The following is a 112,694-nucleotide window of genomic DNA, read 5'->3' as shown; positions in this document are numbered from 1 at the left end:
GCGATGGCTTGAGGTCGTCCATCCAGTAGGCGAAGGCACCGTTGCCCAGGATGAGCAGCGCCATCGTCCAGTGGAACGTCTTGACGACGGTGCTCCAGCGGGTGTGATCACTGCGCAGGGGCATCGGAGGTTTCCTTGTCGTTGGAATGTTGGGTTTCGCCGCCCCGGATGGCTTCGATCTCCAGCCAGACCGAGACGTCGGTGCCGATCGAGCCACGGTTGGCCGTCATGCCGTAGGCCGTGCGATCGAGCGTGACCTGCGAAGAAAAGCCCGCCACGGTGTGCAGGCCGTAGATGGTCTTGCCCACGCGGTTCACGCGAAACGGCAGGTCCACGGGGAGCGTCGTGCCGCGCAAGGTGAGTTTGCCATGCACCACGCCTTCGTCGTCGCTGCGCTTCTCCACCGAGTCGCTGACGTAGCGTGCCGTGCGGGCCCGGTCGCTGTCGAGGAGGTTCGACCCGCGCACCGCTTTGTCCCACCCGGCGTCGCCCATGTCCACCGACGCGAGGTCGATGGTGGCCTGCACCGACGACTTCGACCAGTCGTCGCGGTCGAACACGATGGTGCCTTCCGTGATGCGCAGGCGGCCGAAGGACCGGGAGAAACCGTTGTGATCGACGTTGAACACCACCTGGCTGTGCACGGGATCGATGCTGTAGGTGACCGGCGTGGCCAGCGCCGTCAGCGGTGCGAGCGCGAGGAGGGCGGGAAGAAGGTGGCGGGCGTGACGCATGCGTGGTGGCCTGTCGCACGAAGGCCGGTATCCGGCCGATGGAGAGGAGTGTGGCGCGAGTCAGGCCGCCTTGTCAGCCCGCCGGCCGTGAACGCATCGTTCTGTCAGCGATTCCGAAGCGCCTCGCCGGTCAATTCGGCCAGCTGGCGAAGGCGCGCGGTGCCAGCATCGCCCAGCAGTTCGCGCATGCGGGCGCTGGCGTCGTCCTGGTCGAGCGCATGCCGCTCGGCCAGGGTGGCAGCCAGTGCCCGGCCGAAGCTGTCGAAGATCAACGCATAGGCAAAAGCGTGCAAGACACCGCCACCGAGCGTGCCCAGGCCCGGGAACGCCTTCAACGCATTGCCCGCGATCGCGAGCACCACGGATGTGCCGGTGCGCAAGGTCATGCGAACCTGGCGCAAGAGGCTGTCGATTTCGACGTCGGTGACGCGCACGTCGTGCAGCGACGCCAGGGCACGCACCATGCCCGTGGCGAGCGCCCCCTGGATGACGAGGTCGCTGCCGGGTGCCACGGCCGCCATGGCGCCGACGATCGCGCGGCGCGCGTAACGACGCACGATGCGCTGGGCTTCCTCGTCGCGGTAGGCCCGCTCGCGTTCTCCGGTTCGCTCGTGCAGGCCGGCGAGCACTGCGTTTTCGCGCTGCGTCTCCAGCGCGGCTGCGCCGGGCGCCAGCAAGCGGTCGAGCGCATCGCGAAGCGGCCGCACATTCGCGGCCCTGCGCCGTGTCACGTCTTCCGTGCTGCCGTCCGCGAGGTGCCGCGTGAAGCGTTCCTCGCCGCCCGCGCTGATCGCGACCACCGCATCGGGAATGCCGCCGGCCTGTTCGCGCACGTGGTCCAGAATGCGGTCGAGCTCGTCGGCATGCCATTGGTCGGCCTTGTTCACCGCCAGTACCAGCGGCTTGCCGAAGTCGCCCAGCCAGCGCAGTTCCTCACCCTGCGTGCGCGTGAGATCGCCCGCGCAGACGTAAACCACGGCGTGCGCGCGCAATGCTTCCTCGCGCGCCATGCGCTCGCGGGCCTCGCCATCGGCTTCGGACGAACCGGGCACGTCCGCGACGGTCCAGTCCTGGCCGTCGACGGTCGTGTCGTACGTGGCGACCTCGCGTGTCGTGCCTCCGCGAGCGTCGCGTGCCGGCGTGGCGCCCGGTACCAGAGCGGCGATCAGGGTGGACTTGCCGGTGGATATCTCTCCGAACACCGCGAGGTACATGCGCGCGCTCGCGCGGCGGCGGTCCAGTTCGCCAAGTTCATTGCGAAGTTCCTCAACATCCGTTTCGGCCTCGCGCAGCTTTTCGATCCGTGCTTCGAGCGATGCGCGGTCGGGTGCCGTGACGGGGGCACGAGGCTTGCGCGGGCGTAACCACCACACCCCGAAAGCGACGCCGGCGAGCGCGAGCAGGAGCAGGACGAGGCCGAGCAGCCAGCGCATGCCTGCCGGCAGGCCCATGAAACGCTGGGCCAGGGCCAGCGCGCGATCGAGCGCCGCCAGCAGTAGCCACACGAAGGCAAGCAGGCCGACAGCGGCCAGGAGGAGGCGAAGCCGGGAGGACATGTCGACATTCTAGTGCCACGACCCGGGTGCCATGTGGGTGCAGGACTACGCCCGCTAAGCGATCTGCCGATTGCCCTCGTCGGCCTGCATGGCATCATCCGGAGCGCAACAGGAATTCGCGTATGCATGACACGCTCATCCCGGGATGGATCCTCGCGGCTGCGATCGGCTGGATCGTGGCATGCCCCGCTTTCGCGGCCACCATGCCGCCGGTGCCCACCCCCCAGTTCCGCAGCTACGGCCTGCATGAAGGCCTGCCCAGCAGCAAGGTCCGTGCCGTGGCCCAGGATAGTCAGGGCTTCATCTGGGTGGGCACCTCGGTGGGCCTGTCCCGCTTCGATGGCGTGCAGTTCGTCAGCCCGGGTACGGGTCCCGAGAAGGGGCTGTCGCTGCCCGCGGGTGGAGTGTCGGCCCTGCTGGTCGACAAGGACGATCGCATCTGGATCGGCGGCGCCGACCTGGGCCTCGGAAGGTACGATCCTGCCCATGGCACGTTCGCCCAATGGCGCGACGAACTGCTGGACGCCGACGTGCGCGCCATCGCGCAAGCGCGCGACGGTTCCATCTGGATCGGCACGGGCACCGGACTGATGCACATGCAGCCCGATGGCAGCGGTCTGCAGGAGCGGGTCGCTGGCTCCGACGGCCCCTTGGCCACCTCCATTCGCGCGCTTCATGCATCGGACGACGGCCGCGTGTGGATCGGCACGGACGCCGGCGTGGCGGTGGTGGATGCCGCGGGCGCGATGACCTCGGTGCCGTTCGAGGACGGCAGCCACCCGCACGTGCTGCGCATCGACGGGCACGCCGCCGAGCTGCGCTTCGCCACCGAACACGGCCTGTATCGCCTTGCCCCCGACGGGCTTCTGCATCGCGACCGGCGCCTGGCGGCGTCGCCCTTATATGCCTCGCTTGCCGATAGCCACGGCATCCTGTGGGTCTCGGGCCCCGACGGGCTTCGCATGCTCGATCGCTACGGCCGCCTGCACGCCGTGCGCAGTGCCTGGACCGCCCAGGGCGGCCTCCCGGGACGCAACGTGCGCGGCATGCTGGAGGACCGCGAGCACGGCCTATGGTTCGCGTTGAGTGACGGGGGGCTTGCCTATCTGGGCCCCGCCTGGGACGACTTCACCCGTTTCGCCCATGTGGCCACGGACCCTTCCAGCTTCCCGGGACGCACGGTGAAGGCGGTCGCGGCTCAGGGAAGCACGAAGCTATGGGTGGGGGGCCTCTATGGCTGGATCCGCGGATTCGATCCCGCCACCGGGAAAACATCGGAAGGTTTCGATATCGAGGCGATGCGCGTGCAAACGCTCCTGGAGACGCCGCGCGGCCTGCTCATCGGTACGGTGGACGGTCTTTCGCTGGGGCAGGACGGCAAGACGCGGCCGCTCTTGCGGGCAATCATCGACCACCCCGTGACCATGCTTGTCCGCGGTCCCGACGACACGGTGTACGTCGCCGCGCTGGGGCAGGGACTGTTCAGGCTGGACGCCAACCTGGGTCGTGCGCGTCCGATTCCCTTCGCTGCGTCGCGCCGCGGCATGACCGACACGCGGCAGATCGAAGTGGTCGGCGACGACCTCTGGCAGGCAAGCGTGGCGGGCCTCGCCCGCCTGGACCGCGCCTCGGGCGACATGCGTTTCATTCCCGGCGTGGCGCCCGGCCGCATCAACGCATTCGAGCCGGACGAGGACGGATTCTGGGTGGTGCGTCCGGACGGCCTGGAGCATTACCGCTGGGACGGACGGCACGCCCAGCGCGACCGCTGCGTCAAGGGCGTGCACGGCTTTCCCTCGGCGGACATCCTCAATGTGCGCCGCGACGTCGCCGGACGCCTGTGGCTTTATGGCGAAACCGGGGTCTGGCGCTTCGACCCGGGCACGGACAAGTTCCGGCCCTTCGGCCTCGCCGACGGACTGGCGAACGGCGAATTCACCAACGCCACCACGGTGCAACTCGACGACGGCACGATGTACGGCGCCACGCTCGGCGGCCTGGTCGGTTTCCGACCCGACCGCCAGCGCGACCATACGCGGAAGCCGTCCATCGTAGTGCTCGGCGCGTCCGTGCTGCGCGGCGGAATGCGCACGCCCCTGCCCATCGACAAGGACACGCTGCGCCTTGCGTGGAACGACCGCGAATTGATTGTCAACGCGCGTGCGCTCTCGTACGTGAATCCCGACCGCAATCATCTGGTGTTCTCCCTGGAACACGACGGCGAGACCACGAAGATGCGCACGGGCAAGGACGGCCAGCGGGCCTTCGCTCCCCTCGCTCCGGGCGCCTACACCCTCAGCATCTCCGGCGCGGGGCGCGACGGGGTCAGTGGCACGTTGCCCCATCCTCTGACGATCGTCGTCGATGCGCCGCCGTGGCTTCGCTGGTGGGCGTGGCTGAGCTATATGCTCCTCTTCGTCGCGACGGTCGCCGCGCTCGTGCTGGGCATGCGCCGGCGCGTGCGCCAGGCCATGCGCCTCAAGCTGGCCGAGCAGCAGCGGCGCCTGGCCGAGGAAGCCAATGCCGCGAAAACCGATTTCATGGCCACGCTGGGCCACGAGATCCGCACGCCGATGACCGGTGTACTCGGCATGGCGGAACTGATGGCGAGTACACCGCTGGATGAAACGCAGCGCGCTTATGTGGAAGCGGTGCGGCGATCGGGCACCACCTTGCTGCGGCTGGTGAACGATGCGCTCGATCTCACCCGCATCGAGGCCAGGCGTCTCGTGCTCGAATCCGAATGCGTGCCGCTGTGCGCGCTTACCGGCGAGGTGATCGCGCTGGCCGCATGCAATGCGAGGGAGAAGGGTCTCAACCTGTCGTCGTCGTCGAATGCGAACGTTCCCGAATGCATCCGCGGCGACGCCATCCGCTTGCGGCAGATCCTGCAGAACCTCGTGAACAACGCGGTGAAGTTCACCGAGGCGGGCGGCGTGTCCCTGCACGTGGGATACGAGGGCTCGTCGCTCGTGATGACGGTAACCGACACCGGACCGGGCATGTCGCCCGAACTCTGCGCCCGGGTGTTCTCGCGTTTCGAACAGGGCGGATCGCCGCAGCGCGCGCAGGGTTCCGGGCTGGGCCTCGCGATCTGCCACGAACTGTGCACGCTCATGGGTGGCGACATCCGCGTACGCAGCCAGGTGGGGCAGGGCACCGCCTTCGTGGTGAGCCTTCCCCTGGCGCCGTGCCGCTGCGGTCAATCCGGCACGCACACGCCACCGGCATCGCCTGGCATGACATGCAAGCGCCTGCTACTGGTGGAAGACGATCCGGTTGTCAGCGACGTGATCGTCGGCCTGCTGCGGGAACGCGGCCACGTCGTCACAGCCGTGGGCGACGGTCTCGCCGCCATGACCGAACTCTCGCGCCACACGTTCGACGCGATGCTGCTCGATCTCGACCTGCCCATGGTCGACGGCTTTCAGGTGGCGCGCATGGTGCGACGCATGGACGGCGCGGCCGACATCCCCATTGTCGCCGTGACGGCCCGTTCCACGGGCGACGAACTCGTCGCCATCAAGGATGCCGGCATGGATGCGCTCGTGCGCAAGCCGATGACGGGGGGCGATCTGGACAGCGTGCTCGAGAGCGTTTGCACGGCGCTCGAGCACTGAACCTAGCCAAACCGCCTGAAGTAGGCCAACGCCCCCACGATCAACAGCGACGTGGGCAACAGGTTCGCCAGTAACGGTGGCAAGCCGTACACGGTGCCGAAGTTCACCATCGCGCCCTGGAGGAAGTACCAGCCGATGGCGAGGATGATGCCGATGAAGAGACGCTTGCCGAGGCCGCCGGAGCGCAGCGAGCCGAAGGCGAAGGGCATGGCGCAGAGGACCAGCACCAGCGTGTTCACCGCGAACAGCGCGCGGCCCCAGAAGGCCACCGCGTAGGCGCCCGGATTCTGCCCGTTGGCTTCCAGGTAGCGCATGTTGCGGCGCAGGTCGCTCATCGACAGGTATTCGGGGTGGATCACCGACTGTTCGAGCACGTGCGGGTTGAGCTTGGAGGCCCAGGTCTGGGTGTCTTCGTGCGTGGAATGTGTGCCGGCCGCGTCGAGCGACGTGGTGCGCACATTGCTCATGACCCAGTGGTTGCCGTCGTGGATGGCGCTGTCGCCGTGCGAGAACGTCTTCACCTGGCCGTCGGGGGTGAAGTCGTAGACGCGAACGTCCACCAGCTTCACCGTGGGGCGGTCGCCGTCCTGCGTGGCGATGGCGGACTTGGCGTTGATGATCTTGCCGCCGTCGCGAGCCCACAGGCCGCTGCTGGTGGAACCTAAGTTACTGGAGCGCATGCGCACCTGGATGGCCTGTGCGTGCTGGTCGCCGTACGGCGCCACCGTCTCGCCCATGACGACCACGGCAAGGGTGAGCACGGCGACCACGCCCGCTGCCGACATGGCGATGCGCAGCTTGGACATGCCCGCGGCACGCAGCGCGGTGAGTTCGCCGGTGGCGGCCAGGCCACCCAGGCCAAGCAACCCGCCGATGAGGGCCGCGTTGCTGAACATCTGATACAGGCGCCGAGGCACCGTGAGCATGATGTAGGCAATGGCGTCGTAGAGGGTGAAGCCGTTCTTGCCGATGTTGCCGAGCTGGCGCACGAACTGTGTGAGGGCGTCGAAGCCGGTGAGCACCAGCCAGACGAGCAGCAGGGTGCCGAGCACGCTGAAGCCGATCAGACGGTCGGCACGCTTGACGGTGAGCGTGGCCATCACTGGGCTCCCTTCACGCGCCGGGGGGCGTTCTGCCGCCAGAAGTACCAGGCGGCTACGCCGAAGACGATGGCATGCAGCAGCCAGATGGGTGCGGAGGTATGCAGATGGCCTTTGATGATCTGCGCGCGCGCGATCAGCTGCCACACCACGTAGAGGAAATAGGCCAGCACGGCGATGAGCAGACGGCCGTAGCGGGCGTCGCGAGGCGCCTGCCGCGACATCGGCAGCACCATCATCATCAGCACGAGGGTGCTCACGGGCGCCGCGAAACGCGACACCAGTTCACCCAGGTTGTCGGGTGTCAGCGACTTGAACAGATCGGTGGTGGACGCCTCGTGCGCCGGGTCGGTGTCTTCGTCGTCGTCCGTGATGTTGGACAGCGAGATGTCGTTGCGTTCGTATTTCATGCGGCGCCAGTTGTCGGCACCCAACGGGATCTCGAACTGCCAGCCGTCGAACAGGGCGAGGAAGCGGTTCTGGCCGTCGCTTTCCTGGTACATGCGGCCATTCTTGGCGTTCACCACGCGAACCTGCGGCTTGCCGTCGCTGTCGGTGCGGTCCGTGGCGAGGAAGGTCTTGCCCAGCACGGTGCCGTCGCGGCTCAGCGTGTCGACGAAGATGATGCCGCCCTTGCCCGGCAATTCCGTGAAGCGGCCTGCGTCGAGGCCGGCGGCGATCACGGACTTGTTGGCGGCGGCGATGACCTGGTCGGCGGTGCGGGCGGAGAGCGGGCCCAGCCAGAGGGACACCAGACCCACCACGATGGTGGCGGCCACGGCCAGCAGGGTGACCGGCCGCAGCATGCCGCGGGGGCCCATGCCGGAGGAGGCCAGGACGTGCATTTCGCTTTCCCGGTACATGCGGCCCAGGGCGATGAGGGTGCCGAGGAAGGCCGACATGGGCAGGAGGGTGGAGAGCAGATCCACCATCTGCAGACCCAGCACCTCGAACATGACGCTGGGCTGGATGCTGCCGTTGGCGACCTTCTGCAGCACGGTCGCGAACGCGCCGCCGGCGAAGATCACCAGCAGCACGATGGCCGTCGCGAGGACCCCGTAGGCCAGCTCGCGCAGGAAATAACGGTCGAGGATGCTGAGCATTTGATAGAATTGGCGGTTCGTGCCGCGTCAGTCCCTGCCGGCAAACCATAAGTCTAGCCTGTCCGGGCCCCGGCGGGCTTTCGCAGGACAGTTAGCTATGACGGTTCAGTTCAGCCTCGGTTCCCATGCTCCCGAATCGACCGCCACCCCGGTAGCCGTGGTAGGCGTCTACGAGAACGGCGTCCTGACCAGCGCCGCGGCGCGTATAGACACCGCCGCGGACGGCGTCATCAAGCGTCTCGTGGAAGCGGGCGACATCACCGGCAAGGTCGGCAACGTGGTCACCCTGCTGCACCCGGCCGGCGTGGCCGCCGCCCGCGTCCTCATCGTGGGCCTGGGCGCGCAGAAGACCTTCGACTCCGCGCGCTACCAGCGCGTCACCACGGAGGCCGCCCGCGCCATCGGACGCCTGCCGGTCGCCGAGGCCACCAGCTGGCTGCCCGAGGTCGACGTGCCGGGCCGCGACGCCGCATGGCGCCTGCGCGTGGCCGCCCTGGTCACCGATCACGTGGCCTATCGCTATACCGCCACGGTGAAGCCCCGCGACAAGGCGCAGCCGGAGCTTGCCTCCGTCACGCTGGTGGGGCCCGCCGATGGCGAGGCCGGTATCGCCGAGGCAAGGGCCATCGCCGAGGGCGTCCGCTACGCCCGCGAGCTCGGCAACCTGCCGCCGAACATCTGCAACCCCGACTACATCGCCGACCAGGCCCGCGCGTTCGCAGAAGCTCACGAGGGCGTCGCCTTCGAGAGCCTCGACCGTGCCGACATGGAGCGCGAGGGCTTCGGCTCGCTGCTCGCCGTCGCCCGGGGCTCGGCCAACGCGCCGCGCCTGGTGATCCTGCAGTGGAACGGCGGCAAGGAGGGCGAGCGTCCCTATGCCTTCGTGGGCAAGGGCATCACCTTCGACACCGGCGGCGTCAGCCTCAAGCCCGGCCCGGGCATGGAAGAAATGAAGTTCGACATGTGCGGCGCGGCGGGCGTGCTCGGCGCCTTCGTGGCGGCCGTGAAGCTGCGCCTGCCGGTGAACCTGGTCTGCGTGGTGCCCGCGGTCGAGAACATGCCGGACGGTGCGGCGTACCGTCCCGGCGATGTGCTCACCAGCCTGTCGGGCATCACCATCGAAGTGCTCAACACCGACGCGGAAGGCCGGTTGATCCTCTGCGATGCGCTCACCTACACGGGCAAGCGTTTCGACCCGCACACCATCATCGACGCCGCGACGCTCACGGGCGCCTGCGTGGTGGCCCTCGGCAAGCACGCCAGCGGCCTCATGACCAAGGACGAAACGCTGTCCGCGGAACTTCTGGCAGCCGGCGAGGCCACGCTCGACCGCGCATGGCGCCTGCCGCTGTGGGACGACTACCAGAGCCAGCTCGACTCGGGCTTCGCCGACGTGGCGAACATCGGCGGCAAGTACGCCGGTGCGATCACCGCGGGCTGCTTCCTCGCCCGGTTCACGGAAGGCCGCCGCTGGGCGCATCTGGACATCGCCGGCACCGCATGGGACGAAGGGCGGAAGGGCCTGGCCACGGGCCGCCCGGTGCCGTTGCTGACCCAGTGGCTGCTCGACCGCGTCGCCTCGGCCGGCTGATCCCTCACCGATGCCGCGCGCCGATTTCTACCTGATCGACAAGCCGCGTTTTCGCGAGGATCCGCTGCTGCTGGTGTGCGAACTCGCGAAGCGCGCATTCGGCGCGCAGCAGCCCACGCTCATCCTCACGCGCGATTTCGAACAGGCCGAAGCGATCGACGAGTACCTGTGGGCGTTCGACGAGGACACCTACATTCCGCACCAGCTCGCCGGCGACGAGGAAGACGCCAACACGGCGGTGCTGATCGTGCCGCCGGGCGTGGAAACGCCCGACCGCCCGCTGGTCATCAACCTGCGCGATACGTGCGCGCCCGGCCAGTTCGATCGCGTGCTGGAAGTGGTAGCCGCCGATCCGGCGGAGCGCGAAGGCTCGCGTTCCCGCTGGACGCAGTACAAGCAGGCGGGCTTCGAGGTCACGAAGCACGATATGTAAATCGTGCCATGTGGGAGCCGGCTTTGCCGGCGATCCCGCGGCAGCGGGCAACCTTGCCGCGAGCATCCATCGCCGCTGAAGCGGCTCCCACACAAAGCTGGTCTGCCGCGGGCGGCCGTCAGCCGCCCAGCTTGCGCGCCTGCTCGCGCATCGCGTCAGCCTGGCGGGTCCAGTCGGCGATACGCTGGCGTTCCTGCGCCACCACTTCGGCCGGTGCGTTCGCCACGAAGTTCGCGTTGCCGAGCTTGGCCTCGCACTTGCGGATCTCGCCTTCCACCCGCGCGATCTCCTTCGCCAGGCGTGCCTTCTCGGCGCCCACGTCGATCAGGCCTTCCAGCGGGATGAGCACGCGCATGCCGCCGACCACGGCGACCGCTGCGGCGGGCTCCTCGCCCGATACCCACGTGGGCGATTCCACGCGGCCGAGGAAGGCGATCTGCGCGGCGAATTTCTCCGCACGGGAGCGATCGGCAGCGTCGCCGTCCGCGAACAGCAGCGGAATGACCTTGCCCGGCGCGATGTTCATCTCGGCGCGAATGCGGCGCACGCCCGTGAGCACGTCCTTCACCCATTCGATCTCCGCCGAGGCGGCATTGTCTGCCGCGATGTCGGTGGCTTCGGGGTAGGGGCGCAGCATGATGGTGTCGCCTTCGATGTCCAGCAGCGGGCGAACGTGCTGCCAGATCTCTTCGGTGACGAAGGGGATCAGCGGGTGCAGCGCGCGCAGCAGCGTTTCCAGCACGTGCACGAGGGTGTAGCGCGTCGATGCCACGGCGGCCGTGTCGCCGCCGTTGAGCGCGGGCTTCGACAATTCGAGGAACCAGTCGCAGAACTCGTTCCAGGTGAATTCGTACAGCGCCTGCGAAGCCAGGTCGAAACGATACAGGGCAAGCTGTTCCTTCACCGTGGCGAGAGTCTGGCCCAGGCGGGTGAGGATCCAGCGCTCCGCTTCCGTGGACGGCTTTGCGCGCGCGACCGGGCCTTCGCCCAGGTTCATCAGCACGAAGCGCGACGCGTTCCACAGCTTGTTGACGAACGCCTTGTAGCCCGCGCAGCGCTCCAGGTCGAACTTGATGTCGCGGCCGTGCGTGGCGAGCGATGCGAAAGTAAAGCGCAAGGCGTCCGCGCCGAAGGCCGGAATGCCTTCGGGGAATTCCTTCCGCGTGGCCTTTTCGATCTTCTCGGCCATCTTGGGCTGCATGAGGCCGCGCGTGCGCTTGTCGAGGAGTTCGTCGAGGCCGATGCCGTCCACGATGTCGAGCGGGTCGAGCACGTTGCCCTTGGACTTGGACATCTTCTGCCCGTCCTTGTCGCGGATGAGCCCCGTGACGTAGACATCCTTGAACGGCACTTCGCCGGTGAAGTGGTCGGTCATCATGATCATCCGGGCCACCCAGAAGAAGATGATGTCGAAGCCGGTGACCAGCACGTTCGTCGGCAGGTAGCGGTCGAAACCGCGTTCCGCCTGTGCCTGCGGATCGGGCCAGCCCAGCGTGGAATGGCTCCACAGGGACGACGAGAACCAGGTTTCCAGCACGTCGGCGTCGCGGCGCAGCGTGCCCGTACAGCCCTGGGCGGCCGCCTTTGCCTTCGCCTCGGCCTCGTCGCGAGCGACGATCACCGAGCCCCCGTCGGTGTACCACGCCGGAATCTGGTGGCCCCAGGTGAGCTGTCGGCTGATGCACCAGTCCTGGATGTTGCCGAGCCAGTGACGGTAGGTGTTGATCCAGTTCTCGGGCACGAACTTCACGTGGCCGTGCTCGACCAGTTCCATGCCGCGCGCGGCGAGGGTGTCCATCTTCACGAACCACTGCCAGGTGAGGTAGGGCTCGATCACCTGACCGGTGCGGTCGCCGCGCGGCACCTGCAGCTTGTGCTTCTTCGTCTCGACCAGCAGGCCTGCGGCCTCCAGATCGGCGAGCACCGCCTTGCGCGCGACGTAGCGGTCCATGCCGCGGTATTTCTCCGGCGCGGCGTCGTTGATCTTCGCGTCGTCGGTGAGGATGTTGATCAGCGGCAGGCTGTGCCGCTGGCCGATGGCGTAGTCGTTGAAGTCGTGCGCCGGAGTGATCTTCACGCAACCGGTGCCGAAGTCCTTCTCGACATACTCGTCGGCGATGATCGGGATCTCGCGTTCCGACAGCGGCAGCTTCAGCATGCGCCCGACGAGGTGCGCGTAGCGCTCGTCTTCCGGATGCACGGCCACGGCCACATCGCCCAGCATGGTTTCCGGGCGCGTGGTGGCGACCACGAGTTCGCCGGAGCCGTCGGCAAGCGGGTAGCGGATCGACCAGAGGGAGCCGTCTTCCTCCTCGCTGACCACTTCCAGGTCGGAAATGGCCGTCTTCAGCACCGGGTCCCAGTTGACCAGCTTCTGGCCGCGATAGATCAGGCCTTCCTCATGCAGTCGTACGAAGGTCTCGACCACGGCCTTCGACGGGCCCTCGTCCATGGTGAAGACCTCGCGGCTCCAGTCGCCCGACACGCCCAGACGGCGCATCTGGCGACCGATGGTGCCGCCCGACTCCTTCTTCCATTCCCACACGCGGGCGATGAACGCGTCGCGGTCGAGGTCGGCGCGCTGCTTGCCCTCGGCATTCAGCTGGCGGGTGACGACCATCTCGGTGGCGATGCCGGCGTGGTCGGTGCCGAGCTGCCAAAGCGTGTCGAAGCCGCGCATGCGGTGGTAGCGCACCAGCGTATCCATGATGGTGTGCTGGAAGCCATGCCCCATGTGCAGCGTGCCCGTGACATTCGGCGGCGGCAGCATGATCGTGTAGGGCGTGCCCTTGCCCGACGGCTTGAAATAGCCGTTGGACTCCCAGTGGGCGTACCACTTCGACTCGATCTGACTGGGCTCGAAACTCTTGTCCATGCGTGGGCTCAGGGCGTAAAGACCGCCATTGTAGGCGATACTTGGCGGATGACTGAACACGAAGTGGCCGCGATCCTCGGCGCGGAAGGCCCTTTCGCCCGCGAAGTGCCGGGTTTCGCGCCGCGCGAGGCCCAGCAGCGCATGGCTTCGGCCGTGGCGTCCGCCATCGCGGACCGCGACCTGCTGGTGGCGGAGGCGGGCACGGGTACCGGCAAGACCTTTGCCTACCTCGTGCCGGCCCTGCTGTCGGGGCGCAAGGTCATCGTTTCCACCGGGACGAAAGCCCTGCAGGACCAGCTTTTCTTTCGCGACCTGCCTCGGGTGCATTCGGTCCTGGGCAGCCGCGCAAGGCTGAGCCTGCTCAAGGGCCGCGCTAACTACCTCTGCCTGTACCGCCTGGACCAGGCCGTACGCGAAGGCAATCCCGACCGCCAGCTCGTCTCGCAGCTGTCCGCGATCCGGGCGTGGTCCGCCCGCACCCGCCGCGGCGACCGGATGGAAATGGCCGACATCCCCGAGGATTCCCCGGTCTGGCCGCGGGTGACTTCCACGCCGGAAAACTGCCTCGGTTCGGAATGCCCCTTTTTCGAGGACTGCCACGTGGTGAAGGCGCGGCGGGAAGCCATGGAGGCCGACCTCGTGGTGGTGAACCACCACCTTCTCATGGCCGACCTTGCGCTGAAGCAGGAGGGTTTCGGCGAGATCCTGCCCGGCGCCGACGCATTCATCCTCGACGAGGCGCATCAGATTCCCGAGTTGGCGGGGCAGTTTTTCTCGCAGAGCGCGAGTTCGCGGCAACTGACGGATCTTGGGCAGGACGCGCTGGCCGAGGCGCAGGGCGTCACGGGCGCCATGAGCCAGCTGCTCGAGCCGGTGGAGGCCATCCACGACCTGGTCAAGCGGCTACGCCTCGCCATGGACCCGCTGCCCTCGCGCGGGCCCTTCGGCGCTCTCGACAGAGAGCCCGGCATACGCGACCTTTTGGGCGAGTTGCGAGACGTGATGGCCGCCCTGGCCGATCTGCTGGCCGCCCTCGGCGAGCGTTCGCGCGGACTTGCGAACGTGTACGAGCGGGCGCAGATGCTCAGCCTGCGGCTCGACCGCATTGCGGAGGAACATTCCGCGAGCGACGTGCGCTGGTACGAAACCTGGCCGCGTGGCTTCGCTCTGCATGCGACGCCGCTGGATCTCGCCTCGCCGCTGCGCGCCATGCGCATGTCCACCGACGCGGCATGGATACACACCTCCGCCACGCTTTCGATCGCCGGGGATTTCGGTCACTTCTCGCGTCAGCTAGGTCTGGAAGACCCGCGCACGCTGCACGTGGAAAGCCCATTCGACTATGAGCGTCAGGCGCTTGCCTACTTGCCGAAGGATCTGCCGGACCCGGCGGCACGGGATTACACCGATCGCGTGATCGCCGCCATCCGTCCGGTGCTCGACGCATCCGGCGGCCGTGCCTTCCTGCTCTTCACGTCGCATCGTGCCTTGCGGCGAGCTGCCGAACTGCTGGAAGGCCGTGTGCCCTGGCCGCTGTTCGTGCAGGGCACGGCTCCGCGACATCGTCTGCTTGAGGCATTCCGCGCCAGCGGCACCGGTGTGCTGCTGGGTGCGGCGAGCTTCTGGGAAGGCGTGGACGTATCGGGCGACGCCCTGAGCGTGGTGGTCATCGACAAGCTGCCCTTCGCGATGCCCGACGATCCGGTGCTGCAGGCCCGTCTGGAAGCGCTGGAAGAGGCGGGCATCAATCCTTTCATGGGATGGCAGGTGCCCACCGCCGTGATCGCCCTGAAACAGGGCGCCGGGCGCCTGATTCGCGACGTGCACGACCGCGGTGTGCTCGTGCTGTGCGATCCGCGCCTCAGCACCAAAGGCTACGGCCGCCTGTTCCTCGCCAGCCTGCCGCCCATGCCGCGTACGCGCGAGCTGGCCGACGTGGTGCGTTTCTTTTCCTAGGGTTGTTGTGGATGCGAATGCTGGCGATGCCGCCATTCGTGCCGACGCAGATGGGTGCCATGCTGCCCTTGATCGAGGAGGCCTTCCCGCGCACGGTCTGCGCGGGCTTGCGGCGTTTCGCTTCGCGCCAATTCGGCGCAGGGGGACTCGGTCGTGGCGGCGATGGCCGCGCCGACCATCAGGGCCAGCGGCATCGTTAGCTGGACGGGAAGCATCATGCTGTCCTCGGGTGGGGTGATGGGGTCATCCTCCACGGAACGAATCGGCGCGTCATGAGAACACTCTCACTTTCGCTGTGAGCGATGGCGCCGCTTTTTGCCAGTGCTTGCCTGTGCATCGCCAGAAACGAACCACGTGCGACGCCCTTTCGCCAGGGACGATTCCCCCACCACAGGAAATCGCGGGCAAGACCATGTTTCGTTGGATGCAATCCATAACCGCCAAAGTGCTGGGCATCGGCATGCTTGCCCTGATCATGCTCATTCCCCTCTCCCAGGCGGACGGCCTCGTCCGCGAGCGCCAGGCCATGCGCGACGCCGCATCCAGGCGGGTGGCGGAGGGTTGGGGCGGCCCGCAGACGCTTGGCGGCTTCGTGCTTGCCGTGCCCACCCGATACGAAGTGCGCGCCAGCGACGACAAGGTGCTGAGCGTGCGCGACGGCACCGAGATCGTGCTGGCCGACGACATCGAGACCGTTGCCGACCTGTCGGTGGAGCGCCGTCATGCGGGCATGTACGACGTGCCCGTGTACACGGGCGAGGTGACATTGCGCGGACGCATCCAGCCGGACGATCTGCGCGACTTCGCCGCCGACAGCGGCGCCACCTGGTTTCCAGGAAAGGCGGAACTGCGGCTGCTCGTCGCCGATACGCGCGGCCTGCAGGCGATCACCTCGCTGACCGTGGACGGGCACACGGCGAAGCTGTCTTCCTCCGCCGCGCGCATGGGGCCGTACACGGTGCTCGCCACGCCGGTGGCGATCGATCCGGATCGCCGCACGCCATTGGATTTCTCGGTCACCCTTCGCATGGCGGGCACCGAGTCGTTCTCGGTGCTGCCGCTGGCGCGAACGAACGCCGTGCGGGTGCGTGCGCCCTGGCCCGATCCGAGTTTCACCGGCGCGCTGCTCCCGGGGAAGCGCCAGATCGACACCCGTGGATTCGATGCGTCGTGGCAGGTGCTCGACCTCAACCGCGATTACGGGCAGCACTGGAACTCGGCCGATGCGGACGTGACGGCGCGGCTCGCGGCGTCGGCCTTCGGTGTGAAGCTCTACCAGCCGGGCGGGGTGTACCAGCAGAACGACCGGGCGGGGAAATACGGGCTGTTGTTCATCGCGCTCACGTTCGTCGCGTTCTTTCTTTTCGAAGTGCTGAAGGGGCTACGCCTGCATCCGGTGCAATACCTGCTGGTGGGCGCCGCCATGACAAGCTTCTACGTGCTGCTCCTGGCGCTGTCGGAACAGTTCGGATTCGGCCCCGCCTATGCCGTGGCCGCCGCCACCGTGGTGCTGATCGTGGGCGGTTATGCCATGGCCGCCCTGCACGCGCGCAGGGCAGGGCTGGCCCTGGGCGGCGTACTGGCCCTGGTTTACGCCATACTGTACGGCCTGATCGGCGCCGAAGAGTACGCACTGTTGATCGGATCGGTGGTGCTCGTGGCAGTGATCGCGCTGCTAATGTTCCTGACGCGCCGCATCGACTGGTACGCGCAGACCACGCCATCTCCCATGCCGGATTCGCCATGAACTTCCTTGCCATCGAAACCTCCACGGAAGCCTGCTCGGTCGCCCTTGTCCACGGCGACGAGGTGATCGAGCGCAGCGAGGTGGCGCCACGCCGTCACGCCGAGCTGGTGCTCCCGATGGCGGACGAACTGCTCGCGGAAGCGGGGCTGCAGCGGCACGCCCTCGACGGTATCGCGGTGGGCCGCGGCCCCGGCGCGTTCACCGGCGTGCGCCTGGGTGTCTCGCTGGCGCAAGGCATGGCCATGGCACTCGACGTTCCCGTCGTCACCGTGTCGTCGTTGCAGGCGTTGGCGCTGGAGGCACCGGAAGACGATGCCGCCATCCTGTCCGTGATCGATGCGCGCATGGGCGAGATCTACGTGGCGGCATGGCGCCGCGACGCCGACGGCGGCGTGACCCTGCTGGACCGCGAGCGCGTGGACACGGCGGCGGCACTGGTCCTGCCCGAGGCGGCGGCATGGCACGTGGTGGGCACGGGCTGGGCCACGTACGAGGCGATCCTGCGCGAGCGCATCCCCGCGCCGATCCGTTCCGCGGAAGGCGCGCGTTATCCGCAGGCCCGGCACGTCGCGGAAGTGGCCGCGCGTCGGTTCCGCGACGGCGAGGCCGTGGCGCCCGAACTGGCACTGCCGGTGTATCTGCGCGACAAGGTGGCGCTTACGCTGGTGGAGCAGGGCAAGGCGTAGCGGAAAATGTCCAACCCGCTTCTGCCGTGAGTCGCATAAGGCGACTGGCGGTGATATGCGGCGATTTACGCAGCAACGCGCGCGGAGCGCGCCTCGCGCGCCACGCGGTCGAAGAAATCGGCGCTGCGTTCGATCAGCATGCGGCGTTCCCGGTCGATGGTGATCATGTGGTAGCTGTCGGCCAGGAGCAGCATTTCCACCGGGCCGCGCACGTGTCGCGCCACGAGGTCCGCGTTCGCGGCGCTGGCCACTTCGTCGTCCAGCGCGTGCGCGATGAAACAGGGCGCAAGCACGGACGGAAGGCGGCGGCGCACGTCGCGTGCAAGCTCCACCGTTTCCGCCAGGGCGTGCCACGGATCGCCCTCGCGCTGTGTAGCTCCATCGGGGCCGCCTGGCATGTTCCTGCCGAAGTGTTCCCGTAGTCGCTGTTCGTGGATTCCATGCGGCGGCCATTGCAACAGGCGGCGATGGCGCCCGATGCCGAGACGCTTGAACAGCGGCAACAGGAACGACATGCGCGCCGCCCAGCCCGTGGACCATCCGTCGTAGCGGAACGTCGCGCCGAACACACCCACGCCTGCGACCCAGTCCGGATGCACCGCGGCTAGGCGCAAGGCGAGCAGTGCGCCCATCGACGAACCGGCCACGAACATGCGGTCCACGCGTCCGCGCAGCTCGACAGCGGCGACTTCCACGCTCGCGTACCACGCCCTCCAGTCGGAGGCGAGCAGTTCTTCCTCGCTTCCGCCGTGTCCCGCCAGGGCCACGCCCTGCACGGTGAAGCCGGCGCGATTCAGTCCTTTGCCGAGAAGACGCATCTCCTCGGGAGTGCGGCCGAGCCCATGCACCAGCAGGACCCCTTCGGCCCCACCTTCGAACCGGAACGCCGGCGGCATGTTCACGTGGCCCTTCGTCATCGTCCGCACCATGCAGGCCATGGTGCCCGGCGGCCGTTTCAGCTGGCTTTCCCACGGGGTGCGACAGCTTGCGAAACGTGTCGCAAGTTCTGGCGAAGATGCGGCGTTGCCAGCCTCAGTGCAGCGAGTGGTCCTTGAGCGGAGCGGCTGCGGGGAAGTGAAGTTCCACGCGCAGGCCACCGGCCTTGGCGTGCAGGAAATTCACGCGCGCGTCGTGGCGCTCGGCGATGCTCTCGACGATGGCGAGGCCCAGGCCGGTGCCGTCTTCGTCGACGCCGGGTACGCGAAAGAAGCGCTCGCCGAGTTGTCCGAGGAACGCATCGTCGACGCCGGGACCGTCGTCCTCCACGGCCAGCAGTACCTCGTTCTCGCCGCGGGCCACCGACACCGTCACCACGTGGCCGCGGCCCGCGTAGTGGAAGGCGTTGTCCACGAGATTGTCGATCACTTCCTGCACCTGCAATGCATCGCCTCGAATGATGCAGGGATCGTCCGTGCCTTCGTAGCCGAGATCGACACCCGCGGCGAGGGCCTGGTGCACGCGCATCGCCACGGCTTCCGGAACCACGGTTGCCAGATCGATCTCGGCCATGCCGTCGCGATCCGGCAGGTCCGGCGACTGCGTGCGCGTCAGCGCGAGCAGCTGCGCCGACGTGCGTGCGGCGCGCGCGGCAAGGCGTTGCACGTGGTTCATCGCGTCGGCGCGCTGGGCCGGGTCGGTGGTCTCGGTCAGCCTCTCCACGTGCAACCGGATGCCGGCGAGCGGCGTGCGCAACTGATGCGCGGCGTCGGCGATGAAGCGCTCCTGCAAGCCCAGCATGTTGCGCATGCGGGCGAACAGGTCGTCGATGGTGCGGGTGAGCGGAAGGATCTCCACCGGCACGTCTTCCTCGCCGATGGGGCTGAGGTCGTGTTCGCGCCGGGCCAGGCGCGAGGTCAACGGTTCCAGCACGCGCAGGCCGTGGCTCACGCCAAGCCACACAAGGAAGAGGACGGCCACGATGAGCAGGGCCTGCATCGGCAGCGTGAGCAGGAGGATCTCGCGTGCGCGGGCGTGCCGGTCGCGCAGGTTCTCCGCCACGGTGATCGTGAGCACGTCGTCCGGATCGTGACGGCTGGGCACGCGCATGGTCGCCGCCCGCAGCGGGCGATGGCCCAGTTCGGTGTCGAAGAGCCGCGGTGGCGCGTCCACGGCGACGGAGGGTGCCTGCAGGATCGCGTTGCTGATGACCCGCCCGTGCCGGTCGCTGGTCACGGTGTAGTAATTGCGGCCGTTGGGATCGTATTCGAGAAGGAACCGCGCCTGTTCGGTCAGTTCGCCGCGCAGCGCATCGCTGCCGATCATTTCCGAGAGCGTAAGCGCGTTGTCCGAAAGCGTGGCGTCGTGCACCCGGTTGGAATACGCCAAGGCGACGAAATAGCCGATCACCGCATCCAGGAGAAGCACGCCGAGCACCGGCACGAGCAGAAAGGTGAGCAGCCGCCGCCGCAGGCTGGGGCGTGGCGGTCGCCGTGCCGCCGAGTGGCGGCGATCAGGCATCCGCGCTTTCTTCGAGGAGATAACCCAGGCCGCGGATGGTGCGGACGCTGGTTCCCGAACCCTGCAGCTTCTTGCGCAGGCGGTGCAGGGCGATGTCCAGGCCGTTGTCGGTCAGGTCTTCGTCCCAGTTGCACAGTGCCTCGACGAGCTGGGTGCGGCTGGTGACCTTGTCGGCCCGGAGGGCAAGCGCTTCCACCAGGCCGAACTCGCGGGCGGTGAGGTCCAGCGCGGTGTCGCCGATCCAGGCGCGGTGTCCCGGGATATCCAGGCGGAGGCGTCCGATACGGAATTCCGGGGTGCCCTGGCTCGTTCGCCGGCGGAGCAGGGCGCGTACACGGGCGTCGAATTCGGCGAGGGCGAACGGCTTCACGAGGTAGTCGTCGGCGCCGAGATCGAGCACACGCACGCGTTCCTTCAACCCTTCGCGCGCGGTCACCACGAGCACCGGCAAGCCGGAGCCGCGCTTGCGCGCCCGCGACAGCACCTCGCTGCCGTCGAGCAGAGGCAGGCCCAGGTCGAGCACGAGCAGGTCGTAGTCGTGGTCGCGCAGGGCGTTGTCGGCGCTGGCGCCGTCGGTGACATGGTCGACGGCGTGTCCGCCTTGTTCGAGCGAGGCTCGTACTGCCGCGCCGATAGCGGCGTCGTCTTCGGCCAAAAGGATGCGCATGAGGGCCAAGGATACGCTCCGGATAGGTGTTCGCGCATCCTGTCGCGACAGGCTTTCAAGCCGCTTTCCGGGCGTAATTGCGAACGATTCGCATTATGGTTAACATGGCCCGCTGCGATCACCACCATCCCAGGGGCTTTACGGAAAACATGCGCGACACCGTCGATCGGCAACGCCGTGCCTTCTGGCTCAAGCACCTGCACCGCTGGCACTGGATCAGTTCGGCGGTTTCGCTCGTCGCGCTCCTGCTGTTCTCCGTCACGGGCTTCACGCTCAACCACGCCGCGCGCATCGAGGCCTCGCCTGCGGTGTCGCGCTTCGCCGCGACCTTGCCCGCGCCGCTGCTGCGCCAATTGACCGATCCGGGCGCGAAGTCCGCGCCGGTTCCGCCAGCGGTCGCCGAGTTCGTGCGGAGCGAAACCGGCGCACGTATCGAAGCACGCGCGGGCGACTGGAGCGACGACGAGGTGTACGTCTCGCTGCCCAGGCCGGGCGGCGATGCGTGGGTCGCTATCGACCGGGAGAACGGCGACGTGCAGTACGAAGTCACCGACCGGGGCTGGCTGGCCTGGCTCAACGACCTGCACAAGGGACGCAACACCGGGGCTGTCTGGAGCGCGTTCATCGACGTGTTCGCGCTGGCCTGCCTCGTGTTCGCCGTGACGGGTCTCGTGCTGCTCAAGATGCACGCCGCGCAGCGCGGCATGACCTGGCCCATGGTCGCCCTGGGCTTCGTGCTGCCCGTCGTCATCGCCCTCGTGTTCATCCATTGAAGGAATCGCCATGCGTCGCCTCCTGACACTCGCCATCTGCGCCTGTTGCGCCGCGCCCGCGATCGCGGCCGACATGAACATCACCGTGGAAATCCCAACGCTGAAGGTGGCCGAGTACCACCGGCCGTATGTCGCGGTGTGGATCGAGCGCGAAGACCACAGCGTCGCGGCCAACCTCGCGGTCTGGTACGAAATGAAGAAGGGCGACGGCGAAGGCACGAAGTGGCTGAAGGACATGCGCCAGTGGTGGCGCCGCAGCGGTCGCGAGCAGACCATGCCGATCGACGGCGTGTCCGGCGCCACGCGCCCGGCCGGCCAGCATCGCCTGCGCTTCGTCGACGGCAAGCCCCCGCTGGGCACGCTCGCGCCGGGACACTACGAACTGGTGGTGGAGGCGGCACGCGAAGTCGGCGGGCGAGAAGCCCAGCGCATTCCCTTCGATTGGCCGGCCAAGGCGCCCGTGCACCTGTCCGCCAAGGGCAGCGAAGAACTCGGACAGATCGACCTCGACCTCAACCCTTGAACGGAGCCGTACCGATGAAGCACACGCTTGCCCGCGCCGCCTTCTGCGCCGCCCTCGTCCTGCCGCTCGCGGCACAGGCTCACAAGATGTGGATGGTGCCCAGCGCCACGGTGATCTCCGGCGACGACGCCTGGGTGACCGTCGACGCCGCCGTTTCCAACGATCTCTACTATCCGGATCACTTCCCGGCCAGGCTCGACACCCTGGTCATCACCGCGCCGGACGGCTCGACGGTGAAACCGGAAAACGCCGCGACCGGCAAGTACCGCAGCACGTTCGACGTGCCGGTACCGCAGAAGGGTACGTATCGCCTCGCGCTCGTGAACCAGGGCCTGTTCGCCAATTACGAGCTGGACGGCCAGAAGAAGCGCTGGCGTGGCACCCCTGCGGAATTCAAGGGGGCTATCCCCGCTGGCGCTAAGAACGTGGCGGTGAGCGAGATGGCGTCGCGGGTGGAGACCTTCGTCACCCAGGGCTCGCCGAGCGACGGCGCGCTGAAGCCTGTCGGCAAGGGTCTGGAACTGGTACCGGTCAGTCAGCCGAACGACCTCATGGCGGGCGAGAAAGCCACCTTCCGCCTCCTGCTCGACGGCAAGCCCGCGGCGAACCTCAAGGTCGTGGCCATCAACGGCGCCACGCGTTATCGCAACGCGCAGGACGAGATGGACACCACCACCGATAGCGACGGAAAGTTCAGCTTCACCTGGCCCGCGGCCGGCATGTATTGGGTCAACGCCTCGACCGAGGACGATCGCACCTCGGTGAAGGAAGCGAAGAACCGCCGGCTCGCCTATACGGCGACGCTCGAAGTGCTCCCGCAATAAAGCCCGCCATGCGTGCCGAGACCCACCGTGCGCCGAACGCCGTAGGAGCGCGCCCTGCGCGCGACGGCTCTTCGCGAAATGCGCCAGGGTCGCTGGCACGCATCTGCCATAGCGTCGTCTGCCTGCTCGCCCTGGTCTGCGCTCCCGCCTTCGCCAGCGACATACATCGCTTCGAAGGCGAGACGATGGGAACGACGTGGTCGGTGAACGCCGTGCTTCCCGACGGCGCGGATGAACACGCCATCGAGCAGGGCATCCAGGCCGAGGTCGATCGTGTCGTGACGCAGATGAGCACCTACGACGATACGTCCGACCTCAGCCGCTTCAATCGCGCACCAGCGGGTACGTGGCAGGCGCTGCCCCCGGAATTGTTCACCGTGCTGCGTTACGCGCTGCAACTGGGGAAGGCATCCGGGGGCGCTTACGACCCGACCGTGGGTCCGCTCGTGAACCTGTGGGGCTTCGGTCCCGGCAAGGCTTCGGCAGGCAAGCCGTCGTCGCACGATCCGGTCCATCCGTATGCGCCGCCCGATGCGGCGGCCATCGCCGAGGCAAGGAAGCGCGTGGGCTGGGCGAAGATCCGTCTGGACGAGGCACATCGGCGGGCGTTCCAGCCCGGCGGCGTCTATGTCGATCTCTCCGCGGTCGCGAAGGGGTTCGGCGTCGATCAGGTGGCACGCTTCCTCGATCGTTCCGGTGTCGATGCGTATCTCGTCGAAGTGGGGGGCGAACTCCGCGGCCACGGCCGCAAGCCTGACGGCTCGCCCTGGCGCGTGGGCATCGAGCGTCCCGGCGCGGCGGCCGGTGCCGTCGACGATCCCGACGAAGTGGGGCGCGTGCTTTCCCTCGACGACAAGGCCATCGCCACATCGGGCGACTACCGCCACTTCTTCGAAAGTGGCGGACGGTTCTTCTCGCACCACATCGACCCACGCACGGGTTATCCGGTGGCGCACCGGGTGGCGTCGGTCAGCGTGGTCGCGAACGACTGCATGCACGCCGATCCGTTGGGCACCACGCTGACAGTGCTGGGCCCGGACGAGGGCATGGCCTTCGCGAAACGGCACGGCATCGCGGCGCTGTTCATCCTCCACGATGGCGACGGCCATGTCGTGGAGCGCATGTCGCCGGCGTTCGCCGCCCTGGTCAAGCCGTGATCGCTGGCGAACTGACGCGCTTCGCGCTCGCGGGCGGCCTCGTTCTTGCCTGGACGGCCTTCACCGTCGCGTGCGCTCGTCGCGGCATCCGCAAGGACACCGGCGCGACCGGGGGCGTCCTCGTCGTGCACGCGTCGCAAACGGGCTTCGCCACGGAGCTTGCCGACCGGACGGCGGAGGCGTTGCGCGCGGGTGGCCTGACCGTGGACGTCCGCGGCATGGACGAACTCACGCCCGACGTGCTGGAGGCCACGCCGCGCGCGCTGTTTGTCGCCAGCACGACCGGGGAGGGTGATGCCCCCGACGCCGCGACGGCGTTCGACGGGAACCTCATGAAGACACCCGCGGCACTGCACGGCCTCGCTTACGGCGTGCTGGCCCTGGGCGACCGCGACTACGACGACTTCTGCGCTTTCGGCCGCCGTCTGGACGGGTGGCTACGCGCAAGCGGAGCCGCGCCCCTGTTCGATCGTGTCGACGTGGACAACGGCGACGAAGGCAGTCTTCGCCATTGGCAGCACCATGTCGCGCATCTCGCCGGCCTTCCCGGCATGAGCGACTGGGCGCGGCCGGCCTACCAGGCCTGGCGGCTCGTCGAACGGCGCCTGCTGAATCCCGGCAGCGCCGGTGGTCCCTGCTATCACCTGGCGCTGGTGCCGGACGATCCGACGCACCTTGCCTGGGAAGCCGGAGACATCGCCGAGGTGGGGCCGCGCCGTGCCAGGGGCGATGCCGCGACGCTGCCCCACCGCGAATATTCGATCGCGTCGCTGCCCGACGACGGCGCGCTGCATCTCGTCGTACGGCAGATGCGTGGCACGGACGGCGAGATGGGCATCGGTTCGGGTTGGCTGACCGAACGCGCAGCGCTGGGGGACGTCGTGGATCTGCGCGTGCGCCGCAACGCCGGATTCCATGTGCCCGAGGATGCGCGGCCACTGCTTCTGGTGGGCAACGGCACGGGCATCGCGGGGCTGCGCGCCCTGCTGAAGGCACGCATCGCGCGCGGCCATCATCGGAACTGGCTGGTGTTCGGCGAGCGGCACGCTGCCATCGACCGCCTCCATGTCGACGAACTGGAACGCTGGCACGCGGAAGGCACCGTCGAGCGGCTGGATCTCGTCTGGTCGCGCGAGAGCCGCGGCGCACGCTACGTGCAGGACCGGCTGCGCGCCGCCCGCGACGAGGTTCGCCGATTCGTGGAACAGGGAGCCGGCGTGTATGTCTGCGGCAGCCTGGCGGGTATGGCGCCCGGCGTGGATGCCGCCCTTCGCGAGGCGCTGGGGGACGTCGCGGTAAACGATCTCGCCGTGACCGGGCGTTATCGCCGCGACGTGTACTGAGCGTGCTCCGCGCGCGTCACGCGACGCCCAGGCGCAGCTTGCCGTCGGCGAAGCCGTCGAAGCGCAGTGCCGTCAGGTCGTGCATCCACGCCACCTGGGCCGGCACCTCGTCCGGATGGTCGCCCGCGATGGCGAGCACGCGGGCACCTGCGGCGAGCCCGGCCTCGATGCCAGCCTTTGCATCCTCGAAGACAACGCACTCGGCGGCAGCGGCATTCATGCGCTGCGCGCCCAGCAGGTAGCCCTCCGGGTCCGGTTTGCCGTTTCGCACCATCTCGCCTGCCACCATGCGCGGCGGCGGTTCGATCCCCGCCGCGCGGAGGCGCGCTTCGGCCAGTGGCGTGTCGGCGGAGGTCACGATGGTCCACGTGTGGGCGGGCAGCGAGGCAAGCAGCTCGACCGCGCCGGGGATCGGCACGATGCCGTCCACGTCTTCGAGTTCCTCGCGATACAGGCGGTCGTATTCGGCCTGGATGTCCATGCCCGGCTTGGCGAACATCTTCACCGAGTCGAGCATGCGGACGCCGTGCAGGCGGGGAAGCACGTAGTGCCAATCGACGCCGTGCTCGTCGCACCAGCGTTTCCAGATCTTTTCCACGACGACGCGGGAATCGACCAGCGTGCCGTCCATGTCGAAAAGCAGGGCCCCGGCTTCGATGAGCTGGCCCGGTTCGAGTCGCATGATGCCTCCGGTATCGTGAAGAGCGCCGCGCACGCGCGAAGCCCTCCACGATACCGGGTTGCCGGCGATATGTAATGGCCTTGCCGTCAGCGCGAGCGTTCCGCCACGTGGTCGTGCATGGCCTGGTCCATGATCGCGCGCACTTCGTCGTTCGCCCTGCGATCGGCGTCTGCCTCGCGCCGGGACTGCGCCACGTGTTCCTGGCCGATGGCGGCGCGGCGCTTGTCGAGATCGGCGACTTCCCTTGCGACGTCCGCTTGCTCGCGTTCGATGGCGGCGTTCCCTGCGGCATAGGCGGAGGGATCGCGCGGTCCATTCGGGCTGGCCTGCTGTGTTGCCAGTTGCGCGCGCTTCATCGACAGCCTCCCCAACTGGTCGTTCAGCACGGCTTGCCTGCGGTCGATCTCGGCCTGCTTCTCCGCGCTGCGCATGGCATCCTCGGCCGGCACCCGGGCGCGTTCATAGGCCTCGCGGATACGTTTCACGTAAGCCGGATCGCGCAACACCCATGCCTGCGCACCGTTGCGATACCAGGCGTAGTCGCCCGGGCCCTGACGTTCAGCCCGCGCACGCTGGATGTCTTCATCGCTGCCGTTCGAGATGCGCGTAATCTGGCCGCTGAAGAAGATGAACGTCTGATCCGAAGGGCCGTAGGCCGGCGACGGCGGTGCGGGGGGCGCCCGGGGCGCGGCCGGTGCCGAAGGCACGGGCGGCATCGGCGGCAACGGTGCGGGAGACAGGCGCGAGGCGGCCACAGGTGTCGTTGGCGTCGTCGCGGTCACGGGCGTCGTGGGTGTAACGGGCGTGACGGGCGTCGCCGCTACAGTAGGGGAGGCCTGCGCTGGCATCGCATCCGCACCATCGGCGGCAACGACCCGCCACGGCGTGACGCCGACCGCCGCGATCATCGTAACGAGGCAGAGTGTGAGCACGCGCGGTGGCGCGTCGGTGGCCTGACCGAGCATGTCGATTCTCCTTTTCAATGTGCGGAAGGTGGGCGACGCCCCGGGGAGCGCGTGGTGCGGATGGGGCGCCACACCGAGGCGCAGCAACAGACGTCCATACGTCCGTGGGGCCTGGCGCCCGCGCGACACCACCAGGGCGTCGCAGGCGGCCTCGCGGCACAGGGCGTACTCGCGCATGGCCAGGTGGACGAGGGGGTGGAAGAAGAACAGCGTGCGCGCGAGCACCGGCACCCAGCCGAGCACGAGGTCGCCGCGGCGCACATGGGCGAGCTCATGCATCAGCGCCATGTCCAGTTCCTCGTCGTCGAGCCTGTCTTCCAGCGGCAGGAGGATGGTGGGACACCACAGGCCGACCACCTGCGGCGAATCCACTTCGGCCGATACCGCGAGACGCGGCGACCGGCGCAGCCCGAGTTCGCGCGCCCTCCGCGCGCACAGCGTGTCCACTCGTACGTCGTCGTGCGGCATCGCACGGCGAACCACGCCGGAAAGGCGGTACGCCCGCACACCCGCCACGGCCAGCTGGATCAGGATCGCCACGGCCCAGACGGCGAGCAGCACCATCGTCCACGACATCGTGAACCCGGGTTGCGGTGCGATCGTTGTCGTCTGCACCGGCGTGGCGTCGAATGTGCCGGTGGATACGGCCGTCTGCATGGCTGGCGCCGGCAGCAACGGAAGGGCAACCGGCGTGGGCCAGGCAAGCCCCAGTACCAGTTGGGCGCCGAGCAGCCACCACAACGCGGTGCGTGCGGCGGCCGACAACGACGGCATCAGGCGGCAGACGGCGTAGACGAGCGCGGCCAGGAGGATCGCTTGCACCGACGCGTAGGCAAGCCGGGAAAGCAGCGTGTCGAGGAAGGCGTCCATGTCAGCGCCCCTTGCGCCGCGATTGCAGCGTGCCGACCAGTGCCTCGAGTTCGGCCAGCTCGGCGTCGCTGACCTGTCCGCGTTCGGACATCCAGGCGACGAAGGGCGACACCGAGCCTTGCAGTGTCTTTTCCACGAAGCGGGCCACCGCGCCGGTCATGACCTCGGCGGCGCCATTGGTGGCGCTGTAGCGGAAGCTGCCATCGATCCTGCGGCGGGTGAGGTAACCCTTCGCGCGGAGCCGCTCCATCATGGTGAGCACGGTGGACCGCGCGAGGCCGCGCGCTTCGCCATAGCCCGCGCACACCTCCGCCACCGAACTCTTCGGCGCCTCCTCGATGTATTGCAGGAGCGCGAGTTCCTGGTCGCCGATCGTCTTCTTGCTCATGCTGGCCTTCCTGACTACAGGTGTAGGCAGCATGCGCCTGACGACAGGTGTAGTCAAGTGCGGCCCCGCAAAGAAAAACCCCCGCCTTTCGAGCGGGGGTCTCTTCGCTTCCTGGTCGCGGTGGATGTTCCACCGCGATGGATCAGGCGGCGGCGTCCTTCAGCTTCTTCAGCGGACGGACCTTGACCTTGACCGAAGCGGGCTTGGCGGCGAACCAGCGCTCTTCGCCCGTGAACGGGTCCTTGCCCTTGCGCTTCGGCTTGGCCGGAACGGCGACCGAGGTGATCTTGAGCAGGCCGGGCAGCGTGAACGTGCCGGCGCCCTTCTTGTGAACCGACGCGGAGATCGCGCCTTCGAGCGAGGCCAGAACGGCCTTCACGCTCTTGCTGTCCACACCGCTCTGCTCGACGATGTGCGAGACGAGCGAGGACTTCGACAGCGGATCCTTGATGGGCTTGAGGGCGGCCGGCGCCTTCGTTGCCTTGGCGGGAGCCTTGGCAGCCTTCTTCGCCGCCGATTTGGTGGTCTTGGCCATGGTTATCCTTGTCACTTTGATCGAATGAGGCGGCCTTACCGGCCGGTGCCCAGCGGGCGACTCACTCTAACGTTGCTTTCGTCCGCTGAAAATAGGGTCCGCGAAGTTTTTTCGCATTTGTGAGCCCTTTTTTTCAGGGTCCCCGTGACGCAATGCAGAAAAAGCGGCTCAGATGCCCGCGTACCACTCGTAACCGTTGTCTTCCCAGTACCCGCCGTTGCCCTCGCCGATGTCCGCGAAACTGGCAACGACCTCGATCCGGCGAAGGTACTTCGCGTGCTTGTAACCCAGCTGGCGTTCCACCCGCAGCCTAAGCGGGGCACCGTTGGCGACGGGCAAGGGCTTGCTGTTGAGGGCATGGGCGAGCAGGGTCTGCGGATGCCGCGCTTCGTCGAGGTCGATGCTTTCGTAATACGGGGTGTCCTCGTCGTAAGTGTCGAAGCAATGGAAGACGACGTAGCGCGCGGCATCCGTCGGACCGACATGGTCCAGGACGGCGGCGAGCGGCGTGCCCGTCCATTTGCCGATGGCGCTCCAGCCTTCCACGCAGTCGTGGCGGGTGATCTGCGTGCGGCTGCCCAACGCCTTCAATTCTTCCAGCGACAGCCGCGCCGGCCGTGCCACGAGGCCGTCCACTTCCAGGCGGTAATCGGAAAATCCTCCGCGCAGCAGCGACTGGTAGAGCGGCGTGTCCGGCATGGTGGTGCCGTTGGGTTTGAACACGGGGGAGATGTCGGATTCCGCGTATTCCTTCGCGAGAGCTCGCGAGGGCGAGAGGAAGCGCTGGACACGTCGCGTCACCGCTTCCGCGGATTCGAGCACGCGTGCGCCAGTGTCGCTCTCGGAGATGCGGTCGCAGCCCGCCAGCGTCGCGCCGCCGAGGGCGAGGAGCGTATTGCGCAGGAAATGGCGGCGGTCAGTCATGGCGGGTTACCTCCCTCTCGTCGCGAATCCGGTACCAGCCAGTCACCATGCCGCGCAGCTGGTTGAGGGGGCCGCTTACCAGCACTTCGAAGACGTGCACCAGCACGAAGGCCACGAAGGCGACGGCGATGATGAAATGGATGGTCCTGGCCGACTGGCGGCCCCCGACGAGGTCGACGAGCCAGTGCAGCACCGCATCCATGCGGGGCGACATGGCGATGCCCATGAGCACGATGCCGCCGCCGAACACGAAGATGGCGACGAGGTAGGCGAGGCGCTGCAGGATGTTGTAACGGGCCGCTTCCGCGCCCTCCGGATGACGGAAGCGCAGGTGATCGACGACCGAGCGGCCGAAGCCGCGCCAGTCGCTCCGCGTGGGCACGAGGTCCCTGGCGAGGTGCCGGCTGAAAAGGGACCAGCCCACGTACGCGATGCCGTTGACGACGAAGAGCCAGGCAAAGAAGAAGTGCCAGCGACGGCCCATCGCGAGCCAGCCCGGCCCCGGTATCGTGGCCCAGGCGGGAAAGCCGCGCGACCGCCACTGCCCGTTCACCTTGGAGGCGCCGAGGACGCCGGTGGTGTCGAAGGCATGGCTGCCGATACGTGTGGTGCCGCGCGGCGCGCCCTGTGCATCGACACCCCCTTGCAGCGAAAACACCGCCTTGCCGGGGTCGGATCGCTGGCCCCAGTACAGCGAGGGGTGCGCGTTGAAGATCTGCAAGCCGCTGCCGAGCAGCACGAACAGGCACACCACGTTGATCCAGTGCATCACGCGCACGGGCCAGCGGTGCCGATAGACGAGGCGTGTGTTGGGCATGGGATGCTCCGCGGCAGGCTACCTGAAGTATGACCCTACGGACGGATATTTTCTTACAGGCCGCCGGTCTCGGCCGGATCGTCCAGCCATCCGGCTGCAACGGCACGCCGAAGGTCGGTCTCGTCGTCCAGATCGTCGCCGAGTTCGTCGGCGCGTACGCTGCGTGGCGCCAGGTCGTGCCACAGATCGCGGAACCCCGCGTCGCCTTCGAGTTCCATCCCCCGCGAGAGCGTCGACGCGCGCAGAACCACCGGCACGCCTCGCGCATCGCCGTAGCGGCTTACCGTGTCGCGATCGTCGCCGTGCACTGCCAGCAACGCGAGGAGATGGCGGACCTCCAGTGCCGGCTGATCCACCACGGTGACCAGCGTCGGGCGCTCGCGCCCGGCCAGTTCCCCCGCCGCGAGGCGCAGGCTAGACGCCATACCCGTGGACCAGAGTTCGTTGACCAGCACCTGCACGTCGAGATCGCCCAGCGCCGCCGTCACGTCGTTGTCGTGCGCCCCTACCACCACGATCGTCCGCTCCGGTTTCGTCGCGAGCACGAGCCGGGCCACCCGCGCGACCAACGCCTCGCCGTGGCGGGTAAGCAACTGCTTCGGCCGGCCGAGGCGGCGGCTGCCGCCGGCGGCGAGGATCACCGCGTCGTGACCCGTATTCATTCCACGCGCGCGCGGTCGCGCTGGCACACTTCGGCAAGGATCGACAGGGCAATGCCGTGCGGCGTCTGTGCCCCGATCGGCAAGCCCGCGGGCAGGCGGAGCCGCTCGAGGGCGTCTTCCCCGATACCCTCGTCGCGCAGGCGCTGCATGCGCGCCTGGATCTTGTGCCGGCTACCGAGCACCCCCACGGCGAAAGCCGGCGACGCCAGGCCATGCGACGCCACGGCGTGATCCGTTTCCGCGTCGTGGCTGAGCGAATAGACGGCCGTACGGTCGTCGATGGCAAGTTGGGCCAGTGCCGCGGGAAGCGAGCGCGAGTCGTATCCCGCCAGCGTCGCTCCCGACGGCGGCGACGCTGGCCCGTGTGGCCGGAGCAGCACGACTTCCACGCCGACGAGCGGTGCGAGATGCGCCACGGCCAACGTCACCGGATCGCCCCCGACCACGACCACCCGCAACGGTGGACGATGGACCACCGCATAGGTGCCGGTTTCCGCGGGGACAGCGCCGTCGCGGATGGACCATTCGCCTGTCGAGGCATCGGAGAGCGCCGTGACGGTACGCCGCTCCCGCCGGGCGACGCCGAGATCGTGCACGTAAGCGGCCGCTTCGCGAAGTTCGCGCACGAAGATCCCGATGCGACCGCCGCAGCTGAGTTGGATATCGAGCACATCGCTGCCCACCCCGTAATCGAGCAGGCGCGGGCGACGCTCCGCAAGCGCCATGGCCGCCTCGGCGGCGACGGCGGCTTCCACGCATCCCCCCGAGACGTAACCGGCCACGGAGCCATCGGCGGCAATGACCATCTCGCTACCCAGCGGTCGCGGCGACGGCCCTTGCACGCTGACCAGGGTGGCCAGCGCCACGCGGCCCCGGTGGGCAAACTCGCGCAGCGATGCCAGCAGGTCTTCGACGAGGGCGTACTCTGGCCACGCGGGCCAGGCGGGAACGGTGGATGTGTCCAAGGCGCTCATGCCCGAAGTCTGGCACGATTGCGGCAGAAGGGGCATGACGCGGTCGAAACACCCGTCTCACGCCCTCCGTGCTCTCCTAAGGCGACCATGTCCCGACTCATCGACCGCCACGGACGTACCAAGCGCAAGCTGCGGATATCGCTCACCGACCGCTGCAACTTCCGTTGCACCTATTGCATGCCGGAACACCCGGACTGGCTTCCGCGAGCCAGTCTGTTGAAGCGCGACGAGATCGTGCGCCTGGCCGGGATCTTCGTCGACCACGGCATCGAGCAGATCCGCCTTACCGGTGGCGAGCCGCTGCTCCGGCCCGACCTGCTCGATTGCGTGCGTGCCATCGACGCCCTTCGCGAGCGTGGGCTGTCGCGCCTGTCCATGACCACCAATGCCTCGCGCATCGCGCCGAAGGCGCGCGAACTGGTCGCGGCGGGTATCGACGACTTCAACGTCAGCCTTGACGCCATCGATGCCGGCACGTTTCGCCGGCTGACCCTGCGCGAAATCGCCCCGGTGCTCGACGGCATCGACGCCCTCGCGGATGCGGGGGCCAAGGTGAAACTGAATGCGGTGGTGATCCGCGGCGACAACGATGAGGACATCGTGCCGCTGCTCGAATGGGCGATGGCGCGCGGTTTGCCGCTGCGCTACATCGAATACATGCCGCTCGACGCGCCGGGGCACTGGAAACGCGACGCCGTGGTGCCGGAGGCCGAGATACTCGCCGCCATCGGCCGCTCGCACACGGTGGAAGCGCAGCCGCGGGGCAACGACCCGTCCACGCCTTACCTCGTCGACGGCCACTATCCGCTCGGTGTCATTTCCACCGTTTCCAACCCGTTCTGTTCCACCTGCGACCGGCTGCGCCTCACCGCGACGGGCGAACTCTTCACCTGCCTGTTCTCCCCGCTGGGCATGCCGCTGGGAGCGCGCCTGCGCGAGGGGGCCGACGATGCGGCGCTGGCGGCGCAGGTCGCCAAGGCCGTATGGCTGAAGGACGCCGGCTATGCTTCACGGCCCGGGCCGGTGGACCGCCCGTTGACCATGCATGCCATGGGCGGCTGATCCGCCCATTGCCAGGATGCCCATGAAACCGATCGTTTTCGAACTCTTCGCCAACCTCGAACGGCTGGCCGGCACGAAGGAATGCCGTATCGACGTCGACGGCGGCGTCGCCACCATCGGCGATGCGCTCGCACTGCTGGCGCAAGGGCACCCCGAACTCGCGGGTTCCCTCGAACGGTGTGCCTGCGTCTCGGGCGATACCATTGTCCGCCGCGCCGACCCCGTGCCGGCCGACGGCCGGATCGCGCTGTTGCCACCTGTCGCCGGAGGCTGAGCATGAACCGCATCGCTCTTTCCCACGAACCGGTGGCCGTCGAGCCTCTGCTCGAGCTGGACACGCATCCGGAATGCGGCGGCCTTGCGTTGTTCGTCGGTACGGTGCGCGACCACCACGAGGGGCGTTCCGTGCGCCACCTCAAGTACACGGCGCACGAACCCCTGGCCGCGAAGGTGATCCGCGAGGTGGAGCACAGCACGCGTGAGCGCTACGGCGTACCGTACGTGCGCATCGTGCATCGTCTGGGCGACCTCGCCATCGGCGATATCGCCATCGTCTGCGTGGTGCGCGCACCGCATCGCGCGGAAGCCTTCGCGGCTTGCCGCTACGCGGTGGACGCGGTGAAGCACGGCGCGCCCATATGGAAGGAGGAGTTCTACACGGACGGCAGCAGCGCCTTCGTGGAAGGCTGTTGTATCCGCGACGACCTGGACGAGCCCGACACAGCGTCGCATCGTCACCACTCTCATGCGAGCCACGGATGAAAGACGTCAGCCAGAAACCGGATTCCCTGCGCGTCGCGCGCGCCACGGCCACGCTCCATGCTCCCGCCGCGTGTATCGCGCTGTTGCGCAGCGGCGAGACGGAGAAGGGCGATCCGCTCAAGACCGCGCGCGTGGCCGGCATCCTTGCCGCGAAGCGCACGGACGAACTGATTCCGCTGTGCCATCCGCTGCCGATCCACCGCGCCGACGTGCATTACGAACTCGGCGAAACCTCCGTTCGCGTCCTCGCCGAGGTGCAGACGATCGGCCCGACCGGCGTGGAGATGGAAGCGCTGACGGCGGCAAGCCTGGCGGCGCTCACCCTCTATGACATGCTGAAGCCGTATGCGGAGCCGGACGAGCTGCACATCGAGGACTGCCGCCTCGAGCGGAAGACGGGCGGTAAATCGCACTATCGGCGCACGCTGGCACAGGTGCGCAGCGCGGCGGTCGTGGTGCTGTCGGACACTGTCGCCAGCGGCGCGAAGACCGACACCGCAGGCGCTTATGTTCGGGACGCGCTCATGGAGGCCGGGTTCGATCCGGTGGAATACGCCGTGATCGCCGATGACGCAGCGGTACTTGGCAATCTGCTGCAGTCGCTGGTCGATGGCGGCGTATCGCTCGTGATCACCGTCGGCGGCACCGGGCTGGGCCCGCGGGATGTTACCGTGGACACCGTGCGTCCCCTGCTGGATGTGGAGATTCCAGGCATCATGGAAACCGCGCGCGCCTTCGGCCAGAAGCGCATGCCGTTCGCCATGCTCTCGCGCGGCGTGGCCGGCTACGTGCGCGACACCCTCGTCGTGACTTTTCCCGGCAGCCGCGGCGGAGCGAGCGAGTCCCTTGCGGCGACCCTGCCGGGCTTGATCCACCTGCTGGAAACCGGCCGTACCGGAGGCAGGCATCCGGGCGGCTACGGGGAGTCGGCCTGATGCCCCTCCTTCCCCTGTCGGACGCGCTGTCGCGGTACCGCTCCAGCGTGCGCGCGCTTCCGACCCAGCGCGTGCCGCTGGAACTGGCGCTGGGGTCCGTGCTCGCGGAGGCGCCCAAGGCGCGTATTTCGCTGCCTCGCTTCACGCAGAGCGCCATGGACGGCTATGCCGTGCGGGCCGACGACGGTCTGTCGCCGCGTACGCTCGTTGGCACCGCCGCCGCCGGCACGCCCGCGGAGGTCGCGGTGAAGGCGGGACAGGCCGTACGCATCCTCACGGGCGGAGTGCTCCCGGCAGGCGCCGACGCGGTGGCTCGCCAGGAGATCGTCGAGCGGACCGGTGAAGGCATCGTGCTGCGCGAAGCCGTGCGGAAGGGCGAGGCTGTTCGCTACGAAGGCGAGGAACTGGTGGCCGGAGCGGCGCTCGCGGGGCCGGGGAAGAGAATCGGTGCCGGACTGCTCGCCGCCCTTGCCATGGCGGGCGTCGACACGGTGGAGGTCTATCGCCGCCCGCGCGTGGCGGTGCTGGTGACGGGCGACGAAGTGCGCCGCGTCGGCGAGCCCCTCGAGCCAGGCCACGTCTACGATGCGAACGGGCCGCTGCTACGCGCCTGGTTCGTCGAGAACGGTTACGGGGAGCCCGTGATCGCCTATGTGAAGGACGACGAGGCCGCGCTCGAGGAAGCCATGAGCGCCGCGCTCGACAGCGCCGACCTGATCGTGACCAGCGGTGGCGTATCGGTGGGCGATCGCGACTTCGTCCCGCTCGTGGCCGACCGTCTGGGCGTGCGCCAGATCTTCTGGAAGGTGGCGCAGAAACCGGGCAAGCCTCTGTGGTTCGGCATGCGGGACGGCAAGGTCCTTCTCGGCATGCCGGGCAATCCGGGTGCGGTATTGGTCTGTCTTGCAGTGCATGCCCGCGCCATCCTGGCGCAGCTCGAAGGCGAGACAGGCGAGCAACCCGCGTGGCGCAGCGGCGTGCTTGCTTCGTCTGTCGAAGCCGATGCGCAGCGCGACAGACTGGTACGCATGCGCGTCGACACGACCGATGGCGCGGCTTCGCTCGAACTCCTGCCGCGGCAGGAGTCGCACATGCTGAGCAACCTCGCCTCGGCGCATGCGCTGGTGTGGCTGCGCGCTCGGGACGTGGCCTTCGCGCGTGGCGAAAAAGTGCCCTGGTTGCCTATCTGAGCGGGTAGCGCGGGAGCCGCGATGGCGGCTCCCGCGCCGGACCTCGTCTTACCAGGCCTTCACGTCCGACACGACCACCGTGTAGTCCTGCATGTCGGCGGAATAACGGAACAGGCGGCCCAGGTCGAAGTCCACGCTCTTGCCCGGCTCGATGTTCGAGGTGCCGGCCGGCCAGCCCTGCTTGCTGGCGATGACCTTGCCGCTGGCGTCCTTCGCGTCGATGCGGATCTGGGCAGCGGCGGGCTCGGCGCACTTGTTGACCAGGTTGCCCTTCATGCTGAAACGCGGCATGCCGGAGCCCTGCTGGAGCTTCACGGCGAAACCGTCGATGGCGAAGTCCTTGGGGGCGCAGGCGGCCTGGGCGGCCAAGGGAGCGGCGGCAAACAGCGCGATGGCGACGACGAGCTTCTTCATGGGGTGTTACCTGTCGATAGGGAAAGGGCTACGCCTCCGCGTTTGGGGAGGGCGTTAGCCTTCGTATCGGCAGGGCCGGGGAGGACTTTAGGCTAGGCCGAAAGGCCAGTCAGGCCGCGGCCCCGGCAGTCAGGGCCTCGAGTTCGTCGTCCATGGCCCCGAAAAGATCGTCCATCGGCGCGAATTCGGCCTCGGGTTCGAACCAGCGCCTCACCGGGGCGAAGCTGCGCCGGTGCGCCTCGCACGGCCCCAGGCGCCCCAGCGCGTCGAGGTGCTCGGGCACCGCATAGCCCTTGTGCCGGGCGAAGCCGTAGCCGGGATGGAGGCTGTCCAGGGCCGTCATGTGCCGGTCGCGACTGACCTTGGCCAGGATGGACGCGGCGCTGATGGCCGGTTCCGAGCCGTCGCCGCCGATCACCGCCCTGCCTTCGCAGGGAAGCGTGCGCGGGAGGCGGTTGCCGTCCACCAGCGCCATGTGCGGTTTCAGGGACAGGCCCATGAGGGCGCGGGTCATGCCGACCATGGTCGCCTGGAAGATGTTGATCCGGTCGATCTCTTCGCGTTCCACGAAGATCACGCAGTGGGCGAGGGCGCGCTCGACGATCCGGCCGAAGAGTTTCTCGCGCACCGCCTCGGTCAGCTGTTTCGAGTCGTCGAGGCCGCGGATGGGGCGCGCGGGGTCGAGGATCACCGCCGCGACGACCACGGGCCCGGCCAGCGGCCCCCGACCGGCTTCGTCGACACCGGCGACGACAAGGTCGCGGGCGAGCTGGGAGGTGACGTTACGACGGCGAGGCATGGCGGGCAGGGTACTGTCCGGGGGAGGCGGCGACAAGGTCGGCCAGGGCATCGGCTGCATGGTCGGCGGCACGGCCGTCGAGGCCGCCGCGCAGTTCCTGGTGCAGGAATTCGAACGCGGCGACGATGGCGCCGCGGCGTTCGCTGTCTGCCAGGAGGTCGAGCGTGGCCTGCGCAAGGTTCTCCGCCGTGCAGTCGTCCTGCATGAACTCCGGCACGAGTCGCTCGCCGCCGAGGCCGCAGGCCCGTGCAAGGATGTTCGGAAGACTGTAGACATCGGTCTTCAGCATGCGCAGGGCCTTGGCGATGCGGTAGCTGGTGGGCGACACGCGATAGCCCACCACCATGGGGCGCTTCGCCAGCATGGCTTCGAGCGTGGCCGTGCCCGACGCCAGCAAGACGGCATCGGCTGCCAGCATCGCCTCATGCGCGCGGCCGTCCACGAGCAGCGGCGGTGCGCCGGGGAAGTCCCTAAGCAAGGTGGTCAGGCGCGCGTGAACGCGTTCGTTCGCGGCCGGCACGACGATGCGCAGCCCCGGCATCGCGCTTGCCACCCGCCGTGCCGCCTCGATGAAGATGGCGCCGACGCGCTCGATCTCGCTGGGCCGGCTGCCGGGCAGCACGGCGAGTACCGGTGCGTCGTGCGGCAGCCCGAGCGCAGCGCGCGGCGCATCGCGTCCCGACACCATGGGGAAACGATCCGCGAGAGGGTGCCCCACGAAGCGGGCGTCCACGCCATGGCGTGCGTAGATCGGCGGCTCCATGGGAAACAGGCAGAGCACGCGCGCGGCGGATCGGCCGATCTTCGCGGCGCGATTCTCGCGCCAGGCCCACACGGAAGGGCTGACGTAGTGGGCCGTCATGAGCCCGCCTTCCCGAAGCTTGCGCTCCACGGCGAGGTTGAAGTCCGGGGCGTCGATACCGACCGTCAGCGCGGGACGGGCGGCGAACAGCTTCGCCAGCAGGTCACGGCGCAGGCGGAGCAGGCGCGGCAGGTGCTTCACCACCTCGGCGAAGCCCATCACCGAAAGCTCGCGAATGTCGTACCAGGACTCGAAGCCGCGTTCGAGCATGCGATGCCCGCCGATGCCCACGAAGCGCGCCTGCGGATAGCGCTGGCGCAGGGCGTCGATGAGGTCGGCGCCCAACTGGTCGCCGGAGTCCTCGCCGGCGATCAGGGCGATCAGCGGCGCGTCGGGCGGTGTCACCTCGCGAGCGCCCGCTCGCTGCGATCGAGGAAGTCGAGCATCTGCCGCACGTCCTCGCTGCCTTCGGCCTGCGCCACCAACTGTTCGCGTGCCTCGGCCAGGGGAAGCCCGGCCATGTAGAGCGTGCGGTAGGCACGCTTGATGGCGGCGATGCGCGCGGTGTCGAAGCCACGGCGTTTCAGGCCTTCGCTGTTGATGCCGCGCGGACGGCCACGGGTCTCGTTGGCCATCATCACGAACGGCGGCACGTCGGAACCGACGAGGCAGCCCATGCCGATGAAGGCGTGGGCACCCACCTTGCAGAACTGGTGCACGCCGGAGAACCCCGAGAGGATCGTCCAGTCGCCGATTTCCGCGTGGCCGGCCAGGGCCGAGTAGTTGGAGAACACCACGTTGTTGCCGATCTGGCAGTCGTGTGCCACGTGCACGTAGGCCAGCAGCCAGTTGTCGTTGCCGATGCGGGTGATACCGCCGCCGTCGCCGGTGCCCCGATTGATGGTGACGAATTCGCGGATGAGGTTGCGATCGCCGATGACCAGTTCGGTGCGCTCGCCCTTGAATTTTTTGTCCTGCGGCGGACCACCGATGGACGCGAATTGCGAGATGCGATTGTCGCGACCGATGGTGGTGGGCCCTTCGATCACCACATGCGGGCCGATCGTGGTGCCTTCGCCGATGACCACGTCGGCACCGATGACGCTGTAGGCACCGATGCTGACGCTGTCCGCGATGCGCGCGGACGGATCGATCTGCGCGGTGGCGTGGATCATTTGTCGCTCCTGGCGGCGCACATCAGTTCGCAGCAAGCCACTACCTTGCCGTCCACCGAGGCCTTGGCCTCGAACAGGCCCATGCCGCGGATCAGGCGCTTCAGCGAAACCTCCATCACGAGTTGGTCGCCCGGGGCCACGACGGCGGAGAAACGCGCGTTGTCCACCTTGACGAGGTAGAACAGCGGGCTGCCGGACTGGCCGTCGACCTGGCTGGTGATCTGCGTGAGCAGGCCCGCCGTCTGGGCCATGGCCTCCACGATGAGTACGCCGGGCATCACCGGATGACCGGGGAAGTGACCCTGGAAGAACGGCTCGTTGATGGTGACGTTCTTGATCGCCGTGATGGTCTTGCCGGGATCGATCGAAAGCACCCGGTCCACCAGCAGGAACGGGTAGCGGTGCGGCAGGAGCCGCTGGATCTGCTCCACGTCCACGGGGAGCGTCACGGCAGCTTTCATTTCGGTCATTGCCCTTTGTCCTTTTCCAGCGCCGCGAGACGGCGCGCGTACTCGTCAAGGTGTTTCATGCGCGCCGCGTTGCGGCGCCACAGTCGGTTTTCCTGCAACGGGGAGCCCGACGAGTATTCGCCGGGCTCGCGGATCGAAGCGGTCACGAGGCTTTTCGCGGTGATGGTAACCCGGTCGGCCAGTTCGAGGTGTCCCAGGATGCCCGCATTGCCGCCGATGAGGCAGTAACGGCCGATCTTCGCGCTGCCGGCGACGGCTGAGCAGCCGGCCATGGCGGTGTGCGCGCCGATATGCACGTTGTGGGCGATCTGGATCTGGTTGTCGAGGCGAACGTCCTCTTCCAGCACCGTGTCTTCCAGCGCGCCACGGTCGATGGTGGTGTTCGCGCCGATCTCGCAGTCGTCGCCGATGCGCACGCCGCCAAGCTGCGGAAGCTTCACCCAGCGGTCGCGATCGAAGGCGATGCCGAAGCCGTCCGCGCCGATCACGGCCCCGGGGTGGATCAGGACGCGCTTTCCGAGCGTTACCCGGATCACCAGGGTCACGCGCCCCACCAGGCGGGAATTCGCGCCCACCACGCAACCCGGGCCGATGGCGCAATGCGGGCCGAGCACAACGCCTTCCTCGATGACGGCGCCGTCTTCGATCACGCAACACGGACCCACACTTGCCGTGGGATGGACACGCGCGGACGGAGCGACCACGGCGCTGACATGGATGCCGTGCGGCGCGTCCGCGTGCCGCTCGAACAGCGCGGCGATCTTTGCGTAGGCGACGTAGGGGTCCTTGGCAACCAGCGCCGCGCCGCGGCGCAGGGGCAGGGCATCGGCGTTGAGCACGACGATACCGGCCTGCGAATCCGCCAGCTGCGAGGTGTACTTCGGATTGGAAAGGAAGGTGAACTGGTTCGGCGTGGCGGTGGCCAGCGTGCCGACGCCGTCCACGCTCGTGGCGGGATCGCCGTGCGCTTCGAGCCCGAAGCGCTCGGCCAGCTCGGCAAGGGTGTACTGCGGATTTCCGCTCACGGAAAACTCCCAAAAGAAAGGGGTGGCTGATCGGCCACCCCTGTGATTCTACAGGGTCTTCGTGTGGGAGCCGCTTCAGCGGCGATGGGTGCTCGCGGCAAGCGTGCCCGCTGCCGCGGGATCGCCGGCATAGCCGGCTCCCACAGGGTCTGTCGCTGTTGTCTTAGAACGTGTTGCCGAAGGTGAACTGGATGCGCTCGACGAAGCGGCTGTCGGCGTCCTTCTTACGGAACGGCACGGCGAAGTTGATGATCAGCGGGCCGATCGGCGCCTGCCACTGCAGCGACAGGCCCGTGGAGGCGCGCAGTTCGCTGGCGTCGAAGGCGGCGTAGTCCTTGTACACGTTGCCGACGTCGACGAACCAGGACACACGCGCCGTGTTCACGTCCTTCAGGAACGGCAGCGGCAGGAACACCTGCGCGGTACCGAGCACCTTGAACGCGCCGCCGACCGGCTGCCCGTAGGTGTACGCACCGCCGCTGCAGCGGCCCTTGCTGTCCGGCTCGCGGGTGGTCGAGATGCCGTCACAGAGGCGGGGACCCAGGGTGTTGTCCTGGAAGCCGCGCACGTCGCGCACGCCGCCCGCGTAGTAGTTCTCCCAGAAGGGGAAGTCGATCTTGTCGCCCTTCTTGTAGATCTGCGCGCCGCGGGTACCGTCCGCGTTGATCAGGTAGCCGTCGTTGTCGTAGGTCTGGCCGTAGGTCTTGCCGTAGCCGATCTGGCCGTCGAGATAGAGCACGAAGCCCTTGCCGATGGGCCAGTAATGGTTGGCTTCGCCGAACAGCTTGTAGAACTGCACCGTGGAGCCCGGCAACGCGCCGGACACGGATGCCGTGAGCTGGCCGCCGCGGGTGGGCGCCCAGTAGCTGTTGCGCGTGTCGTGCGAGTAACCCAGGCTGGACGTCCACGAGTGGATCGTCTTGTTGCCGAGCGCGTTCTGATAGGCCACCAGCTCCTGCGGCGTATAGAACGAGGTGTTGATGAGGTTCGAGCTGACGCCGAGGCTCGTCGACACGTTGTCGAAGTCGGTGATCGGGATCGACACCGTGGTTTCGAACGACTTGGTGCTGTACGTGTAGTTCGCGAGGTCGGTGTCGCCGTAGTCGAGCTTGCTGTACCCGAGGTTGTAACCGATGGCGATGTTCGAATCGGTGAGGTACGGGTTGGTGTAGCTCGCGTTCACGCGCTTGTAGTACGTGCTGGTTTCCGCGGCGATGGAGAAGCGGTCGCCCGTGCCCAGGAAGTTGTTCTGCGACACCGAGGCCGACAGGATGATGCCGGAGTACTGCGAGTAGCCTACGCCGAACATCAGCGAGCCGGCGGACTGTTCTTCCACCTTGGCGGTGAGGTCCACCTGGTCGACCGTGCCGGGCACCAGCGCCTTGTCGATGTCCACCGTCTTGAAGTAGCCCAGGCGCTGCAGACGCGTCTTCGAACGGTCGATCGCGCCCTGCGAGTACCACGCGCCTTCGAGCTGGCGCATTTCGCGGCGGAGCACTTCGTCTTCCGTGCGGGTGTTGCCCTGGAAGACCACGCGGCGCACGTACACGCGCTTGCCCGGCTCGATGAAGAGCGTGAGATCGGCGGTGCGCTTGTCCTTGTCGAGCTTCGGAATCGGGGTGACCTTGGCGAACGCGTAGCCGATGTTCGCGAGGATGCCCTTGATGGCGTCCGTGCTGGCTTCGATGGCGCCGCGGTTGAAGGTGTCGCCCTTATGGATGAAGACCAGCTTGCGCAGGGTGTCTTCCGGCAGGATGAGTTCGCCGAGCAGCTTCACGTCGGAGACGGTATAGACCTCGCCTTCCTTGACGCTGGCGTCGACGTACATGGAACGCTTGTCCGGGCTGATCGCCACCTGGGTGGAGTCGATGCCGAAGTCGGCGTAGCCGCGGTTCATGTAGTAGTTGCTGAGCTTCTCCAGGTCGCCGGAGAGCTTCTCGCGCGAGTACTGGTCGTCCTTGGAATACCAGGACAGCCAGTTCGTGGTATTCGACTCGAAGCCGTCGCGAATGTCCTTGTCGCTGAAGGCCTTGTTGCCGATGACGTTGATCTCCTTGATCTTCGCCGCCTTGCCTTCGCGGATTTCGATGTCGATGGCCACGCGGTTGCGGTCGAGGCGCGTCACGTGGGGATCGACCGAGACGTTGTACTTGCCGCGGTTGTAGTACTGGCGGATGAGCTCTTGCTGCACGCGGTCGAGGGAGAGGCGGTCGAAGGTTTCGCCTTCGGCCAGGCCGATCTCCTTCAGGCCCTTGCGGAGGTCGTCTTCCTTGATGTCCTTGTTGCCACGCAGCGTGAGCTTGGCGATGGCCGGGCGCTCGACGACCTTGATGACCAGGATGTCGCCCTGGCGGTCGAGTTCCACGTCGCTGAAGAACTTGGTCTGGTACAGGGCGCGAATGGCGGCCTGCGCCTTGTCGTCGCTGAGGGTCTCGCCCTTTTCGATCGGCAGGTAGCTCAGCACCGTGCCCTGCGCGATGCGCGTCAGGCCATCGATGCGGATGTCGGAGACGACGAACGGCTCGAAGGCGGCAAGCGCATTGGCGGACAGGGAGGCAAGCAGGATCAGGGCGGCGATACGCTTCATCGTCGATTCCGTTGGGTTAATTCCAGCCGACGGCGGACGAGGCCGGCGACCGAAGAGGAGCACGCGCAAGACTCTGGCCTTGCGTCGTTCGGCGCAGGGCGCGGATGCGCCAGGAGCCTGGGTGATACGGTTGCGTCGCGAGCTGGTGGCTCACGAGACAAGCATGCGTTGAATGTCGTTGAAGAACGCCAGCCCCATCAAGGTGAACAACAGGACGATGCCCACATATTGACCAGCGACCATGGTGCGTTCGCTGACGGGGCTGCCCTTGATCAACTCGATAAGGTAATACAGCAGGTGTCCACCGTCCAAGACCGGGATCGGCAGCAGGTTCAGGATGGCCAGGCTCAGCGACACCAGGGCGAGGAAGTTGAGGAACCACCCCAGGCCGCGGTTGGCCGAGTCGTTCGCCACCTGCGCGATGCCGATGACGCCGGACAGGTTCTTGGTGGAAGCCTCACCGGAAAGCATCTTGCCGATGAGGTTGAAGGTGGAAGCCGTACCGGTCCAGGTGGCCCGCAGCGACTCGCTGAAGGCACGCGCGGGCCCGTAGCGGAGGGTGGCCTCTTCCAGGGGCTGCCGGGCCACGCCGATGAGCCAGCGGACCGGCTGGCCCTGCTCGGACTTCATGCGCGCGGTGACGTCGAAGGTTTTCGTCTGGCCGTCGCGCTGAACGGCGACCGCGAGCTTCGGCGAGATGGCGGCCTGTTCCGGAACGAGCCGGGTGAAGTCGTCGAAATCGGAGACAGGCTTGCCGTTGACGCTGAGGATGCGGTCGCCGGCGCGGATGCCCGCGAGCGAGGCGGGATCGCCCTTGACCACCTCGCCCACGACGGGCGGCGCCTGCAGGCTCATGCCAAGCTGAGTGAAGCGCTTGCCGATGTCGCCGCCGCCTTCCAGGCGCTGGAGCGGCAGCACGACGTCGCGCTGCGCGCCGTCGGTGCCCTGCACCCGAACCGGCAACGGCTCGCTGCCGAGCAGGCCGTTGGCGAGGATTTCGGTGGCGTCGCTCCAGTTGTTGACCGGGTCGCCGTTCATGGCGACAAGGCGGTCGCCGGGGCGAATGCCGGCCGCGGCGGCCACCGTGCCCGGGTCGGCGGTGACGATGGGGGCCACGTCGGGCTTGCCGATCATGTACATCGCCCAGAATGCGGCGATGGTGAAGATGAGGTTGAACGCGGGGCCGGCGGCGACGATGGCGATGCGCTTCCACACGGACTTGCCGGTGAATTCCTGCCCGCGTTCCGCAGCGGGCACGTCGCCCTCGCGGGCATCGAGCATCTTCACGTAGCCGCCCAGCGGGATGGCGGCGATCTGGTACTCCGTGCCGTCCTTCGCCACGCGGCGCCAGAGGGGGCGGCCGAAGCCCACCGAAAAACGCAGTACCCGCACGCCACAGCGGCGCGCGACCCAGTAATGGCCGAATTCATGGAAGGTTACCAGCACGCCAAGCGTGACCAGCAGCCAGAACACGGAACCTAGGACGGGGCTCATCGGGGAGGGTGGGTCTCGGTGGAAAAACGTTTGGGTGGAGCGAGTTTAGCAGTAAGCGCGGTTGAGCACGCCCCTGGCGGCCCGGCGCGCCTCGTCGTCGCGGGCGACGAGGGTCTGGACATCGACCACGGGTTGGGCCGGCAGTTCCGCGAGTACGCGTTCGACGATCTCGGCAATGCCGAGGAAGGGAAGGGTGCCGGCCAGGAAAGCATCCACGGCCACCTCGTTGGCGGCGTTGAGGATGGCGGTGGCGTCGCCGCCCTCGCACAAGGCCGCGAAGGCCAGGGCGAGGCAGCGGAAGGTGTCGGTATCCGGCTTCTCGAAGTCCAGCCGGGCGTGCGCGGCGAGGTCGAGCGGGGCCACGCCGGCCTCGATCCGCTCAGGCCAGGCGAGGGCGCAGGCAATGGCCGTGCGCATGTCGGGATTGCCGAGCTGGGCCAGCACCGAGCCGTCGACGTAGTCGACCAGCGAATGCACAAGGCTTTGCGGGTGCACCACGACGTCGATGGCATCGACGGGAGCCGCGAACAGGTGGTGGGCCTCGATGACCTCCAGGCCCTTGTTCATCAACGTGGCCGAGTCCACCGAAATCTTCCGGCCCATCGACCACTTCGGATGGGCGCAGGCTTCGTCGGGGGTGATCTTGCCGAGTTCGGCGCGGGTGCGGCCGCGGAACGGGCCGCCGGAAGCGGTGAGGATGATCCGCCGCACGCCCGCTCGGCCCAGGTCCGGGCGCCCGCCAGGCAGGCACTGGAAGATGGCATTGTGCTCGGAATCGATCGGGATGAGATCGCCGCCGCCCTCCCGGAGGGCCTGGAGCAGCAAGGCCCCGGCCATCACGATGGATTCCTTGTTCGCCAGCAGCAGGCGCTTGCCGGCCCGCGCCGCGGCCAGGGTGGAATCCAGGCCGGCGGCTCCGACGATGGCGGCTACCACCGTGTCGCAAAGCGGACCGGAAGCCGCGGCCGTCACGGCGTCGGCGCCGCTGGCGACCTCGCAGCGCACACCTGCCGCGGCGAGGCGACGGGCGAGGTCCGCTTCCATCGCCGGGTCGGCCACGATGGCCAGGTCGGGACGGAAGCGCACGCAGAGGGCCGCGAGGCCCGCGCTGTCGCGATTCGCGGCGAGCACGCTGGCCCGGAAGCGATCCGGGTGCCGGGCGATCACGTCGAGCGTGCTGCCGCCGATCGACCCGGTGGCCCCGAGCACGGCGACCTGGCGCGTGGCCATGGTCAGAGGCCCAGCAGGAGCTTGCCGGCGGCGAACACCGGCAAGGCCGCGAAGACGCTGTCCAGGCGGTCGAGAAGGCCGCCGTGGCCTGGGAACAGGTTGCCCGAATCCTTCACGGTGGCATGGCGCTTCATGAGGCTTTCGAAGAGGTCGCCCACCACGGCGATGCCGACGGTGACCACGCCGAGCAGCAACAGGCCGACCAGCTGGCCGCCGTCACGCACGCCGATCAGGTAACCGCCCAGCAGGGCCATGAGGCCGCCGGCGACGATGGCGCCATAGACGCCCGCCCAGGTCTTCCCCGGGCTGATCCGCGGCGCGAGCTTGCGCCGTCCGAAGTGCCGGCCGCTGAAGTAGGCGCCGGTGTCGGCGGCCCACACGATGACCAGGGCCAGCAGCGTCCACCAGTTTCCGCGGTGGCTTTCGTGCAGCAGGATGGCCGACGCGAGGGCAGGCACGATCACGAGCGCGCCCACGCCCAGCTTGAGCATGCGGTTCTCGGCGTTGGGCGCCGCCGCGAAGGTGAAATGGCGCAGCCAGAAACAGCAGCCGATCCACCACGCGACGCCGATCAGGGTCAGCATCAGGAGCAGGCCGGGGGTGCGCACGGCGATCAGTGCCGCGAAGACGGCGACGGCCGCCGCGGCCACGATGCCGCGACCCGCCTGGGTGCGGCAGCCCGACAGCAGGCTCCATTCCCAGGCGGCGCCGACGAAGACGATGGCGACCAGCGACGCGAAGAACGCCGTGGGGGGCAGCAGGATGAGCGCCAGGACCAGCGGAATGAGGATCGCGGCGGTGATGATGCGTTGCTTCAGCATGGGATTCCGGCGTCAGCTCGTGACCTGCTCGCCCGTGCGCCCGTAACGGCGCTCGCGGCGTGCGTAGTCGTCCAGTGCCTCTGCGAGGCACGCCTGGTCGACATCGGGCCAGAGGGTGTCGGTGAAATAGAGCTCGGCATAGGCGATCTGCCAGAGCAGGAAGTTGCTTATCCGGCGCTCGCCACCCGTGCGAATGAAGAGATCGAGCGGCGGTTGGTCGGCCAGGCAGGTGTAGTCGTGCAAGCGGCTTTCGTCGATGTCGCCGGGGCCGAACTCGCCGCGGGCGACGGCTTCGGCGGCGAGACGCGCCGCGCGGGCGATATCCCAGCGGCCGCCGTAATTCACCGCCACGTTCATGTTGAGGGCGGTGTTGCCGGCCGTGCGTTCCATCGCGCCGAGCATGCGGTTGCGCAGTTCGGGGGCAAAGGCCTCCAGATCGCCGATGAAGCGGATGCGCACGCCATTGCCGTGCAGTTCGTCCACTTCCCTGTCCAGTGCCTTCAGGAAGAGCTCCATGAGCGCCGAGACCTCGGTGGCGGGGCGCTGCCAGTTTTCACTGGAGAAGGCGAACAGCGTGAGCGATGCGACGCCCCGCCGCAGGCAGAACTCCACCGCTTCCCTTACCGCCTTCTGGCCCGCGTGGTGGCCGAACGAGCGCGGGCGCAGGCGTTTCTTCGCCCAGCGCCCGTTTCCATCCATCACGATGGCGATGTGGCGGGGAACCCGGTCGACGGGCTTCGCTGCCATGAATGCCCGACCGATGGCGCGTCAGAGCGCCATCAGCTCCTTTTCCTTTTCCTTGACCACGTCGTCCACTTCCTTGACGTACTTGTCGGTCAGCTTCTGGATGTCGTCGTCGGCGCGCTTCTTGTCGTCTTCCGTGATCGTCTTGTCCTTCAGCAGCTTGTCCACGTGCTGGATGGCATCGCGGCGCACGTTGCGGATGGCGATCTTCGCCTGCTCGCCTTCCTTCGCCACGTTCTTGGCGAGCTCCTTGCGGCGCTCCTCGGTCGGGGGCGGGAAGTTCAGGCGGATGTCCATGCCCATGGTGGTCGGCGTGATGCCGAGGTCGGAGGCCATGATGGCCTTCTCGATGGGGCCGACCATGCTCTTGTCGAACGGCTTCACGGAAAGGGAGCGGGCGTCGGGCGTGGTGACGTTGGCCACCTGGGCGAGCGGGGTGTCCGTGCCGTAGTAGGGCACCTTGATGTTCTCGAGGATCGACGGGTTGGCGCGACCGGTGCGGATGGTCTTCAGGTCGTGCTTGAGCGAGTCGATGCTCTTGCCCATGCGGGTTTCAGCATCTTTCTTGATGTCGTTGATCATGGGTTTGTCCGGTGGAGCGGGTCAGCAGGCGAGTATAGCAGCGCGGCCGGCAAGGGCCTTGCCGCGCTGCGCCAGGACGGGGCCGGGCGGTTGCCTCAGCCGGCGTCGACCAGGGTACCCACGGGCTCGCCGCGCATGATCCGCATGAGGTTGCCGGGCTGGGTCATGTCGTAGATGCGCAGCGGCAGCTTGTTCTCGCGACACAGGGCGATGGCCGCGGTATCCATCACCTCCAGCCGGCGCTCGATCACCTGGTTGTAGGTGAGGTGTTCGTAACGCTCCGCTCCCGGCACCCGCTTCGGGTCGGCCGAATACACGCCGTCGACCTTGGTGGCCTTCAGCAGCAGGTCGGCACCCACTTCGACCGCGCGCAGGGCGGCGGCGGAGTCGGTGGTGAAGAAGGGGTTGCCGATACCGGCGGCGAACAGCGTCACACGGCCCTTCTCGAGGTGACGGATGGCCCGGCGGCGGATGAAGTCCTCGCACACCTCGTTGATCTTGATGGCGCTCATGGTGCGCGCTTCGCCGCCGAGTTTCTCGATGGCGTCCTGCATCGCCAGCGCGTTCATCACGGTGGCCAGCATGCCCATGTGGTCGCCGGTAACGCGATCCATGCCCGCGGCCGCGAGGCCTGCGCCACGGAAGATGTTGCCGCCGCCGATCACGACGCCGACCTGTACGCCCGCTTCGCGGACTTCGAGAATTTCCTTCGCGAGGCGCCCGATCACCTTCGGATCGATGCCGTAATCCTCGCTGCCCATGAGGGCTTCACCGGAGAGCTTGAGCAGGATGCGGCGGTGGTTCAGCGGGGTGCTCATGGGGGGTCTCCAGATTGTGTGAGGCAAAACGGCCGTATTCTAGCGTGAAGAGTGAAGCGTGAACCGTGAACCGTGAACCGTGAACCGTGAACAGTGAACCGGGGCACATGTAACTCGTGCCTCCCGCTTTGCTCTTTTACGGTTCACTGTTTACGCTTTACTCTTCACGCCCCAAAAAAAAGGCCGCGAGCAATCGCGGCCTTTTCTTTTGCAACTTACGGAGAAGGCTTACGCCAGGCCCGCCTGCTTCATCACTTCTTCGGCGAAGTTGTCCTGCACCTTCTCGATGCCCTCGCCCACGGCGAGGCGCTTGACTTCGACGATCTCGGCGCCGGCCTTCTTCAGGGCCTCGCCCACCGTGATGTCGGTGTCGATGACGTAGGACTGGCCCACCAGCGTGACGTCGGCCAGGATCTTGTTGACCTTGCCCGAAACGATCTTCTCGAGGATGTCGGCCGGCTTGGCCTTTTCCTTGTCGGTCATCTTCGAGAGCTCGATTTCCTTTTCCTTCTCGAGGAAATCGGCCGGGACGTCCTTCTCGCTGACGAACCGCGGGTTCATCGCGGCCACGTGCATGGCGATGCCCTTGGCCAGCTCTTCCGAGCCGCCCTTGAGTGCCACGAGCACGCCGATGCGGCCGCCGTGCGAGTAGGCGCCAAGCACGCCGTCGGTCTGGATGGCCGCGATGCGACGCACGTCGAACTTCTCGCCGATGGTCAGGGTGAGTTCCTTCGCGCCTTCCTCGACCGTGCCGCTGCCGAGCTTCGCGCCCTTCAGCGCGTCGATGTCGGTGGCGCCGGCGGCGAGGGCGACGTCGGCGACGTCCTTGGTGAACTTGATGAACTGCTCGTTCTTGGCGGCGAAGTCGGTTTCGCTGTTGACCTCGACCATGACGCCCTTGCCGCCGTCGACGGCGACGGCGACCAGGCCTTCGGCGGCCACGCGGTCGGCCTTCTTGTCGGCCTTGGCCATGCCGTTCTTACGCAGCCATTCCATCGCCGCTTCGATGTCGCCGTTGTTTTCGACGAGTGCCTTCTTGCACTCCATCATGCCGACGCCGGAACGCTCGCGCAGGTCCTTGACGAGGCTTGCGGTGATCTCAGCCATGGTAATTCCTCAAAGTTTGATGGGCGCCGCGGCGAGGGTGCCGCGGCGCCGGTGAAACGGAAGAGCGGATTACGGGGTGGGGCGCTTACGCGCGGCCACGACCACCGTCACGGCCGCCTTCGCGACGCGGGGCACCCTTCTTGGCCGGGGCGCCACGACGCTCGCCGCGCGGGGCTTCGTCCTTGGCGACCGGGTTGCCTTCCTCGTCCAGCTCCACGAACTCGTTGGCGTCGCCACGGGCGGCGTTCGGAGCGGCGGATTTGCCTTCCAGGATGGAGTCGGCGGCGGCACGGGCGTACAGCTGGATGGCGCGGATGGCGTCGTCGTTACCCGGGATGGCGTAGTCGACGAGGGCCGGGTCGTAGTTGGTATCGACGACGGCGACGACCGGGATGCCGAGCTTGCGGGCTTCCTGAACGGCGATGTCTTCGTGGCCGATGTCCACGATGAAGAGCGCGTCCGGCAGGCGGTTCATGTCCTTGATGCCGCCCAGCGAGTTCTGCAGCTTCTCGCGCTCGCGGCGACGGGCCAGCACTTCATGCTTCACCAGGCGGTCGAACGAACCGTCGGTTTCGGCGGCCTCGAGTTCCTTCAGGCGGGCAACCGACTGCTTCACCGTGCGGAAGTTGGTGAGCATGCCGCCGAGCCAGCGGGCGGTGACGAACGGCTGACCGGCGCGCGCGGCTTCCTCGGCGAGGGCCTCGCGGGCCGAACGCTTGGTGCCCACGAACAGGATGGTGCCGCCCTTCTGGGCCAGGCCCGAGAGGAAGTTCATCGCGTCGGTGAAGAGCGGAAGGGTCTTCTCGAGGTTGATGATGTGGATCTTGCCGCGGGCGCCGAAGATGTACGGAGCCATCTTGGGGTTCCAGTAACGGGTCTGGTGACCGAAATGGACGCCGGCTTCCAGCATCTCGCGCATGGTGACTTGTGCCATGGAATACTCCTGGGCGAACCGCCTTGGCGGTTCTATGGGGGTTGGGACCTCCACGCATCCCCGGCTTCGACCCGCCCCGAAGGACAGGCACCCCGAAGACGGTGCCGATGCGTGTGTGGCGTTGAAGCGATTGCCCCGCGCCGGGGCCAAGGGTGGCGCCGTGCGGTTACAATCGCGCTTCGAATCGCCGCCGTGGTGACCCTCTGGGTGACTGCGCCGGACGGCAAAACTCGCTAATTGTAGCCTCCGGAGCCCCCTCGCCGCAAGCCGAGGGTGGCAACCGGGACAGGGTGCCCCCATCTTGCGTGGCAAGCCCAATCCCCTGACGGCAAAGGATAAAGAGAGAGTACCGATGGCAGTCGTACCGAAGACCCCCGAAGAAATACAGGCCATGCGCGAAGCCGGCAGGCTGGCCGCGGAAGTCCTGGCCATGCTGGTGCCGCACGTGAAGCCGGGCGTCACCACCGAGGAACTGGATCAGCTGGCGCACGACCACATCGTGAACGTGCAGAAGGCGATTCCCGCGAACGTGGGGTACCGCGGCTACCCGAAAACCACCTGCACGTCGGTCAACCACGTGATCTGCCACGGCATCCCCAGCCCCACCAAGGTCTTGAAGGACGGCGACATCGTGAACATCGACGTCACCGTCATCAAGGACGGGTGGCATGGCGACACCAGCCGCATGTATTTCGTCGGTACGCCGAGCGTCCTGGCGAAGCGCCTGGTGGACACCACCTACGAGGCCATGATGAAGGGCATCCAGGCGGTGAAGCCGGGCGCCACCCTGGGCGACGTGGGCGCGGCCATCCAGAAGCACGCGGAGGCCGCCGGCTTCTCCGTGGTGCGCGAGTACTGCGGCCACGGCATCGGCAAGGTCTACCACGACGAACCGCAGGTGCTGCACTACGGGCGCCCCGGCACGGGTCTGGAACTGAAGCCGGGTATGACCTTCACGGTCGAGCCCATGATCAACGCCGGCAAGCCGCAGACGAAGTCGCTGCCCGACGGTTGGACGGTCGTCACCAAGGACCATTCGCTCTCGGCCCAGTGGGAACACACCATCGCCGTCACCGATGACGGGTTCGAGATCCTGACGCCCTGGCCCGACGCGGCCTGATCACGAAGTGACACTCCCATCGCTCCCGCGCCTTCCCAAGGTCGTACCCCGCTCCGGTGTGTCGCCGGAAGCGCGGCGATCCCTGCGACAGTTGCTGGGCGACGTAGACCGTGCGCTGGCCGCCGCCTTCGGTGAAGGCGAGGGCGCATCGGCCCTGGCGCGCCGGCGGGGCGACATCGTGGAACGGATCGTGGTCCACGTGTGGCACGCGAGCCTGGGCGATTCGGCGGAAGCGGCCTTGTTCGCGGTGGGCGGCTTCGGCAGGGGGCTCCTGTTTCCCCGCTCCGATGTCGACCTGCTGGCGCTGGTCGACGACCACTCGCCGGCGCTCGCGCGTGCGCTGGAACACTTCTTCGCCTGCCTGTGGGACATCGGCCTGAAACCCGGGCATGCGGTGCGCACGGTGGAGCAATGCCGCGACCTGGCCGCGCAGGACGCCAGCGTGTTCACCAGTCTGCTCGACGCGCGCCGCCTGGCCGGCCAGCCCGCGCTCGGCGACCGCCTTCGCGGCATCCTCGACGATCCGGCCATCTGGCCGCCGCGCGCGTATCTCGCGGCTCGGCTCGCCGAGCGCGATGCCCGCCATGCCCGCTACGACGACACGGCCCAGAATCTTGAGCCGAACCTCAAGGACGGCCCCGGGGGGCTGCGAACGCTCGACGCCATCCGCTGGCTCGGGCGCCGCCTCGCGAATGCGCCCGATTTCGACGCGATGGTCGCCGAAGGCCTGCTCGAGCCCGTGGAGGCGGCGCGCCTTACCCGTGCGGAGGAAACGCTTCGCCGTTACCGCTACGCGCTGCACCTGGAAGCCGGGCGCGCCGAAGAGCGCCTGCTGTTCGACTACCAGCGCGCGCTCGCCGAGCGGCTGGGATTCGAAGACGAGCACGCGAAGAACCTCGGCGTCGAACAGTTCATGCAGGGCTACTACCGCGCCGCGACGCAGATCGAGCGCTCGGGCACGCAGCTGGTGGAACGCTTCGAGGAAATGCTGGACCCGGCCACGGAACCGGCGCCGGTCGGTACCGACTACGTGCGCTACGGTTCACGTATCGCGCCACGCAATCCGCACCTCTTCGTGCGCAGGCCGTCGTCGCTGGTGGAGATCTTCATTGCGCGGCTCGACGAGCCGGGCATCACGGGGTTCACCGCGGAAACCATGCGGCGCATCCAGCATGCGGTATCGCAGCACGGCGAATCGCTTGCCGACGATCCGCAGGTGCTCGGCGCGTTCCTCGCGCTGCTTCGCCGCGGCGCCCCGGCCGTGGATGCGTTGTGGCGAATGAACCGGCACGGCCTGCTCGCCGCCATCCTGCCCGCGTTCGGCAAGGTGGTGGGGCGCATGCAGTACGACCTGTTCCACGTGTATACCGTGGACGAGCACACTACGCGTGTGCTGCGCACGGTGGCCCGGTTCGCCGATCCCGCCGCACGCCGCGAATTTCCCATCGCCTGTGAAGTGTGGCCGCACCTCGAGAGGCCGGAACTGCTCCTGCTCGCCGCGCTGTTCCACGATATCGCGAAGGGGCGCGGCGGCGACCATTCCGTGCTGGGCGAGGAAGACGCGCGCGACTTCTGCACGCGCCTCGGCCTGCCGGCGGAACAAGTGGAACTGGTGGCCTGGCTGGTGCGCTACCACCTCCTCATGAGCACCACCGCGCAGCGCCAGGACATCACCGACCCGGAAGTGGTGCATCGCTTCGCCTCGGTGGTGGGCGACTGGGAACACCTCGACCACCTTTACCTACTGACCATCGCGGACATCATCGGCACCAGTCCCAAGCTGTGGAACGCGTGGAAGGATCGTCTGCTCGCCGACCTGTACACGGCTACCCGCTTCGCCTTGCGCAGCGATCTGACGCCGCCCGCCCATGCGGCGGTGCGCGTGCGCGAATGTCGCGAGAAGGCGATGACGGTGCTCGCTACCGAGCACATCGACGCCGACGAGATCGCGAAGGTATGGGCCGAGTTTCCCGATACCAGTTTCCTGCGTCACCGGCCCGAGCAGATCGCCTGGCAGACCGCGGCGATACTTCGGGCCCATGGCGCGACGCCGCTGGTGGAGGTCCATCCGTTCTCGGTGCGCGGCAGCACCGAACTCTTCATCTACACGCCCGACCGCGACGGTCTGTTCGCCACGGTGACGGCCGTGCTCGACCGCCTCCGCTTTTCCGTCATGGAGGCACGCATCCTCGTGTCGAACACGGGGATGGCGCTGGACACCTTCCTCCTGCTGGAGTCCGACTCCCAGGCGCCGGCCTCGTTGCAGCGCGCCGAGGAACTGCGCGCGCGCATGCGGCACGCGCTGTCGCAGTCGGCGGGACACGGGCCGGCCAAGCGCACGCTGTCGCGTCACCTTCGCCATTTCCAGATGGCGCCCCGCATCGAATTCGTGGACGCGGGCGAGCGCACGCAGCTGGCGTTGGTGTGCACTGACCGGCCCGGCCTGCTCGCGGCCGTGGCGCAAGCGCTGGCCGAAGCGGAGGTGCGCGTGCATGATGCGCGCATTGCCACGTTCGGCGAACGCGTCGAAGATTTCTTCCAACTCACCGACCGCAGCAACGCGCCGCTTTCGCCCGATCGCCGGGAGATCCTGCGGGCCTGCCTGCTGCGCCATATCGGTTCCGAAAGCCCCAGGACTTCCGTACATGCAGATGCAAACGCTTGAATCCATCATCGAAGACGCGTTCGAACGCCGCGCGGCCCTCACCCAGAACGAGATGGAGGGCGATCTCCGCGAAGCCGTCGAGCAGGTGCTGAATCTCCTCGAGTCCGGCGAACGCCGCGTCGCCGAGCCAGACGGAAAGGGTGGCTGGACGGTGAACGCGTGGCTGAAGAAAGCGGTGCTGCTCTACTTCCGCATGAACGGCAATCGCGTGATGGACGGTGGCCCGTCCAGCGCCTTCGACAAGGTGCCGCTCCGCTTCACCGAGGGCGACGCCACCGAATATGCGAACCTCGGCGCCCGCGTGGTGCCTGGCGCGCTCGTGCGCCGCGGCGCGCACATCGCGAAGGACGCCGTGCTGATGCCCAGCTACACCAACATCGGTGCCTACGTCGGCGCCGGCACCATGGTCGACACCTGGGCCACGGTCGGGTCCTGCGCGCAGATCGGCGCGAACGTGCATCTCTCGGGCGGCGTCGGCATCGGCGGCGTGCTGGAGCCGCTGCAGGCCAATCCCACCATCATCGAGGACGGCTGCTTCATCGGCGCGCGCTCCGAGGTGGTGGAAGGCGTGATCGTGGAGAAAGGCTCGGTGATCGGCATGGGCGTGTTCCTCGGGCAGTCCACGCGCATCTACAACCGCGCCACGGGCGAGGTCAGCTACGGCCGCATCCCGGCGGGCAGCGTCGTGGTGTCCGGCAGCCTTCCGGCGAAGGACGGCAGCCATAGCCTTTACGCCGCGGTGATCGTGAAACAGGTGGACGAGAAGACCCGCTCCAAGACGGGCATCAACGAACTCCTGCGCAGCGGCGACTGAACCATGACGATCACGGTTTACGGCCTGCCCGCCTGCGACACCTGCAAGAAGGCGCGCAACTGGCTCACGCGCTTCGGTGTGGAGCACGAGTTCGTGGATTACCGGGCGAACCCGGTTCCCGCGGCGACGCTGAAAACATGGGCGGAAAAGCTCGGTGGCTGGGAAAAGCTGGTGAACAAGGCGTCCACCACCTGGCGCACGTTGCTCCCGCAGCGCAAGGATCCGCGCACGGACCCGGAGTGGACCTTGTTGCTCAAGGAGTATCCGGCGCTGATCAAGCGACCGGTGGTTGTGGAAGGCGACGAGGTCACCGTCGGTTTCACCGACAATGCGTTCAAGAAGCGGTTCGGACACATCCACATCCACCCCTAGATATCATGTCGCCAGTACTAGATTTGGCCCACGATCTGATCCGTCGCCGTTCGGTCACCCCCGACGATGCCGGTTGCCTGCCGTTGATCGCGAACCGTCTCGAAGCGGTCGGCTTTCGCATCGAACACCTCCGCTACGGCGACGTCGACAACCTCTGGGCCACGCACGGCGGCGAAGGCCCCGTGCTCGCCTTCCTCGGCCACACTGACGTCGTGCCCACGGGCCCAGAGGATCGCTGGGCATCGCCGCCCTTCGAGCCCACGGAGCGCGAGGGACTGCTCTACGGCCGCGGTGCCGCCGACATGAAGGGCTCGGTGGCCGCGATGGTCGTGGCGCTCGAACGCTTCGTCGTCGCGCATCCCGACCATGCCGGCACGGTCGGCCTGCTGCTGACCAGCGACGAGGAAGGCGTGGCCTTGCACGGCGTGCGCGAAGTGGTCGAGCACTTCACCCGCACCGGGCAATGTATCGACGCTTGCGTGGTGGGCGAGCCTTCGGCGAAGGCCAAGCTCGGCGACCTTATTCGGGTGGGGCGTCGCGGCTCGCTTTCGGGCACGCTCACCGTTCGTGGTGTGCAGGGGCACGTGGCGTATCCGGACAAGGCGAAGAACCCGATCCACGCATTCGCCCCGGCGCTCGCCGCGCTCGCTGCGGAACGCTGGGACGAAGGCAACGCGGACTTTCCGCCCACGTCGTTCCAGGTATCCAACGTCCATGCAGGCACGGGGGCCAACAACGTCATTCCGGGCGAGCTCGTCGCGCTGATCAACTTCCGTTACGCCACGGCGAGCACCGCCGACGAATTGCGCGAGCGCACGGAAGCCATCCTTCGCGCCCACGGCGTGGATTTCACCATCGAGTGGCATCTGTCGGGGCGTCCGTTCCTTGCCACGCCGGGTGGGCGGTTGCGCGAGGTCGTGGTGAACGTCTGCCGCGACCTGTGCGGCACCGATCCCGAGCAGAGCACGGGCGGCGGCACGTCGGACGGTCGCTTCATCGCCCCCATGGGTGCCGAGGTGATCGAACTGGGGCCCGTCAACGCCACCATCCACAAGGTGGACGAGTGTGTGTCGATCGCCGATCTGGAGCGGTTGCCGGACCTTTACGAGGCAATCTGCGAGCGCATGCTGCTCGATCCCGTCAGTCCGCCGGAAGCGCGCCCGGGCGTTTAGGGAACACCGCGATCATGCCCGCGTAAGGCTTCGTCATGAAGGCCGGCGCACCGGTGTAGCCCGCTTCGGGCGTGTAGAACTGCGAGATCGTGCCGTCGAGGAACAAGGCGTCGCGGCAGCCGATCGCGTCGCGGAACAGGCGCGCGAAGCTGTGGAAGTTCACCGGGGCCCGGCTCACCACGAAGACGACCTCGCGCGGGGTTTTCGCGCAGACGCCGCTGCGCCATTTCATGCTGTCTGAGCCGTTCTCGAACTGCGGGTTGATCTCGCCGTCGATCACGAGCATGGGGCCCGACTGCGTGGCCCAGCGAGGCTTGCGGCCCGCGGCGCGAAAGGCGTCGCTGGTGCGCACTTCCGCGCTGCCGTCGTCGTAGACCGCGAAGACGCCGTTGGGCAGCAGCGAGAAATTGCCCGAGCGCGGGTTGCCATGCGCGAGGTTGAGCGGCACCACGGTCTTGCCGTTCTCCACATATAGCCCAAGCGGCTTGAACTCGCGGTCGTAGATGCCGGCGTTGGCGGCGAAGGCGAGCGTGCGGCCCTTGCCGGCAGTCCATGTCTTCAGCGCTTCCAGGCCGCCGAAGGGCTGGCCGTTATCCGGGTTGCGCCAGTAGAGCTCGATATCGTCCTTGCGCGTGTCCACCGTGACCGCGAAGTACGACTGGCTGTCGAAGGTGAGGTCGCGGCCTTCCACGGCGTCGGCCGGACTCGCACAGCCCGCCAGCGCGGCGATGCTGCCGGCGGCGAGGATGCGGATCGTGGCGCGGTTCAACAAAAGGGGGATAGTGGGATGGAGCATTCGACGATGGTCGCCGGGCGCGGCGTCCCGCGCAAGCTGCGCTGCGGCGGTTTGCTGACGCAGGGCGTAAACTCCCTGGTTTTTCCTCCCTTTCCCCACCGCCATGCCCTATACGCCCATCGTCGCCACGCTCGGCTATGTCCTTTCGCCTGATGGCAGCCACGTCCTCATGATCCATCGCAACGCCCGCCAGGACGACATGCACCTGGGGAAGTACAACGGGCTCGGCGGCAAGATGGAGCCGGGCGAGGACATCGCCGCCTGCATGCGGCGCGAGATCAGGGAGGAAGCCGGCATCGAATGCACCGAGATGAGCCTGCGCGGCACCCTGAACTGGCCCGGCTTCGGCAAGCAGGGCGAAGACTGGCTCGGATTCATCTTCGTCGTCACGCGCTTCGAGGGCACGCCGCTCACGTCGAACCATGAGGGCGCGTTGGAATGGGTGCCCGTGGAAAAGCTGGACGCCCTGCCGATGTGGGAAGGCGACCGCCATTTCCTGCCGCTCGTCTTCGACGCCGACCCGCGCCCGTTTCACGGCGTGATGCCGTACAAGGACGGGCGCATGATCTCCTGGCACGTCACGCGGCTGTGAAAAAAGAAGCAAGCTCTAGAAGAAGCAAGCTTTAGAAGCAAGCTTTAGAAGCAAGCTTTAGAAGCAAGCTTTAGAAGCAAGCTTTAGAAGCAAGCTTTAGAAGCAAGCTTTGTGTGGGAGCCGCTTCAGCGGCGATGGATGCTCGCGGCAAGCTCGCCCGCTGCCGCGGGATCGCCGGCATAGCCGGCTCCCACAAGAACAGGCTCCTCACATGAACCGGTTCCCGGCGAAACCCGCGCGCGCGTCAGCCCGTGGTTTCGATCCGCTCCACGCGGCGTAGCCCGCGTGGCAGCACGCCACCGCGCGTGGCGCGGCTGCCGCCGTATTCCACCAGGTCGGCCCACTTCAGCGTGAGCTTCCGCTGGCCGGCGTAGAGCGTGACCTCGCCCTTGCCCTCGGCCACGACGGCGACGCCCACCACGCGTTCCTCGCCCGAGACCAGCTTGGCCTTGGGAATCTCGATGAGCTTGTTGCCCTTGCCCTTGTCGAGTTCCGGCAACTCGGCCACCGAGAACATCAGCAGGTGGCCCTCGCCGGTGACGACCACGATGCGGTCGCGCGACGGGTCGGCCGTGATGGCCGGTGCGACCACGCGTGCGCCTTCGCTGAGCGTGATGATCTGCTTGCCCGCCTTCTGGCGCCCTGTGAGCGCCTCGAAGCGGGTGACGAAGCCATAGCCGAAGTCGGTGGCGAGCACGATGCGCGTGTCGTTGTCCGCCGCCACCACGGCGTCGAAGCGCGCCCCGGCCGGCGGGCTGAACCGGCCCGTGAGCGGTTCGCCGTTGCCTCGGGCGGACGGCAGCGTGTGCGCGGGCGTGGCATAGGCGCGGCCCGTGGAGTCGATGAAGGCCACCTGCTGCGTGGTGCGCGCACGCGAAACTGCCAGCAGGCTGTCGCCGTCGCGGTAGGACAGGGCCTCGCCGTCGATCTCATGGCCCTTGCCGGCACGGACCCAGCCCTTCTGCGAGAGGACCACAGTGACCGGCTCGGAAGCGACCAGCGCGCTTTCGTCCAGCGCCTGCGCCACGCTGCGCTCGACCAGCGGCGAGCGGCGCGCGTCGCCGTACTTTTCGGCGTCGCCGCGCAGTTCTTCCTTGATGAGGCCCTTGAGCTTCGCCGGAGATTTCAGCAGCACGTTGATGCGCGCGCGTTCCTCCTCCAGCTTGTCGCGTTCCTCGTTGATCTTCATTTCCTCGAGACGGGCCAGCTGGCGCAGCTTCGTCTCCAGGATGTAATCGGCCTGTTCCTCGTCGAGACGGAAGCGGGCGATGAGCACCGGCTTCGGCTCTTCCTCGGTGCGGACGATGCGGATCACCTCGTCGATGTTGAGGTAGGCGATGCGCAGCGCCTCGAGCATGTGCAGGCGACGCTCGACGCGGCCGAGGCGATGGTTGAGCCGCCGGGTGACCGTATCGGTACGGAAGCGCAGCCATTCGCCAAGGATCGTCTTCAGGTCCTTGACCTGCGGACGGCCGTCGAGGCCGATCATGTTGAGGTTGATGCGGAAGCTCTTCTCCAGGTCCGTGGTGGCGAAGAGGTGCTGCATCATTTCGTCGACGTCCACACGGTTCGACCGGGGGACCAGCACGAGGCGGATGGGGTTCTCGTGATCGGACTCGTCGCGCAGGTCTTCCAGCATCGGCAGCTTCTTCGCGCGCATCTGCGCGGCGATCTGCTCGAGGATCTTCGATGGCGAAACCTGGTGCGGCAGGGCCGTGATGACGATGTTGCCTTCGTCGCGTTCGTACACGGCCCGGGCGCGGACGGAGCCCACGCCGTTCTGGTACATCGCCAGGATTTCCTTGCGCGGCGTGATGATCTCCGCCGTGGTCGGATAATCCGGGCCCTGGACGTGCTCGCACAGGTCCGTGACGGTGGCGTCGGGATCGTCGAGCAGACGGATGCAGGCGCTGGCGACCTCGCGCAGGTTGTGCGGCGGGATGTCGGTGGCCATGCCTACCGCGATGCCCATCGAACCGTTCAGCAGTACGTGCGGCACCCGGGCCGGCAGCCAGGAGGGTTCCTCCATGGTGCCGTCGAAGTTCGGTACCCAGTCGACGGTGCCGTGGCCGAGTTCGGAGAGCAGCACCTCGGCGATCGGCGTGAGGCGAGATTCCGTGTAACGCATGGCCGCGAAGCTCTTCGGATCGTCCGGCGAGCCGAAATTGCCGTGGCCGTCCACCAGCGGATACCGGTACGAGAACGGCTGGGCCATGAGCACCATGGCCTCGTAGCAGGCCGAGTCGCCATGCGGGTGGAACTTGCCGATCACGTCGCCGATGGTGCGCGCGGATTTCTTGGGCTTGGCCGTGGCCCCGAGGGCCAGTTCGCTCATGGCGTACACGATGCGGCGCTGGACCGGCTTCAGGCCGTCGCCCACGAAGGGCAGGGCGCGGTCCAGCACCACGTACATCGAATAGTCGAGGTAGGCCCGCTCGGCGTATTCCTTGAGCGGGATCTGTTCGTAATTGGCTTGCAAATTCATGGGTTTGTGTATCCGGCAGGCGCGCCACAGCGCGTCGATAACCGGACGATGTTGCCAGAAACCCGTCTCAGGAGCGAAGACCGGCGCGTGCGGACGGGCTGGTTACCTGTGGGAGCCGGCTCCGCCGGCGATCCCGCGGCAGCGGGCAAGGCCGCCGCCAGCACCCATCGCCGCTGAAGCGGCTCCCACACAACGCTCGCACGCTTGTGGGGAAACCTCTGTGCTTGGGAGGGCTTCTGAAAAAGACAGTTGCTCTCACAAAAGTGCCGCTCAGTTCAGCGGCCTGCCTGCGTCCACGTCCTTCAGGAACTTGATCAGGCCCGTGAAGTACGTTTTCTGGTCGTCGTACATCGCCAGGTGCGAGCCCTGGGGGCACAGGAGGAAGCGGGCATCCGGCATCTTCTTCGCCATGGCGGCCATGTACTTCGGGTCCATGGTGTCGTACTGCGCGCCGATCACCAGCGTCGGCACCTTGATGGTCTTCAACGCCTCGCTACGGTCCCAGTGCAGCAGCTTGCCGCTTGCGCCCAGTTCGCTGGGGCCCTGCATCGAGACGTAGATCTGCTCGTTGATGTGGCCGAAGGCGCGCTCCACCGGTTCAGGCCACTGCGCGGCGGGCATGCGGAGGATGTGCTTTTCGTAATGCATGGGCATCAGGATGGCCATGTACGCCGGATCCTGGGTCTTGTGCTCGGCCTCGAGACGCTTCACCTCGGCCAGCTTCTTCTGATCCATGGCTGGCATCAGCACCTTGCTGGCGTATTCGTTGTACGCCGGAATGCTGTCCATCATGTTCGAGATGATCAGGCCCTTCAGGTGTTGCGGGTACTTCAGCGCGTATTCGATGGCGAGCACGCCGCCCCAGGAATGCCCGAGGACGAAGAAGTTGTCCTTGTCCAGGTGCAGCGCCTTGCGCACCTGCTCCACCTCGTCGACGAAGCGTGGGATTTCCCACAGCGAGGGATCGGTGGGCTTGTCGCTGAAGGCCGAGCCGAGCTGGTCGTAGTAGTAGTACTCGATGCCCGCACCGGGGAAATAGCTGTCGAAGGCTTCGAAGTACTCGTGCGTGGCGCCCGGGCCGCCGTGCAGCAACAGGACCTTGATCGTCGGGTTGTTGCCTACCCGCTTCGTCCAGACCCGGAACTTGCCCTTGGGCGTGTCGATGACGATGGACTTCTGGCCGCCCGAAAGCACGTCGTCGCGGCCGGTGTTGTCGAAGTACGAGCTGGTGCCGGCCGCGGGCGGCGTGGCGGCGTGCGCACAAAGCGCGGCGAAGGCAAACAGGGCGGCAATGACGAGGCGGCGCATGGCGTACTCCGGCTAGGGTGGCCGCATCATCCCCGGGCGGCCCCCGGTGGGCAACCCTCAAACGGGGCCAGAAGGCGATCGAGCGGCGTTAGCCGCTCAAAGCTCGAAGGTCGCCTGCACCGGGAAATGATCCGACGGATAGCGTCCGTCCTTCGACGTCGTGATGGTCTGCACGGACTTGGCCGTCACGCCGCTGGAGAGAATCCAGTCGATGCGCTTGGTCGGCTTGCCGGTGAAGTTGTGGAAGGTGTCCGCCGGGCCTTCGCGCTTCGGCGCGGTTTCCCAGGCATCTTTCAGCGACGCCGTGAGTTCCTTGTGCGCTTCGCCGTCGGGGCCGGTGTTGAAGTCGCCGGTGACGATGACAGGGACGCCCTTCGGCAGCTTGGCGATCCATGCCGCGAGCAGTTTGCCGCAGCGCGTGCGGATGTCCTCGTCCTGGTCGCGGTAGGGCAGGTGGGTGTCGAGCAGATAGAACTGCTTGTGATCGGAAAGCCGTTCGAACAGCGCCCAGTTCACCATGCGCGGCATGGGGTTGCCCCAGTCCATGGTGCCTGGTTTGTCCGGTGTGCTGGAAAACCAGAAGTCGCCGGACTTGATGAGCTTCAAGGCGTCCTTGCGATAGAAGATGCCCATGTGTTCGTCGGTGTGTTTGCCGTAGCGATCGCGTCCGAACCATGTGTATTCCGGAAGGCGTTCGACGGTGTCGTCGCCCTGCTGCTTGTAGAGCTCCTGCGTGCCGATGACGTCGGGATGCATTTTCCGGATGGTGTCGGCGAAGAGGTCGCGGCGGAATTCCCAGCCGTTCGGCCCGTCCTTGCCGGTCATGGTGCGCACGTTGAAGGTCATCACTTTCAGTTCCGCCGCGGCGGAAGGCAGTGCGAAGGCGACGATGGCGGCGGCGAAGAAGAGTCGGGAAAGGCGAGTCATGGGCACCGGCTTCTTGGGGACGAGCATCCGACTATAACGTCGGATGGAGCGCTTTTTTGCCGCGCAGTGCACATGCTCCCGATGTGGGATGATTCGTTTCTTTCGACAAGTCGTTGCCTCCGATGGAAAAAGGAGCCAAGCGGGAAAAACTTTCGAATGGCCGCAAGGCGGTCATCGCCGTGGTGGCAGCGGCCTTTATCGCTTCCGCCACCACGGCCATGCTCGCCTTCACCGCGTCGCACCGTGCGCGCGAGAGGGACGCGAAGGCGCTGGCGGCGGATACGGCCGATCTGCGCGGCGAACTCGTCACCTGGCAGGCAGTCGTGCGCGACACCATGGCTGCCGCGCCTCAGGACCGCCAGCCTTACATAGACAGGCTCGTGGGCCATACGCAGGGCCTTTCGGTCTGGAAACCGCGCACGCCCTGCGGCCGCGCGGCGCGCGACAACCTCGCTCGCGCCATGGAAGACCACGTGCGTGCCTTCTTGCGGGGCGAAACCGCGCCGCTGGACGCCGGCGAGTCGCGCGCGCTGGACGCGGGCTTGCGCGAATGCGAAGCGACGCGAGGAAGAGACGTCGACGGCTGAACGGTTACGCCGCCGTAACAACGTTCGTGGTAACGGTGCGTATTCGGAAGAGGCACCATCCATGAACGACGCAGGCCGTCCGTTCCGCATCTTCATCTTCTATCCGGGCATGAACGAGCGCGTATGGCGTGTCCTGCTCCCCGGCGGGGCGAAACATCTCTTTCCTACCGAAGGCCGGGCCGTGGAATTCGCATTGGCGTCCGCGTCCTCGGTAACCGCAGGCCGCATGCGCCGTGTGGAGGTGCTGAAAGAGACACTGTCCGGCGGCTGGATGGTGCTGGCGCGTCCGGCTGCGCAGTAGCACTAGCCAGCCGCTCTCATCTTCGATGGATTCGAGAGCCGGAATCACCCGGGGCCATCGCTCGCGGCCGCGAGAAGCGGCAGCAACACATCGCTGATGGGGGTCGGGATGCCGCGGGCCCGGCCACGACGCGCGATGACGCCGTTACGCGTATCCCATTCGAGCGGCCTGCCTGCTTCCCGATCCGTAAGGATGGACGTGCCCATGTCGGCCGGCGACGCGAGAAACCTGTCGAGGATCGCCTGCGGCACCTCGTCGCCAAGTTCGGCGCCCTCGGCACGGGCCACGGCAAGACACTCCTGCAGATAAGCCAGGGTAAGCCGGGAGATGTCGGCACGGGCGAACATGCCCGAGCGGCGGTGCGTCAGCGCCATGAGCCCGGCCGCCGCGTTCTGCAGCAGCTTGCGCCAGGCCAGGGATCTGAAATCCGCGGCGAGCTCGACGAGACACCGGGTGTCTCGCAATGCTTCTGCGATCAGGCGGGAAAGGGGCGTGTCCGGCAAGCTGAGGCGCACGTCGCCGCGCAAGCGCACGGAGCCATCGGTCTGCGTCTGCGCAGGAAACCACACGACAGCGGGAACGACCTTGCCGGATCGAACATGCGGGGAGACCGTCTCCAACTGTTCGACGCCGTTTTGCAGAACGCACACAACCGTCTCCGGACCGGTCAAAGCGGCGAGCCAGTCTGCCGCCGCCTCGGTCTGTGTCGCCTTGACGGCGAAAAAGACGATATCGACCGCGCGGCCGATCTGTTCCGGATCGGTCCGGACGGGGCCGGGAACGGTGACGAGGCGGTCGCCATCGTGAAACGTCAGAGAGTCGCGTGATGTGCGGCCGCAGAGCACGGGTGTGCGGCCAGCCTCCTGCATGACTCCCGCAATGGTGGTGCCAATCGCACCGGGGCCGACGATAGCGACGGACGTCATGGCTTCTGTATCCAAGTAGGGCCTCCTTTGGCTCCGCCGCAGCCGCCGCAGCCGCCGGTCCGGGCGACGGTTGCGACGTCGGCTGCGCGAGGTAATATATTACCTATGAATACCGAATATGGTAATGAAATTACAGGAGACGAAGAGCGCCTGGGGCAATGGATCGGAAGCATCCAGGCTCGCAGTGGCGATCTCCCTGCCAGCGAGGCGAAGGTCGTCGCCCTCCTTCTTACCGATCCCTTGTTCGTCGGCGTGAGTACCGTGGCGCAAGTGGCCGCTCGGGCCGGGGTATCGCCACCGAGCGTGGTCCGTGCCGCGCGCGCGATCGGATTCGGCGGGTTCACCGAACTCAAGATCGAGATCGCCCGCGCACGCGGCACCACGAGGTTCTTCGCGCCACCTGAAGCGCTGGCCCCGGATTCGACGTCCGCCGCCGTGCTCGAAACCTCCATTCGCGCAGGCACCGACGCTCTGACCGCGCTCGCCGGGGCCATCGAACTCCCCGCGTTCGAGAAGGCGGTCGATACGATCTTCTCTGCACGACAGCTGCTCGTGTTCGGTGCGGCGTCTTCGGCCACCGTGGCGGCCGATGCGGTGTTCCGCCTGCGCGCGGTCGGCGTGACGACCATCGGCATCGCCGATCACCTCTCGGCGATGATCGCGGCGCGTCTGCTTGGCCCCGGCGATGTCATGCTCGCCGTCAGCTCGACAGGCCGGACCTCGACGACGCTGGCCGTTGCCGATGCGGCTTCCTCCGCCGGCGCCTCGCTCATCGCCATCACCAATCAGTACAGCACGCCGCTGGCGAATCTCGCCGACGTCGCACTCGTCGTCGGCGGTGCGCCATTGCCGGCGCAGATGGCCGCGGCAGGGAGTCGCCTGGCTCAGCTGGTCGTCGTCGACGCGTTGGTCGCTGCCATTGCGCTACGCGATGCGGGGCGAAGCGCGAGAGCCGAGCGTGCAGGTATCGATCTGCCCGACATCTCCTGATGCAGCCTGCCGTTGTCGCGATGGTGCTGGCCGCGGCGGTGGCGCACGCGGTGTGGAACCTCGCCTCGAAGTACAAGCGGGGCGATACCTTGCTCTTCGTGTGGGCCTATACCTGCGCGTCGGTGCTGTGGTGCGTCCCGGCCGCCATCGCCCTCACGGCAAAGGAACCGCTGGCGCTCGACTGGCGCCTTGCGGTGGGCGTGGCCGTATCCGCCGCGCTGCACGTCGCGTACTCCATGGCCTTGCAAGCCGGATACGACCGGGCCGAACTTGGCGTGGTCTATCCGGTGGCCCGCGGCACCGCACCGATGCTCACGATGGTGTGCGCGGTCCTCCTGCTTGGGGAACGGCTCAGCGTGATCGCCGTGGCTGGCGCGCTGCTCATCGTCACGGGCATCCTCGTCGTCACCGGCAATCCGTTTGGAAGCGGTAGCCGCCGGCCCCTGGAGGGAACGTTGTGGGGCACGGCCACCGGCGCCACCATCGCCGGTTACACGCTGTGGGACAGCTATTCGGTGACATCGTGGCATCTGCCGCCCGTGGGCTACTACGCCGGCACGCTGCTGGTGCAGCTCTTGATCCTGACCCCCGCCGCGCTGCGTCGCCGACATCGATTAGCGGAGGTGTTACGCGCGGACGGCGTGCCGATCGTCGTCGTGGCCGTCTTCTCGCCGCTCGCATACATGCTCGTTCTCACGGCGATGCAGAGGGCCCCCGTGGCGCTTGTTGCGCCACTGCGCGAGTCGTCGATCGTCGTCGGCGCCCTGCTCGGATACTGGCTCTTCCGCGAAAACCATCTCGCACGCCGTATTGGCGGGGCGGTGGTCGTGCTGGCCGGGATCGCTGCGATCAGTTCGTGCCGATAGGGGCAGGGACCACGCGCAATAGAACGACACCGTGGCGAGGCACCGTGCCGGTAAAGGCACTGCCCGGCGTAACGGCAGTGTGCCGCCAGAGGTCGCGCGCGGCGACTCCGTGGCCGAAGCGGTCGCCCAAACGCCGCCAATCCAGGCCGACCTTCGCGGTCTGATCGCCGCGGTTGAAAAACCCGACGACGATCGATCCATCGCTCATGTCGCGCACGAGCACCTCGACCTCGCCACGCGTCTCCAGGCGTCGGGCGGGCGTTCCGGCAGGATCCTGATCCACTGCGATCACTTCGCGGTTGAGCAGGATCTCTTTCGTGACGGTATTCATGGTGCGCAGGTCGTTACCGGCCAGCAGCGGTGCGGGAAGGATGGACCACAGGCTCATCTGTGTGCGGTATTCGTCCGCGGTCATGCCTCCGTTGCCGATCTCGAGCATGTCCGGATCGTTCCAGTGGCCAGGCCCCGACCACGCGGTGAGGTCCAGCTGTCGAAAGCCGCGCTTCGACATGGATTCCCAGTTGTCGCTGATGTCGGGCGTCGTGCGCCACATGTTCGCGCCCGTCTGCGGACCCCAGGTCCAGATATCGAAGTCGCCCGATTGCGAGAGGCTGTACACGATGGGGCGGCCGGTCTTTTGCAGCGCATGACCCATGCGCCGAAAAAGCGCTTCCTGGTTCCCGCGCGTTACCGGATAGAGAAGAGTGGCTCCGCAGTAATCGTATTTGAGGAAATCGACGCCCCAAGCCGCGAACGTGCGAGCGTCCTGATCCTCGTGACCATGACTGCCGGCGAACCCGGCGCACGTCTTCCCGCCGGGCGAAGAGTAAATGCCAAGCTTCAATCCACGCGCGTGCACGTAAGCCGCCAGTGCGGACATGTCCCCGAATTTGTCGTTCGGTCGTATCGCGCCGGAGGCGTCGCGCTCGCCCTCCCAGGTGTCGTCGATGTTGACGTACACATACCCAGCGTCGCGCATGCCCGTGGCGACCATCGCGTCCGCCATATCGCGCACGTCGGCCGCGGTGATGCGGCCCGCGAAATGATTCCAGCTGTTCCAGCCCATCGGGGGCGTGCGTGCAAGCCCGTTGGCGGGAACGGTGTCCTCCGCGGGGACGTTCGTCAGTGCGCTGTCTGCAAGGAGATTCCAGCTCGACACCATGGACAAAAGGGCGACGGAGAGGCGAACGGTTTGGCGTGGCGTCATGCGGCGTCCTTGGAAGGTCAGGTGGCACCGCATCCTATCCGATACGTCGCGTTGCCCGGGTGGACGGGAAAAAGCGCGCGCCGCATGTCGCATCCGCCAGCGCAACCTATACCGGAGACCACGCTGTCGAGCCCGCCGGTCTGGTACCAGCGCTGGTTCCACCATCCACGGGCAGCGTTTGAGTGCGGTAATGGCAATCTGCTGTTCGTCCGTCGTAGTGTGTCCCAGCGCCATCGCGGCTCGCCGTGCCAGCACCCGTCGAGTTCGTGCAAGGTGTCACCCGTTTCCTAATTGAGGACTGAATCATGAACCAGCGCGTTCGTCGAGTGCCGGGGGACAATCATCCGATTTCAATCGAGGCCGAGTCTCTGCGAGTGAGAGTAATGGCTGGCGGTCGGCTCATTGCCGACTCGTCTCGCGCGCTCGTGCTACGTGAAGCGAGCTATCCGCCTGTTCATTACATCCCACGGGAGGACGTGGACATGTCGGCGCTGGTTCGCTCCGACCGTACGACCTATTGCCCGTACAAGGGAGACTGCAGTTACTACTCGATTCCCGCGGGAGGTGATCGGGCGCTCTATGCGGTTTGGACCTATGAGAACCCGTTCGATGCCGTGGCCGCGATAGGGCGACATCTCGCGTTCTATCCCGAACGCGTCGACAGCATCACTCTGCGCGCGGCGCAGTGACACACGGAACAGACCCAGCGAGGCTTTAATGAACCGGCTCTCGGGAAATCAGCTCTCTGCCTGAAACCATCCGCGAGGCGTGTGCTTGGTCAGCGAGGAGCGGTGGATGGGCGACAGGGATGGACCTTGCGATATTTGGTTCTCCTCTGTTTAGATCTTCCTGATCGCGGTGAGGCCGCGGTGGCAGTAACGGGAGACCATCACAGCGAGTGGTAATAAAAAAGGCCCGCAGAAATGCAGGCCTTTGAAAGAATGGTGGCTCGGGACGGAATCGAACCGCCGACACGGGGATTTTCAATCCCCTGCTCTACCAACTGAGCTACCGAGCCACGGGTGCCTGCAACGATCGTTGCGGCGAGTGGAGCCGCGTATTAAATCGGGTGCGGGCGTCGGCGTCAAGCGTCCCGTTCGGGCGGAATGTAACCGGCGGGCTGGGCCACGTCGCCGCCGAAGAAGTATTTCTCCATCTCGCCGCTCAGGAACGTGCGTGTCTTCGGCTCCAGCGGCGACAGGCGCATCTCGTTGATAAGCATGGTCTGGTGGGACAGCCACTGGGCCCAGGCTTCCTTCGACACGTTGTCGTAGACGCGCTTGCCGAGCTCGCCGGGCCAGGGCGCGAAATCGAGGCCTTCGGCCTCGCGGCCGAGTTTCACGCAGTGAACCATGCGCGTCATGGGGATATCTCCGGAAGGTTGGCGAGCAGCGTCCGCACGGGGGCCGGCAGACCGAGCGAGGCGAGTTCCTCGCGTCCGCACCAGCGGCGGTCGTCGCGGTCCGCCACGGCGGCGAGCGGGGCCGCATGGTCGAACAGGATGGGCGATACGTCCAGCCTGTAGTGGCTGAACACGTGGGTGAAGGCAGGTAGCGGATCGGCCTCGCGGACACGTGCGAGGCCGGAGGCGACCGCGCCGGCGGCATCGGCGTCGTCCGCTTCAGGCAGACTCCAAAGGCCGGACCAGACGCCTTGCGGCCCACGCTTTTCGAGCAGAACGCGGCCATGCGTGTCGCGCAACAGCAGCATGGCCAGCGAGCGCGTGGGGATTTTCTTGCCTGGCTTCGCAGTCGGTAGCGTGGCCGTGAGCCCGTCGCGGTGCGCGACGCAGGTGGCCGCGTGCGGGCAGAGCAGACACAGCGGCTTCGTACGCACGCACACCGTGGCACCGAGGTCCATGATGGCCTGCGTGTAGTCGGCGGTGCGTTCGGCCGGCGTGTGCTCGTCCGCGTGTCGCCAGAGCTGTTTTTCGACGGCGCTTTCGCCGGGATAACCGGCGATGCCGTGGTATCGCGTCAGCACGCGTTTCACGTTGCCGTCGAGAATGGGAAAGCGCATGCCGTGCGCCTGCGCGAGGATCGCTCCGGCGGTGGAGCGGCCGATGCCGGGCAGCGCCATCAATGCGTCCAGGTCGCGCGGCAGTTGCCCGCCGTGGCGCTCCACGCAGAGCTGCGCGGCGCGATGCAGGAAGCGGGCACGCCGGTAGTAACCGAGGCCGGACCACAGCGCCAGCACCGTGTCTTCATGCGCAGAGGCCAGCGACGCCAGCGTGGGCAGCGTGTCCACGAAGCGCTGGAAGTACCCGATGACAGTCACCACCTGGGTCTGCTGCAGCATGATTTCGGACAGCCACACGCGGTACGCGTCGCGCGGGTGCTGCCAGGGAAGGTCCTTCCGCCCGTGGTGGTCGTACCAGCGGAGCAGTTCGCGCGCGAAGACGTTCATGGTGCGGCGGCGGTCGATGCGGCGGCCGGTGTCTGCGGCGTCGCACGGATGCGCAGTCCTTTCATGTGCACGCTGCCGATGTCGAGGGTCTTGGCTTCGATGCTGCCGAGGACGGGCGGCAGGGTGGGCGAGCCGCCCGCCAGGATGCCGCTCCACCATTCGGTGAATCCGATCGGGGGAATGCGGATGTCCGTGCGGTCGTTGTCACCGTCGAGGCGAAGGGCGACGTAGAGCGGATCCTGCTGGTTCGCCGGCGTGATGTTGAGCGTGATGCCATAAGGCGCGCCGCTGTTCCGCGTCACGCGACCGGACAACGATGCGCCCACGTCCGCACCGCCGCGCCAGGTGGCGCCGCCGTGCAGCATGGCGGCGAAGCGCGAGTCGCTGGAGAGTCCGAGTTCGACGTCGCTCAGCGTGAGCACGCCATGCGAGAGTTGCGGCAGCGTCTCGAGTTCCAGCGAATAGGGCGTGCCGTCGGCGGTGCTGGCGGCTAGCGCGAGCGCGAACGGTATGCCGTTCGCAAGCCGTCCCGCGTCGATGTCCACATTGGACAGCAGCAACTCGTTGCCGCGCAGGAGCGTACCGCGCTCGATGCGGAAGCCCGCGTCCACCGTGGGCAGGATGGCGCCAGCCGTGGACGGGCGCGAAGGCAGGGTGTCCAGATACGCGCCCAGCGCGTCGACGTCGATGCGGGCGCCCTCCACTTCGAGCCGCGAAATGCGGGCTTCGCCGCCCATCAATGCATGCCAGGGCAGCACGAGCTTGCCGCGCGAGGCGACCAGCAACGGCTGCTCCGCACCGCTTGCCCGCACGGTGAGGCCTTCCAGCTCGAGCGCGGGTTTCGGCCACAGGGTGGGGCTGGCCGGGTTGGACAGCGTGAGTTCGAGGCCCGCGGCGCGGGCGCGCGATTGCAACAGGGAGGTGAAGCGCTCCGGCTGCAGCATGACGTAGGTGGCGACGAACGCCGCCAACAGTACCGCCACGACCAGTGCGCCGACGGCGAGAAGGCCGATTCGCAAGGGGCGCTTCATCGCCGCGGTGCCTGCATCGCGAGTTTCGCTCAGGCGCCGATGCTGGGCGGCAGAAGGCCGTCCACGAAGGCTTCGGCATCGAACACGCGCAGATCGGTGGCCGTTTCGCCCAGGCCGACGTAACGGATGGGCAGGCCGAACTCGCGTGCGAGCGCGAACATCACGCCGCCCTTGGCGGTGCCGTCGAGCTTGGTGACCACCAGTCCGGTGACGCCGGCGGTGTCGCGGAACTGGCGCACCTGGCTGATGGCGTTCTGTCCTGTCGTTCCGTCGATGACCATCAGCACCTCGTGCGGTGCGCTGGCATCCAGCTTCTTCATGACGCGGCCGATCTTGCCCAGCTCGTCCATCAGGCCGCCCTGGGTGTGCAGACGACCGGCGGTATCGGCGATCAGCACCTGGGTGCCACGCGAACGCGCCGCCTGCAACGCGTCGAAGATCACGCTGGCCGAGTCGGCATCCTGGCCTTGCGAGACGACGGGCACCTTGTTCCGCTCGCCCCAGGTCTTCAACTGTTCGACGGCGGCCGCGCGGAAGGTATCGCCCGCGGCCAGCATCACGCTGCGGCCTTCGTCGGCATAGCGACGGGCCAGCTTGCCGATGGTGGTGGTCTTGCCGACACCGTTGATGCCCACCGTGAGGATCACGAAGGGCGACGGCGTGCCCACGTCCAGCGGCTGCTCCACGGGGCGCAGCAGGGCGACCAGCTCCGCACGCAACGCCTTGAGCAGCGCGCCGGCGTCGGCAAACTCGCGCTTGTGCATGCGCTTGCGCAGGTCTTCGACCAGGCGCGTGCTGGCTTCCACGCCCACGTCGGCGGTGATGAGCGAGGTTTCCAGTTCGTCGAGCAGGTCGTCGTCGAGCTTGGGATGGCGAACGAAGAGAGAGGTGAGGCTCTTCGCGAAACCGCTGCCGGACAGGCGCTCGCGCCAGCTGCGGCGCGCGGGCTGTTCCGCTTCGCGGGCGGCTTCGACGACCTCGGATTCCTCCGCTTCGGCCTCGACCTCGGGGGCGGCGGGTTCAGGCAGGGTCGTTTCCGCCAGCGCTTCCGACACGCCGGCGCCAACCTCGGCCGAGACAGGGTCGGCCGATTGATCGACGCGGTCTTCCGGTGCCTGGGGCTCCGGCGCAGCCGGCTCGGTGGGCTTCTTCTTCCAGAACTTGAGCATTGCGCAGGGGATTCAAAGACAATAGGCGAATGCTAACACCCCCGCCCTCACTGGCCGCTGAGCGATGAGCGCTTCCGGCCGCATCCGCGTCATCGGCGGATCCCTGCGCAATTCCCGGATCGAGGTTCCCGACCTCCCCGGACTCCGCCCGACCACGGATCGCGTGCGCGAAACGCTGTTCAACTGGCTCCAGCCCGTGGTGGACGGCGCCCGTTGCCTCGACCTTTACGCTGGAACCGGTGCCCTCGGCCTCGAAGCCCTGTCGCGAGGTGCGGCCGCGGTCACGTTCGTGGAACGCGAGCCGCGCCTGGCCGCGGCGCTGAAGGCAAATCTTGCCCGACTGAAGGTGGAAGGCGAGGTGATCGCCGACGATGCCGCGCGTTGGCTGCAAGGGCGCGCGCGTCCGTTCGATCTGGTGTTCCTCGATCCGCCGTTCGCTCTCGACGCCTGGGCCGCGACGTCGCGAACGCTCGAAGCGGGTGGATGGCTCGCGCCGCGCGCGTGGATTTACGTGGAATCGCCACGGGGCGTGGCCTTCACGTTGCCCGACACCTGGCTGCTGCATCGCCAGGGCCATGCGGGGGAGGTGGCCTACGCCCTCTATCGCCGCACCCCGGCCGATCCGTTAAGCTAGCCCGCGTTTCCTCAACCCGCCTCCCATGACTCATCCGGCCAATCCACGTCTCGCCGTTTACCCGGGCACGTTTGATCCCATCACGAACGGCCATGCCGACCTCGTGTCGCGTGCCGCACCCCTGTTCGACAGGATCGTGGTGGCCGTGGCGGAAAGCCGCAGCAAGGGTCCGGGTTTCAGCCTGGGCGAGCGCATCGCGCTGGCGCGCCTGGCCCTGGCCGATCTGCCGAACGTGGAAGTGCGCGGCTTCGATTGCCTGCTTGCCGACTTCGTGACGGAAATAGGGGCGGGTGTGATCCTGCGCGGCCTTCGCGCGGTGTCGGACTTCGAATACGAGTTCCAGCTCGCCAGCATGAACCGTCACCTGATCCCTCAGGCCGAGACGCTGTTCCTGACGCCGGCGGAACAATACAGCTTCATTTCTTCCTCGCTCGTGCGCGAAATCGGTCGCCTTGGTGGTGACATTTCCGGCTTCGTGCATCCGGCGGTGCAGCAGGCCATGCGTCAACGCTGGCGCAACTCTTAACCAAACAGGTGATCATCATGCGTAAGTTCATCCTCGCCGCGTCCGTGGCCCTGACCGCCACCCTGGCCCTCTCGGCCTGCAACAAGTCCGAAGACACCGACCAGGCTGCCACGCAGCAGGAAGCGGCTGTCGCCAAGCCGACGAACCCGTCCGATACGAAGGCCTGGAGCCAGTACTTCGGCCAGATCGTGCGGAAGAACATGCAGGGCATGACGGCCGACCGTCCGTTCCCGTACTTCGTGCCGGCCGGCGACGACCAGGCCGGTCAGGACGGCCGCGCCCGCCAGCTCGAGAACGTGCAGGGCACCGTCGCCCGCGGCGTCACCCCGGGCAACATGCTCGTGTTCGGTGGCCCGGATTCGGCCAAGACCGCCGACCTGATGGTCGAAGCCTTCAAGGGGGCCAACGCCGGCTCGTTCAAGAACGTGATCGTGCTGTTCATCGGCGACCAGGCCGACCAGCAGCGCGTGGCCGACGCCGTGGCACCGAGCGGCGCGACCTTCCGCTTCGTGGCAATGTGAGTGAAGCGTAAAGCGTGAACAGTAAGGAAGGGCGCCTCGGCGCCCTTCTTCATTCTCCTTACGGTTCACAGGCCGCGCAGAGGCCGGCTTGCAGGCGCGCAGCGCCGACTCACGGGGGACCAACGCGCCGCCTCTCGCCTTGCGGTAAAATCCCCCGAATGTCCCTGATGATCCTCGACACCTGCGTCAACTGCGACGTCTGCGAGCCCGTGTGCCCCAACAAGGCCATCTCGCTGGGTGAGCTCTACTACGTGATCGATCCCAACCTGTGCACGGAGTGTGTCGGGCACTTCGACAATCCGCAGTGCGTGGAGGTCTGTCCAGTGGAGTGCATCCCGCACGATCCCGACCATGTCGAGACCCGCGAACAGCTGATGCTCAAGTATGAGCACCTGATGGCGAAGGCGTCCTAGGGCCTATACAAGCCCTGAAATCCCGCGGCGGCATGGGGTAATCTCAGGGGTATCGATATCCCCTCGGAGACACCCCATGCTCCATGCCCCCTCGTGGCGTGTGCTTGCCGCGACTTTCTTCCTCGTCGTCGGCACCGGTCAGGCCTCCGCGCTCGACGCGCCGGCCGCGGCCCCGAAAGGTCCTGGCCACGCCGCCATCGCCAGCGCGAACTATCTCGCCACCAACGCCGGGTTCGAGGTACTGGACAAGGGAGGCAACGCCTTCGACGCCGCCATCGCGGTGGCCTCCACCCTGGCGGTGGTCGAACAGCAGAGTTCCGGCATCGGCGGCGGATTTCTCGCGCTGCTGCATCGCGCATCGGACCGGCGCGACGTCTTCATCGACGCCCGCGAAACGGCGCCGAAGGCCGTGGACATGAAGGTGTACGTGGGAAAGGACGGCAAGCCGAACCGCGACGTATCCACCAATGGCCCGCTTTCGGCGGGCATTCCGGGCGAGCCGGCCGGCCTGGCCTGGATTGCGGCCCATTACGGCAAGCTTCCGCTTTCCGTCTCGCTGGCGCCTGCCATTCGCATCGCGAAGGAAGGCTATCAGCCGGACGAGCGCTTCATCGGGGCCATCGAGGACCGTAAGGACGTCCTTTCGCGCTACCCGGCGTCCGCCGCGGTCTACCTTCCGGGCGGCAACGTGCCGCAGAAGGGTTGGACGCTGCGCCAGCCGGATCTGGCGAAGACGCTCGAGCGTCTCGCCGCCGGCGGCGCCGACGGCTTCTACAAGGGCGAGACGGCGAAGCTGCTGGTGTCGGCGTCGCGCGCTGCCGGCGGCAACTGGACCGCCGCCGACCTCGAAGCCTACCGGGCGAAAGAACGCGAGCCCCTCCGCGTGGACTACAAGGGCTACCGCATCGTCACCGCGCCGCCGCCGTCGTCCGGCGGCGTGGCGATCGCCGAGATCCTGAACATCCTCTCCGGTTTCGACCTCGCGAAGCTCGACGCGGCGCATGCCGCGCACCTCACCATCGAGGCCATGCGCCGTGCCTTCCGCGACCACAACGAATACCTGGGCGACCCGGACTTCGTGAAGATGCCGCTCGACATGCTCCTGTCGAAGTACTACGCCGATGGGCTCCGCGCCACCATCTCGCCGGACAAGGCCACGCCGTCCGACCTGCTGCCGACCGCGATGGCGCCGGAACCCGGCATGCACACCACGCATTTCTCGGTCATCGATGCCGACGGCAACATGGTGGCCTCCACGCTCACGGTGAACCTCGAGTTCGGTTCGGCGTTCGTTGCCAAGGGCACCGGCGTCGTGCTGAACGACGAGATGGACGATTTCGCGCTGGTTCCCGGGCAGCCGAACGCTTTCGGCCTGCGCGGGGCGCTCGCCAACGCGCCGGAACCCGGCAAGCGCATGCTCTCGTCGATGTCTCCGAGCTTCGTGTTCGGCGCGGATCGCACCGCGGTGATCGGCTCGCCCGGCGGTTCCACGATCATCACCCAGGTGCTGGAAGGCATCCTTGCCTTCGTGGACGGCAAGAGCGCAACGGAAATCACGGCGCAGAAACGTTTCCACCACCAGTATCTGCCTGACCGCGTGGACGTCGAGGCCGGCGTTTTCGACGACGCCACCAGCAAGGCCCTCACCGACATGGGATACGTGCTGCGCAATCGCTCACCCTGGGGCTTCATGAACGTCGTTACGTGGGACCATCGGACCAACAAGCTCGACGCCGCGAGCGACCCGCGCCGGCCGTCGGGCCTGGGCAAGGTGCAGTGAGGCTCGACACGTGAAACTCTGGTCACTGATCGGCAACTCGCAACGCCTGGACGGCGGCGCGATGTTCGGCAACGCGCCGCGCGCCATGTGGTCGCGCTGGATAGCGCCCGACGAACAGAACCGCATTCCGCTGGCGTGCCGCTGCCTCCTCGTCACAGGGCTCGACGGACGCAACGTGCTCTTCGAAACCGGTATCGGCGCGTTTTTCGATCCCGCCATGCGCGAGCGCTACGGCGTCGTCGAAGACCGCCATGTGCTGCTCGATTCCCTGGCGGAGGCTGGCCTCGGCCACGAGGACATCGATGCCGTCGTTCTCTCGCACCTGCATTTCGACCACGCCGGCGGGCTTCTCGCGCCGTGGGCCGAGGGCGAGCCTGCGCGGCTGCTTTTTCCGAAGGCGCGCTTCCTCGTCGGCGCCGAACATTGGGCACGTGCCCACGATCCGCATCCGCGCGACCGCGCGTCGTTCATACCGGAGATCGTGCGTCTGCTCGAGGAGAGCGGCCGTCTCGAGCTGGTGCAAGAGGGCGAGCCGTCGTCGCTGGGCGACGCCGTGCGCTTCGGTTTTTCCGAGGGCCACACGCCGGGCCTCATGCTGGCCGAAGTCGGCGGCGTGGCGTTCTGCGCCGACCTGATCCCGGGACGTGCATGGGTGCACCTGCCCGTGACGATGGGCTACGACCGCTGGCCCGAGAAGCTCATCGACGAGAAGAAGGCATTCCTCGACGACAAGATGGCGCGTGGTGTGCGGCTGTTCTTCACCCACGATCACGGCTGCGCGGTGGCGTCTGTCGCACGGGACGATAAAGGTCGCTACTCGGCGGCCGATATCCTTGAACGATTGGCCGGGGTCGATGCCTGGGCGGTGGCATGATGGGGGCAGGATGACATCGACATACAGGGTGAAGCAGGCAGGGATGGCCCTGGGTGCGCGACTGGCCGGAGCGGCCCTGCTGCTCGCCGGCCTCGGTCTCATCGCGTGGAACGAACGCCGCATCATGGATTACACGGCGGCGCTGGCGCGCCACGGCGCCCCGGTGCTCGATCTGGGGGCCGCCGGTCGGCCCGGCGCCGGCCAGTACGGTTCGCTGACCCGGGTGAGCGGCATGCCGCAAATCGTGGACGCGCCGCGCGACGCGGAGTTCGGCGTCCGCGCCGAGTCGCCTGTTCTCATTCGCCACGTGGAGATGTTCCAGTGGCGCGAAATCACCGTCGGCGGCAACACGCATTACGAACTCGACTGGGTGGACCGGCCCATCGACGCGTCAGAATTCGCCAAGCCTGCCGGCCATGTAAATCCCGGCCGCTTTCCCATCCAGGGGCGTCAGTTCGAGGCGGGCGAGGTGAAGCTGGGCAACTTCAAGTTGTCCGAGCCCATCTTGCGCGCCTTCCCTGGCCGCGTCGCCGTGCCACCCGACGAAAAGGCCTTGCCGGCAAACCTGGCCGCCACCTTCCAGCGTGCCGGCGATGCCCTGGTCACCAGCAACAAGCCTGCCAATCCGCGTCTGGGCGATCTGCGCATCAGCTGGGAAGCCGTGCCGCTGCAGTCCATGACCGTGCTCGCCCGCATCGACGGCGACACCCTTGTGCCGGCCGCTGCGGCCAGTAGCGGGAGCGGCTTCGACGTACAGGTGGGCGAGCGCAGCCTGCTCGATGTGCTTCCTGCGTTGCCCGAGCCACCCCAGGCCGTGCTCCCCATACGTCTCGCCTCTTTCCTTCTGGCGGTTCTGGGCGCTTGGTTGCTTGCCCTCACCAGCCGCCTGCAACGCGACGTGCTGTTCGCCGTAGGCATCGGCGCGGTGGTGGTTCCGGCCGTTGCCGGCGTGATGTGGTTGGGCGGCGACGCGATGGCGGCGAGCGTGTGGCTGCTTTTCGCGGTGCTTGGCGCGGGCCTGGCGATTTGGCGGGTGCAGCATCGCACCGCGCCCGGCTGAATGAAGGCGTCAGACGGCGCCCGCCACCCGCGCCACATCGGCGCCGGGCGGGGCGCCGAACATCCTCTTGTAGTCCCTGGTGAACTGCGACTGGCTGTCGTAACCGACCATCGCGGCAGCGATGCCTACCGATCGGGCGTCGGCCAGGAGCAGCCGGCGCGCTTCCTGCAGCCGTAACCTGGTGCGGTACTGCACCGGTGTCATCAGCGTCATTGCCTTGAAGTGCCGGTAGAACGACGTGACGCTCATACCTGTGGCCTCCGCCAGCGCATCGATCGCCATCGGCGCGGCGTAGTTCGCCTTGATCCATTGCGTGGCCCGGTCGATCTGCGCCGCGTGCGAACCGCTGAGCGCGAGTTGGCGGAGGGTGTCGCCGACGGTGCCGCGAAGCACGCGGTAGTAGACCTCCTGCATGACCAGCGGCGCGATGAACGGGATGTCGCCGGGCGTGTCGAGCAGGTCGAGCAAACGGGCGAAAGGTTCGGCCAGGCTTGTCGTCATTGCCGAAGTGGCGACGCCGGCCGGCTTCGCCGCTGCGTTCCCGGCGGAAGGCATCTTCGCCATGGCTTCCGCCAGGGCGACACGGTCGATGTCCAAAGAGAACCCGAGGTGCGAGCGGCTCTCATGGTCGAGGAACACCTGCGTGCACACCGGAAGATCCACGGTCACGAGGAGGAACGTGGATGAGTCGGCGAGGAAGGGCGCATCACCCGCCGCGATGGTCTTGCTGCCGCGGAGGATGACGACCATCCTGGGGCGGTACAGGACGTGCGCCGGCGGCAACGGCTGGTTCACGCGGTAAAGCGTGAGGCCCGGGATCGGGGTTTCCTGACGGAAATGGGCGGCGTGTCGTTCGACGACATCACACATGCGTTCGAGCAGCGTTTCCATGGCAGCGATTATGCGCCTGCCAGTCATCGCACCTGAACAGTCTTGTGTATGGATTGGCAGGATCGTGCAAAAGATCGGCAGCATCTGGGTAGGCCTGGAGGTCCGTCAGGCCCATTCTTTCCGGGTACCCGCCGATGGCGGCTTCTCCATGCCCCGAGGAAACACGCATGTCCGATTCGAAGATCTGGTTCATCACCGGCTGTTCCACCGGCTTCGGCCGCGAACTGGCCGAGCAGGTCCTTGCTCGTGGCGAACGCGCGGTGCTGACCGCCCGGAATCCCGAGCAGCTGCGCGACATCGTCGCGAAGCATCCCGACACGGCCCTGGCGTTGGCGCTGGATGTCACCAGCGAGGACGCCATTCGTAAGGCCGTCGCCGATGCCCAGGCACGATTCGGCGGCATCGACGTGCTGGTGAACAATGCGGGCTACGGCTATTTCTCGGCGATCGAGGAGGGCGAGGACGAAGAGATCCGTCGCCAGTTCGAGACCAACGTCTTCGGCCTCATCTCGCTCACGCGGCATGTCCTGCCCGAGATGCGCAGGCGCCGGAGCGGTCACATCGTGAACGTGTCTTCCGTGGGCGGATTGCTGGCATTCCCGGCCACCGGTTACTACCACGCGACGAAATGGGCGGTGGAGGGCTTCTCCGAAGCGCTGTCGAAGGAAGTCGGGCCGCTGGGCGTCAAGGTGATCATTGTCGAGCCGGGCCGCTTCCGCACCGACTGGGCGGGACGATCCGTGATCGAGTCGAAGACGATCATCGAAGATTACGACGCCACGGCCGGCGAACGCCGCCGACAGGCCAGGGGGTATACCGGCACACAGCCTGGCGACCCGGCACGCGGAGCGGCGGCGATCATCGGGGCGGTCGACACGGAACATCCGCCCCTGCGTCTGCCGTTGGGTTCGGACGCCTACCAGTTCCTCAGCGGCAGGCTGGACGAGCTGCGGGCGAATATCGAGGCGGTGAAGGACATCTCGACGAGCACGGACTTTCCCGCGTAAAGCGGGAGCCGGGGTGGCGCCGCCTTATGCGGCGGCGCTGCCGTCGGCGAACGCGTAGACGTGGTCGGCCCAGCTCGCGGCTTCCACGTAGATCGTGGCCATGGCGGCCACGTCCTGCTCGGACAGGGACGAACCGCTTTCCAGTTCGCCCTGTTCCCAGTGGCGAATCTGGTCGAGGATGGCGGCGAAGGGGCCCGTGCCCTCGAGCAGCGCTTCGCGGATCTCGATGGCCAGCGGCAGGTGTTCCAGCACATACGCCATCGACACGTTCATCAGTGTGTCGAGCAGGGAGAACAGACCGGCGGTGAAGGCCATCTCCTGGAGTTCCGGCCTTACCGCACGCGCCAGCTTCTCGCACATGTGTGCACGGATGAGGGCGAGGCGCAGCAGTTCCGGCGGACGCTCGTCCATGCCGGACACGGCCATGGTGAAGATCCAGTTGCGCATGCGGTTCACGCCGAAGAACACCGCCGCCTGTTCCACCGATTTCAGCTGGCGGGGCAGGGCGAAGTAGGCGGAATTCACGCAGCCCAGCAGCTTGTAGCTGAGGATGGCGTCGTCGCGGATGATCTTGCCCAGCTCGACGGGGCCGTTGTCCGGATCCTGCAGGGCTCCCATGAGGCGAAGCACGCCAAGCCTGCTCGGGGTGAGGCGCGGCATGTCGACGCGTTCCGGGCGCAACAGGTACTTGCCCTGGAATCCGTCGACGTCCTGTTCGGCGTATTCCACGAAGGTTTCGTGGGTATCGACGCCGGTGACGATGACCTTGACGCCGAACGCGTGCACGTAATCCATGTGCGCTTTCGCCGCGAGCGGATGGCGATGATCGACCGCCACCTTGGCGAACTGCACTATACGCAGCAGGGCGTCCACGCCGGCACGGTGTTCCGGATCGGCGGGAAGGTTGAAATCTTCGAGCATGAAGAGGCAGCCATGCCCCTTCAGTTCGCGCAGTTTCTCGAGCAGTTGCTCGTCGGTGCCCACATCGGCGCTGATGCTGGCGCCCAGCCGCGCGTTATGGCGCAGGATGTCGGCATGCTGGAGGAGGAGGTCGCGCGACATGTGCAGGAACGCGCGGTTGTCGCGCACCAGCCGCTTGAGGCTGCCGTCGGCGATGGCGCTCAGCGTCGCCTGCGTGTGGGCGAGCGCGGCGGCCTCGATGTCGCTGCCGATCGGACGCGGGAAGAGTAGTTCGTAGGCGAAAAGCGACTGCTTTCTGTCCAGGACAGGCACGCGGACGATGGGGAGGATGCCGTCGTCATTCACCGCGGTCAGCTGGGGAGTTACTGCCATTGCCTTCTTCTTGCACCGTCTTCGGGAATCGTGAGTGTCGCTGCTTTGTCGCCGTCAAACCTGTGCAAGTGTCGCGGATCGGAGCTTCACCTTCGCGACGCCGTTCGGGCCGTAGGTGCCGCCGCCGGGCCCTTCGCCCGAGAGCACGGCCAGCGCCTGGCGTACGTGACTCATCCGCTGGCCGACGATGCGGCCATTGGTTTCGTTGAGGCCCCGGCATTCGCGCAGCCGTTCGACCGTGGGTGCCCAGCGCGGATCGGCGAGGCTGTCGACACCGGCGGCGGCGTCGAGCTGGCGGCGCTCGACGTCGAGTTTCTCGATCCGGTCGAGGAGGTTGCCCTTGGTGCGGCCCGCGGCGTCCAGCGCCTGCGCGTCGCCCTGGTCGAGGGCGAGACGCTCCTCGATCAGGCTGGCATGCAGGGCATCGACCTCAACGGCGAGATCGCCCATGACGGCCGCGAGTGCCGTGTCGAAGTCCCGGCCCAGCGGCGGGTTCATGCCTTGACGCCGCCGATCTGGCCTTCCATCGCAAGAAACTTGCTGGCGATGGCCTGGGCGTCGGGCTTGTAGGTGCCCTCGGCGAGACGGGCGCGGATTTCTTCCACGCGCTTCGTGTCGATGCCTTCGCCGCGGCTGGCGGCGTCGAGCGCCTTCGCGGAGTCGGTGATCTTCACGCTGTCGTCGCTCGGGCGCACCGAGGCAGCGCCCTGCGCGGAGCCGGCGGAACCGGCGCCGGGGCTCTGGGTGCGCAACTGGACCTGAGGCTGGGGAGCCTGAAGGCCGGGTTTGATGGGTGTCGTCATGGGTGTATCCCTCGGAGCTTTGTTCCGTCGGTCTCTTTATCGGCGATCCATCGGAGAACTTTAACTGGCGCCGCGTCGGTATTGTGACGCGGTTCGAAGTTCATTCACGGAAGCACGGCGACCGTTCCCGGGCCGCTCACGATGGCGTCCAGCACCTTGCCGGACGACGCATTGCGAACCTTGATGCGGCTGCCCGTGTCACCCGCGCCGAGCGCGACGCCATCGGCGCGGATGGTCACGCCCTCCACGCTGGCTTCCATGCTGACGGCGTCGCCGTTGCGCACGGCCTGCCGCCCGGCAAGCATGCCCGGCGTGAGCACGCTGCCGGCATTCAGGGGGCGCGCGAGGGCACGGCCTTCGATCTGGTCCAGGCCCGCCACGTATCCGTAGGCAAGGCCGGCCACGTCCCGCTCCTCGGTGTGCACGTCCGAGGCACCGATGCCGTCGCCGCGAGCGAGTGGCCTGCTCGTGACGAGCACATTCGTGAACATCTTCACGCTGACCGGAACGCGGACCGTCCATCCGCCGGGCACCGGACAGCGCACCGTGACGCTGACACGCGCGGTAAGGCGGCGGTTGCCCGGAAGGGAAGCGTCCAGCGGAGCGGCGCAGTCGGCGAGTTGCAAGCGGCTGTCCAGCGGCGCGGCTTCCGCGGTCATGCGCGCGCCGGGAAGCGTGCGGTGCTGTTGCAGCCAGTTCACCGCCGCCGCGCGCACCGCCTCGAGCGACTGCGTGGCCGCCGCGGAAAGCGGTACGGCCAGCAGAGCGGCGAGGCCGCCGAAGGCAACGGCGCGACGAATCACGCGGCGCGCTCTGCAAGTGAGGCGGAGAGACCTTGCGTGATCGCGTCCAGTTCCCGTGTCAGGCCGGGCAGCATGTGGCTGGCGTCGGCATGGCGGCCTTCGCCGAGGGTGATCGCGTACTGCGACGCCAGCGCGGAGAAGCGCTCGCCCGCGCCGTGTGCGAGGTCGGCGCTGCCGTCGGGCCGCAGGGCGCGCAGCTTTTCCAGGCAGCGCATCATCGGCGTGGTGTCTAGCCACCGGCGATCGAGGCTGGACGGATCGCGCGCGGCGAGTTCCAACGCATAGCGAAGGCCCTGGGTAGCTTCGCGGATCATCTGGCTGAGGCTGGCGGCGTCGAGGTTGCCCTCGGTTTCGAGGCGGCTGAGGCTCAGGCGATGCGCGAGCACCACGGCGCGGGCCGCGGCGTCGGCCTGCCGACGGGCCTCGTTCGTGACGCGGCCGAGCGTGGATTGCGTGGCCTGGATGGCGGCCACACGGCCCTGGAGCGCGGCCATGCCCTCGCGTGCGGCGTCGAGGCTGCCGCGGGCGCCACGCACGGCGTCGTCGACACGGCCGAGGGACGCCTGCATGCCGGCGATGCCGGACTGCGACTGTTCGAGACGGCGCAGGCTGGTTTGCACTGCGTCGTCGAGCTGTCCGGAGAACTCGCCCACGGCCTGGGTGACCTGATCGATTTCCGCCGTGGCCTGGGTGGTCTTCTCCGCCAGCTGTTTCACTTCGTCGGCCACCACGGCGAAGCCGCGGCCTGCCTCACCGGCGCGCGCGGCCTCGATGGCGGCGTTCAGCGCCACGAGGTTCGTCTGGTGGGCGATGTCCTGCACCGTGGCCGTGAGCTTCCGGATGGCGGTGAAGTATTCGGAAAACTGGGCGTGGTTGCGGCTCATGCCAGACAGGGCGCTGCGCAGCAGGCGCAGCTGGCCGTCGAGTTCGGCCGACGTGGCCTGGCCCTGGCCGCCTGCGTCGGCCATGCCGGCCACGCCCGTGTGAACCTGGTCGATCGCCGTCGAAATCCTGGCGCTCGCCTCCGTCAAACGCCCGGCGGTATCCCGTGCGCTGTCGGCGGCCGTGCCGAGTTCCTGCAGGGTGGCGCCAAGCGCCTGGGCGCTGGTCAGCGCCATGCCCTGCTGTTCGATCGCCTGGATGGTCGTGGCCGCGACGGTGCGCGGCTCCGCAGGCTTCAGCAACGCGCCCAGCGCACTGGCGGCTGCCGGATATTGAGCGGCCAGCGCGCGGACGCGCGCTGAGTCGCCGGTGGCGGCGGCCTGGGCAAGGAGGCGGACGTGCTGGCTCCAAAGGAGGGTCATGATGTTCGCTTTCGCTCTACGGATGGTCGGCCCAATAGATCGGTAGGGCCACGTGTTTCTTGAGTCATGCAATCCATGTGCCATCCCGCCTGCAAGGGCTGCACCCGTGGGAGATCCTATGTTCCCGCGCAAGCGGCCGCGAAGCGTTGAGGGTCGAAGGTCGTGCCCTGGCTGATGAGCGCATGGGCCAGACGAAGAATCTTCCTGGCGAGGATGACGTAGGTCGCTGTGGCGCTGAGGCCTCGCTGACGATAGCGGTCGTAGAGAGGCCTGCCGACGGGGTGCCGGGCGAAGGCCTGGGCGGCGAGGTAGCCGAGACGCCGGGTCTCGGCGTCCCCTCGCTTGGAGATCCTTCGTTGCCCGCGATAGTTACCCGATTCGCGCGGGCGCGGATCGAAGCCGACAAAAGCAATCAAGCCGTCGGCCGTGATGCTGGGCAGGCGCCAGAACAAGCTGACCAAGGCGAGGCTGTTCAAGGGCCCGACGCCGGGAATGGAGCGCAGTTGCTCACGCTGACGGGCACGTTGCTCGTCCTGGGCGACCAGCGCATCGAGCTGCTCGTCCAGCGCGGCCAGGGTCGCCTTGAAACTGGCATGCAGGTGATCCATCGCCGGCAGCGCCAGATCGCTACAGCCGAGTCGGAGCTGCGCCTGTGTCTGTGCCAGCAGGGCGCGTCGTCGCAGCAGCTGCTCCAGGCGCGCCGCGCTGGCCGGCGCGGGCAGATAGCGGCGCAGGTTGCCCTTCTCGTGGGCGACATAACGGGCGATGACCTGGGCATCGACCCGGTCGGTCTTGGCCCGTCGGCGCAGACTTTCGGCGTAGTGACGGACGTCGCGGGGGTTGAGCAGGTAGATCGGCAGGTCGTGGCGGACGGCGCCCTGTAGCAGGGCCTGATGGCAGGCCCCGGTGGCCTCCACCGCGAGCACGCTGTCGGTAGGCAACCGGCGTAACCAGGCGTCGATCGACGCGGCGTCGTTGCTCACCCGCTCGGTACGGCCGGGCACCTCATGACAGGCCACCGTCAGGGCGGCTTTGTCGATATCGATTCCGAAATGCTGTAGTGGCATGGCGACCCAACTCCTCGTAGTCTCAAGGACGGCTGGGGTGAAGTCCCATCAGGCGTTAGCTTGTTCATCGGCGATTGGATCGCCAGATCCTTCATCGACGCTCACGATGGGATAGGGATGTCTCCCACGGTCGGTCTCCTCATACGAGCCGATACCAGCTATGTCCCTCACCCCAGCCCCTTATCTCTCAGCCATCGGCGGGGAGAAAGGGGCGGTTACAACATACAAGCCGGCTATGCCGGCGATCCCGCGGCAGCGGGCACGCTTGCCGCGAGCACCCATCGCCGCTGAAGCGGCTCCCACAACTACAGTAAGTGCGAAGCCGGCCGATACGGTTCGCGACACCTCCTTCGACGCACACGCAGCCCATGGCCCGACCGCTCCTCGACACCGTGGAAACCTTCACCCGCCTGGCGGGCCACAATCGCGTGGCCATGCTGTTGTTCCGCCTGGGCGATCGCCAGGCCTTCGGGATCAACGTGTTCAAGGTGCGCGAGGTGCTGCGCAGGCCGCGGCTGGAGCGCATGCCCAGCATGCATGAGTTGGTCGCAGGCAGCTTCGACTATCGCGGCAGCACGATCCCCGTGATCGACCTCGCCGCCGCCATGGGTTACCCGCCCCTGGCCGCGGTGGACACCGCGCACCTCATCGTCACCGAGTTCAACCGCTCGGTGCAGGGCTTTCTGGTCTCCGACGTGGACCGCATCGTCCATGTCGACGGCGCCCAGATGGCCGCTCCGCCACACGCGCTGGGCTATGGCGCCCGTGTCAACTCGGTGACCCGCCTCGACGGCGACCTGCTCGCCATCGTCGACGTGGAACAGGTGCTTGCCAGTGTCGACCCGCAGGCGGTGGAGCTTTCCGACCGGGTGCAGCAGGCGGCCCAGGTGCAGCACGTCGCGAACCGGCGCGTGCTGGTGGTGGACGATTCCCTTGTGGCGCGAACCCAGTTGGTCGACCTCTTCCGCAAGATGGACCTCGAATGCGTGGTGGCCAAGGACGGCAGCGAAGGCCTGGACGTCCTGCGCACGCTCACCATGGGCCCCGCCGCGGATCGCATCGCTCTGGTCGTTTCGGACATCGAGATGCCCTCGATGGACGGCTACGCGCTGACGAGGGCCATTCGCGAGGACGCCCAGCTGCGCCACGTGAAGGTTCTCCTGCACAGCTCGCTCAGCGGGGTGTTCAACGAAGCGATGGTGGCCCGGGTGGGCGCCGACCGCTTCATCGCGAAGTTCCAGCCGGACGTGCTGGCAACCGCGGTGCTCGAACTCCTCCCCGCCTGACCGTTCCCCCCACAACCATGCGCGCTTTGTGTGGGAGCCGCTTCAGCGGCGATGGGTGCTCGCGGCGGGGTTGCCCGCTGCCGCGGGATCGCCGGCATAGCCGGCTCCCACAGGGTCTGATGTCTCCCACAGGGCCTGATGTCTCCCACAGGGCCTGACAGCTTCGTGCACGGCGGTTCTCCGTCACCTGGCGATTCCTGGGGGCGTCGGATTTCCGGCGCCCCACTTTTCCTTCTGCCCTGAAACCGCGCCACGGCGCCATTTCACCTCCGTGCCGACACGTGGCACGCGAATTGCTCCATTCCCTCGCCAAGGTCACGAGGGGAGAGAGCCCATGATCGACAAACCCGATGCATTGTTCGGTGTGCACGCACAGGCCCTGGGCCTGTGGCAGCAGCGTGCCGAGGTGATCTCTTCGAATCTCGCCAACGCCGACACCCCCGGTTTCCTCGCGCGCGACCTCGATTTCCGCAAGGTGATGCAGGCGGCCACGGGCGCGACCGAAGCCGGATCGCTGCCCATGACGGCCACGGAGCCGGGACACATCGGCGGCAATCCGGCCGTCGCCCTGGCGCAGGCCGACAAGCTGGCCTATCGCGCGGAAACCCAGCCCACGATGGACGGCAATACCGTCGACACCCAGGTCGAGCAGGCCCAGTTCGCCGCGAACGCCATCCACTACCAGGCCTCGCTCGGCTTCATCAACGGCCAGATCCACACCATGCGGCTGGCCATCACCGGATCCTCCTCATGAGCCTGCTGAAGATCTTCGACGTCGCCGGTTCGGGCATGGCCGCGCAGTCCGCCCGCCTGAACACCACCGCGAGCAACATGGCCAACGCCGACAGCCTTGCCGGCAGCGAAGCCGCGGCCTATCGCGCGAAGCAGCCGCTCTTCTCGGCGGTGCAGCAGCAGATCAACGGCCAGATGGAAAACGCCGGCGTGCGCACGCTCGGTGTCACCGAAAGCCAGGCGCCGATCCAGTCGCGCTACGAGCCGTCCAACCCGATCGCCGACGCCAACGGCTACGTGTATTCGAGCAACGTCAATCCGGTCGACGAGCTGGTCAACATGATCTCCGCGTCGCGCTCCTATCAGAACAACGTCGAAGTCATGAACAGCGCCAAGCAGCTCATGCAGAAGACGCTGGACCTCGGCAAGTAAGGCACAGTCATGGCAGTCGATTCCGTCAGCAACACCACCAGCCAGCAACAGTCGTCGTCCAGCCAGCTGCAGCAGCAGACGCTGAGCCAGTCGGATTTCCTGAAGCTCATGGTCACGCAGATGACCAACCAGGATCCGACCAAGCCCATGGACTCCACCCAGATGGTGGCGCAGATGGCGCAGTTCTCCCAGGTGGCCGCCACCCAGGAGCTGCAGCAGTCGTTCGATTCGCTGGCCACGAACCTGTCCGGCGACCAGTTCGTGCGCGCGGCATCGCTGGTGGGACAGGAAGTGCTGGTGCCTTCCTCCGCCGGCAAGCTGACGGATGGCGCGCTCAACGGCGCTGTAAATGTCGGCACCTCCGGCACCTACGTGAATGTGCAGGTGAAGGATCAGGCGGGCAACGTCGTTCGCACCATCTCGCTGGGCCAGCCCGACGCCGGCCTCGTGAAGTTCTCCTGGGACGGCAAGTCCGATGACGGCACGCAGTTGAACGACGGCGTTTACAAGATATCCGCAACTTCCGGCGGAACCGCGATCGACACGTTCGTTCGCGGAAAGGTGGAAGGCGTGGGTGCCTCGGGCACCGACGGTACGTACCTGCAGGTGGCCGGCTACGGCGGCGCCCTGCTCAGTCAGATCGCGCAAATCCTGTAAGTCCAGCGAGGAAATCCATCATGCCATTCGAAATTGCCCTCAGCGGCATCAACGCGGCGTCTTCCGACCTGGAAGTCACCGCCAACAACATCGCCAACGTGAACACCGTGGGCTTCAAGGGCTCGCGTGCCGAGTTCTCGCAGGTCTACTCCGTGGCGGGCGAGAACCTTTCCGCCAATGCCGCCGGTAGCGGCGTGCGTCTGACCAACATCGCCCAGCAGTTCAGCGACGGCAACCTCACGCAAACCGGCAACTCGTACGACTTCGGCCTGAGCGGCGCGGGCTTCTTCACCATCCGCGACGGTGCCGGCTATTCGTATACCCGGGCCGGCAACTTCCATCCGGACGACCAGGGCAACATCGTCACGGCCACGGGCCAGTTCGTGCAGGCGTATCCGCCGTCTGCGGCGGGCGGTTTCGACATCAGCGCCCTTACCGATCTCAAGATCACCAGCGGTTCCAGCCCGGCCAAGGCCAGCACCAAGGTGTCGCTCACCGCGAACCTGTCCGCCAATGCCACTGCGCCGACCGGCGGCGCGTTCGATCCCACCAACGACCAGACGTACAACTACCTTTCCACGTTCCAGTCGTACGACTCGCTGGGCGCCACGCACACGACGAACATCTACTACGTGAAGGACGCGACCAATCCGAACACGTGGAACGCGTACATGACCATGGACGGCACGCAGGTCGGCACGGCGCAGCCCATCGCGTTCAGCTCCGGCGGCGCCATCGTCACGCCGGCGAATGGCCAGCTCACCTTCGGCGCGGTGTCGCCCAATCCCGGCGCCGCTCCGCTGAACGTGACGGTCGATGTCTCCAAGATCACCCAGTTCGGCGACAGCTACGCCACGACGGCGGCACCGACCGACGGTTACGCCGCGGGCAAGTTCTCGAAGATCGACGTGGCGAAGGACGGCACTGTCTCGGCCATCTATTCCAATGGCGTGTCCACGCCGCTGGGCCAGCTGGCGATCGCCACCTTTGCGAACAACCAGGGGTTGCGCCAGCTCAACGACACCAACTGGGTGCCTTCGTCCGAGTCGGGACAGCCCATCCGCGGCGTGGCCAACTCGGGCGACGTGGGCACGGTGCAGGCCGGCCAGCTCGAAGCGTCCAACACGGCCGACCTCACCGCGCAGCTGGTCAACATGATCAAGGCACAGCGCAACTACCAGGCGAACGCGCAGGTCATCTCGACCGACGACAAGCTGACCCAGACCATCATCAACATCCGCAACTAAGCGAGCCCCCCATGGACCGCTCCGTATATGTCGCGATGACCGGCGCCTCGCAGATCATGCGAGCGCAGGCCGAAGTGGCTCACAACCTCGCCAACGCCAACACCATCGGTTTCAAGGCGGAACTGTCGGCGTTCCAGAGCCTGCCCGTCCAGGGCGACGGCTTGCAGACGCGCATCAACGGCGTGGCTCAGGGTACGGGGTGGGACACCACCGCCGGCAACCAGATGGAAACCGGCAACGATCTCGACGTGGCGGTGCAGGGCGACGGCTGGATAGCGGTGCAGACGCCTGACGGCACGGAAGGCTACACCCGTGCCGGCAACCTGCGCATCGACGCCGACGGATTGTTGACGGACGCCAAGGGCAACGCCGTCCTGGGTGGCGGCGGTCCCATCACCATTCCGCAGGCATCCAGCGTGAAGATCGGCGCGGACGGCACGATTTCGGTCGTGCCGCTCGGCGAATCGCCGGCGACGGTGGCCACCACCGACCGGATCAAGCTGGTCAACCCGGGCAACGACCAGCTCACCTATGCCCCGGACGGCCTGATGCACATGCGCGACGGCAGCCAGGCGCCCGCCGACGCGGGCGTGAAGCTCGTCTCCGGCGCCGTGGAAAGCAGCAACGTCAACCCGTCCGACGTGCTGGTGAAGATGATTTCGCTCTCGCGCGAGTTCGAGATGCAGGTCCGTTCGATCAAGGCGGCCGACGAGAACGCCCAGTCGGCATCGAAATTGCTACAGGTGGGATAACCACCGCCGCGCGACGCCATTCCGTCGCCGGCACGTAAAGCGCACGCGCGCAGGAGTCAACGATGTTCACGTCCCTCTGGATCGCCAAGACCGGCCTCGATGCGCAGCAGACGCGCATGGACGTCGTGTCGAACAACCTCGCCAACACCAACACCACCGCTTTCAAGCGGTCGCGTGCCGAGTTCGAGGACCTGTCCTACCAGAACCGTGGCCAGGCCGGCGCGCAGACGACGGAGCAGACCCAGTCGCCCACCGGTTTCATGATCGGCACGGGTGTGCGCGTGGTCGGCACGCAGAAGATGTTCGACGACGGCGGCGTGCAGCAGACGGGCAACCCGCTGGACGTGCGCATCGAAGGCCGCGGATTCCTCCAGGTAACCATGCCCGACGGCACCGTGGGCTATACGCGCGACGGCGCGCTGAAGCAGGATCAGGACGGCCAGATCGTCACCAACGACGGCTACCCCATCGAGCCGGCCATCACCATTCCGGCCAACGCGAAGACGATCACCATCGGCAAGGACGGCACGGTGAGCGTCACGACCGCGGCCAGCGCCGCCTCGCAGCAGATCGGCACCATCCAGCTGGCCGACTTCGTGAACCCCGCCGGCCTCGAGCCGCGCGGCGACAACATGTACCTGGAGACGGCAGCCAGCGGCGCGCCGCAGACGGGTACGGCCGGTCTCAACGGGCTCGGCACCCTCGAGCAGAACTCCCTCGAAACGTCGAACGTCAACGTGGTCGAGGAAATGGTGAACATGATCGAGACGCAGCGCGCCTACGAGATGAACTCGAAGGCCATCTCCGCGGCCGACCAGATGCTGCAGTTCATCTCCAACAAGACCTGAGACACCCCATGAATCGTCCCTTCGCCCGCATCCTTGTCGCCGCGCTGCCGCTTCTTGCCCTCGGTGGCTGCGCCATGGTGCCGCCCACGCCGAAGCCCATGTACACGGCCACGCTTCCGGTGGAGCCCGCAGCGCAGCCGCAGGCCACCGGTTCCATCTACGCGGACCAGCAGTCGATGGAGCTGTTCGCCGATCCGCGTGCCCACCGCATCGGCGACATTCTCACCATTACCCTGGTCGAGGCCACGCAGGCCAGCAAGAAGGCGGCAACGAGCACCAGCAAGAAGAACGGCAACAACATCGCCTCGCCCACGCTGCTGGGGCAGGGGCTGCGCATCGGCGGCAACGCGGCCGACAGTTCCCTGTCCAGCAACAACGCGTTCGACGGCAACGGTACTTCCAGCCAGAGCAATCAGCTCACGGGCGAGATCACTGTTACCGTGGCGCAGCGCCTTTCCAACGGCGCGCTCGTGGTCCGTGGCGAGAAGTGGCTCACGATCAACCAGGGCGAGGAACTGGTGCGCATTTCCGGCATCGTCCGTCCCCAGGACATCGGCAACGACAACATCGTGCCGTCCAGCCGCGTCGCCGACGCGCGCATCGAGTACGTAGGCAAGGGCACGCTGGCCGACTCGAACACGCGTGGCTGGCTGTCGCGCTTCTTCGACTCCAAGTGGATGCCGTTCTGATGAACGCCTTTCGCTCCTTCCACCGTATTGTGCAGGCCTCCTTCGCCGTGCTGGCGCTCGGGGCCGTCGTCCCCGCGCATGCCGACCGCATCCGCGATCTCGTGCAAGTGGGCGGGGTGCGAAGCAACCAGTTGATCGGTTACGGCCTCGTCGTCGGTCTCGACGGCAGCGGCGATCAGACAAGCCAGACGCCCTTCACCACGCAGAGCCTGGAGAACATGCTCCAGCAGTTCGGCGTGAATGTGCCTGCGAACGTGCGTCCGCAGCTCAAGAACGCGGCCGCCGTCACCATCACTGCGGAACTGCCGCCGTTCGCCAAGCCAGGCCAGCGCATCGATGTGACGGTTTCCTCGATCGGCAATGCCAAGAGCATTCGCGGGGGCGAGCTGCTGATGTCGCCGCTGAAGGGCGCCGACGGTCAGGTCTACGCGATCGCCCAGGGCAGCGTGGTGGTGGGTGGCGTGAGCGCGCAGGGCAAGAGCGGTTCCAGCGTGCAGGTGAACATTTCGGCCAGCGGCCGCATTCCCGGCGGCGCCAGCATCGAGCGCAGCGTGGCCTCGTCCTTCGACAAGGGCGGCGACATCATGCTGAACCTCAACACCGCCGACTTCACCACCGCCGCGCGCATCGCGCAGGCGGTGAACCAGTCGTTCGGCGCGGGTACGGCGAATGCCGTCGACTCCGCCTCGGTGGCGGTTCGTGCGCCGATCGATCCGTCGCAGCGGGTTTCCTGGCTGTCGACCATCCAGGCGCTCGAAGTCACTCCAGGCGACGCACCGGCACGAATCATCGTGAATTCGCGCACCGGTACCGTCGTGATCGGCTCCGACGTGAAGGTCGGCGCCGCTGCGGTGGCCCACGGCGCCATCCAGGTCACCATCAGCGAGCAGCCGCAGGTCAGCCAGCCGGCGCCATTCAGCCGCGGCCAGACCGCCGTCGTGCCGAGCAGCCAGGTGGCGGTGAGCGAGGAAGGCGGCCACATGTTCAAGTTCGGCCCGGGCACCAGCCTCGACGCCATCGTGCGTGCGGTGAACCAGGTGGGCGCGTCGCCCAGCGACCTTATCTCCATCCTCCAGGCGCTGAAGGAATCCGGCGCCCTGCACGCCGAACTGGTGGTGATCTGACATGGCCGCGCCCGTCGACACCCAGAGGCTTGGCACCTACACGGACATGTCCGCGTTCGCGGGCTTGCGCTCGGCGGCCCAGAAGGACTCCAAGGCCGCCCTCCCGGTTGTCGCGAAGCAGTTCGAATCCATCTTCACGCAGATGATGCTGAAGTCCATGCGCGATGCGAGTTCCGCGCTGGGCGACGACATCATGGGCTCGCAAGCGGGCAACGCGTACCGCGACATGTTCGATCACCAGCTGTCGCTGACCTTGTCGCAGGGTCGCGGCATCGGCATCGCCGACATGCTCATTCGCCAGCTGGGTGGCAGCGCCGCGTCGCCGGCCGCCGCTTCCAACGATCCTTTCGCGGGCGTGACGGGCGATGCGAGCACGGTGGATTCCGTGTCGTCGCCTTCGGATCAGCAGAGCGGCCTCATGGATTCGCTGGAGCGCATGCTCGGCAATGCCGGGCGCGCGGTGGGCGAGGGCGCCGATGCCGTCGCCGGCGCGGTGGGCAAGCTGTCGGTGTCCAGCCCGGAGGAATTCGTGCAGAAGTTTGCACCGCACGCCATCGAGGCGGCGAAGAAGCTCGGCGTGTCTGTGCGTGCATTGCTTGCGCAGGCCGCGCTGGAAACCGGCTGGGGCAAGCACATGCCGGCACAGGGCCACACCAGCAGTTTCAACATGTTCGGCATCAAGGCCGGAAGCAGCTGGGACGGCAAGCGCGTGAATGTGCCGACGCTCGAATACGAAGATGGCGTGGCCGTGCGCCGCAAGGACAGTTTCCGCGCGTACGACTCGCCGTCCGACTCGTTCAAGGACTATGCCGACATGGTATCCAGCAGCCCCCGCTACGCGAGCGCGGTGGGCCGAGGCGACGATGTCGCCGGCTTCGCGCATGCCCTGGTGAAGGGCGGTTACGCCACCGATCCCAGCTATGCGCGCAAGCTCACCGACATCGCAAACGGCCCGATCATGAAGCAGGCGCTCGCGGCGCTGAAGCAGATCGCGGCGGAACTGTGATCCGCATGCCGACCACGGATTAGAAAGGGAATACGACGATGGCCGATCTGCTCTCCACCGGTGTCTCCGGGCTGCTTGCCTCGCAGGTAGGCCTGTCCACGGTGGGCCACAACATCAGCAACGTGAACACCGCGGGTTATACCCGGCAGATCACGAACTTCAATGCGCGCACACCGCAGTTCAACGGCGGCTATTACATCGGGCAGGGAGCCGATGCGGTCAGCGTCCAGCGCGCCTACAGCCAGTTCCTCACCCAGTCCGTGTGGTCGGCCAACTCCGGGCAGAGCCGCGCGCTGCAATACGCGGGGCTCACTGCCGCGGCGAACAATGCGGTGAGCGGGTCGGCCAACCTGCAGACGGCGCTCGACGGTTTCTTCGGCGCGGTCAGCGATGTGGCCAATGCGCCGGTGGACACGGCGAGCCGCCAGGCACTGCTCGGCAAGGCCAGCTCGCTCGTCTCCACGTTCCGCTCGCTGTCGTCGCAGTTCCAGCAGATCGACCAGCAGACGAACCAGGAAATCAGCAACTCCGTCGACAGCATCAACAGCCTGGCCAAGAGCATCGCCGATCTGAACGGCCAGATCGCGCGCGCTTCCATCGGCGGCGCCGCACCGAACGACCTGCTGGACGCGCGCGATCAGGCCATCTCGCAGCTGTCGCAGATCGTCGGCGTGAACGTGAGCCAGGGCAGCGACAACATGGTCACGGTGTCCGTCGGTAACGGCTTGCCGCTGGTGAACGGCACGGATTCGACGAAGATCGCCACCGCCAACAACCCGTACGACAGTTCGCGGCTGGAAATCGTCGGACCGACCGGATCGATCATCAGCAATCAGCTAGGCTCCGGTTCCCTCGGTGCCACGTTCGATTTTCGCACCAACGTACTCGATCCCGCACGGAACCAGCTTGGCCGCTCCGCCATCGCGCTGACGGATGCCTTCAACAAGCAGCATGCGCAAGGCATCGACCTCAACGGCGACGCCGGTGGCGACTTCTTCAATATTGCCGACCCCGCGGTCTTCGACAACACGGGCAACAAGGGCAACGCACAGGTCGCGGCGAAGATCACCGACGTCGGCAAGCTGGGTGCATCCGATTACGTCATGCGTTTCGACGGCACGAAGTGGTCGGTCACGACTACGGCGGGCGTTGCCGTTCCATCGACGGGTACCGGTACGGCCGCCGATCCCATCCTCATCGACGGCCTCGCCATCACCGTGCCCTCGGGCGTGCCCCAGGCGGGCGACAGCTTCCAGATCCAGCCCACGCGCAACGCCGCGTCGACCATGAGCGTGGCCATCAGCGACACGAACAAGATCGCGGCTTCCGGTCCGCTGGCGGCCAGCAAGGGTTCCGCGAACACCGGCAAGGCCACCCTGGGCAACCTCACGGTCACCGATCCCACCGATCCGGCGTTCAACACGCCGGTGAACATCGTCTTCACTTCGCCCACCACGTATACGATCAACGGCGGGGCGCCGCAGACCTACGCTGCCGGCGACACCATCACCGGCAACGGCTGGACGCTCAAGCTTTCGGGCACACCTGCCGCTAACGATACTTTCAGCGTGAAGCCGGCCGGTTCGGCCAGCGGTGACAACGGAAACGCGCTTGCCCTGGCGGATGTCGCCAACAAGGGCGTGCTCGACAATGGCGTCACCACCGTGGGCAAGTCCTACAGCCAGTTGATCGCACAGGTGGGCACGGCGGGCGCGCAGGCGAACACCGCGCTCGACGCGCAGCAGAGCATCCTCGACCAGGCCACGTCGGCGCAGCAGAGTCTTTCGGGAGTGAACATGGACGAGGAAGCCGCCAACCTCCTGCGTTTCCAGCAGTCCTACGCGGCCGCCGCACAGGTCATCAACGCGGCGAACACCATCTTCGATTCCCTCCTGAGCGCGGTACGGGGCTGATCATGCGTATTTCCACTTCCTGGGGGCAGCAGCAGGCCGTCAACACGATGCTGGACCGGCAGTATTCGCTGTCGCAGACCCAGCTGGCGCTCGGCAACGGCAAGGCCATCCAGACGCCGGCCGACAACCCCGCCGCTGCCGCCCGCGCCGTGGACACCAGTTCGGCCGCCGCTCAGAACGACCAGTACACGCGCAACATCCAGTCCGCCACCACGCGCCTTTCCGTCGAAGAACAGGCACTGAATTCGGCGGGCGACATCCTCGACCGTATCCGTTCGCTCACGCTGGAAGGCATGAACGGCACGCAGACGGACGAATCCCGCCAATCGATCGCCACGGAGCTGCGGCAGACGCTCAAGCAGCTGGTAGCGCTGGGCAATACGCGCGACGGGCAGGGCGAGTACATCTTCGCGGGTAGCCGCACCACCACGCAGCCTTTTACCATCGACGGCCTCACGGTGAACTACGGTGGCGATCAGAGCCAGCGCATGGTCGCCGCTGCGGCCGGTCTCCAGGTGGCCACCGGCGACAGCGGTTCCGACGTCTTCATGGCCATCCGCGGCGGCAACGGCACATTCATCACCAGCGCGGGCGCCGCCAACACCGGCACGGCCGTGGTCGGGTCCACCTCGGTCACCGACGCGTCGGCGTGGGACGGTGGCAACTACACCATCACCTTCACCACGGCCACGGATTACGAGATTCGCGACAATGCGGCGCTTCCGACGGATCCGCCGCTCGCCACGGGTACCTATACCGGCCAGACAGGCACGATCAACTTCAAGGGCGCGCAACTCAATATCACCGGGACTCCCGCCGCCGGCGATACGTTCGCGGTGGGTCCCTCGTCGTCGCAGGACGTCTTCTCCACCGTCGCGGGCATCATCAATGCCTTCGAGGCACCGGGTGGCGGCGCGCCCATGAACAACCAGATCAACGCGCAACTGCAGAACCTCGATCAGGCGTCCACCAGCTTCCTCAACACGCGCACGAAGATCGGCGCGCGCATGAATACGCTCGACCAGCAGTCGCAGATCGGCGACGACGTGAAGCTGCAGTACCAGACCACGCTGTCCAATCTGCAAGACCTCGACTACGCCAGCGCAACGAGCCAGTTCGTGCAGCAGCAGTCGGCGCTCACTGCGGCGCAGCAGGCGTACGTGAAAATGCAGAACCTCACGTTGTTCAATTACCTCAAGTAACACGCAGAGGTAGCTAGAGAGGCATCTGTGGGAGCCGCTTCAGCGGCGATGGGGTGCTTGCGATAGATCAGCTTCACGGCGGCCTCAAGGCCGCCTTTTTCTTGCGGTCCGGACAAGGTGGTCGCGCTGTCGGGTTCGACCCTCGCGTCTCGATGGGACATCTCATGAAATTCGCCCTAAATCCTCTCCGGAAGCGGCCGATAACTTCCGCGACAGAGCCATGAGGCGGCATGCCTTCGGCCCTGATCAAGAAAGTTGTTGACAGGTACAAAAAGTCCTCAAGTTCCTCCCCGGCGTGCCGTAAACCTCTCCGAGGCGGAAGGCTTCCCTAACGGAACCCCGCCGGACAACGCCGCACAACTTCCGGCAATTCGGTTCCGCTTACAAAGGATCAAAATCCCATGGCTCTGACCATCAACACCAACATCATGTCGCTGAATGCTCAGCGTAACCTGAGCACCTCGCAGACGAAGCTGTCGTCCGCGATCGAGCGTCTGTCGTCGGGTAACCGCATCAACAGCGCGAAGGACGACGCCGCCGGCCTCGCCATTTCGACCCGCTTCACCACCCAGATCAACGGCCTGACCCAGGCTGTCCGCAACGCCAACGACGGTATCTCGCTGTCGCAGACCACCGAGTCGGCGCTGGACGAAGTCACGAACAACCTGCAGCGCATCCGCGAACTGGCCGTGCAGTCGACCAACGCGTCGAACTCCGCCAGCGACCGCGCCGCTCTGGACGCCGAAGTGCAGCAGCGTCTGTCGGAAGTCACCCGCATCGCCACGCAGACCAACTTCAACGGCATGAAGGTGCTCGACGGTTCGGCCAAGGAGCTCAGCTTCCAGGTCGGCGCGAACGTCGGTGAAGTCATCACCGTCGGTCTCGACAAGGGTGTGAAGGCGAACCAGATCGGCCAGCTGGCGACGGATTCGGTTGACCTGACCGGTAAGCTCGGTACGACTACCACCGAAGCTGTGGCTACCGACTGGACCGCGGCCAATGCGTCCGCCAAGGGTGTGGTCACGTACGGCAGCAAGAGCGTCGACTGGGGCACTTATACGGGCGCTACCCAGGCGGATGCCGTCAACTTCCTGAAGGCGCAGCTGGGTAGCGACTTCACGGTGGCCAACAATACGACGACGGCGACGTCGATCGACGTGACCGACAACTCGGTGGGCAAGACGCTTGGCGCCGGCGACCTGACCATCTCGGTGGGTGGCGGTACCTCGTTCGACATCACGGGCAACTTCAAGACCGCCCAGGACGTTGCCGACGCCGTGAACTCCCACTCCAGCGAAGGCATCACCGCCTACGTCGGTACCGATGGCAAGCTGAACATCGCCTCGGCCAAGACCATCGCCGTGTCGGGTGCCGAGGCGACCAACCTCGGATTTGCCGCCACCGACGCCGTGAATGTCACGGACACCCTGGCCACCTCGAGCATCAAGACGGTCGACGGCGCCAACGACACGATCAACCGCGTCGACGCCGCCCTGCAGTCGATCTCCGACCTCCGTTCGGACCTCGGCGCCGTGCAGAACCGCTTCGAGTCCACGATCTCCAACCTGCAGAACATTTCGCAGAACCTGACGGCCTCGCGTTCGGCCATCACGGACGCGGATTTCGCCCAGGAAACGGCCAACATGTCCTCGGCCCAGATCCTGCAGCAGGCCGGCGTCTCGGTGCTCGCCCAGGCGAACCAGAGCCAGCAGATCGTCCAGAAGCTGCTCCAGTAACAAGGTAAGACCGCCGGGCCCGGGGCTTCCCGGGCCTTGGCAGGGTAATTGCTTAGTTGTCACGGCTGGCGTTCGCAAGGGCGCCAGCCGTCGACAAATTGGCGCCCAGGCAGTGAGGCGTCTTCAAGGAGAGCTTCATGGCCACGAACCCCGTCAACCTCGGCAGCAGTTCCATCGACGTCGCGTCGATCGTCAAGAACCTCGTCGCCAACAAGCGCAGCGCGCCGGACGCGAAGATAGCTGCCGACAAGCAGACCAATTCCACCCAGATTTCCGCGGTCGGCAATTTCACCTCGTCCCTGACGAGTCTGCAGAGCGCGATCAAGGCCCTCACCGACGGCACGGCGTTCACGACCACAAAGGTCTCCGTGGGCGATTCGTCGGTCTTTACCGCCGCCGCCGACAGCACCGCACAGCCCAACGTCTACAACATCGTCGTCAACCAGCTGGCCACCTCGCAGAAGACGACCTCCGGTGCCTTCGTCGACAGCAAGGCCGCGCTCGGCACCGGTAACCTCACCATCTCCATTGGCGACAAGTCGATGAGCGTGGACATCGCGGACGGCGCGAACTCGCTGGAAAACATCCGCGACATCATCAACAAATCCAAGGACAATCCCGGCGTCACCGCCAGCATCGTCACCGGCACCGACGGCGCGCATCTGGTGCTCACCTCCTCGGTCACCGGCAAGGACAACGCCTTCAAGGTCGTCACCAGCGGCGGCGACGGGGGGCTTTCCCAACTGGATTTCGATCCGGCCACGGATACGCCGACCGTCAAGGCACAGGACGCCCTGTTCACGATCGACGGGCTCGCTGCGAGCAGCCCCACCAACGTCGTCACGAAGGCGATCGACGGTGTGACCCTGACGCTCTCCAAGGTTACCCCCAAGAACACCGACGGCAGTGTCACCCCGACAACCTTCACCATCACCAATGACACCAGCGCCGTCTCCACCGCGCTCGGCGCCCTGGTGACCTCGTACAACGCCTTCGTCTCGACCTACCAGCAGCTGACCAAGTACGACGCCACCAACCAGCAGGTGGGCGCGCTGATCGGCGATGCCACGGTCAACTCGATCAAGAGCCAGGTCTCGACCCTCATCGGCTCACAGTTCACCGGCAACGCCAGCGGTCCCACCTCGCTCAGCGACCTGGGCGTCGCCTTCCAGGTCGATGGCACGCTGAAGCTGGACACCACCAAGCTCAACAAGGCCCTGGCGGACAATCCGAGGGAAACCCAGAACCTACTCAGCGGCGACAACGGCATCGCGCCGAAGCTGGACAAGCTGATCACCGGCTGGACGTCCACCACCGGCATCCTCACCCAGCGCACGAACAACCTGAACCAGAAGACGAAGGACCTGCAGGACCAGGCGGACAACCTCGACAAGCAGATGCAGGATTACACCGACCGCCTCACCAAGCAGTACACGGCGCTCGACGCGATGATGACCAAGCTTGCCGGCACCAGCAGCTATCTCCAGCAGCAGTTCGACGCGCTCACGGCCAGCAAGTAACGGCAGCTCCAGGAAAAGATACCCATGGCACTCGGATATTCCCAAGGCGCAGGCGCCTACCAGCAGGTCCGCACGCAGGGCGGCGTCGAAACCGCCGATCCCCACGGCCTCATCACCATGTTGATGGACGGTGCGCTGGAACGGATGCGCTTCGCGCGCGGCTGCATTGCCACCGGTAACGTGGCGGGGAAGGGCGAAGCAATCTCCAAGGCCATCGAGATCGTCGGGGCCCTGCAGGCGGCGCTGAATCCCGAGGTCGGCACGTCGCTGGTCGCCCGCCTTGAGGGCCTGTATGACTACATCAACCGTCGCCTCCTTCACGCCAACCTGCACAACGACAGCGAAGCACTCGAGGAGGTAGGCCGGCTGCTCGGCCAGATCCGCGACAGCTGGGTCGCCATTCCCGTCGAGGCGCGGCAAGTCGCCGGAGCCGGCGCATGACCGACACCTGGTGCGACCTCGACCGTGTGCTCGATCTGACCGAGTCGATGCATGCCGCCGCCAGCGAAGGCCGCTGGGACGACCTGACCGCGCTGGAGGCCGAGCGCGAACCGGTCCTCCGCCGCGGTACGATGCGGCCGGCCCCGGAAACGCTGGAGTCGCTGAAGTCCATCATGCTGCTCGACGGACTCATCAAGGACCTGGTGTCCGCGGCGCGGGACGAAGCCGCCGTGGCGTGGGACGCTTCCCGCCGGGTCCGCCGAGCGGTGGCCGCGTATAGTTCGTTCTGAGCGACAACCTTCTGCTTGGGGGCAGGGCGCATGGGTGACGAAGGCTGGCAGGCATTTTCCGAGCGCGTGACCTGGGACGCGGCCTTTCACGCCACGTGCGAGGCGGCGCCCCGTCCCGATGCGGCCGCCCTCGGGCTCGTCAACGACCGCAATGCGAGTGTCCTGGTCGCCGTGTCGGCGCTGATGGACCGCCGGGCCGAAAACAATGAGGACGACGGCCAGCTGTCCCAGGAGGTGGCGCGCCTCGACGCCAAGCTCAACGTACTCATGGAGATCGTCAACCGGCTGCTGCTGCCGCAGTCGGCCCTGCCGCCGCGGGTTTCCGTGCGCTTCAACGCCGTGGGCGCCGTGCTGCCCTGGGCCGATCTGCCGCCCGTGGGCCAGCCCGTCATGCTGCGGCTTCACTTCGACGCCTGTCGGGCACTGCCGCTCGAATTACCCGGTGTCCGCCTTGCCGGGCCCAGCGACGGCCGTGGATTCATTGGCTTCGAAGGGCTGTCCGAAGCCGTTCGCGACGGTATCGAACGCCTCGTCTTCCGCCAGCACCGGCGCCTGGTGGCGGAGGCCCGCGCCCAGGCGCGCCCCGCCGACGGCGGCTCGGAAGGCATGTGACCTTTTACGTCACGTGACGTAAGAACGTCGCGTGGCGTCCCGCGTCACATTCGTGACGTGAGTCGTCACGAACGGGCGGAGCCCACACCCTGCCGGAAGGCAACGACCCCCGACGGTCTCTTGTCGTACCTATGTGAACGCCGCGCCACCACGTCAATTTCCGTTGGCGTGCGTCGGAATTCCGGCGTTGGCACGCTCCTTGATTGATACCTTGCAACGAAGCCGACGGGATTCCAGCACGGAGCCCGCCTGATCCCTTCGATCCAACGCAAAAGCGAGGTATCCCCCGGTGAAGTCTTCCCAGTTTCTCGTCGTCGAATCCGATGCAGCACGCACCGAGAGCGTCGTCTCCGCCCTGGCTTTCCTGGGTTACCGGCCGGTGCTCGCCAGCCGCATGCAGGCGGCTGAAGCGAACGAGGGCTGGCGCGGCGTGTACGTCGGTACGGCCGAAGACGAGAACGAACTGGAGGGCTATCTCGCCGCCGTGGGCCGCCAGGGCCGGAACCTTCCGATGCTGGTTGCCTCGGATTCCCCGCTGGCTACCCTGCTTGTTTCCGACGACGCCCGTAGCGGCAGCGTCGAACTGATCGACATGCCGCTGCGCTACGAGCGCCTCTCCGAGGCCCTTCGCGCCTTGCAGTCGCGCATGGAGCCGGTGCAGGCCAGCCGCCGCTTCGTGGGCCAGTCCGGCCCCATGCAGCGCGTGAACGCGCTGATCCGCCAGGTGGCGCCTTTCGATTCCAGCGTGCTGGTGCTCGGCGAATCCGGCAGCGGCAAGGAACTGGTGGCCCGGACCATCCACGATTGCTCCCCGCGCCGCGACAAGCCGTTCGTGGCGATCAATTGCGGCGCCATTCCCGCCGAGCTGCTCGAAAGCGAACTGTTCGGCCACGAGAAAGGTGCATTCACCGGCGCCATCAGCACCCGCAAGGGCCGCTTCGAGATGGCCGAGGGTGGCACGCTCTTCCTCGACGAAATCGGCGACATGAGCCTGCCCATGCAGGTGAAGCTGCTTCGCGTACTGCAGGAGCGCGTGTTCGAGCGCGTGGGCGGGAATCGCCCGCAGCGCTGCGACGTGCGCATCATCGCCGCCACCCATCGCGACCTCGAGGGCGCCATCGAGCGCGGCAGCTTCCGCGAAGACCTCTTCTACCGTCTCAGTGTGTTCCCGCTGGAGATGCCCCCGCTGCGCCAGCGCCTGGAAGACCTGCCGGCGCTCATCAGCGAGTTCAATCAGCGTCTCGTGCAGCGCGGCCTTTCCCCGGTCCGTTTCTCGCCCAGCGCGATGGGTGCGCTGTGCCGCCACGGCTGGCCCGGCAACGTCCGCGAGTTGTCCAACCTGGTCGAGCGCATGGCCATCCTCATGCCGCACGGCGAGGTGCGTGCGGCCGACCTGCCCGAGAAGTACCGCGGTGCGCTGCCGGTGGAAGAGGTGTCCGGTGCCGCGCTCATCGCCATGATGGAAGCCGAGCCGGAAGTCACCGAATCGTTCGGCTATGTCGCCGACGGCGATCCTTCCGTGCTGCCGCAGGGCGGTCTGGACCTCAAGGACCACCTGGCCGGCATCGAAATCGGCCTGATTCGCCAGGCGCTGAACTCGGCAAACGGTGTGGTCGCGCACGCTGCCAAGCTGCTTCGTGTCCAGCGCACCACGTTGGTGGAAAAGCTCCGCAAGTACGGCTTGTCCGAGACCGCGCAGGCCGGCTGACAGCCGTCGTTGGTTGGCACAGGACGTGCATCGGGTGTCGCAAACCCGATAACGCGTTGGAAAACCGTCATGACCACGATCGACGTCAACAGCCTCCTGCTCCAGATGCGCCGCATCAGCGCGCAGACCGAGATGCCCGCGCTGCGTGGCGTGGGCGAGGCGGCTCCGGCGGAGAAGGGCGCCTTCGGCGATCTTCTGAAGCAGTCGATCGAGGGCGTGGCGCAGACCCAGGCGAAGGCGGCGAGCATGTCGGCGGCTTTCGAGCGAGGCGACCCGGGCATCGATCTCGCCCAGGTGATGATCCAGGGACAGAAGGCCGACCTCTCGTTTCGCGCCATGACCGAAGTGCGCAACAAGATGGTCGATGCCTACAAAGAAATCATGAACATGTCGATCTGATCGACATGCGCGCAAAGACAGGATTCGAGTTGAACCATGGCAGATAACGGCGTCGCCACAACCGACAGCAACACAGCTTCGCGCATGGATTCGCTGAAGTCGCTGGCACAGACGCCCGCGATGCGGCAGCTCTTCATGCTGGCGGGTATCGCTGCGGCCGTCGCCATCGGTATCGCCGCGGTGATGTGGTCGCGCGCACCGAACTACGGGCTGCTTTACGGTGGTCTGGAACAGAAAGACGCCGCCGCCGTCACCCAGGCGCTGCAGGCCGCCAACACGCCCTATACGTTGAGCGCCGACGGCAGTTCCATCTTCGTGCCCGCGGCCGATGTCGCAGGTGTTCGTCTGAAGCTCGCCGGCCAGGGGCTGCCGCAGGGCAGCGCCGCCAGTGCCATACCGCAGGCGGACTCGCCGTTCGGCATGAGCGACATGGCCGAGCGCAGCCGCTACCAGTCGATGCTGGAAAGCGACCTTTCCAACACCATCGCCGGATTGCAGTCCGTGCGCGCCGCGCGTGTGCACCTCGCGTTGCCCAAGCCTTCCGCTTTCATTCGCGACAACAAGCCGGCCAGCGCCTCGGTGGTGGTCACGTTGTATCCGGGGCGCCAGCTCGACCAGGGACAGGTGGCCGCCATCGTCCACCTCATCGCGGCCAGCGTGCCGGGTCTGGACACGCGCCAGGTGTCGGTCATCGATCAGGGCGGCAATCTGCTCACGGTAAGCGACCCTGACAGCGCGCAGGCCATCGGCGACAGCCGCCTGCGCCTGTCCAACCGTATCGAAGCCACTTACACGCAGCGCGTGGAGGACCTGCTCACGCCCCTGGTCGGTGCCGGCAAGGTGAGGGCACAGGTTTTCGCGGACCTCGACTTCTCGCAGACCGAGAAAGCCAGCGAAACCTTCAATCACGACAACCCGGCCCTGCGCAGCGAGCAGACCAGCAGCGACACACGCACGGACCCGGCCAGCAACGGCGGCGTGCCGGGCGCGCTCAGCAACCAGCCGCCGAACACCGGCGCCAACGCCACGGCGGCCAATCCGGGCGCCGGCGGCAAGCCGGGCGCGCAGGCAAGCACGCAGACCGCACAGCAGACGCCCACGCAACAGAGCCAGAGCGCCACCCGCAACTACGAACTCGACCGCACGGTCAGCCACGTCACGGATCCCGCCGGCAAGGTGGCCCGTCTGTCGGTGGCGGTGGTGGTCGACAACAAGCAGGTTCCCGACAAGGACGGCAAGCTGAAGAGCGTGCCGTTCACGCCGGAAGAATTGACCCGGCTCACCGAACTCACCAAGAACGCCGTGGGCTTCAGCGCCCAGCGTGGCGACAGCGTCAGCGTCATCAACGAGCCGTTCCGCGGGAACATCGTCGACGACGCGCCGCAGACCATGCCATTCTGGGAACGTCCGGGCATGCTCGACCTGATCAAGCAGGGCCTTGGCGTGATGGTTGCCCTGATCGTCGGCTTCTTCGTGTTGCGCCCGATCCTGAAGGGGCTGCTGAAGCCGGCTCCGCTGGCTATGAACAACGTGGCGCTTGCCGGACCGATGCCTACCGTCTCGGTCATGGTGGACGACGATGACATGACACCTGACCGTGTCTCCACCTCGCAGGCCCAGCTCGGCTCCCCCGCGCTGCTGGCCTACGAACAGAAGGTGGGCCTTGCCAAGCGCATGGCCGCCGAAAATCCGAAACAGGTGGCGCAGGTCGTGAAGAGCTGGGTATCCGAAGATGGCGGCTGAGAAAGAAAACCTCACCGGCGCACAGAAGGCGGCGATTCTCCTGCTCACGCTGGGCGAGGAGGACGCGGCGTCCATCCTGAAGCACCTCGGCGCACGTGACGTGCAGGCCGTGGGTACGGCGATGGCCGCGCTGAAGAACGTCAGCAAGGAGCAGGTGGACCAGGTCCTCACCAAGCTCCAGGAGGACGTGGGCCAGCACACGGCGATCGGCGTCGGCACCGAGGAATACATTCGCCGCATCCTCGTCAACGCGTTGGGCGAGAACAAGGCCGGCGGCCTCATCGACCGTATCCTTCTCGGCCGTAGCAGCAAGGGCCTGGAATCGCTGAAGTGGATGGAGAGCCGAGCCATCGCCGAGATGATCGGGCAGGAGCATCCGCAGATCATCGCGCTTGTCATGGCGCACCTGGAGGCCGATCAGGCCGCCGAAGTCATCGGATATCTGCCTGCGCGCACGCGCAGCGACGTCGTGATGCGCATCGCCACGCTGGACGGCGTGCAGCCGCACGCGTTGAACGAACTCGACGAAATCATGGAGCGCCAGTTCTCGGGCAATTCCACCAAGCTGAAGTCCGCTACCGTGGGCGGACTCAAGGCCGCGGCCGATATCCTCAACGCGATGGAGACGGCGCGCGAGGCCGAACTCATGGCATCCATCCGGGGCATCGACTCCACGCTCGGCGAGCGCATCGAGGAACTCATGTTCGTCTTCGACGACCTGGCCGACCTCGACGACCGCAGCATGCAGACACTGCTGCGCGAAGTGCCGTCGGCACGCCTCATCACGGCCCTGAAGGGCGCGGAAAGCGCCATTCGCGAGAAGATCTTCGCGAACATGTCCAAGCGCGCCGCCGACATGCTGCGCGACGACCTCGAGGTCAAGGGGCCGGTCCGCCTTTCCGAGGTCGACGCGGCCCAGAAAGAAGTGCTCGCCACCGCGCGCCGTCTCGCCGACGCCGGCCAGATCAACCTCGCCGGCGGCGGAGAAGAGTTCGTCTGATGAGCCTCACGTCCATCCTCGCGCGGGAACGCGTATCGCAGTTCGAACGCTGGGAACTTCCCGTCGTGGGCGCGCCGGAGTCCCGCGATGTGGCCGAGGTGCCGGACGACGGTCCGCAGCGGCCCACCGTGGCCGAAATCGAGGCCATCGAGCGGCAGGCGCGAGAAGAGGGATTCAATGCCGGCCTTGCCGAAGGCCGCGCGATGGCGAAGCGCGAGCTGGCCGCCCAGGTCGCCCGCCTCGAAGCGCTGTTTGCCGCGGTGGAGCGCCCGTTCGCCGATCTGGACAACGATGTCGTCGGCGACCTCGCCCTGCTCGCGACCACCATCGCCGAGCGTGTGCTGGGCTACGAACTGGCCACGCGGCCGGACAAGATCATCGACGTGGTGCGCCAGGCCGTGGATGCGTTGCCGGCGGCTACGCGTCACCTGAAGATTCATCTCCATCCGGCGGATGCCGCGATCGTGCGCGAACATCGGTCCTCGCTCGACCACGAAGGCACGGTGGTCGACGACGCCACTCTCGAACGCGGCGACGTCCGTCTGGAAAGCGAGCATTCGCGACTCGATGCACGCGTGCGCACCCGCCTCGCGGCGGTGATCGACAGTGTGCTGCAGGGCCAGGACACATCCGCCGATCCTGAGGCCGAGGCGTCGTGAGCGCCGAGCGTCACGTCGCGACGCGCAACGCGCACTGGCGCGAGGCGCTTGCCGCGCAGCGGGCGAACGCCGAGCAGGTTCGGCCGCTGCAGGCTGAAGGCAAGCTGCGTCGCGTCGTAGGTCTCACCCTCGAAGCAGTCGGCTGCGAGGCGCCCGTGGGCGCGCGCTGCATGGTCGCCGGCGCCGACGGTCGCCAGCTCGAAACGGAGGTGGTCGGTTTCTCCGATGGCCGTCTGTTGTTGATGCCTACCGGCGAGATGCATGGCGTGCTGCCCAACGCGCGCGTCACGCCGGTGGCCGCCGTGTCCGGGATTCCGGTGGGCGATTCGCTGCTCGGCCGTGTCATCGGTTCCGATGGCGTGCCGCTCGACGGGCAGGGCCCGCTGCTGGCGCGCGAACGTGCACCGCTCCGGCGCGACCCGATCAATCCCATGCTGCGCCGCCCGATCGACACGCCGCTGGACACCGGTGTGCGGGCGATCAACGCGCTGCTCACGGTCGGCCGCGGTCAGCGCATCGGTCTGTTCGCCGGCTCGGGCGTCGGCAAGTCCACGCTCATGGGCATGATGACGCGCTTCACTGACGCCGACGTGGTTGTGGTGGGGCTGATCGGCGAGCGCGGCCGCGAGGTGAAGGAATTCGTCGACCACACACTGGGTGAGGAAGGCCGGCGCAGGGCGGTCGTGATCGCCGCGCCCGCCGACGCCCCGCCTCTTTCCCGGCTGCGTGGCGCGCAGGTGGCCACCGCGGTCGCGGAACATTTCCGCGACCAGGGCAAGCGCGTGCTCCTGCTGATGGACTCGTTGACGCGCTATGCCCAGGCACAGCGCGAGATCGCGCTCGCCATCGGCGAGCCGCCCGCGACCAAGGGCTATCCGCCGTCCGTCTTCGCGATGCTGCCGGCGCTGGTCGAGCGCGCGGGCAACGACGCGGAAGGGCGCGGTTCCATCACGGCGTTCTACACCGTGCTGACCGAAGGCGACGATTACCGTCACGACCCGATCGCCGATTCGGCGCGCGCGATTCTCGATGGCCACATTGTCCTGTCGCGCGACATGGCGGAAGCCGGTCATTACCCGGCCATCGACATCGAGGCATCCATCAGCCGTGTCATGCCCGCCGTGGTGAGCAAGGACCACCTGCGCTCGGCACAACGGTTCCGGCAGGTCTATTCCGCTTACCGCCAGCAACGTGACCTCATCGCCGTGGGGGCGTACCAGAAAGGCAGCGATCCGCGCACGGACGAGGCCATCGCCCTTTATCCGCGCCTGTCGGCGTTCCTGCAGCAGGAGACCGATGTGCCGGTGAACCTCGAAGAGGCCGAGGCCGGCCTCGCCGACGTCTCGAAGGCTGACTGATGCCTTCCCGCGCCGATCGCCTGCAACCCGTCGTGGACCTCGCGGCCGAGAAGGCCGAGGAGGCGACGCGCGCACTCGCCACGCAGCAACGCGCGCTCGCCGACGCGGACCACCAGCTGGCCGAGCTGCGCCGCTATCGCAACGAATACGCCGAGATGCCCAACGGTATCGGCGTGAGCGCCTTGCTCAACCGGCAGCAGTTCCTGCAGAAGATCGACATGGCCATCGTGCAGCAGCTGAACGAGGTACAGCGCCGCCAGCGCGCGCTGGAGCGAGCCCGCCAGGAATGGACGGAGGCGCGGGGGCGCGCAAAGGCGCTGGACTCCGTGACCTCGAAGTATCGCGAGCAGGAACGCAAGACGCAGGACCGCCGCGAGCAGGAACAGGCGGACGAGCGTTCGCAACACCGTCGTTCGCCACGTGGCGAAACCTGACGTGTCCGGGCGCCATCACAATGAAAGATCATGATTCGAATCGGGTAACCAGCATGAACAACGCCACCCTCGTGCTCAATGTCGCTCGTCCATCCGCGCCCGCGACGTCGCCTGCGACGGCGCATTCGGCCGAAGACACAACGTCGTCGAAGCGCTTCGACGCCGCGCTGGACGCGGCGCACGCCGACGCACGCGCACCGCGCAAATCGGAGCAGGACGCCACGAAGGAAAACGCGCCTCCGGCAAAGACACCCGATGCGAAGGCCACCGCTGGTCACGACGACAAGCCGGCAAAGAAAGACGAAGCACCCTCGGATGGCACCTCCATCGCCACCGCCATGCTGTCGCTGATCGGGGTTCCGCCCACCGTGGCGGGGGGCGCTGCAAAGGCGCTCGGTGTGGCGAAAGGTGCCGGCGACGCCGGAACGGATGCAGCCGTCGGCACGCCGGGCGGCGCCGTGTCGCTGGCGGGCATGATGCCGGGTACCACCGGCGAGATCGACGCCGCGGCATCCCTCAAGGAGGCCGCCGGTGCGTCGCCCGGGATGAGCGCCGGAGCCCTGTCCACCGGTTCCGCACCCGTGCCCGCCGTCGCGACTTCGTCCTTTACCGCGCTGCTCGCCACCCAGATGGATGCCAAGGCGCCCAAAGACGATGGCGTGAGCGTCGATGCCACCCAGGGTGGCCCCATGCCGTTCGCTCATGCGCAGGGGCTTGGCCAGGGCGCATCGCCCGTGATGCAGTTCCAGGCCACGCAGCCCGCCACGTCGCCTCAGTTCGCGCAGGAGCTCGGCGAACAGATCGCGTGGATGGGTTCCGGGCAGGTGAAGGAGGCGCGTATCAAGCTGCATCCGGAAGAACTCGGCAGCATGGACGTACGCGTGAACCTGGACGGCGGCAAGGTCAACGTGGCCGTCATCGCGCAACATCCGGCGGCCGTGCATGCCGTGCAGCAGACCCTTTCGCAACTCGACAGCATGCTCGCGCACCACGGCCTCTCGCTCGGCCAGGCGGATGTCGGCCAGCGCCAGGCGGAGCAGGGTGGGGGTAGCAGCAACGGCAGCGCGTCCGGGCAGTCAGGCGACACCGCAACGAGCGGCGTGGAGACGGTGACGACCTCGCGCGTGTCCCGTGGCCTTGTGGACGAAGTGGCGTGATGGCGAACACGCTTGTGGGAGCCACTTTTGTAGGAGCCACTTTTGTGGGAGCCACTTTTGTAGGAGCCACTCTTGTAGGAGCCGCACTTGTGGGAGCCGCTTCAGCGGCGATCCCGCGGCAGCGGGCAACCGTGCGACAACACCGCCATCGCCGCTGAAGCGGCTCCCACACAAGGCACGTCAAAGTTCCGGCGCTAAATCTGGCACGACGATTGCACGTCACTCGCAAGCCCATCGCATCAACGTATTCGCAAGAGGTTTTCCCGCATGGCCGCAGCACCCAACGACGCCGCCGAAGGCGCCGCAGTCACTCCCCCGAAGAAGAAAGGCAAGTTGCTGCTGATCGGTGCGCTGGTCGTGCTAGTCGCGGGCGGCGCCGGCGGCTGGGTGCTGATGAAAGGTGGAGCGGGCGGTCACGCCGGTGCGGCCGAGGCGGCCAGGGCGAAACCCGCGATCTATCTCCAGCTTGATCCGGCCTTCGTCGTCAATTTCCAGGACGCCGAGGCGCTGCGCTTCCTCCAGATCGGCGTCAATGTCATGTCGCACGATCCGGAAGCCATCGCCGCAGCCAAGGAAGCCGACCCGGAGATACGCAACGCGTTGCTGATGCTGTTCTCGGCACAGGACATCAAGAGCCTGTCCGACGTGAAGGGCAAGCAGAAACTTCAGGCAGCGGCCCTGGCGGAGATCCAGCGCGTGCTGAAGGAAAAGATCGGCCGTCCCGGTGTCGATGCCGTCTATTTCACCAGCTTCATCATGCAGTGACGGGCGCCCAGCCATGACCGACATCCTTACCCAGGAAGAAATCGACGCCCTCCTTGCGGGTGTGGAAGGCGGCGCGGTGGAAACCGAAGTCGAGCTTCCGCCGCCCGGCGGCATCATGGATTACGACTTCACCCAGCAGGACCGTATCGTCCGCGGCCGTCTGCCGACGCTGGAGATGGTCAACGACCGTTTTGCCCGTTACTTCCGCGCCAACCTGTTTAATGTGCTGCGGAAATCGTGCGAGGTGTCCGTCCTCGGCGTGAAGATGACCAAGTTCAACGAGTACGTGCACTCGCTCGCGGTCCCGAGCAACCTCAACCTCATTCGCATCAAGCCGCTGCGTGGCACCGCGCTGATGGTGTTCGAGCCGCGCCTGGTCTTCACCGTCATCGACAACTTCTTCGGTGGCGACGGCCGCTATCACGCGCGCATCGAGGGCCGCGACTTCACGCCCACCGAGAACCGCGTCATCCAGATCGTACTGCAGGAAGCCTTTGGCGCCATGGCCGAAGCCTGGGCGCCGGTGCTGCGGATGCAGTTCGAATTCCTGAATTCCGAGATCAACCCGCAGTTCGCGAACATCGTCAGCCCGACGGAGACGGTGGTAGTCTCCCGCTTCCATATCGAACTGGACGGCGGTGGCGGCGAAGTGCACCTCACCCTGCCGTATTCGATGGTGGAGCCGATCCGCGAGTTGCTCGATGCCGGCGTGCAGAGCGACCGTGCGGAGCGCGACGAGCGCTGGATCCAGAACCTTCACGAGGAAATCCTGGATGCGGAGGTGGAGATCACCTCGATGCTGGCGGAGGCCCGGCTCACCATCGGCGACTTCCTGCACCTGCGCAAAGGCGACGTGATCCCCATCAGCCTGCCCGAGACAGCCACCGTCTTCGCGGAAGACGTGCCGATCTTCCGTGGCCGCATGGCCAACTCGAACGGCAACAAGGCGATCCAGTTCGAGTCGCTGCTGCGGCGGACCGCGCCGCGCGCCACGGCGGTGCCGATCCAGCCTCTGGAAGTACCGGCCTGAGGGCTGCCGTTCACGCCGTATGGCGGCGGCTCGACCGGCGTACAGGCGACCTGCCCGCTGCCGCGGGATCGCCGGCGTAGCCGGCTCCCACAGAGAGCAGGCTACCCTTCTCCCACAGAGAGCAGGCAGGCCTTCTCCCACAGAGAGCAGGCAGGCCTTCTCCCACAGAGAGCAGGCAGGCCTTCTCCCATAGAGAGCAGGCCTGCTTTTTGTGGGAGCAACTGTCTTTTTCAGTGGATTGCTCACACGGCCGCAGATCGCCATCCAACCTGATCTCGGACCATGGCATTGATGGCCGTGATCAGGCTTCTCATGCAGGCAACGATAGCGA

At 66.9% G+C, this 112,694-nt stretch carries 110 protein-coding genes, 1 tRNA gene and 2 pseudogenes (1 of these 113 running past the window's edge); 63 read left to right on the top strand and 50 right to left on the bottom strand.

The window, feature by feature from the left end:
• From HBF26_RS04135 to HBF26_RS04125, 3 genes are all read right to left on the bottom strand, one after another.
• Positions 1-124: the 5' portion of a cytochrome b gene (locus tag HBF26_RS04135; RefSeq protein WP_167123377.1), read on the bottom strand. 461 nt of this gene lie to the left of the window's left edge; only the first 124 of its 585 coding nucleotides appear in the window; it begins with the start codon at positions 122-124; the stop codon falls past the left edge of the window.
• Positions 108-734 carry a YceI family protein gene (locus HBF26_RS04130; protein ID WP_167123374.1) on the bottom strand — a complete coding sequence of 209 codons (627 nt, stop codon included), beginning with the start codon at positions 732-734 and terminating at the stop codon, positions 108-110. Before HBF26_RS04130 ends, HBF26_RS04135 begins: the two co-directional genes overlap by 17 nt.
• A gap of 104 nt (positions 735-838) precedes the next feature.
• The gene (locus tag HBF26_RS04125) at positions 839-2,290 is read right to left on the bottom strand and encodes a GTPase (protein ID WP_167123369.1); all 1,452 of its coding nucleotides are present in this window, start codon (positions 2,288-2,290) and stop codon (positions 839-841) included.
• A 122-nt stretch (positions 2,291-2,412) separates the two neighbouring features.
• Between HBF26_RS04125 and HBF26_RS04120 the strand changes: the two genes are divergently transcribed.
• Positions 2,413-5,910, top strand: coding sequence for a hybrid sensor histidine kinase/response regulator (locus HBF26_RS04120; RefSeq protein ID WP_167123367.1), 3,498 nt, complete (start codon positions 2,413-2,415; stop codon positions 5,908-5,910).
• A gap of 2 nt (positions 5,911-5,912) precedes the next feature.
• Here the strand turns inward: HBF26_RS04120 and lptG are convergent, their stop codons facing one another.
• Both lptG and lptF read right to left on the bottom strand, forming a co-directional pair.
• Positions 5,913-7,010: an LPS export ABC transporter permease LptG gene (gene lptG / locus HBF26_RS04115; RefSeq protein ID WP_167123365.1), complete on the bottom strand. Its 1,098-nt coding sequence runs from the start codon at positions 7,008-7,010 to the stop codon at positions 5,913-5,915.
• On the bottom strand, positions 7,010-8,113 hold the full coding sequence (gene lptF / locus HBF26_RS04110) for an LPS export ABC transporter permease LptF (protein WP_167123363.1): 1,104 nt from the start codon (positions 8,111-8,113) through the stop codon (positions 7,010-7,012). Before lptF ends, lptG begins: the two co-directional genes overlap by 1 nt.
• 97 nt (positions 8,114-8,210) lie before the next feature.
• Between lptF and HBF26_RS04105 the strand changes: the two genes are divergently transcribed.
• Both HBF26_RS04105 and HBF26_RS04100 read left to right on the top strand, forming a co-directional pair.
• Positions 8,211-9,704: a leucyl aminopeptidase gene (locus HBF26_RS04105; RefSeq protein WP_167123361.1), complete on the top strand. Its 1,494-nt coding sequence runs from the start codon at positions 8,211-8,213 to the stop codon at positions 9,702-9,704.
• Between the two features lie 10 nt (positions 9,705-9,714).
• Positions 9,715-10,137: a DNA polymerase III subunit chi gene (locus HBF26_RS04100; RefSeq protein ID WP_167123359.1), complete on the top strand. Its 423-nt coding sequence runs from the start codon at positions 9,715-9,717 to the stop codon at positions 10,135-10,137.
• Between the two features lie 118 nt (positions 10,138-10,255).
• Here the strand turns inward: HBF26_RS04100 and HBF26_RS04095 are convergent, their stop codons facing one another.
• Positions 10,256-13,012 carry a valine--tRNA ligase gene (locus HBF26_RS04095; protein ID WP_167123357.1) on the bottom strand — a complete coding sequence of 919 codons (2,757 nt, stop codon included), beginning with the start codon at positions 13,010-13,012 and terminating at the stop codon, positions 10,256-10,258.
• 48 nt (positions 13,013-13,060) lie between these two features.
• Here HBF26_RS04095 and yoaA point away from each other — a divergent pair, with 48 nt between their 5' ends.
• From yoaA to tsaB, 3 genes are all read left to right on the top strand, one after another.
• Positions 13,061-14,968, top strand: a complete 1,908-nt coding sequence (yoaA, locus tag HBF26_RS04090; protein ID WP_167123354.1) for a DNA repair helicase YoaA — start codon at positions 13,061-13,063, stop codon at positions 14,966-14,968.
• A 424-nt stretch (positions 14,969-15,392) separates the two neighbouring features.
• A complete protein-coding gene (gene creD / locus HBF26_RS04085) occupies positions 15,393-16,715 on the top strand; it encodes a cell envelope integrity protein CreD (protein ID WP_240151210.1) in 1,323 nt (440 codons plus the stop codon).
• Positions 16,712-17,401 (top strand): tRNA (adenosine(37)-N6)-threonylcarbamoyltransferase complex dimerization subunit type 1 TsaB, encoded by a 690-nt coding sequence (gene tsaB / locus HBF26_RS04080; RefSeq protein ID WP_167123350.1) that lies wholly within the window; start codon positions 16,712-16,714, stop codon positions 17,399-17,401. Before creD ends, tsaB begins: the two co-directional genes overlap by 4 nt.
• Positions 17,402-17,466: 65 nt before the next feature.
• On the opposite strand, the gene HBF26_RS04075 is transcribed toward tsaB, so the two are convergent.
• From HBF26_RS04075 to HBF26_RS04065, 3 genes are all read right to left on the bottom strand, one after another.
• Entirely contained in the window at positions 17,467-18,318 is an 852-nt protein-coding gene (locus HBF26_RS04075) for an alpha/beta hydrolase (protein WP_240151209.1), read from the bottom strand.
• A 115-nt stretch (positions 18,319-18,433) separates the two neighbouring features.
• Positions 18,434-19,858, bottom strand: coding sequence for a sensor histidine kinase (locus HBF26_RS04070; RefSeq protein WP_167123348.1), 1,425 nt, complete (start codon positions 19,856-19,858; stop codon positions 18,434-18,436).
• Positions 19,851-20,525 (bottom strand): response regulator, encoded by a 675-nt coding sequence (locus HBF26_RS04065; protein ID WP_167124338.1) that lies wholly within the window; start codon positions 20,523-20,525, stop codon positions 19,851-19,853. Before HBF26_RS04065 ends, HBF26_RS04070 begins: the two co-directional genes overlap by 8 nt.
• Positions 20,526-20,674: 149 nt before the next feature.
• Here HBF26_RS04065 and HBF26_RS04060 point away from each other — a divergent pair, with 149 nt between their 5' ends.
• The 5 genes from HBF26_RS04060 to HBF26_RS04040 are packed head-to-tail and all read left to right on the top strand — an operon-like array spanning position 20,675 to position 25,145.
• On the top strand, positions 20,675-21,298 hold the full coding sequence (locus HBF26_RS04060) for a PepSY-associated TM helix domain-containing protein (RefSeq protein ID WP_167123346.1): 624 nt from the start codon (positions 20,675-20,677) through the stop codon (positions 21,296-21,298).
• Between the two features lie 10 nt (positions 21,299-21,308).
• Positions 21,309-21,821, top strand: coding sequence for a DUF2271 domain-containing protein (locus HBF26_RS04055; protein WP_167123344.1), 513 nt, complete (start codon positions 21,309-21,311; stop codon positions 21,819-21,821).
• Between the two features lie 14 nt (positions 21,822-21,835).
• Positions 21,836-22,645 (top strand): DUF4198 domain-containing protein, encoded by an 810-nt coding sequence (locus tag HBF26_RS04050; RefSeq protein WP_167123342.1) that lies wholly within the window; start codon positions 21,836-21,838, stop codon positions 22,643-22,645.
• Between the two features lie 8 nt (positions 22,646-22,653).
• Entirely contained in the window at positions 22,654-23,802 is a 1,149-nt protein-coding gene (locus HBF26_RS04045) for an FAD:protein FMN transferase (protein ID WP_167123340.1), read from the top strand.
• Positions 23,799-25,145 carry a flavodoxin domain-containing protein gene (locus HBF26_RS04040; protein WP_167123338.1) on the top strand — a complete coding sequence of 449 codons (1,347 nt, stop codon included), beginning with the start codon at positions 23,799-23,801 and terminating at the stop codon, positions 25,143-25,145. Before HBF26_RS04045 ends, HBF26_RS04040 begins: the two co-directional genes overlap by 4 nt.
• Positions 25,146-25,161: 16 nt before the next feature.
• Here the strand turns inward: HBF26_RS04040 and HBF26_RS04035 are convergent, their stop codons facing one another.
• From HBF26_RS04035 to HBF26_RS04000, 8 genes and pseudogenes are all read right to left on the bottom strand, one after another.
• A complete protein-coding gene (locus HBF26_RS04035) occupies positions 25,162-25,827 on the bottom strand; it encodes an HAD-IA family hydrolase (protein WP_167123336.1) in 666 nt (221 codons plus the stop codon).
• An 86-nt stretch (positions 25,828-25,913) separates the two neighbouring features.
• The gene (locus HBF26_RS04030; protein WP_167123334.1) at positions 25,914-27,662 is read right to left on the bottom strand and encodes a M56 family metallopeptidase; all 1,749 of its coding nucleotides are present in this window, start codon (positions 27,660-27,662) and stop codon (positions 25,914-25,916) included.
• A 1-nt stretch (position 27,663) separates the two neighbouring features.
• Entirely contained in the window at positions 27,664-28,050 is a 387-nt protein-coding gene (locus tag HBF26_RS04025) for a BlaI/MecI/CopY family transcriptional regulator (RefSeq protein WP_167032243.1), read from the bottom strand.
• A 142-nt stretch (positions 28,051-28,192) separates the two neighbouring features.
• A complete protein-coding gene (locus tag HBF26_RS04020) occupies positions 28,193-28,585 on the bottom strand; it encodes an HU family DNA-binding protein (protein ID WP_167025042.1) in 393 nt (130 codons plus the stop codon).
• 168 nt (positions 28,586-28,753) lie between these two features.
• Positions 28,754-29,509, bottom strand: coding sequence for a molybdopterin-binding protein (locus HBF26_RS04015; protein WP_167123332.1), 756 nt, complete (start codon positions 29,507-29,509; stop codon positions 28,754-28,756).
• Complete coding sequence (locus HBF26_RS04010) at positions 29,502-30,326, bottom strand: cytochrome b/b6 domain-containing protein (protein ID WP_167123330.1); 825 nt, start codon at positions 30,324-30,326, stop codon at positions 29,502-29,504. Before HBF26_RS04010 ends, HBF26_RS04015 begins: the two co-directional genes overlap by 8 nt.
• Before the next feature lie 53 nt (positions 30,327-30,379).
• A complete protein-coding gene (locus HBF26_RS04005) occupies positions 30,380-30,988 on the bottom strand; it encodes a nucleotidyltransferase family protein (protein ID WP_167123328.1) in 609 nt (202 codons plus the stop codon).
• A pseudogene (locus HBF26_RS04000) lies at positions 30,985-31,958 on the bottom strand (XdhC family protein); the annotation flags it as partial. The pseudogene HBF26_RS04000 and the gene HBF26_RS04005, both read right to left, overlap by 4 nt.
• 91 nt (positions 31,959-32,049) lie before the next feature.
• On the opposite strand from HBF26_RS04000, the gene moaA reads away from it, so the two are divergent.
• From moaA to HBF26_RS03975, 5 genes are read left to right on the top strand one after another with little or no spacing between them, the layout of a single operon-like run.
• Complete coding sequence (gene moaA, locus HBF26_RS03995) at positions 32,050-33,024, top strand: GTP 3',8-cyclase MoaA (protein ID WP_167123323.1); 975 nt, start codon at positions 32,050-32,052, stop codon at positions 33,022-33,024.
• Between the two features lie 22 nt (positions 33,025-33,046).
• On the top strand, positions 33,047-33,298 hold the full coding sequence (locus HBF26_RS03990; RefSeq protein ID WP_167123321.1) for a MoaD/ThiS family protein: 252 nt from the start codon (positions 33,047-33,049) through the stop codon (positions 33,296-33,298).
• 2 nt (positions 33,299-33,300) lie between these two features.
• Positions 33,301-33,786 (top strand): molybdenum cofactor biosynthesis protein MoaE, encoded by a 486-nt coding sequence (locus tag HBF26_RS03985; RefSeq protein WP_167123319.1) that lies wholly within the window; start codon positions 33,301-33,303, stop codon positions 33,784-33,786.
• Complete coding sequence (gene moaCB / locus HBF26_RS03980) at positions 33,783-34,721, top strand: bifunctional molybdenum cofactor biosynthesis protein MoaC/MoaB (protein ID WP_167123317.1); 939 nt, start codon at positions 33,783-33,785, stop codon at positions 34,719-34,721. The genes HBF26_RS03985 and moaCB overlap by 4 nt, the downstream gene beginning before the upstream one ends.
• Positions 34,721-35,911, top strand: a complete 1,191-nt coding sequence (locus tag HBF26_RS03975) for a molybdopterin molybdotransferase MoeA (RefSeq protein ID WP_167123315.1) — start codon at positions 34,721-34,723, stop codon at positions 35,909-35,911. Before moaCB ends, HBF26_RS03975 begins: the two co-directional genes overlap by 1 nt.
• A 48-nt stretch (positions 35,912-35,959) precedes the next feature.
• Here HBF26_RS03975 and HBF26_RS03970 read toward each other — a convergent pair whose 3' ends face one another.
• The 15 genes from HBF26_RS03970 to rpsB all read right to left on the bottom strand — a co-directional run bounded on the left by HBF26_RS03970 (position 35,960) and on the right by rpsB (position 50,913).
• Positions 35,960-36,325 carry a hypothetical protein gene (locus HBF26_RS03970; RefSeq protein WP_167123313.1) on the bottom strand — a complete coding sequence of 122 codons (366 nt, stop codon included), beginning with the start codon at positions 36,323-36,325 and terminating at the stop codon, positions 35,960-35,962.
• Between the two features lie 109 nt (positions 36,326-36,434).
• On the bottom strand, positions 36,435-37,124 hold the full coding sequence (gene rnhB, locus HBF26_RS03965) for a ribonuclease HII (RefSeq protein WP_167123311.1): 690 nt from the start codon (positions 37,122-37,124) through the stop codon (positions 36,435-36,437).
• The gene (lpxB, locus tag HBF26_RS03960) at positions 37,108-38,331 is read right to left on the bottom strand and encodes a lipid-A-disaccharide synthase (RefSeq protein WP_167123309.1); all 1,224 of its coding nucleotides are present in this window, start codon (positions 38,329-38,331) and stop codon (positions 37,108-37,110) included. The genes rnhB and lpxB overlap by 17 nt, the downstream gene beginning before the upstream one ends.
• Positions 38,328-39,101, bottom strand: coding sequence for an acyl-ACP--UDP-N-acetylglucosamine O-acyltransferase (gene lpxA, locus HBF26_RS03955; RefSeq protein WP_167123306.1), 774 nt, complete (start codon positions 39,099-39,101; stop codon positions 38,328-38,330). Before lpxA ends, lpxB begins: the two co-directional genes overlap by 4 nt.
• Positions 39,098-39,562, bottom strand: coding sequence for a 3-hydroxyacyl-ACP dehydratase FabZ (gene fabZ, locus HBF26_RS03950; RefSeq protein ID WP_167027762.1), 465 nt, complete (start codon positions 39,560-39,562; stop codon positions 39,098-39,100). The genes lpxA and fabZ overlap by 4 nt, the downstream gene beginning before the upstream one ends.
• A gap of 5 nt (positions 39,563-39,567) precedes the next feature.
• A complete protein-coding gene (lpxD, locus tag HBF26_RS03945) occupies positions 39,568-40,596 on the bottom strand; it encodes a UDP-3-O-(3-hydroxymyristoyl)glucosamine N-acyltransferase (RefSeq protein ID WP_167123304.1) in 1,029 nt (342 codons plus the stop codon).
• A 163-nt stretch (positions 40,597-40,759) separates the two neighbouring features.
• A complete protein-coding gene (gene bamA / locus HBF26_RS03940) occupies positions 40,760-43,183 on the bottom strand; it encodes an outer membrane protein assembly factor BamA (RefSeq protein WP_167123302.1) in 2,424 nt (807 codons plus the stop codon).
• A gap of 150 nt (positions 43,184-43,333) precedes the next feature.
• Positions 43,334-44,677 carry an RIP metalloprotease RseP gene (gene rseP, locus HBF26_RS03935; protein ID WP_167123300.1) on the bottom strand — a complete coding sequence of 448 codons (1,344 nt, stop codon included), beginning with the start codon at positions 44,675-44,677 and terminating at the stop codon, positions 43,334-43,336.
• A 45-nt stretch (positions 44,678-44,722) separates the two neighbouring features.
• Complete coding sequence (locus HBF26_RS03930; protein WP_167123298.1) at positions 44,723-45,907, bottom strand: 1-deoxy-D-xylulose-5-phosphate reductoisomerase; 1,185 nt, start codon at positions 45,905-45,907, stop codon at positions 44,723-44,725.
• A gap of 2 nt (positions 45,908-45,909) precedes the next feature.
• A complete protein-coding gene (locus tag HBF26_RS03925) occupies positions 45,910-46,728 on the bottom strand; it encodes a phosphatidate cytidylyltransferase (RefSeq protein WP_167123296.1) in 819 nt (272 codons plus the stop codon).
• A 12-nt stretch (positions 46,729-46,740) separates the two neighbouring features.
• Positions 46,741-47,475, bottom strand: a complete 735-nt coding sequence (gene uppS / locus HBF26_RS03920; RefSeq protein ID WP_167123294.1) for a polyprenyl diphosphate synthase — start codon at positions 47,473-47,475, stop codon at positions 46,741-46,743.
• Between the two features lie 21 nt (positions 47,476-47,496).
• Positions 47,497-48,054 carry a ribosome recycling factor gene (gene frr, locus HBF26_RS03915; protein WP_167025107.1) on the bottom strand — a complete coding sequence of 186 codons (558 nt, stop codon included), beginning with the start codon at positions 48,052-48,054 and terminating at the stop codon, positions 47,497-47,499.
• Positions 48,055-48,149: 95 nt separating this feature from the next.
• Positions 48,150-48,872, bottom strand: coding sequence for a UMP kinase (gene pyrH, locus HBF26_RS03910; protein ID WP_167025110.1), 723 nt, complete (start codon positions 48,870-48,872; stop codon positions 48,150-48,152).
• 228 nt (positions 48,873-49,100) lie between these two features.
• On the bottom strand, positions 49,101-49,979 hold the full coding sequence (tsf, locus tag HBF26_RS03905) for a translation elongation factor Ts (protein WP_167123292.1): 879 nt from the start codon (positions 49,977-49,979) through the stop codon (positions 49,101-49,103).
• A gap of 85 nt (positions 49,980-50,064) precedes the next feature.
• Positions 50,065-50,913 (bottom strand): 30S ribosomal protein S2, encoded by an 849-nt coding sequence (gene rpsB, locus HBF26_RS03900; RefSeq protein WP_167123290.1) that lies wholly within the window; start codon positions 50,911-50,913, stop codon positions 50,065-50,067.
• A gap of 352 nt (positions 50,914-51,265) precedes the next feature.
• Between rpsB and map the strand changes: the two genes are divergently transcribed.
• The 5 genes and pseudogenes from map to dapE all read left to right on the top strand — a co-directional run bounded on the left by map (position 51,266) and on the right by dapE (position 57,056).
• Positions 51,266-52,033, top strand: a complete 768-nt coding sequence (map, locus tag HBF26_RS03895; RefSeq protein WP_167123288.1) for a type I methionyl aminopeptidase — start codon at positions 51,266-51,268, stop codon at positions 52,031-52,033.
• Between the two features lie 7 nt (positions 52,034-52,040).
• Positions 52,041-54,587: pseudogene (gene glnD / locus HBF26_RS03890) on the top strand ([protein-PII] uridylyltransferase); the annotation flags it as partial.
• Positions 54,526-55,512 (top strand): 2,3,4,5-tetrahydropyridine-2,6-dicarboxylate N-succinyltransferase, encoded by a 987-nt coding sequence (gene dapD / locus HBF26_RS03885; RefSeq protein WP_338039626.1) that lies wholly within the window; start codon positions 54,526-54,528, stop codon positions 55,510-55,512. The pseudogene glnD and the gene dapD, both read left to right, overlap by 62 nt.
• A gap of 3 nt (positions 55,513-55,515) precedes the next feature.
• Positions 55,516-55,884 (top strand): arsenate reductase, encoded by a 369-nt coding sequence (locus HBF26_RS03880; RefSeq protein WP_167123284.1) that lies wholly within the window; start codon positions 55,516-55,518, stop codon positions 55,882-55,884.
• A gap of 5 nt (positions 55,885-55,889) precedes the next feature.
• Positions 55,890-57,056, top strand: a complete 1,167-nt coding sequence (gene dapE / locus HBF26_RS03875; protein WP_167123282.1) for a succinyl-diaminopimelate desuccinylase — start codon at positions 55,890-55,892, stop codon at positions 57,054-57,056.
• Here the strand turns inward: dapE and HBF26_RS03870 are convergent.
• Complete coding sequence (locus HBF26_RS03870; protein WP_167123280.1) at positions 57,025-57,852, bottom strand: phosphodiester glycosidase family protein; 828 nt, start codon at positions 57,850-57,852, stop codon at positions 57,025-57,027. The genes dapE and HBF26_RS03870 overlap by 32 nt on opposite strands.
• A 103-nt stretch (positions 57,853-57,955) precedes the next feature.
• Between HBF26_RS03870 and HBF26_RS03865 the strand changes: the two genes are divergently transcribed.
• A complete protein-coding gene (locus tag HBF26_RS03865; RefSeq protein WP_167123278.1) occupies positions 57,956-58,444 on the top strand; it encodes an NUDIX hydrolase in 489 nt (162 codons plus the stop codon).
• Between the two features lie 244 nt (positions 58,445-58,688).
• Here HBF26_RS03865 and parC read toward each other — a convergent pair whose 3' ends face one another.
• The 3 genes from parC to HBF26_RS03850 form a co-directional block, all read right to left on the bottom strand.
• Entirely contained in the window at positions 58,689-60,929 is a 2,241-nt protein-coding gene (gene parC, locus HBF26_RS03860; RefSeq protein ID WP_167123276.1) for a DNA topoisomerase IV subunit A, read from the bottom strand.
• 270 nt (positions 60,930-61,199) lie between these two features.
• Positions 61,200-62,237 carry a proline iminopeptidase-family hydrolase gene (locus HBF26_RS03855; RefSeq protein WP_167123274.1) on the bottom strand — a complete coding sequence of 346 codons (1,038 nt, stop codon included), beginning with the start codon at positions 62,235-62,237 and terminating at the stop codon, positions 61,200-61,202.
• A gap of 96 nt (positions 62,238-62,333) precedes the next feature.
• Positions 62,334-63,164: an endonuclease/exonuclease/phosphatase family protein gene (locus HBF26_RS03850; protein ID WP_167123272.1), complete on the bottom strand. Its 831-nt coding sequence runs from the start codon at positions 63,162-63,164 to the stop codon at positions 62,334-62,336.
• Between the two features lie 122 nt (positions 63,165-63,286).
• Here HBF26_RS03850 and HBF26_RS03845 point away from each other — a divergent pair, with 122 nt between their 5' ends.
• Together HBF26_RS03845 and HBF26_RS03840 are read left to right on the top strand one after the other, a co-directional pair.
• Positions 63,287-63,751 carry a hypothetical protein gene (locus HBF26_RS03845; protein ID WP_167123270.1) on the top strand — a complete coding sequence of 155 codons (465 nt, stop codon included), beginning with the start codon at positions 63,287-63,289 and terminating at the stop codon, positions 63,749-63,751.
• Positions 63,752-63,812: 61 nt separating this feature from the next.
• The gene (locus tag HBF26_RS03840) at positions 63,813-64,052 is read left to right on the top strand and encodes a hypothetical protein (protein ID WP_167123268.1); all 240 of its coding nucleotides are present in this window, start codon (positions 63,813-63,815) and stop codon (positions 64,050-64,052) included.
• Positions 64,053-64,096: 44 nt separating this feature from the next.
• Here HBF26_RS03840 and HBF26_RS03835 read toward each other — a convergent pair whose 3' ends face one another.
• Positions 64,097-64,993, bottom strand: a complete 897-nt coding sequence (locus tag HBF26_RS03835) for an oxidoreductase (protein ID WP_167123266.1) — start codon at positions 64,991-64,993, stop codon at positions 64,097-64,099.
• Between the two features lie 90 nt (positions 64,994-65,083).
• Here HBF26_RS03835 and HBF26_RS03830 point away from each other — a divergent pair, with 90 nt between their 5' ends.
• Complete coding sequence (locus HBF26_RS03830) at positions 65,084-65,968, top strand: MurR/RpiR family transcriptional regulator (protein ID WP_167123264.1); 885 nt, start codon at positions 65,084-65,086, stop codon at positions 65,966-65,968.
• The gene (locus HBF26_RS03825) at positions 65,968-66,834 is read left to right on the top strand and encodes a DMT family transporter (protein WP_167123262.1); all 867 of its coding nucleotides are present in this window, start codon (positions 65,968-65,970) and stop codon (positions 66,832-66,834) included. Before HBF26_RS03830 ends, HBF26_RS03825 begins: the two co-directional genes overlap by 1 nt.
• Here HBF26_RS03825 and HBF26_RS03820 read toward each other — a convergent pair.
• A complete protein-coding gene (locus tag HBF26_RS03820; RefSeq protein ID WP_240151208.1) occupies positions 66,818-68,041 on the bottom strand; it encodes a glycoside hydrolase family 27 protein in 1,224 nt (407 codons plus the stop codon). The genes HBF26_RS03825 and HBF26_RS03820 overlap by 17 nt on opposite strands.
• Positions 68,042-68,346: 305 nt before the next feature.
• On the opposite strand from HBF26_RS03820, the gene HBF26_RS03815 reads away from it, so the two are divergent.
• The gene (locus HBF26_RS03815; protein ID WP_167123258.1) at positions 68,347-68,730 is read left to right on the top strand and encodes a DUF427 domain-containing protein; all 384 of its coding nucleotides are present in this window, start codon (positions 68,347-68,349) and stop codon (positions 68,728-68,730) included.
• A 253-nt stretch (positions 68,731-68,983) separates the two neighbouring features.
• Here HBF26_RS03815 and HBF26_RS03810 read toward each other — a convergent pair.
• From HBF26_RS03810 to ftsY, 5 genes are all read right to left on the bottom strand, one after another.
• A tRNA-Phe gene (locus tag HBF26_RS03810) sits at positions 68,984-69,059 on the bottom strand.
• A 66-nt stretch (positions 69,060-69,125) separates the two neighbouring features.
• Positions 69,126-69,404, bottom strand: coding sequence for an oxidative damage protection protein (locus HBF26_RS03805; RefSeq protein WP_167123256.1), 279 nt, complete (start codon positions 69,402-69,404; stop codon positions 69,126-69,128).
• A complete protein-coding gene (gene mutY, locus HBF26_RS03800; protein ID WP_167123254.1) occupies positions 69,401-70,447 on the bottom strand; it encodes an A/G-specific adenine glycosylase in 1,047 nt (348 codons plus the stop codon). The genes HBF26_RS03805 and mutY overlap by 4 nt, the downstream gene beginning before the upstream one ends.
• On the bottom strand, positions 70,444-71,466 hold the full coding sequence (locus HBF26_RS03795) for an AsmA family protein (RefSeq protein ID WP_167123252.1): 1,023 nt from the start codon (positions 71,464-71,466) through the stop codon (positions 70,444-70,446). Before HBF26_RS03795 ends, mutY begins: the two co-directional genes overlap by 4 nt.
• Positions 71,467-71,507: 41 nt before the next feature.
• Positions 71,508-72,647, bottom strand: coding sequence for a signal recognition particle-docking protein FtsY (gene ftsY / locus HBF26_RS03790; RefSeq protein WP_167123250.1), 1,140 nt, complete (start codon positions 72,645-72,647; stop codon positions 71,508-71,510).
• Between the two features lie 64 nt (positions 72,648-72,711).
• Between ftsY and rsmD the strand changes: the two genes are divergently transcribed.
• The 7 genes from rsmD (at position 72,712) to HBF26_RS03755 (ending at position 78,455) form a co-directional block, all read left to right on the top strand.
• Positions 72,712-73,281: a 16S rRNA (guanine(966)-N(2))-methyltransferase RsmD gene (gene rsmD / locus HBF26_RS03785; RefSeq protein ID WP_167123248.1), complete on the top strand. Its 570-nt coding sequence runs from the start codon at positions 72,712-72,714 to the stop codon at positions 73,279-73,281.
• 25 nt (positions 73,282-73,306) lie between these two features.
• Positions 73,307-73,807 carry a pantetheine-phosphate adenylyltransferase gene (coaD, locus tag HBF26_RS03780; RefSeq protein ID WP_167025182.1) on the top strand — a complete coding sequence of 167 codons (501 nt, stop codon included), beginning with the start codon at positions 73,307-73,309 and terminating at the stop codon, positions 73,805-73,807.
• A gap of 17 nt (positions 73,808-73,824) precedes the next feature.
• On the top strand, positions 73,825-74,328 hold the full coding sequence (locus tag HBF26_RS03775) for a hypothetical protein (protein ID WP_167025185.1): 504 nt from the start codon (positions 73,825-73,827) through the stop codon (positions 74,326-74,328).
• Positions 74,329-74,486: 158 nt separating this feature from the next.
• Complete coding sequence (locus HBF26_RS03770; RefSeq protein ID WP_167025188.1) at positions 74,487-74,741, top strand: YfhL family 4Fe-4S dicluster ferredoxin; 255 nt, start codon at positions 74,487-74,489, stop codon at positions 74,739-74,741.
• A gap of 76 nt (positions 74,742-74,817) precedes the next feature.
• Entirely contained in the window at positions 74,818-76,521 is a 1,704-nt protein-coding gene (gene ggt, locus HBF26_RS03765) for a gamma-glutamyltransferase (protein ID WP_167123246.1), read from the top strand.
• A gap of 10 nt (positions 76,522-76,531) precedes the next feature.
• Complete coding sequence (locus tag HBF26_RS03760) at positions 76,532-77,395, top strand: MBL fold metallo-hydrolase (protein ID WP_167123244.1); 864 nt, start codon at positions 76,532-76,534, stop codon at positions 77,393-77,395.
• Positions 77,396-77,405: 10 nt separating this feature from the next.
• A complete protein-coding gene (locus tag HBF26_RS03755) occupies positions 77,406-78,455 on the top strand; it encodes a TMEM43 family protein (RefSeq protein ID WP_240151207.1) in 1,050 nt (349 codons plus the stop codon).
• Between the two features lie 9 nt (positions 78,456-78,464).
• Here HBF26_RS03755 and HBF26_RS03750 read toward each other — a convergent pair whose 3' ends face one another.
• Positions 78,465-79,346, bottom strand: coding sequence for an AraC family transcriptional regulator (locus HBF26_RS03750; RefSeq protein WP_167123241.1), 882 nt, complete (start codon positions 79,344-79,346; stop codon positions 78,465-78,467).
• 167 nt (positions 79,347-79,513) lie between these two features.
• Here HBF26_RS03750 and HBF26_RS03745 point away from each other — a divergent pair, with 167 nt between their 5' ends.
• On the top strand, positions 79,514-80,353 hold the full coding sequence (locus HBF26_RS03745) for an oxidoreductase (RefSeq protein WP_167123239.1): 840 nt from the start codon (positions 79,514-79,516) through the stop codon (positions 80,351-80,353).
• A 24-nt stretch (positions 80,354-80,377) separates the two neighbouring features.
• Here the strand turns inward: HBF26_RS03745 and HBF26_RS03740 are convergent, their stop codons facing one another.
• From HBF26_RS03740 to HBF26_RS03715, 6 genes are all read right to left on the bottom strand, one after another.
• A complete protein-coding gene (locus tag HBF26_RS03740) occupies positions 80,378-81,646 on the bottom strand; it encodes an EAL and HDOD domain-containing protein (protein ID WP_167123237.1) in 1,269 nt (422 codons plus the stop codon).
• Positions 81,647-81,700: 54 nt separating this feature from the next.
• Entirely contained in the window at positions 81,701-82,144 is a 444-nt protein-coding gene (locus HBF26_RS03735; protein ID WP_167123235.1) for a flagellar protein FlgN, read from the bottom strand.
• Entirely contained in the window at positions 82,141-82,449 is a 309-nt protein-coding gene (gene flgM, locus HBF26_RS03730; protein ID WP_167025212.1) for a flagellar biosynthesis anti-sigma factor FlgM, read from the bottom strand. The genes HBF26_RS03735 and flgM overlap by 4 nt, the downstream gene beginning before the upstream one ends.
• A 104-nt stretch (positions 82,450-82,553) precedes the next feature.
• Positions 82,554-83,252, bottom strand: coding sequence for a flagellar basal body P-ring formation chaperone FlgA (gene flgA / locus HBF26_RS03725; protein ID WP_167123233.1), 699 nt, complete (start codon positions 83,250-83,252; stop codon positions 82,554-82,556).
• Positions 83,249-84,556 carry a methyl-accepting chemotaxis protein gene (locus tag HBF26_RS19400; RefSeq protein ID WP_205287590.1) on the bottom strand — a complete coding sequence of 436 codons (1,308 nt, stop codon included), beginning with the start codon at positions 84,554-84,556 and terminating at the stop codon, positions 83,249-83,251. The genes flgA and HBF26_RS19400 overlap by 4 nt, the downstream gene beginning before the upstream one ends.
• A 116-nt stretch (positions 84,557-84,672) precedes the next feature.
• Complete coding sequence (locus HBF26_RS03715) at positions 84,673-85,623, bottom strand: IS110 family RNA-guided transposase (protein ID WP_167123231.1); 951 nt, start codon at positions 85,621-85,623, stop codon at positions 84,673-84,675.
• A gap of 368 nt (positions 85,624-85,991) precedes the next feature.
• Between HBF26_RS03715 and HBF26_RS03710 the strand changes: the two genes are divergently transcribed.
• The 28 genes from HBF26_RS03710 to fliM all read left to right on the top strand — a co-directional run bounded on the left by HBF26_RS03710 (position 85,992) and on the right by fliM (position 112,363).
• Positions 85,992-86,909, top strand: a complete 918-nt coding sequence (locus tag HBF26_RS03710) for a chemotaxis protein (RefSeq protein ID WP_167123229.1) — start codon at positions 85,992-85,994, stop codon at positions 86,907-86,909.
• Between the two features lie 334 nt (positions 86,910-87,243).
• A complete protein-coding gene (gene flgB / locus HBF26_RS03705) occupies positions 87,244-87,663 on the top strand; it encodes a flagellar basal body rod protein FlgB (protein WP_167123227.1) in 420 nt (139 codons plus the stop codon).
• Positions 87,660-88,073 carry a flagellar basal body rod protein FlgC gene (gene flgC / locus HBF26_RS03700; protein ID WP_167123224.1) on the top strand — a complete coding sequence of 138 codons (414 nt, stop codon included), beginning with the start codon at positions 87,660-87,662 and terminating at the stop codon, positions 88,071-88,073. The genes flgB and flgC overlap by 4 nt, the downstream gene beginning before the upstream one ends.
• 9 nt (positions 88,074-88,082) lie before the next feature.
• Positions 88,083-88,730, top strand: coding sequence for a flagellar hook assembly protein FlgD (locus HBF26_RS03695; RefSeq protein WP_167123222.1), 648 nt, complete (start codon positions 88,083-88,085; stop codon positions 88,728-88,730).
• A gap of 20 nt (positions 88,731-88,750) precedes the next feature.
• A complete protein-coding gene (gene flgE / locus HBF26_RS03690; RefSeq protein ID WP_167123220.1) occupies positions 88,751-89,977 on the top strand; it encodes a flagellar hook protein FlgE in 1,227 nt (408 codons plus the stop codon).
• Between the two features lie 11 nt (positions 89,978-89,988).
• Positions 89,989-90,729, top strand: coding sequence for a flagellar basal-body rod protein FlgF (gene flgF / locus HBF26_RS03685; RefSeq protein ID WP_167123218.1), 741 nt, complete (start codon positions 89,989-89,991; stop codon positions 90,727-90,729).
• Positions 90,730-90,791: 62 nt separating this feature from the next.
• On the top strand, positions 90,792-91,577 hold the full coding sequence (flgG, locus tag HBF26_RS03680) for a flagellar basal-body rod protein FlgG (RefSeq protein WP_167025235.1): 786 nt from the start codon (positions 90,792-90,794) through the stop codon (positions 91,575-91,577).
• 8 nt (positions 91,578-91,585) lie between these two features.
• Positions 91,586-92,266: a flagellar basal body L-ring protein FlgH gene (gene flgH, locus HBF26_RS03675; protein WP_167123216.1), complete on the top strand. Its 681-nt coding sequence runs from the start codon at positions 91,586-91,588 to the stop codon at positions 92,264-92,266.
• Positions 92,266-93,390 (top strand): flagellar basal body P-ring protein FlgI, encoded by a 1,125-nt coding sequence (locus tag HBF26_RS03670; protein WP_167123214.1) that lies wholly within the window; start codon positions 92,266-92,268, stop codon positions 93,388-93,390. The genes flgH and HBF26_RS03670 overlap by 1 nt, the downstream gene beginning before the upstream one ends.
• Before the next feature lies 1 nt (position 93,391).
• A complete protein-coding gene (gene flgJ, locus HBF26_RS03665) occupies positions 93,392-94,396 on the top strand; it encodes a flagellar assembly peptidoglycan hydrolase FlgJ (RefSeq protein ID WP_167123212.1) in 1,005 nt (334 codons plus the stop codon).
• Positions 94,397-94,434: 38 nt separating this feature from the next.
• Entirely contained in the window at positions 94,435-96,309 is a 1,875-nt protein-coding gene (gene flgK, locus HBF26_RS03660; protein ID WP_167123210.1) for a flagellar hook-associated protein FlgK, read from the top strand.
• Positions 96,310-96,311: 2 nt separating this feature from the next.
• Positions 96,312-97,511: a flagellar hook-associated protein FlgL gene (gene flgL / locus HBF26_RS03655; protein ID WP_167123208.1), complete on the top strand. Its 1,200-nt coding sequence runs from the start codon at positions 96,312-96,314 to the stop codon at positions 97,509-97,511.
• Positions 97,512-97,912: 401 nt separating this feature from the next.
• Complete coding sequence (locus tag HBF26_RS03650) at positions 97,913-99,247, top strand: flagellin N-terminal helical domain-containing protein (RefSeq protein ID WP_167123206.1); 1,335 nt, start codon at positions 97,913-97,915, stop codon at positions 99,245-99,247.
• A gap of 137 nt (positions 99,248-99,384) precedes the next feature.
• A complete protein-coding gene (fliD, locus tag HBF26_RS03645) occupies positions 99,385-100,767 on the top strand; it encodes a flagellar filament capping protein FliD (protein WP_167123204.1) in 1,383 nt (460 codons plus the stop codon).
• Positions 100,768-100,791: 24 nt separating this feature from the next.
• Entirely contained in the window at positions 100,792-101,208 is a 417-nt protein-coding gene (gene fliS, locus HBF26_RS03640; RefSeq protein ID WP_167123202.1) for a flagellar export chaperone FliS, read from the top strand.
• Complete coding sequence (locus HBF26_RS03635) at positions 101,205-101,498, top strand: flagellar protein FliT (protein ID WP_167123200.1); 294 nt, start codon at positions 101,205-101,207, stop codon at positions 101,496-101,498. The genes fliS and HBF26_RS03635 overlap by 4 nt, the downstream gene beginning before the upstream one ends.
• A 30-nt stretch (positions 101,499-101,528) precedes the next feature.
• Complete coding sequence (locus HBF26_RS03630; protein WP_167123198.1) at positions 101,529-102,110, top strand: PilZ domain-containing protein; 582 nt, start codon at positions 101,529-101,531, stop codon at positions 102,108-102,110.
• Positions 102,111-102,399: 289 nt separating this feature from the next.
• Positions 102,400-103,818: a sigma 54-interacting transcriptional regulator gene (locus HBF26_RS03625; protein WP_167123196.1), complete on the top strand. Its 1,419-nt coding sequence runs from the start codon at positions 102,400-102,402 to the stop codon at positions 103,816-103,818.
• A gap of 69 nt (positions 103,819-103,887) precedes the next feature.
• Positions 103,888-104,217: a flagellar hook-basal body complex protein FliE gene (fliE, locus tag HBF26_RS03620; RefSeq protein ID WP_167123194.1), complete on the top strand. Its 330-nt coding sequence runs from the start codon at positions 103,888-103,890 to the stop codon at positions 104,215-104,217.
• 36 nt (positions 104,218-104,253) lie between these two features.
• Entirely contained in the window at positions 104,254-105,960 is a 1,707-nt protein-coding gene (fliF, locus tag HBF26_RS03615; protein ID WP_167123190.1) for a flagellar basal-body MS-ring/collar protein FliF, read from the top strand.
• Positions 105,950-106,960, top strand: coding sequence for a flagellar motor switch protein FliG (gene fliG, locus HBF26_RS03610; RefSeq protein WP_167123188.1), 1,011 nt, complete (start codon positions 105,950-105,952; stop codon positions 106,958-106,960). The genes fliF and fliG overlap by 11 nt, the downstream gene beginning before the upstream one ends.
• Positions 106,960-107,619, top strand: coding sequence for a flagellar assembly protein FliH (locus tag HBF26_RS03605; RefSeq protein ID WP_167123186.1), 660 nt, complete (start codon positions 106,960-106,962; stop codon positions 107,617-107,619). Before fliG ends, HBF26_RS03605 begins: the two co-directional genes overlap by 1 nt.
• Entirely contained in the window at positions 107,616-108,977 is a 1,362-nt protein-coding gene (fliI, locus tag HBF26_RS03600) for a flagellar protein export ATPase FliI (protein WP_167123184.1), read from the top strand. Before HBF26_RS03605 ends, fliI begins: the two co-directional genes overlap by 4 nt.
• Entirely contained in the window at positions 108,977-109,411 is a 435-nt protein-coding gene (gene fliJ, locus HBF26_RS03595; RefSeq protein WP_167123182.1) for a flagellar export protein FliJ, read from the top strand. Before fliI ends, fliJ begins: the two co-directional genes overlap by 1 nt.
• A 53-nt stretch (positions 109,412-109,464) precedes the next feature.
• Positions 109,465-110,568: a flagellar hook-length control protein FliK gene (locus tag HBF26_RS03590; protein WP_167123181.1), complete on the top strand. Its 1,104-nt coding sequence runs from the start codon at positions 109,465-109,467 to the stop codon at positions 110,566-110,568.
• Positions 110,568-110,726 carry a pentapeptide repeat-containing protein gene (locus HBF26_RS19935; RefSeq protein ID WP_425482963.1) on the top strand — a complete coding sequence of 53 codons (159 nt, stop codon included), beginning with the start codon at positions 110,568-110,570 and terminating at the stop codon, positions 110,724-110,726. The genes HBF26_RS03590 and HBF26_RS19935 overlap by 1 nt, the downstream gene beginning before the upstream one ends.
• Positions 110,727-110,835: 109 nt before the next feature.
• Positions 110,836-111,333, top strand: a complete 498-nt coding sequence (locus tag HBF26_RS03585) for a flagellar basal body-associated FliL family protein (RefSeq protein WP_167123179.1) — start codon at positions 110,836-110,838, stop codon at positions 111,331-111,333.
• Between the two features lie 13 nt (positions 111,334-111,346).
• Positions 111,347-112,363, top strand: a complete 1,017-nt coding sequence (fliM, locus tag HBF26_RS03580) for a flagellar motor switch protein FliM (protein ID WP_167123177.1) — start codon at positions 111,347-111,349, stop codon at positions 112,361-112,363.
• Positions 112,364-112,694: the final 331 nt, after the last annotated feature.

The organism is Luteibacter jiangsuensis, assembly GCF_011742555.1.
Classification (GTDB): domain Bacteria; phylum Pseudomonadota; class Gammaproteobacteria; order Xanthomonadales; family Rhodanobacteraceae; genus Luteibacter; species Luteibacter jiangsuensis.
The sequence above is the reverse complement of the archived record's forward strand: the minus strand, read 5'-3'. Positions and strand labels throughout refer to the sequence as shown.

Coding starts and splice junctions, on each gene's coding strand:
- HBF26_RS03850 (WP_167123272.1), bottom strand. CDS start 63,164: ATGACTCGCCTTTCCCGACTCTTCTTCGCCGCCGCCATCGTCGCCTTC.
- moaCB (WP_167123317.1), top strand. CDS start 33,783: ATGAAAGACGTCAGCCAGAAACCGGATTCCCTGCGCGTCGCGCGCGCC.
- HBF26_RS03590 (WP_167123181.1), top strand. CDS start 109,465: ATGAACAACGCCACCCTCGTGCTCAATGTCGCTCGTCCATCCGCGCCC.
- flgE (WP_167123220.1), top strand. CDS start 88,751: ATGCCATTCGAAATTGCCCTCAGCGGCATCAACGCGGCGTCTTCCGAC.
- HBF26_RS03985 (WP_167123319.1), top strand. CDS start 33,301: ATGAACCGCATCGCTCTTTCCCACGAACCGGTGGCCGTCGAGCCTCTG.
- HBF26_RS04060 (WP_167123346.1), top strand. CDS start 20,675: ATGCGCGACACCGTCGATCGGCAACGCCGTGCCTTCTGGCTCAAGCAC.
- fliM (WP_167123177.1), top strand. CDS start 111,347: ATGACCGACATCCTTACCCAGGAAGAAATCGACGCCCTCCTTGCGGGT.
- HBF26_RS03870 (WP_167123280.1), bottom strand. CDS start 57,852: ATGCTCCATCCCACTATCCCCCTTTTGTTGAACCGCGCCACGATCCGC.
- moaA (WP_167123323.1), top strand. CDS start 32,050: ATGTCCCGACTCATCGACCGCCACGGACGTACCAAGCGCAAGCTGCGG.
- creD (WP_240151210.1), top strand. CDS start 15,393: ATGCAATCCATAACCGCCAAAGTGCTGGGCATCGGCATGCTTGCCCTG.
- mutY (WP_167123254.1), bottom strand. CDS start 70,447: ATGAACGTCTTCGCGCGCGAACTGCTCCGCTGGTACGACCACCACGGG.
- flgB (WP_167123227.1), top strand. CDS start 87,244: ATGATCGACAAACCCGATGCATTGTTCGGTGTGCACGCACAGGCCCTG.
- lptG (WP_167123365.1), bottom strand. CDS start 7,010: ATGGCCACGCTCACCGTCAAGCGTGCCGACCGTCTGATCGGCTTCAGC.
- bamA (WP_167123302.1), bottom strand. CDS start 43,183: ATGAAGCGTATCGCCGCCCTGATCCTGCTTGCCTCCCTGTCCGCCAAT.
- fabZ (WP_167027762.1), bottom strand. CDS start 39,562: ATGAAAGCTGCCGTGACGCTCCCCGTGGACGTGGAGCAGATCCAGCGG.
- HBF26_RS03880 (WP_167123284.1), top strand. CDS start 55,516: ATGACGATCACGGTTTACGGCCTGCCCGCCTGCGACACCTGCAAGAAG.
- HBF26_RS03975 (WP_167123315.1), top strand. CDS start 34,721: ATGCCCCTCCTTCCCCTGTCGGACGCGCTGTCGCGGTACCGCTCCAGC.
- HBF26_RS03630 (WP_167123198.1), top strand. CDS start 101,529: ATGGGTGACGAAGGCTGGCAGGCATTTTCCGAGCGCGTGACCTGGGAC.
- map (WP_167123288.1), top strand. CDS start 51,266: ATGGCAGTCGTACCGAAGACCCCCGAAGAAATACAGGCCATGCGCGAA.
- uppS (WP_167123294.1), bottom strand. CDS start 47,475: ATGGCAGCGAAGCCCGTCGACCGGGTTCCCCGCCACATCGCCATCGTG.
- fliG (WP_167123188.1), top strand. CDS start 105,950: ATGGCGGCTGAGAAAGAAAACCTCACCGGCGCACAGAAGGCGGCGATT.
- HBF26_RS04025 (WP_167032243.1), bottom strand. CDS start 28,050: ATGAGCAAGAAGACGATCGGCGACCAGGAACTCGCGCTCCTGCAATAC.
- fliE (WP_167123194.1), top strand. CDS start 103,888: ATGACCACGATCGACGTCAACAGCCTCCTGCTCCAGATGCGCCGCATC.
- rsmD (WP_167123248.1), top strand. CDS start 72,712: ATGAGCGCTTCCGGCCGCATCCGCGTCATCGGCGGATCCCTGCGCAAT.
- rpsB (WP_167123290.1), bottom strand. CDS start 50,913: ATGGCACAAGTCACCATGCGCGAGATGCTGGAAGCCGGCGTCCATTTC.
- flgM (WP_167025212.1), bottom strand. CDS start 82,449: ATGACGACACCCATCAAACCCGGCCTTCAGGCTCCCCAGCCTCAGGTC.
- HBF26_RS03815 (WP_167123258.1), top strand. CDS start 68,347: ATGAACCAGCGCGTTCGTCGAGTGCCGGGGGACAATCATCCGATTTCA.
- HBF26_RS03925 (WP_167123296.1), bottom strand. CDS start 46,728: ATGCTGAAGCAACGCATCATCACCGCCGCGATCCTCATTCCGCTGGTC.
- fliS (WP_167123202.1), top strand. CDS start 100,792: ATGGCACTCGGATATTCCCAAGGCGCAGGCGCCTACCAGCAGGTCCGC.
- HBF26_RS04100 (WP_167123359.1), top strand. CDS start 9,715: ATGCCGCGCGCCGATTTCTACCTGATCGACAAGCCGCGTTTTCGCGAG.
- HBF26_RS03670 (WP_167123214.1), top strand. CDS start 92,266: ATGAACGCCTTTCGCTCCTTCCACCGTATTGTGCAGGCCTCCTTCGCC.
- fliD (WP_167123204.1), top strand. CDS start 99,385: ATGGCCACGAACCCCGTCAACCTCGGCAGCAGTTCCATCGACGTCGCG.
- HBF26_RS04095 (WP_167123357.1), bottom strand. CDS start 13,012: ATGGACAAGAGTTTCGAGCCCAGTCAGATCGAGTCGAAGTGGTACGCC.
- parC (WP_167123276.1), bottom strand. CDS start 60,929: ATGAATTTGCAAGCCAATTACGAACAGATCCCGCTCAAGGAATACGCC.
- HBF26_RS03755 (WP_240151207.1), top strand. CDS start 77,406: ATGACATCGACATACAGGGTGAAGCAGGCAGGGATGGCCCTGGGTGCG.
- HBF26_RS19400 (WP_205287590.1), bottom strand. CDS start 84,556: ATGACCCTCCTTTGGAGCCAGCACGTCCGCCTCCTTGCCCAGGCCGCC.
- HBF26_RS04055 (WP_167123344.1), top strand. CDS start 21,309: ATGCGTCGCCTCCTGACACTCGCCATCTGCGCCTGTTGCGCCGCGCCC.
- HBF26_RS03695 (WP_167123222.1), top strand. CDS start 88,083: ATGGCAGTCGATTCCGTCAGCAACACCACCAGCCAGCAACAGTCGTCG.
- HBF26_RS03740 (WP_167123237.1), bottom strand. CDS start 81,646: ATGGCAGTAACTCCCCAGCTGACCGCGGTGAATGACGACGGCATCCTC.
- HBF26_RS04010 (WP_167123330.1), bottom strand. CDS start 30,326: ATGCCCAACACACGCCTCGTCTATCGGCACCGCTGGCCCGTGCGCGTG.
- HBF26_RS04005 (WP_167123328.1), bottom strand. CDS start 30,988: ATGAATACGGGTCACGACGCGGTGATCCTCGCCGCCGGCGGCAGCCGC.
- flgF (WP_167123218.1), top strand. CDS start 89,989: ATGGACCGCTCCGTATATGTCGCGATGACCGGCGCCTCGCAGATCATG.
- HBF26_RS03830 (WP_167123264.1), top strand. CDS start 65,084: ATGAATACCGAATATGGTAATGAAATTACAGGAGACGAAGAGCGCCTG.
- HBF26_RS04050 (WP_167123342.1), top strand. CDS start 21,836: ATGAAGCACACGCTTGCCCGCGCCGCCTTCTGCGCCGCCCTCGTCCTG.
- HBF26_RS03855 (WP_167123274.1), bottom strand. CDS start 62,237: ATGCGCCGCCTCGTCATTGCCGCCCTGTTTGCCTTCGCCGCGCTTTGT.
- dapD (WP_338039626.1), top strand. CDS start 54,526: ATGATGCGCGCATTGCCACGTTCGGCGAACGCGTCGAAGATTTCTTCC.
- HBF26_RS03735 (WP_167123235.1), bottom strand. CDS start 82,144: ATGAACCCGCCGCTGGGCCGGGACTTCGACACGGCACTCGCGGCCGTC.
- HBF26_RS04120 (WP_167123367.1), top strand. CDS start 2,413: ATGCATGACACGCTCATCCCGGGATGGATCCTCGCGGCTGCGATCGGC.
- tsaB (WP_167123350.1), top strand. CDS start 16,712: ATGAACTTCCTTGCCATCGAAACCTCCACGGAAGCCTGCTCGGTCGCC.
- HBF26_RS03710 (WP_167123229.1), top strand. CDS start 85,992: ATGGCCCGACCGCTCCTCGACACCGTGGAAACCTTCACCCGCCTGGCG.
- HBF26_RS03845 (WP_167123270.1), top strand. CDS start 63,287: ATGGAAAAAGGAGCCAAGCGGGAAAAACTTTCGAATGGCCGCAAGGCG.
- ggt (WP_167123246.1), top strand. CDS start 74,818: ATGCTCCATGCCCCCTCGTGGCGTGTGCTTGCCGCGACTTTCTTCCTC.
- HBF26_RS03775 (WP_167025185.1), top strand. CDS start 73,825: ATGCGTAAGTTCATCCTCGCCGCGTCCGTGGCCCTGACCGCCACCCTG.
- lptF (WP_167123363.1), bottom strand. CDS start 8,113: ATGCTCAGCATCCTCGACCGTTATTTCCTGCGCGAGCTGGCCTACGGG.
- HBF26_RS04020 (WP_167025042.1), bottom strand. CDS start 28,585: ATGGCCAAGACCACCAAATCGGCGGCGAAGAAGGCTGCCAAGGCTCCC.
- coaD (WP_167025182.1), top strand. CDS start 73,307: ATGACTCATCCGGCCAATCCACGTCTCGCCGTTTACCCGGGCACGTTT.
- tsf (WP_167123292.1), bottom strand. CDS start 49,979: ATGGCTGAGATCACCGCAAGCCTCGTCAAGGACCTGCGCGAGCGTTCC.
- HBF26_RS03820 (WP_240151208.1), bottom strand. CDS start 68,041: ATGACGCCACGCCAAACCGTTCGCCTCTCCGTCGCCCTTTTGTCCATG.
- HBF26_RS03605 (WP_167123186.1), top strand. CDS start 106,960: ATGAGCCTCACGTCCATCCTCGCGCGGGAACGCGTATCGCAGTTCGAA.
- HBF26_RS03750 (WP_167123241.1), bottom strand. CDS start 79,346: ATGGAAACGCTGCTCGAACGCATGTGTGATGTCGTCGAACGACACGCC.
- frr (WP_167025107.1), bottom strand. CDS start 48,054: ATGATCAACGACATCAAGAAAGATGCTGAAACCCGCATGGGCAAGAGC.
- HBF26_RS04035 (WP_167123336.1), bottom strand. CDS start 25,827: ATGCGACTCGAACCGGGCCAGCTCATCGAAGCCGGGGCCCTGCTTTTC.
- HBF26_RS04105 (WP_167123361.1), top strand. CDS start 8,211: ATGACGGTTCAGTTCAGCCTCGGTTCCCATGCTCCCGAATCGACCGCC.
- HBF26_RS03990 (WP_167123321.1), top strand. CDS start 33,047: ATGAAACCGATCGTTTTCGAACTCTTCGCCAACCTCGAACGGCTGGCC.
- flgK (WP_167123210.1), top strand. CDS start 94,435: ATGGCCGATCTGCTCTCCACCGGTGTCTCCGGGCTGCTTGCCTCGCAG.
- HBF26_RS03635 (WP_167123200.1), top strand. CDS start 101,205: ATGACCGACACCTGGTGCGACCTCGACCGTGTGCTCGATCTGACCGAG.
- HBF26_RS03585 (WP_167123179.1), top strand. CDS start 110,836: ATGGCCGCAGCACCCAACGACGCCGCCGAAGGCGCCGCAGTCACTCCC.
- flgL (WP_167123208.1), top strand. CDS start 96,312: ATGCGTATTTCCACTTCCTGGGGGCAGCAGCAGGCCGTCAACACGATG.
- fliF (WP_167123190.1), top strand. CDS start 104,254: ATGGCAGATAACGGCGTCGCCACAACCGACAGCAACACAGCTTCGCGC.
- rseP (WP_167123300.1), bottom strand. CDS start 44,677: ATGAGCCCCGTCCTAGGTTCCGTGTTCTGGCTGCTGGTCACGCTTGGC.
- flgJ (WP_167123212.1), top strand. CDS start 93,392: ATGGCCGCGCCCGTCGACACCCAGAGGCTTGGCACCTACACGGACATG.
- flgC (WP_167123224.1), top strand. CDS start 87,660: ATGAGCCTGCTGAAGATCTTCGACGTCGCCGGTTCGGGCATGGCCGCG.
- HBF26_RS19935 (WP_425482963.1), top strand. CDS start 110,568: ATGGCGAACACGCTTGTGGGAGCCACTTTTGTAGGAGCCACTTTTGTG.
- HBF26_RS04065 (WP_167124338.1), bottom strand. CDS start 20,525: ATGCGCATCCTTTTGGCCGAAGACGACGCCGCTATCGGCGCGGCAGTA.
- HBF26_RS04075 (WP_240151209.1), bottom strand. CDS start 18,318: ATGACGAAGGGCCACGTGAACATGCCGCCGGCGTTCCGGTTCGAAGGT.
- lpxA (WP_167123306.1), bottom strand. CDS start 39,101: ATGATCCACGCCACCGCGCAGATCGATCCGTCCGCGCGCATCGCGGAC.
- HBF26_RS04045 (WP_167123340.1), top strand. CDS start 22,654: ATGCGTGCCGAGACCCACCGTGCGCCGAACGCCGTAGGAGCGCGCCCT.
- HBF26_RS03805 (WP_167123256.1), bottom strand. CDS start 69,404: ATGACGCGCATGGTTCACTGCGTGAAACTCGGCCGCGAGGCCGAAGGC.
- HBF26_RS03770 (WP_167025188.1), top strand. CDS start 74,487: ATGTCCCTGATGATCCTCGACACCTGCGTCAACTGCGACGTCTGCGAG.
- HBF26_RS03865 (WP_167123278.1), top strand. CDS start 57,956: ATGCCCTATACGCCCATCGTCGCCACGCTCGGCTATGTCCTTTCGCCT.
- fliJ (WP_167123182.1), top strand. CDS start 108,977: ATGCCTTCCCGCGCCGATCGCCTGCAACCCGTCGTGGACCTCGCGGCC.
- HBF26_RS04070 (WP_167123348.1), bottom strand. CDS start 19,858: ATGCCTGATCGCCGCCACTCGGCGGCACGGCGACCGCCACGCCCCAGC.
- HBF26_RS03970 (WP_167123313.1), bottom strand. CDS start 36,325: ATGAAGAAGCTCGTCGTCGCCATCGCGCTGTTTGCCGCCGCTCCCTTG.
- dapE (WP_167123282.1), top strand. CDS start 55,890: ATGTCGCCAGTACTAGATTTGGCCCACGATCTGATCCGTCGCCGTTCG.
- rnhB (WP_167123311.1), bottom strand. CDS start 37,124: ATGCCTCGCCGTCGTAACGTCACCTCCCAGCTCGCCCGCGACCTTGTC.
- pyrH (WP_167025110.1), bottom strand. CDS start 48,872: ATGAGCACCCCGCTGAACCACCGCCGCATCCTGCTCAAGCTCTCCGGT.
- flgG (WP_167025235.1), top strand. CDS start 90,792: ATGTTCACGTCCCTCTGGATCGCCAAGACCGGCCTCGATGCGCAGCAG.
- HBF26_RS03930 (WP_167123298.1), bottom strand. CDS start 45,907: ATGGCCACGCGCCAGGTCGCCGTGCTCGGGGCCACCGGGTCGATCGGC.
- HBF26_RS03745 (WP_167123239.1), top strand. CDS start 79,514: ATGTCCGATTCGAAGATCTGGTTCATCACCGGCTGTTCCACCGGCTTC.
- HBF26_RS04125 (WP_167123369.1), bottom strand. CDS start 2,290: ATGTCCTCCCGGCTTCGCCTCCTCCTGGCCGCTGTCGGCCTGCTTGCC.
- HBF26_RS03825 (WP_167123262.1), top strand. CDS start 65,968: ATGCAGCCTGCCGTTGTCGCGATGGTGCTGGCCGCGGCGGTGGCGCAC.
- HBF26_RS04015 (WP_167123332.1), bottom strand. CDS start 29,509: ATGACTGACCGCCGCCATTTCCTGCGCAATACGCTCCTCGCCCTCGGC.
- HBF26_RS04130 (WP_167123374.1), bottom strand. CDS start 734: ATGCGTCACGCCCGCCACCTTCTTCCCGCCCTCCTCGCGCTCGCACCG.
- ftsY (WP_167123250.1), bottom strand. CDS start 72,647: ATGCTCAAGTTCTGGAAGAAGAAGCCCACCGAGCCGGCTGCGCCGGAG.
- HBF26_RS03650 (WP_167123206.1), top strand. CDS start 97,913: ATGGCTCTGACCATCAACACCAACATCATGTCGCTGAATGCTCAGCGT.
- HBF26_RS04030 (WP_167123334.1), bottom strand. CDS start 27,662: ATGGACGCCTTCCTCGACACGCTGCTTTCCCGGCTTGCCTACGCGTCG.
- HBF26_RS03840 (WP_167123268.1), top strand. CDS start 63,813: ATGAACGACGCAGGCCGTCCGTTCCGCATCTTCATCTTCTATCCGGGC.
- flgH (WP_167123216.1), top strand. CDS start 91,586: ATGAATCGTCCCTTCGCCCGCATCCTTGTCGCCGCGCTGCCGCTTCTT.
- yoaA (WP_167123354.1), top strand. CDS start 13,061: ATGACTGAACACGAAGTGGCCGCGATCCTCGGCGCGGAAGGCCCTTTC.
- HBF26_RS03715 (WP_167123231.1), bottom strand. CDS start 85,623: ATGCCACTACAGCATTTCGGAATCGATATCGACAAAGCCGCCCTGACG.